Below are 115343 nucleotides of genomic sequence, written 5' to 3' on the forward strand. Positions count from 1 at the left end.
ACCGAACGGAGCATCCTGAAAAGGGCTTTGAGATTATTCGAAATGTCCGTGAAATCAGTTTATTATCGGCACATATTGCATATCAACATCATGAAAAACTATCAGGCGAAGGATTTCCGAGAAAAATAACTGGTGGCGATTTCTTAGAGTGTGCTCAAATCTGTGGAATTGCTAATCTTTATGAAACGATGATTTCTAATGAAGGTAAGACAGCGTATCAAGCTATGGAGGATATAATGGTCTTAACTGATAAAGATTATTCGCATAGTGTAATTAACGCTTTATTTAAGTCGGTACCATCATTCTTACCTGGCACAAAGGTAAGATTAAGTACAAAACAGGAAGCGATTGTGACTTGTATTGATACACATATCCATAGACCGACAGTTAGAATCAATGAGACAGAAGAAGAAATACGATTGGATTCCAATCCGACAATTTTGATCGAAGAAGAATTAGTTGGGACATTGTAATAAATAATCTAAAGGTGTACATATCGGGCAATAGCCCTGATATGTACACCTTTAATGTTTCAGCACACTACACGTAAGCCTGGTATTGTTATAATGATACACAATAGTGACTTCGTACGTTGCTTATAGTTTCAAGTTACTCGAAACCATAACGCCTTCTAATGCTTGTGTAGCTAGATGGTCAGCTGCTTTGTTTTCTTTTCTCGAAACAGCCTCATATGTAGGAATGAGACCTAATTGTTTTACTTTCTCCTCAATACGGTCTAACCAACGATTAAGTTCCTCCTCATAGCAAGGCCATTCTCCGTTTAACTGATTAATCACAACGAGAGAGTCTCCTTTAAATGTAACTGGGATGTGATGTGCTCCTAGCTCCTCAAGACTGAGTAGGAGGTTCCAAAGTGCTGCATACTCTGCCTCGTTATTAGAATTCAATTGTTCTAAGCGTTGGTTCTTTCGAAGACGGAAGGATTCACCACTTTGGTCATAATGAATAATGAAGCCAACACCTGCTTCTTTATCGGTAACATTATATCCACCATCAAAACTAGCAACAATATTATGTGGCTCTGTTTCAATTGATTTAATGTATTTCTCAAGGTCCTTCTTTAACCACTCACTTCCTTGCTCATCAACGAAGACTAATTCCTTTACACGTCCTGTCTTTTCAATATCCTCTGCAAAAAATAGAATTTCTTGGATTTCTTGAAAGTCTGAAGTAAAAGCTAACGATCGCTTTCCTTTTGTTGTTTTATATTGCCATTCAATACGAACTTTCATAAGCCACCTCTTTCCTAAGAATTTGTTAAAAGAAAGACAGAAAGTGATCTTTTGAACAAATTTAATAAAATAGTATTAAATAATTGCGAATATTTAATTTTCATGATATTTTATTATATTAAATGGGTAAAGTTCTTTCGTGCTTGCATCATTACTTAAATCGTTTAGTGATAATTCTGCTAATAATCTTCATTGCTTGCTTGGCAATGATTACTTTAAGAGTTCGACGGACTATTGTACCAATCATTTTTAATCATCCTTTCTTTACTTGTCTTTATTTTATACGATTGTAGTAGTAACATTCAAACGAACAAAGCAATAGTAAGAATTTTGTGCTACTATGCTATATATAGAGATTGAAAGTAAGAAAGAGGGATTAGCATGGATACACTCATTGAGTTATTCACAAATCATTGGATTACAATCATTGTAGCGATTGTTGTTATTGTTATTCTTGTTAAGCTGTTGAAGCTTGCATTACGTCTCGTTATTTTAGCGGCAATTGTTATTGGATTAGTCGTCCTTTTTACAGATTTCACTTTACCTACATCGATGGAAGAGATTAAAGAGATGTCTACAGATGTAAAAGATCAAATTACAACAACTGCTCAACAAGAGACAGTGAAACTAATGGTGAATCAAATAGATGGTGCAGATTATCTTAAAGAAGACAATGGTGATTATACGATTACGTATCAGGGGATGGTTGCCAAAGGAAACGAAGCTAGTGAAGATGTGACTGTTTATATAAATGGGGAAGCTCATACAATGAGAAAATCAGAAGCGATTCAGTGGATACGTACCTATTTACAAGAGTAATTTAGAGGTTGTGATTGAATTACCTCTATAAAGAATATGGGAGTAAAGGAGTTTCAGAAATGCCAATTAAAGTACCAGATAACTTACCAGCACAGGAAATTTTATCGAGGGAAAATATCTTTGTAATGGATGATAGTAGAGCCTACTCACAGGATATTCGTCCTTTAAAGATTGTCATTTTAAACCTCATGCCATTAAAAGAAACGACAGAAACTCAATTACTTCGTATGCTTGGAAACTCACCACTACAGGTAGAGGTGTCACTTTTATATACTGACACTCATAAGTCAAAAAATACGTCGGAACAGCATCTTTCTTCTTTTTATAAGACGATTGATGAAATCAAATCAAAACGTTTTGATGGCATGATAATTACAGGTGCTCCAATCGAAAAGCTTCAATTTGAAGATGTCGATTATTGGGATGAACTTAAGATGATTATGGACTGGAGTAGTTCAAATGTTACATCTACTCTACATATATGCTGGGGTGCACAAGCAGGAATGTATCATCATTATGGAGTTCCTAAGTATGAATTAGAAAAGAAAAAGTTTGGAGTCTTCCAACATACAGTAAATAAATCGAATGTTAAGCTTTTAAGAGGTTTTGATGATGTATTCTTAGCGCCACATTCTCGTCATACCGATGTGAGAAGAGAAGATATTGAACAAATTCCTGACCTTGAAATACTAAGTGAATCAGAGGATGCTGGAGTGTATCTCGTTGCATCAAAAAATGGCCGTCAAATTTTTGTGACAGGTCATTCAGAATATGATTGCTGTACATTGCAGGAAGAATATGAACGTGATGTAAAACGAGGTGTGGACATTGATTTACCAGAGAACTACTTCCCTGACAACGACCCAACAAAACAACCTTTTTTACAATGGCGTGCCCATTCTAATCTGCTATTTTCAAATTGGTTAAACTATTATGTATATCAAGAAACTCCGTATGATTTAAATTTAGGAGCAGGAATCTAAAAAAGCTGTACTGAGAGGTTTGTCGACCTTTCAGTACAGCTTTTCTTATTTTAAGGAAACTTGAGAAGTCTAATTTGGTAAAGACGCTTTAGGCATTTTTCTTTATTAGCGTCAGGTTAGGGACTTTTTCAATGTGATAATCTTGTTCGATTAACCATTCTTCAAAATAATCAACGAATTGAGCTTCCCACTGAGTTCCCTTTCCGTCCTTAAGGATTTGTAAGGCTCTTATTGGGCTCATCCCTTTTCTATATGGTCTATCTGACGTCATTGCATCAAAGGCATCAGCAACAGCGATTAGACGTCCGATTAAAGGAATGTCGTCTCCAGATAATTTGTCAGGGTACCCTTTACCATCAATGCGTTCATGATGTGAACGAACCCCTGCCATAAATGGCTCCATCAGCTCTGAGGGCTGTATTTGTTTAAGTATCTCTTCACCTAATACAGGGTGACGTTTGATTTCTGCAAATTCCTGCTCTGTTAATTTACCATCTTTTAAAAGGACAGAGTCTGGTATTCCAATTTTACCTATATCATGTAGAAGAGCTGTTTTGCGAAGTAGCATTAACTCTGTTTGTGTTAATTTTGCACGTCTTCCAATTTCGACTGAATAGTTGGCCACTCTTATTGAGTGCCCAGCAGTATAATGGTCTCTAGCATCAAGCGCTGCAGACATCGTAGTGAAAAAACTTTCATGCATTTGAGCATTCATCGTTTCACGTTCTTTAAGCCCTCTAACCATATGATTAAACCCTGATATTAGTTCGGAAAATTCATCTGAGTATAAATCCGTTGCCTTTGTATCAAATTTCCCTTCCTCCACATCTTTCATTTTCGCTCGAAGATGTTGAATTGGTTTCATAACAATCGAAAACAGTAACCATGCTCCGTATAAAGATAAACAAATACCGAGTAATAAAATAATTCCTGACCACGTCCAATAATCATCGATTGATACTGTTGTATTAGAAGAAAGTCGGATTTGTGTTGCTAAGCTAAATAATAGTAAAGGAAGAGCTCCTATTAACAAGGCACTTAATTGAAATTTTGTTTTGATTGACACAAGGACAATACCCTCGATTGACAATTCTTCTTGATACAGTGTTTTTGCTTTCTTTCGTAATGTTTCTAAAACAGGTCCAATTACAAATGTCGTTTGGAAGTATTCAATCATTGCATGAATACCTGAGATTAGAATTGCACCAATTAAGCCATACAAAATAAACTCAAATGGAAGATAAAGGATATCGTATATTATTAAAATTGCAGTTATAAAAGTAGCAGGAAGTGCCATTCCCCATAGATGTGGTCCTAATATTCTTATTCCAGTTAACATAGGGAAGCGATGTGTTTGTAAATAGGCTAGTTTTAACTCCTTTATAGTAGGCTGGTCACTTGTTAGAGCCTTCATAATGGGTTTTATTTGCTGCTTGAACAGTAAGAATTCAGATATAAGCATGATTATGATTGAGACAGCAATTACTTGGGCGATTATGAATAGATCTCTACTTGACATTTCTAGCGTAGTAAAAAGAATTACACTACCTACACCCATACCAGATATGAGTGATCCAATTACATAATGACGAGCTAATGTTTTTATAAAACTTCTATAGGTAGTCATATCTTAGCCAACTTTCTTGCATATGTCATTTGTGCGATTGTCACGTTTTTGTTATTTTTGCATAAATTTAGATTAGGTTATAGTCTATTTTACTTGTTAAATGTAGTATCGCACAATAAAGATTATCAAAAATTTAATAAAATTCGCAGTTTCAAAGTCTTTAAAAGGAAAATTAGCACATTTTCTTGTAGGTACTTATCCTGTATCTATGATCCAAACGTTAAATTATAGAAGTATACAGGATAAAATATTCTTTACTGGAGGCTGTTATGAAAAGAGAGCGTCATATTTATATTAGTGGGCATACTCAAGTTGGCTTTTTCTCAGTTTTACCAGAGTTATCAAAAGAACTTGAAGTGCTCTACGTTATAAAAGGTTTATCAAAAAAGAAAACAGATAAGTTTTTAAAACGAATTGCTCTAGAATATTCAAGCTATGATCTGTCAATCGATTATTTTCATAGTCCGAGTCAAAATGAGTATATTGAAGGTATTAGGGTAAATGAACATAATATTGCTATGGTTGAGTATGAGTTGGCCAAAAAGTTAGAAAAGGAGCTTTTAGAACAACGAACAGTAATCGTAAATCTAGAGAAAGTGTTAGAACCAGCTGTACTGAAGGAAAACCAAAAAACTGTTGTATTACTACAAAAAGAACGTAATTTTCAAGTTGAATCAGCGTACAACCTATTTGCTGAAGCAAAAGGATTTCATCAAAAGAAAGAGGACATTTATCTACAATGGATGGACTTTAAAAAGGCAGATGCGGTTTGTGATAAATTAATAGAAACTCTCTTTTGTAATTCAAAGGAAAATGAAACCCAGGGTAATATGGAGGAGATTTTCTTTGGTGCAGCGACACCAAATGGTGCAGTCCACTTTATTGAAGAGCTAACAGCAGGCTTACAAAAACGTTATATTATTAAAGGTCGTTCCGGTAGTGGGAAATCTACACTTATGAGAAAAGTAGGGGACGTTGCTCAAAACAGAGGAATGGATATTACCTACTTCTTGTGTGGATTTGATCCAAGTAGTGTAGATATGCTAATAATTGAAGAGTTAGGAATTGCAATCATTGATGGTACATCTCCTCATGTGATTGATCCTACCCGTGAAACCGATGAGGTTATTGATATGTTTGAACATTGCATCGACCCTGCTGTTGAAGAAGATGAACAACGTTTAGCGGAAATTAGAGAGGTTGAAGAAGAGTATCGTTCGAGAATGAAGAAAGGTACAAAGCATTTACAAAAGGCTGATGAAATTCAAAAAGTAATTGATGAATACTATGATAATGCCGTTGATGAAAAACTATTAGCGAAAATGGAAAGAGAAGCATTAAAGAAAGTGATCATAACATTAGATTAGATGCTAGAAATAGGGGCTGTTTACCATGTTGGTTCTTTGAATGAGGGAACTAACATGATTGGGCAGCCTCATCATGTAAATAAAAAGGAACTTATAAGGTCATAGTATAATTAGTATGACTTTTCATAGGACACTATACTTATTTTAACAAAAAGTAAGCATCTTCATTTCCACTATTTAAATCATTTTGTTACGATAGATAGGAGGTGATTTTTATGAAGAAGATAGATGCTCGTTCTTTAACTAGAGCTGAAAATTATAAACTGTTAATAGGAAGTGTTGTACCAAGGCCAATTGCATTTGTTACATCCCAAAATAGGGACGGGATTATAAATGGTGCCCCATTCAGCTTTTTTAACATCGTCACAGCTGAACCGCCTTTGATTAGCATATCAGTCGGAAGAAAACCAACAGGTGAAAAGAAGGATACATCCGCAAATATTGATGAGCTAAAAGAATTTGTCGTACATATCGTAGATGAAACCAATGTAAATGGTATTAATCAATCGTCAGCCAATTACCCGTCAGGTAAAAGTGAAATAGAGGATATTGGATTTACCCAAATTCCGAGTGAGGTTGTTGGGGTACCTTCCATTAAGGAATCAAAGCTACGATTAGAATGCAAACTACATCAAACAATTCCGTTAGGTGGTACAGAAGATGATCCACGAACAGATTTAATTATTGGTGAGGTCGTTTATTATCATATTGCTGATGAATGTATTGTTAATGGTGAAATTGATACTGACTTATTAAATCCATTAAGTAGACTGGGGAAAACAGAATACGGAGGTATTGGTCGTACGTTTTCTTTGCCACGACCGAAGTATGAGGAGTAGGGTATTAAAGATATAGGTAACTAAAACGAGGGCACTGAAAAAGTCCAATATAGACGTTTCGAGAAGTGATAATGTCTCCGTACGTTGCGTGCTTGCTATGAAAAAAACACTCAAAGAGCGATTTTGAAAAGAGGCATTGCCATTGGCTTCGACTAGAACCGCAGGGGATTCCTGCGGTTTTTTAAGTTCTGTGGAAAAAATCTTTTAAGAAGGGAAATGGTTCAAACACTACACATCATAAAGTGACTTCGCAGATTGCTTAGTTAAAACGTCATTATCATATTATCTAGTTCATTTTTCAACTTGTCCGCATATACCTTAAGTATGAATTTGTGGAGAGAGGTTTGGATATGAGGAATGAGCAAACGATTAATAATCTGACATTATTTATTATTTTAGCTATGTTACTAGCGCTGCTATATTGGGTGAATGCATTTGCCGTTTCAATAGATATTACGACGTCTTCACTAGCTAGTTTTTTTACGATATTTTTGAGTTTGTTTCTTGAGGCAATACCATTTATTTTAGCGGGCGTAATTATTTCAGGTGTGATTCAAGTGTTTGTTACTGCTGAGCATATTCAGCGACTTATTCCGAAAAACAAGTTTATTGCAATTGTTTCAAGCTGTACACTAGGAGCGATTTTTCCTGCATGTGAGTGCGGGATTGTACCTATTATTCGTAGGTTACTCCTTAAGGGAGTTCCATTATATGCAGCTGTTGGCTTTATGTTAACAGGGCCATTAATTAACCCACTTGTCTTATTTTCAACTTATATGGCTTTTGGGCAGGAATGGCATATGGCGATTATGAGGGGACTTTTAGGATTTGTAGCAGCTATTATGATTAGTTTATTAGTTTGTCGATTGTTTCGTAAAAATGAATTAAAAATTAGTAGAGAGACATTTGTTCAGCAAGATACAGCACCAAGTAAAAATATTTCTCTTTATAACCGCCTATTTGCAATGACGCAACATTCAATTAATGAATTTTTTCAAATGAGTAAATTTTTTATAATAGGTGCCTTACTTGCTGCAGGTGTTCAAACATATCTTTCGAGTTCTTCATTCTTTTTATTTGGGGAGAGCTTTGTAGCGTTGACTGTTGTAATGATGGTAGTTGCCTATGTTCTTTCTCTTTGTTCAGAAGCAGATGCCTTTATTGCAGCTTCCTTTAAGCAGTTTGTACCAGGAAGCTCATTGCTCGCCTTTTTAATTTACGGTCCGATGCTTGATTTAAAAAACACGTTTATGCTTGGTGCAGTATTTAAGCTACGATTTGTGATTGTACTTATGTTCTTAATTACAATCGTTGTTTTTGGTATAGTTTTGGCATATGAACTTCTCTTTGTTGGAGGTGCGCTATGAAATTTCACTTAGACCGGTTCATACGTGCGCTTATACTTGCACTTCTATCTCTTGTTATTTTTTACTTGCATTACACTAATCAAATCGGACTTTTCCTTAATCCGGAGTATCTTTTATTTACGGAAATTGCCTCTGTATTGTTTTTATTTTTATTTTTTATTCAAGTGAGTACGATATGGACAAAAGAAGGAGCGGAGCATGATTGGGCATGTCAGCTCTTCGGTTGCAGTCATGAAACTAGTAAAGGAATAAGTTCATTTATAAACAATATCATCATGTATGGTACCCTTGCTCTGCCAGTCATAATTGGCTTATTTTTTGTACCTACTGTACTTGATAGCTCAATTGCTGAAAAACGTACGATTATTCCCAAGATGGAGGAGATTGAGAATGTATCGGCTACTCTTGATAGGGAAGAGCAAATTACAATTACAGATGATACGTTTGCTGAAATAACTGGAAATATTTTGCAAGACCCTGAAAGCTATAATGGCTACACTGTACAGTTAAGTGGAATGTTACATAAAGCACAAGGCTTAACAGACACTCAATATATTCTCTCGCGTTTTCAAGTAACCCATTGTGTAGCAGATGCAACAGTCATAAATTTAATTGTAGAGTTTGATGAACACCCTCATTTTCATGAACATGATTCATGGGTAAGGATTATTGGAGAGATTCGTGTAATAAAAACTGAAGAAAAGGTTATACCGATAATTCAAGTTCTTCAATGGGAAAAGATTGAGATGCCAGATAACCCCTATGTTTGTATATAAGTGCAAGAAATGACTATTACAAGCCACCAATATGCTATAATAGTGCATATGTGTTCCTCTTTTAGAGGGTGTTTTACAATTTGATTACACCCTTTTAGTTTAGGAGGTGGGATTGTGGATGCATTAGATGTATTAATAAATAAAGATAAAATAGTGCCATTCTTCCAACCAATTATAAGTGCTGAGAAGCAAACGGTTGTTGGATATGAAGTATTAGGAAGAATAGAGACGGATAAAGGATATGAAAGTCTAGGATGGTTTTTTAGAGACCAATCAATTCCTGACGAATACCGGATAGAGATTGATGATTATTTACAATCAGAGGCCTTAAAGAAATATGTAGACTATAATACTAGTTTATATTTATTTTTAAATTATGATATAAATTTGTTAGTAAAAGATAACGGAGAAACACTTCTTTCAAGGATTGAGGAATTTAGAGAGTTAGGGGTTTCTCTAAAGCGAATTGTAATTGAATTACGGGAGCAAGATTTCACTGGGAATTTTTCACTATTAAAGCATTTGCTCGTCTATTTACAAAGCTTAGGTATACAAATTGCAATGGATGATGTGGGCAACAATGTAAGTAATCTAGATACAATCGCTACATTGAAGCCTAACATTATTAAGGTTGATCTAGACTTCCTTGAAAAAGACGCTCTACCTGAATTGTATCGTGATGTACTTAGTTCCTTATCCCTTTTATCACGAAAGATTGGTGCAACGCTTCTTTTTGAAGGAATTGCTCAGTTTAACCAATTAAACTATGCTTGGAGAAATGGTGGTAGATATTATCAAGGCTTTTATCTAGGGCAACCAAAGTTAACATTTGTTGAGCCTGACTTTTGTAAAGTAACAATTAAGAAGCAGTTTCAGCACTTTATTAATTTTGAACGAAAAAAAATAGAAGCTCAGCTATCACTTGCAGATAATCTTGATCGTAGCTTGCGGGATACACTAAGAAAAGTGAAGTCAACAAATATGTATGATGAAGTGATTATGCAAGTAGCAGAGCATTTAAATGACATGGTGTTCCGTGTTTATATTTGCGATGAAGAAGGATTCCAGCAATCCTCAAATGCAATAAAAAATGAAAATGGTGATTGGGAGCTCCATCCTGAGGATCGACATAAGAACTGGAGTTGGCGGCCATATTTCCTTGAAACAATTGTACGAATGAGTTATGAACGAAAAGGAATTTTATCTGACCTATATACAGATATTGAAAAAGACGAAGTGATTCGAACCTATTCATATCCAATTGATGAGCAGTTGTATCTATTTATTGATATACCATATGATTATTTATTTGATAAAGATGGCTTATTATAAACTTTATATGGAATGAGGAAAAGCGTAAAGTGCATACGATTACTCGTAGCCTTTATGCTTTTTTAGTTTCGTATAAGTTCTAATTCATAAACCCCTTATGTTTTCAGAAAAGTTTTATTTAAGTAAATATGTAGAAAAATAGTAGGCAAAGCTATATGCTGAGTAGGTGTTTTTTATTTTAGAACAATGGGTTTATTATCTAGATGTTTTAGTAAATTAAATATGAGGTGTAGTGGTTTTGTTCATCCACAAGGTTTTTCTATAGAAATGAGGATATGTATGATTCAAAACAAATCAGTTTTTCGTTTAATGGCATATTTATTTTTTGCGTATTCAACGATGACGATTATTATTAGCTATATGCCGGTGTATTTTCAGTATCAAGGTTTAACGGGTACAGAGGTAGGAATGTTACTTGCCATCGGTCCCTTTGCTTCCATATTTTCGCAACCGTTTTGGGGATTTATGAGTGATAAGTGGAAGTCAATTAAACGAGTGCTAGTGATAACGTTAATTGGAGTTATCATTAGTTCATTTATTTTCTTTCAAATGTCAAATTTCATTGGATTAATGGTTATGATGTTTGTATTATTTCTATTTATGGCACCAGTAACAGCTTTAGGAGATAGTCTTTCACAAAAGACAGCTATTGAGCACAAAGTAAACTTTGGTCGTATTAGAATGTGGGGTTCTCTAGGGTTTGCTATTACTTCACTTCTGACTGGTTATGTTTTGGCGGTTATTGGAATTGGAAATTTAGTGTTTCCTTTTTTATTTATGGCGATAATTTCATTAGTAATTGCCCTACAATTACATGATGTCAATAAAACGAATAAACCTGTAACGTTGTTAAATGCGGTGAAGATCGGATTAAATCCACGTTTGTTTATTTTCTTGGGTATTATTATCCTCGTTTCAATTACTCACCGAGCAAATGATAGTTACTTAGGAATTTATGTAACTGAATTAGGTGGGAAGGAGTCATTAATTGGCTGGGCATGGTTTATAGGAGTTACGTCGGAGGCACTTATTTTTGCTACAACAGCTCTTTGGTTCCGTAGATTTCATCCATTAACGTTTATTATTATCGCAGGGCTGCTTTATAGTCTTCGTTGGTTTTTGATGGGTATGGCAGTAGGCCCAGCATCAATAATATTCTTTCAGCTCCTACATGGTGTTACGTTTGGTGTGTTTTATGTAGGTGCGTTCCAAGTAGTCACAAAGCTAGTTCCAGAAGAATTACAAGCGACAGGGCATGTTCTTTTTATTACAACTTTCTTCGGGATTTCAGGAATCATTGGCTCATTGTTCGGGGGATATATGATTGAAACGGTTAGTACTGCTGCACTTTATCATTCTTTAGGATACTTTGCGTTAGCAGGAAGTATAGGATTGATAATTTATAAATATGTAATTGAAGTAAAACTAAAGCCAGAAATGCGTTATTCAAAATAAAGCTTAAATATTAATGAAAAATACAACTTTCTGTTTTACAATTCTTGCTTTTTTAAGAACGTAAATAAGTAGGATAAATTTTAACATGAACATCACCTCAGTAAACCTTATGCTGAAGAAAAAAATAAAGCACAAACCGATGAGATTTTCGTTGGCTTGTGCTTTTTTATAACGTTATATTACGAAAATGCTTGTATACCTAATATATAATGAACGAATAGAAAAACAACAATCATCATCATTAATCCGACGATAAAACCATTTAGAGCTTCTTTAACTGTATGGTCAGTTTCTTGCTTTTTCATCCTATGCTCCTCCTTCATTTGGATTTCTTTAAATTAAGGAGCTTGGATTAATGTACTACCAAATTTAATTGTCATAAGAAAGCTATTGATTTTTAATGTTGAAATAAAAGAGTCAAAAAATTCGTCCTGTAAAGCTACCACTGGAGCAATAGTAGTCATTTGTACGAATGAATTTTTTACAACTTTATCTGAATTTGCAAAAGAAAGAACGATTGAATCAAAGCTAATACCATTTATGTTGAAATAAGAAGTATCATCACTGTAAGAGTCATAAGACGCACTTGGGTAAGCTGTAAGTAGTAATAAACAAAAAAGTAATAAAATATTTTTCATCGAGGTTTCGTCCTTAGAAAGAATGATTTAATTTATTATAGCTGATTTATCAACGAATACAATATATTCTAAAAAAAGAAAATCAGCGGGAATGGCTTACTTCCCGCTAAAATCAACTATCGATGTAAATTCAATAACTCACTTAATGTTAATTGGTCAACTATTTCAAAGCCATTCCCTTGCCCGAAAGGTCTTATAACTACAGTGCCCATGTTTGGAAGGGGACCTAGTCCAACTCCTTCTGGGAAACTATGAGCAATAATTATATTGTTACTTCCTGGCGCAGGTTGTGTTTCAAATATAGTGGTAAGATTGTTTAAGATTCTATTAAATTCAGATTGGCTAAGGGCGCCGCTTAGATTATAAGTATCGACCCATAAAGGATCAATCAAGGTATTCGCTTCACCAAAAGCCAAATAGGCAGTTTCTATATTTCTACAAAAAGGACTTGTAATTACGGGGGGCATAATAGGAATGTTTAAGCTTCGTATTGCATTTCCATAGGTTACAGCTTGCATTCTTCCATTATTAGAAAGATTTCTCTGTGTGTAACAATCTTGATAGTTAAGATTCGGTTGGTCCGCTCCAATTGTAGCTTCAGCATGTCTAGCATATAAAATAAATCCACCTTCTTGAAGTGAGCTAAGTAATGAATCATTAAGTGGCTGTGGTGTTTGTCTATAATTGTTGGAAACATCATAATGATAATAAGACAAAATAAACTCTCCTTTCAATTGTAAATTCTAGGCATCTACATATTGATAACGTATGTAAGCAGATTTAAAATGTTTCTTACTAGATTTAGGAATTGGTGGGAGTTATTTTGTTATAATTATTTAGAAAGATATAAGGATGGAGTGTTTGTTTCCTGGTTGATAAGTTTGAAGTTTCATCGCAATTGAAGGTAACAATATAACACGTGAGGTGATGAATTTGAGATTACTAATACTTCTTGTCATAATACTGGTCGTTGGTCTAATAACTGGATGTTATAGTTCGAATGAAGATAGGGCAATCATTCTAAATAGCGAGGTTCTAACAACTGAAAAAACATTACCAAGTAACTTTTATGAAATAGCTGATCAAGGTGTTTTTGTTACAAAAGTTACTAATCAAAAGGAATTTATTAAGCAGAGCGATATGTTTGGAGTAACAGTGGTCCCTTCTGAAATCAATTGGAACAATCAAGTTGTCTTCTTTGTAGGAATGATTGAGTCTGGTACGTGTCCATTAGAACTAGATGCCATTGGAATAAATTCAGATAAGACTGAAATGATTATTCACCTTAAAGTAGAATCAGAAGATAAACCGTGTACGGATGATGCAACGCCGAGAACTAAGGTAATAGCAGTAGATGCAGAAGAAGTATCAGATGTTACGGTTATAAAAATTGATAACCTATTTGGTATTAGTCCTCTAGTGGAGCTTGCTAAATGAAAAAAGATTAAGAGAGCAGAGTGTGAAATGCTCTCTTAATCTTTTTAATTTCTAATTAGCTTTGAAATATCATTTTTAATTTCTAATGAGTCTACTGATGGTTCATATCTTCTTAAAACTTGTCCATCTTCGCTAATCAAAAATTTAGTGAAGTTCCACTTAATAGTATCTCCAAATTATGAATTGTCATAAAAGTACCTCTTATTTATAATTATTATTATTTTACATTAAGTATTATATATGTGATGAAGAGGGTTGTAAACTGAAATGCTTCATTTGACCAATAAAATATTTTTGTATAAGAATATTTAAGAATAAGTAAATTAACATTGAATTGAATCGATTGGTATATTATTGTAAAGAAGAATTCGAAATTACTAGGAGAGATAAATATGGAAGCACTACAGGATATTAAGCACACGATTGTATTGGAAGCACCAATACATAAAGTATGGAAGAAAGTATCAACATCGGATGGAATTGCTTCTTGGTTCATGGAGAATGACATCGAGGCGAAAGAAGGTCACGAGTTTCATTTACAATCACCCTTTGGACCATCTCCTTGCAAGGTAATTGAAGTTGATGAACCACAGAGACTCTCCTTTACGTGGGATACAGATGGTTGGGTAGTTTCATTTAGAATGAACGAGTTAGATGATAAAACAGAGTTTACCCTGATTCATAGTGGTTGGAAATCCGCTGACTCGGTTTCACAAAAAGCAAATGAACAAAATTCTGTTATTCGTGAACGAATGAATCATGGATGGACGGAGATTTTGAAGGCATTACATAAAGTTGTTGAAGGATAATAAGTAGACAAAAAAGAGGTTGGGACACAAGTCTTCAATAGAGAATGCAAGAGAATGCAATGGCTCCGTTCGCTACGCGCCTTGAAAGGAGAAATGCACTCCTATCAAGCCTCTTAAAAGATGTAGCGATTTCGCACATTGCATCAAGACTGGGACAAAAGGTCAAAAACGGACCTTTTGTCCCAGTCTCTTTTGTATGAAATTGATTTTCTTCATTTACTTATAAGTAGTTTAATGTATTTTTGAGAAAACTATATGAAACTTTCCTATTTTTAAGTAATAAGTTAACGCGTTTTATAAAGATTGTTCATAATGAACATGAGGCTAAAAAGAATACTGTGATAACTTTCTTATGGTATAATCATCTAGTTTAATTAGAGCTATGAGGAGGGAATTGAGTGAATCCGACTAAAGGTTGGCATGAAAAAATAAGACTATTTCTAACAATTATGATGCCAATTTTAATTACACAGCTAGGGTTATATGCTATGAATTTTTTTGATACGGTCATGTCTGGTCAAGCTGGAGCAGAAGACCTAGCAGGAGTAGCGATTGGCTCGAGCTTATGGGTCCCTATTTTTACAGGTTTAACAGGAGTTTTGCTAGCTCTTACTCCGATTATCTCTCATCGTATTGGAGCGAATCAAATAGAACAGGCACCTTTTGCAGTTATACAAGGCGTGTATTTATCAGTTGCGATTTCTGTTGTCGTTATGGTGATAGGCGGTTTTTTACTTGATCCAGTGTTGAGTCTAATGACGTTAGAGCCTGAAGTAAGTCGAATTGCTAGAGAATATTTAATTGGACTTGGGATTGGTTTACTACCGCTATTTATGTACACAGCTCTTCGTTGTTTCATCGATTCATTAGGTGAAACTCGAGTAACAATGTTTATTACGTTATTGGCTTTACCAGTCAATATCTTTTTTAATTATGTCCTTATCTTTGGCGCTTTCGGGTTTCCTCGTTTAGGAGGGGTTGGAGCTGGTTATGCTTCTGCGATTACATATTGGTTTATCTTTTTTGTAACGGTCTTTATCTTAGTGAAAATTAATCGATTTGCATCATACAGAGTTTTTCATAAATTTTATCGCGTTTCGTTGTCGATGTGGAAGGAGATATTAGTATTAGGCTTGCCAATCGGGTTTACGATTTTCTTTGAAACAAGTATTTTCGCTGCTGTGACATTATTAATTAGTCAGTTTGATACAGAAACAATTGCAGCTCATCAAGCAGCGATAAATTTTGCGTCATTTTTATATATGATTCCTATGAGCATTGCTTTCACGTTAACGATTGCGGTTGGTTATGAAGTAGGAGCTAAACGTCTACAGGATGCTAAGCAGTATAGCTATTTAGGAATATGGATTGCCTTAGCTATGGGAGTATTTGCTGGAATCATCATATATGTATTGAGAGCACCGGTTTCATATCTATATACGAATGATACAATGGTTGCTTTATTAATTCAGCATTTCCTTATATATTCAGTCTTTTTTCAGCTTTCGGATGCCCTAGCTACTCCAATACAAGGTGTACTTAGAGGTTATAAGGATGTAAATATCCCGTTTGTAATAGCCTTTGTTTCATTTTGGATTATAGGGTTACCAACTGGATTTATATTAGCGAATTATACAGCGATAGGTCCATTCGGCTACTGGATTGGTTTAATTACAGCCTTAGCAACATGTGCTGGCGTACTATTATGGAGAATGTTTATGATTCAGAAAAGGGTGGCAGTAGATATAGCAAAAGCACAATAGCTACCTTATGATTAGACATTTTTGCCAATTATTCAGTAAACTCTATGTGGGAGCAAAAGCTTATGAAAAAGCGGGTGGATTAGTATGTTACTTGAACAGAAGAAAAAGCATGTTAAGGACCATATACTTGAGTTGTTGAATAATCAATCGCTAACACTTTCAGACTTAGAACAAAGGTTACTGACGATAAAAAAACAAATTGATGTTACTGGAGATATAGAAAGAATTGAAAAATTTCATGTTTTACTAGAAAAGCTGAAAAATAACGAGTTTATAATAGCATTTTGTGGCCATTTTTCTGCGGGGAAATCGACGTTAATTAATCAATTGTTAGGGGAGGAAATATTACCTTCTCATCCGATACCTACAAGTGCCAATGTAGTAAAAATGAAGCATGGTACTCCAGAAGTTGTCATTAAGCTTAAGGACGAACAATCAATTCGTTTAGATTTTCCGTTAGACATTAGCCAACTACAAGAATATTGTAAGGACGGAGAACAGGTTGATACTATTGAAATCAGTCACAATTCTTCTATCCTGCCAAGAGGGATAACGTTCATTGATACACCTGGAATTGATTCCACAGATGACGCTCATCAACTAGCTACTGAATCTAGCTTATTAATGGCGGATTATGTAGTTTATATGATGGATTACCACCATGTCGAATCAGAGGTGAATATTCATTTTATTAAGCAATTAAATAAACAAATGAAGCAATGTTTATTAATCGTTAATCAGATAGATAAGCATATAGATGCTGAACTGAGCTTTGAAACCTATGTAAAGAAAATTCGTTCAGCTTTATATGAGCAAAAGCTAGTTTATGATGTGGTTTATTTTACGTCTGCAATAGATGAAACGTATAAATATAATCAATTATCGAAACTGCAGGAGAAACTTAGTGAGCTAATTCACCATACCGATAATTATTTAATTAGTTCCGTTTTAAAAGAAGCCTATATGCTAGCTCTAGACCATCTAGACTGGGTAAAAAAACAAAAAGACAAAGAAATAGCAGAGTTTTCAAGTATTTTAGCTCCGAATACACTAAAGGACAAAGATGATATCGAAAACTTACTGAAGGTTGTTAAAGAGAAATTAACGCATGCAGACGATATTGTTGAAGCGTTTGAAGAGGAATTTAGTCATTCACTTGAAAGAATACTTGAGCAAGGAAATATCATGCCTTATCATACGCGAAATGCGGCAAGAGACTATTTAGAGGCAAACCAAATTGGTTATAAAATTGGTACCTTTTTTTCTAGGAAGAAAACGAAAGCAGAACAAAATAAGCGCTTTAATAAGTTTTATATGGAGCTAAGAGATAATGCAATTACTTATTTTGATATCCATATTAAAGATCTTCTTTTAAAGCATTGTACTAAATATGAGCTTCATGATGAAAGCTTACTTTGTTCAATCCAGCTATTTGAAGGAGATGTTAGTGAGAGCGTCATTACCGGTTCTTTAAATAAAGGAGCTCTGTTTACACATGACTATGTTTTAAACTATTGTCAAAGAGTGATGGAGGCTACGAGGGCTCATTATCGCCAAAAGACATTTCAATTATTTGATGAAGCTATTGACCTAATGAGTAAACAAGCGGGTACGCATAAGAAAAGCCTTATCCGCCAACGCGACGATTTAGAAAGGAAGAAGCACGCGTTAACGGAACTACTAAAGATAGAAGATGAATCAATCAAACTTCTTGAAGAATTTGAAACTGTTTTGTTATCGAACTGGGGGTTTTCTAAAGAAGGTAAAAAGGAAAGCGAACAGCAAAATATCTTTAATCAAGGAACTAAGCCTACTGAGAAAAAAAAGCGGTTTGCTGTTAATCTAGATGAGTTTTCTAAGGACGAAGAGGTGTCAGAAGTTGATGTTAGAGGAATTCAGCGAGCGAATCAACAATTAGCTGATCATCTAAAGAGGCTTTCTGAGGACTTAAAAGCCTATCCTGGTTTGAAAATCGCAAGTAAAGAATTGAATGACAGAGGAGAAAGACTGGAGAAAAACCAATTCACGTTAGCTTTATTCGGAGCTTTTAGTGCGGGGAAATCTTCATTTGCGAATGCATTAGCAGGAGAGAAATTGTTGCCTGTATCACCAAATCCAACAACAGCAACAATTAATTATCTCATACCACCGACTGAAGAATATCCACATGGGACTGTATACTTAACTTATAAAACGAAAGAGCAGCTAGTTAGTGATGTTAACAACGTACTCTACACTACTGATTTTAAGATTACTTCATTAGATGAATTATTTGTTCTCATGAAAAAATGGGAGGAAGTAAAAAACAACAAGGAAAATGAACAAGAGGACGATAAAAATAAAAAGAAAGAAAAAGATGAGGCTAATGAGCTACTTGAATACTTTTACCTTTTTAATGAAAATGAATTAGCCTATCTTTATGCGGTTCGAGATGGTTATCACGGTGTTGAAGAGAATGTGGGCAAAAGACGTAGAAGTAGTCTAGAGGAATTTTATCAAATTACTGACGATGAGAAGCTTGCTTCATTTATTGAATCAGTAGAAATCTATTATTCCTGTGAGTTAACGAGAAATGGCATTATTTTAGTTGATACCCCAGGTGCAGATTCGATTCACCGTAGACATACTGAATTAGCGTTTGACTTTGTAAAAAAAGCAGATGCGATTCTTTTTGTTAGCTATTATAATCATTCTTTTTCAAGGGCTGATAAAGAATTCTTAATTCAACTAGGTCGAGTAAAGGATTTCTTTGAAAAGGATAAAATGTTCTTTTTACTAAATGCTGCTGATTTGGCGAAGGACAAGGAGGAACTACAACGAGTTATCGACCATTTAGAGTCTGAGTTACTCCGTTGTAACATTCGACAGCCTCAAATTTATCCAGTTTCAAGTATGCTTTCTCTAACTGCTAAATTAGTTCAAAAAGGGATGGATACAAAAGAAGAACGAGAATTACTTGAACGCTTCGTACCTATCGAATATGTTGATACAGGTTTAAAGTATACAGGGCTTCATGCGTTTCAAGAGCATCTATATAAGATGTCATTAGAGAACTTCTCCAAACTTTCGAGTGTAGGAGCGACTCAAGAGCTTCATTCAATAAAGTCAACTATTCTTGATTGGATTCAGTCATCAAAGAAAGACCAATTAGAAAAGGAAGTAAGATTGAAACAAGTATCATTACTAAAAGATAAGGCGAATGATATAGTAACTGAATTTGGTTTAAAGATTGAAGAAAAATTGTTAGTACAAGAGATTGATGAGCTATTGTATTACGTTAAACAACGCATTTTTTATCGATATTTCGATGAGTTTAAAACCATTTTTCAGCCAACAAGATTTCAAGAAAGAGAATTTTCTCAAGCATTAACTCTTTGTATGAAAGAAACAAGCCAATTTCTCTCTTATGATATGATACAAGAATTTAGAGCGACAGTTTTTAGAGTCGAATTATTTATTACTAAATTAATTAAAGTCAAATATAGTAGAATTAGCAAAGAGATAATGAAAGCAGAGCAATCTTTATTATTGAACCAGATACATGATGTATCTCTTGAAACTTACAACATACCAGAAGTAAATTTATCAGTTATAGGGGAAGTGAAAAAGAAACTTCTTGATAAGTATAATGATAAGATTTTATTTTTTACAGAAAAGCAAAACCTACAATTACGAGATGAATTAGAAGAGTATTTTCGACCGTTAGTTTCACAATATGTAACTGAAAATAGGGATAGGATCCAACAGTTTTATCTTCAGCTATTAATTGAAGAAAACTCTCACATTGAAGAAATTATATTGGATAGGGTGAAAGAATTCATTGAAGGTGAAACAAGTATTTTAACGAAGGAAGTAGACGTTGATAAATGGAATTCCTCACTCCAACGTATCAATAAAGTCATGAAACTTCTTGCAAATAATTAATGAAAAAAGGGTGAGTTAAGTGAACGTAGTAGTAACTGACGAAGCATACGAAACTTTGGTAACTAAGACTACAGAAGGACAAGGAATTCGAATCATCGCTAGAGATACGTATGAATGAAGTACGATGGTAGAATACCTTTTGGCTCTGGATGAGCCAGCTAAAGAAGATACAATTATTTATGAAAGAGAAATCATGTTTTTAGCCAATGAAAAGACAATATCAGAGGTTGGAGACTATATTAAAATCAGTAAAAACGTGACTGGTCTCGTACTTATCAATAGCAATCAAACATTAGCATATGGAGTAAGAGTGAAAGGTGCCAATACAAAAGAGTAGTCTTTTGTTTGGCACCTATTCCTTATAGTTATAATAGCGAAAGTTTTTAAGATCTTGGTGTTGTGAAAAAGGAGCTCACCTGCTTGACAAGTGGTGATACTTGATTGACTGTCTTTACCATTTGGTCGACAGTTTTAAACGTTTTGTCAAAATCAAACTTTCCATCTTGGGACATAAAGGCAGCCATGAACGGGTTTGGTGGATATGGCATTGGTGACATTGGCTGCATCGGTGGACTATTAGGTGGCTGCGGTGGTTGAGCAGATTGTTGAGTCTGACCCTGTGGTTGCTGTGACTGTACTGGTCTTGGCCTTGGATTTGGGTTTTGTCCCTGAGCCTGATTATTCTGCCCCTGATTTGCTTGAGGCTGTGAGGGTGGCTGAGGCGGTGGTGGTGTAGGTGGCATGTGTGTGTAATAAGGATTACTGTGATGCATTGGTCCAGCCTGGAAAGGGTACGGTTGATGGTTCATCATCGGGTAATCATATGGGTTATTGGCATAGTGAGGTGGCTGATAGTATCGTGGATGAATATTCATATTTTCTCCTCCAATCAAAACATGTTCAAGTATTTTTTCAAGATTGTGCGTCTAGTACTAGTCAGTAGGTTGTGCAAATTAAGCTACCCTTGAATTCCACAACCTACTATAAAAATTACTCAATTTCGATTGTTTTACGTTTGTTTGGGAAGCGAACTTGTAATAGCCCATTGTGATATGAGGCTTTTACGTCTTTTTCTGTTACTGGAAACGGCACAGGTACGATTTGTTCTCTTGAGTGTGATGTTTGTTGGTAGCTTCTGTAATTTTCTTTTTCGTTGTGTTCTTCAATGATCTCATTATTTAGCACAGCAATACGGACATGATTTTGATAAATATCTAGTTTAATTTGCTCCTTATTTACTCCAGGTAACTCAGCCTCAATAATATATTCATGATTTGCTTCATAGGCTCTTACAGGAAAACTTGGCGTAAATAATCCGTTATTATGGAAGTTCTTAAATGTTTGACTAAAGAAATCATCAATAGAACGTAGTAATTCACTGTATGAATTTGTTAGTTTGTTAGGTAATTGATTATTGTTTTTCTCTTTCATATGCCATTCCTCCTCAATTAATTTTTTCTATGTAATCAATATATGAAAGACCACACTTTTTCGTTAGGTGTTTTATCATATTTAACTAAAAAATTTTTGATATGTGTATAAAAAGGGCACTCACAGTACATCAAGGATTGGATTGTTCATATCTAAACTGAAAAAATAGTATAATGAATACTATCTGGCTAGGAGGGGTTTATTTGAAAATTATAGATACTCATTGTGATGCGTTATTAAAGTTATGGGAAAGTAATGGAGGCTTAAACTTTACAAACTCTAATGAAATCGATACAAATTATGAGCGTTTAAATAAAGGGAAAGTGACAGTACAATGTTTTGCTATCTTTGTCGACCCTGCCATCAAATTCGAACAAAAGTTTCAAGTAGTATTAGAGCAAATCGATTATTTTCACCGTTCGGTTTTAGCAAAACACCCAGAAATGAAGCATATTAAAAAGTGGAAAGAAATTTTTTCGTTAAAAGAAGGGGAAATCGGCGCGATATTAACCTTAGAAGGTGTAGACGCGATTGGGGATGACCTTGTTAAGCTTCGAATATTATTTGAGTTGGGTGTTATGTCTGTTGGGTTAACATGGAATTTCGCAAACCTTTGTGCAGATGGTGTAGGTGAGACTAGAGGTGCAGGTCTTACGAATTTAGGAAAACAATTGGTGAAGTTAAATAACGAATATAAAGTGTTAACGGATGTAAGTCATCTTAATGAACCAGGTTTTTGGGATGTTATGGAGCTTGCTGATTATCCGATTGCGACTCATTCAAACGCAAAAAGTCTATGTTCGCATCAAAGAAATTTAAATGATGTACAAGTGAAAGCACTCGTTGCGAAAAAGGGGTTAATTGGAATTGTCTTTCATCCTGTTTTTCTAAATGATAATGGACAAGGTACGATGACTGATATTATCAAGCATATTGATTATCTTTGTGGATTAGGAGCTAAAGAGCATATTTGTTTTGGCTCTGATTTCGATGGAATATCAGTGTATGTCCCTGAGCTTGAGCATGCTGGCAAATACCAAAATCTTATTAATGAACTATTAAAGCATTTTAAAGAGGATGATATAAAAGGATTTGCTTATCAGAACTTTTTACAATTTGTTCCTAAGTAAATTATAGTAAGAAAATGTGAGGCTAAACTATTTTCTTTTGGGCACTTTTTTAGGTATAATTGCGGAGATACGGAGGTGAGAAAAGGATGCAAATTACAAACGAAGCAAAAACATTTATTGAAACAGTAATGAAAGAACATGATACAGATACGATCCGTGTTGTTTTAGCAGGTATGGGCTGAGGAGGCCCAAAACTTGGACTGGCTCTGGATGAGGCAGCAGATACTGATAAAATCGAAACAATTAACGGAATTAAGGTCGCAATTGAGGAATCAATTGTCTCTCATGTTGCGGACATTACACTTGATTATCAAGAGGGTCCAAATGGTGGAGGCTTAGCGATTCTTGGTACGAACGATTGTTGTTAATATAAATTGTTCAAGTGCCAGTAGTTATATTACCTATAACTACTGGCACTATTTGTCTATCAGAAAGCATAAGCTGAAGGTAATTTCTTAGAATTATTTACCTTTGAGGGATATTTTCAATACTATCATCATAATTATGAAATGCTAGCAAGTAAGAAGCTAGACTGTGTTGATAGTGAGGTTATCCGTAATATGAATACCAAACAAATTGAATTTTATCAAGTAAGTGGAAGGAAAATCATTATTCATGACATTCCTATTGTATCTGATGAAGATGAACACTTTAAGCTTACTTGGAACATTGAGAAGCTAATTGATGAAATCGAACAGTCAATAACCCCCAAAGATACTTATTCATATCAAGAAGCAATTACTAGATGGAACACTATTAAAAAGTAACCAATGATAAATAAAGACAATATCCTAGTTCGGCAGTATCTTCAAAAATAGGTAGAAGATGCTGCTGTTTTTAATTATACTGAAAAGTAGTAATGAATGATGAGTTATGAGTTATGAGTTATGAGTTACGAGTTGAAAAGCAAAGAGCTTAATTGAATGATGAATTACGAGTTATGAGTTACGAGTTGAAAAACAAAACAAAAAGCATATTGCAAAACAATGTTTCTATTAATCATTTAAATTTGCAATTCGCAATTCGCAGTTTCCAATTTAAATTCATAACTCATAACTTATAATTCCAAAAATAACCAGGTGGTGTACAAGTGGGGACGTTTTCTGTAGTAATTGGGGGAATTGGTTTATTTTTGTTAGGAATGACATTAATGACCGATGGATTGAAGGCTCTCGCAGGTGATGCGTTAAAAAGATTATTGAGTAAATTTACTGGTGGAACGTTCTCGGCAATTTTTTCTGGAGCTTCGATAACTGCATTAATTCAATCATCGAGTGCAACTACCTTTATGACGATTGGGTTTGTTAGTGCAGGGTTGCTCACATTCACTCAATCTATTGGGGTCATTTTAGGAGCAAATCTAGGGAGTACAAGTACAGGTTGGATTGTTTCGATGATAGGCTTTAAGGTTAATATGGGTGTCATTGCTCTTCCACTTATCGGGATAGGTGTATTTTTAAAGTTATTTTCAAAGGGGAAATTTGCTCCACATGGAATGGCACTTGCCGGTTTCGGTTTACTATTTTTAGGGATTGATGTATTGCAACAGGGGATGGCTGATGTTGGTGATATGTTCAATCTCGCGGCGATTTCAGGAGATTCGTTTTTAAATAAAATCATATTAATTTTTATTGGGATTGCTATGACCGTCGTAATGCAATCTTCTAGTGCAGCAGTTGTTACGACATTAACAGCTCTTTATACAGGAGCAATTACATTTGACCAAGCGGCAGTTCTAGTAATTGGACAAAATGTCGGGACAACAGTAAAAGCGGCGATTGCTTCTATAGGAAGCTCAGTACCTGCTAAGCGAACAGCAGTAGCTCATATATTATTTAATTTGCTTACTGGTTTAGTAGCATTTATTGCACTACCGTTACTCGTGATGTTAGTGTTCCGTATCAGTGATTGGATGAGTATTACGGATTTATCTGTGTCTTTAGCGATTTTCCATACTGTCTTCAATGTGATCGGTATTTTATTGATTGTCCCTTTTATTGGCTTATTCTCAAAAATGGTCATGAAGATAATACCAGATAAAGGAGATTCATTAACTAAGCATTTGGACCCGAGTGTTGCTACTGTTACACCAGTCGCTATTGAAGCATCTCGTCGAACATTGAAAAAGGTAACGAATGTTGTTGTGTCAGCGATGATAGATTTACTAAAAGAAAAAAAGATGACAGCTACAGTTCAAAAGAAATTAGATTCTGCTGAAGCGGCTTTAGTAGAAACTAGACAATTCCTAAGTACAATCACTACTGATTTTGCATCTAGCACATCAAGACAGGATTATAAAAACCACGTTGCGGCAATCCATGCTATCGATCACCTAGATAGACTAATTAAGGCAACAAAAGAAACGGATTTCCTTGTTTCATTAGAGACGGACGAGAATTTAACGGGAATTAGTTCGAGAATGAAAGTGGTTTTAGCAGATGTAACGATGAAGCTGAAGGACATAGATATTGAAGAGCTTGTGCAAATTGTGGAAGAAAACTCAGCATCAATAGCTGAAGCTAGAAAGAAAGACCGTAAGAGATTATTGAAAAAGCCGGCAAAGAATCAAGTCGATGTTGATACAGCGATACAAAAAGTTCATACATTACATTGGATTGACCGTTTAGCTTATCATTTGTGGCGAGCAATCTTTCACTTACAACCATATGATGAAAAGGCAGAGTCAGATGTAGAAACAATTATACAAGACGAGACTAATCAAGAAAAAGCTAAGCAAACTGATTCATATTAATGAGAGGTTCAGGCGGTAAGAGTCATATGTCGTTTGACTTGGTCCGCACAGACCCTTCTTACAGATGCACAAAAAAATAAGAATTTGAGATTTTTACATTTTTTTTGATTTTCTAGTTATAGCCAGAGAAGTTTGTCCGTTCAAGACTGGTGTGACAACATTCAGTAAAAGAATTAATTTACGATGATTTTATAGAATTGGCTCTAAAACGAAGCGGAATTGCCTATGGAGCATGATCGAACCTCTAATCTATGTTAGTATAGACCCTAGCATATTTGAAAGGGGTTTTTCTTTTGTTTAAAAAAGTAATAATGACAATAACAGCTTCTGCTTTAGTAGTAGGCCTAGCAGCATGTGGTGGGGATGAGCAAGGTTCTGAGGCTACTGAAGGAACAGAGCTTGAAACTGAGGAAGTTGTAGAGGTTAGTGGAGAAGCAAATACAGACGCATTACCTGAGGTTATTGCGACTGTAAATGGTGAAGAGATTATGAAAACTAATTTCGAACAGCAACTAGAAGCGACAAAAATGCAGTATCAGATGCAAGGGTATGATTTTGAAGAAGCTGAAGACGGTGCTGAAATGCTAGGGATGATTCAACAACAAGTAGTAGATAACCTAATTACACAAACAGTATTACTACAAATGGTTAATGATAAAGGCTTTGAAGCAGAAGAGTCCGAAGTAGATGCTGAGCTAGAGCAAATTATGGCACAAGCTCAAATTGGGACGAAAGAAGAGTTAGAAATGGCACTTGAGCAAGACCAATTAACATTAGCAGAATTCCGTGAGCAATTAGCAGCACAAGTAAAGGTTGATAAATACTTTGCTACAATCTCGAGCGAAATTACTGTAACAGAAGAAGAAATTGAAGAAAATTATAATGCGATGAAAGAAATGTACGAAGGTGAAGAAGAAGTTCCAGAATTTGATGAATTACGTGCACAAATAGAAGATTCGTTAATTAACGAAAGAGCAAACCAAGAAATCTCACAGCTTCTTGAAGAAATTAAAGCTGAAAGTGATATCGAAATTTTAATTTAAGCTAACATGAGGTAGTGCTAAAGATATAGCCTACCTCTTTTTTTAGGTATAAAGTGATAATTTTATACTTTAAATGGTTATATAAGTAATATAATGGATAAAGGATGAAATAAAAAGTATCATAAAGAAGATTTTAGTTGTAGGTAGTGGACTAAATCATTAAACTAATAGGTAACAAGTAGTATCTATACAGATTGCATTTAATTTACATATAAATAGAAATGTAATTAGGATTAGTAATTTGAAAGGTAGTTACACTATTAGTTACTTGATGAATGGGGGAGCAACGATGTACGAAGATGATAAGTCAAAAATTCTACTAGAGAGTGGAACAAATGAATTAGAAATAGTCATGTTTAAAGTAGGGAGTGGCACGTTTGGTATTAATGTATTAAAGGTGAGGGAGATTATAAATCCATTGCCAATAACGGAAACTCCAAATGGACATCCTCATGTAGAAGGTGTAATCCGCTTAAGACAGGAAGTTATTCCAGTCGTTGATTTAGCGAAAGTGTTAAACTTTCCTCCATCAGAAATTCAAGGTCAAGATAAATTTATTATTTCGGAGTTAAATAAAATAAAAGTTGCTTTCCATGTTCATAGTGTTTCGAGAATTCACCGCATTTCATGGGAACAAATTGAAAAGCCTAGTGAATTATCTTCTGGTGAGCAAGCTCAAACGATCGGTATTGTTAAAATGGAAGACGAAATGTCTCTATTATTAGACTTCGAAAAAATTGTTGTTGATATTAGTCCTGAGTCTGGAGTGAATGTTGAGAGTCTTAAAGTATTAGGACCACGCGAACGTTCGACAAAGAATATTATTGCGGCTGAGGATTCTGCTATTTTAAGAAAACTGTTAAATGACACACTTACTGAAGCAGGTTTTGATAATGTGCGTTTCTTTGAGAATGGAAAAGAAGCATGGGATTATTTAGATACTATCGGCAATGATAGTAGCAAAGAAGCAACAAAAGAAGTAAATTTAATTATTACAGACTTAGAAATGCCAAAGATGGATGGACATCATTTAACTAGAAAAATTAAAGACCACCCGAAATTAACAAATATTCCAGTTGTCATTTTCTCTTCATTAATTACTGATGATTTATACCATAAAGGTGAGCGAGTTGGAGCTAGTGCACAAATAAGTAAGCCAGAAATTGTACAACTTGTCCAAGTAATAGATGATTTAGCTCTATAAGACAGTAAAGAAGGGTACCATTGCGATGGTATGCTTCTTTTTTTTAGAATAGACGAACTACAATAAATGTACAATGTACCACAATATATCTCAATGCATAGACTTCAGTATCACTAGGCATTGGAGGAGATTGTTATGGCAAAAAAAGTAGTTCGTGCACCTATCGTAGAAAACAGAAACCGTTTTAATATGAAACATGTAACGTCTGACACTTGTAGTAAGTGTTCAACACAGTGCAGTAGAGGAATTGCTTACATTGAAAAAATGAGTAAACCCGGTGCTGTCGGTTATGGTGTCCCATGTATACTGACAAAAGGGAAGGCATATAAATAATATAAGAGAATTACAAAAGGGGCTCAGAAGCCCTTTTGTAATTTATGAACATTTCCTTTGAGGAGGAAACGAGATGAAACGAGATCATCTAATTAAGCCTTTTCTCAATGAGGATTACCCTGTCATTGATTATGGCAATGGTGTTTTCCTATATGATAAAGAAGGAAAAGAATATTTGGACGGTTCGTCAGGTGCTGTAACTGCAAATATTGGTCACAATGTAACAGAGATTAGAGATGTCATGCACGAACAGGCAAAAAAGATTTCCTTTGTATATCGTTCTCAGTTTACGAGTGAGCCAGCAGAGGAATTAGCAAAAAAGATAAGTGAACTAACACCTAGTAATCAATTGAATTGGTCTTTTTTTGTCAATAGTGGTTCTGAAGCTACTGAAACCGCGATAAAAATTGCAGTTCAATATTGGCAAGAAAAAGGCAAACCTCAGAAATACAAAGTGTTATCTCGATGGATGAGTTATCATGGTATTACACTTGGGGCATTATCTATTTCAGGACATCTAGCACGAAGAGAACGCTTCAACCCATTACTTGACCCACTTCCGATTTTATCCCCACCTTATTGTTATCGTTGTTCATACGATAAAACATTTCCAGACTGCCAATTATTTTGTGCGAATCAATTAGAAACAGCTATTTTAGAACATGGACCAAATACGGTCGCTGCTTTTATTGCCGAGCCTATTATAGGTGCTGCAGGAGCTGCTATCGTACCACCTGAAGGCTATTATGAAAAAATTAAAGAGATCTGTGATCGCTATAGCATCTTATTTATTGCTGATGAGGTAATGACAGGATTTGGTCGAACTGGTCAAATGTTTGGAATTGAACATTGGGATGTATCACCAGATATGCTAGTCGTCGGTAAAGGGCTCAGTGGAGGGTATACACCGATTGCAGCGACGATTGTCAGTGACGCTCTTATAGAACCAATCAAACAAGGATCAGGTCTTATTATGAGTGGACATACATTTAGCGCAAATCCACAATCCTGTGCGACAGCTTTAGCTGTAATTGACTATCTACAAAAGCATCAAATCGTTCAAGGAGTTTTAGGTAAAGGTAACTATTTGCTAGGAAAGTTAAAAGAGGTAGAAAAGCGTTTTTCATTTATATGTGATACTCGTGGAAAAGGACTTTTACTAGGTATTGAGTTTGAAACTGAGAAGCATGATCCGTCCTTTACTAAAAAAATGATAGAAAAAACAATGGTAGAAGGTTTACTCGTTTATCCAGCAAGTGCTGGTAAACTTGGTCTTAATGGTCATGCAATCATTATTGCTCCTCCACTTACGATTACATTAGAAGAAATTGATGAACTGGTCAATCGTTTTACAAATGCATGTTTGAAGCTAGAAGGAGAGATTACTAGTTAGAGGTTAACATATTTCTATATAATGAAAACTTTTAAAAAAGGGGATGAGGGAATGATATCCAAACTTGTCTCTATTGATAAAGCTTTAGATGCTATTTATGATGGATGTTCGTTGATGTACGGTGGATTTGGTGGTATAGGGAATCCACCTACTTTAATAAAGGGAATTCTAGAACGAAATATTTCTAATTTAACGTTAATTGGTAATGATGCTGGGTTTCCTGATATTGGGATAGGGCCAGTTATTGTGGAGAAAAGAGGGAAAAAGCTTATTACATCCCATATTGGATCTAATCCTATTGCAGGAAAGTTAATGAATGCCGGAGAGCTTGAAGTAGAATTTTCTCCTCAAGGTACATTAGTCGAAAGAATTCGTGCGGGAGGAATTGGCCTTGGTGGCGTGTTTGTTGATATTGGAGAAGGAACAATCGTTGAAAAGGATAAAGAGAAAATTGAGCTGAACGGTAAAACATACTTTGTTGAACCTGCGTTAACTGCGAATGTCTCGATTGTATATGCAAAAAAAGCAGATCCATTTGGAAATCTTGTTTACGATAAAAGTGCTCGAAATACAAATCCAATAGTTGCTATGGCTGGTGATATTACAATTGCTGAAGTAGATGAGTTTGTAGAGTTAGGGGAATTAAATCCAGAGGAAATTGTAACGCCAGGTATTTTCGTAGATATGATCGTCATCTCTAAAGGGGTGAACTGGAAATGGGTATGGGAGAAAATGTGAGAGAGCGAATAGCGAAACGAGCGGCAGAGGAGCTTGAAGATGGAATGGTTGTCAATCTAGGAATAGGCATTCCTACATTAGTCGCTGAATGCGTTGGTAAAAAGAATATCTTTTTCCATGCTGAAAACGGGATATTAGGTACGAGTGTAAGACCGAACAAAGGGGAGGAAGACCCTAATCTTTGTAATGCTGGAGGTTATCCAATCAGTCTAGTAAAGGGAGCTTCCTATTTTGATAGTGGGATTGCCTTTGGGATGATTCGCCGCGGTTATTTAGATATGACAATTTTAGGAGGGTTAGAAGTTAGTGTAAGTGGTGATTTGGCGAATTGGATTGTACCAAATAAACGAGTACCTGGTATGGGTGGAGCGATGGAGCTTGCCTCCAAATCAAAAAAAGTTGTTGTTCTAATGAACCACTTAAATCGAGACGGAAACTCTAAAATTGTTGAAGCTTGTACATTCCCATTAACTGCAAAGAAATGTGTCGATCTCATTATCACAGACATGGGTGTATTTAAAGTGACAGAAAAAGGTCTTCGATTATGTGAAGTGATGGCGCCGTATACAGTTGAAGAAGTGATTAAGTTAACAAATGCCCCACTTCATTTAGCAGACGAAGTGAGGACGATTCAATAAGAATTAATAAATTGAAAGTGGATGAAAGATTACTCGATGAAGGCAATAGCTCCGCGCACTACACGTTAAAACAACAAGAAAACCACTTGTTATTAAACTCATATTACAGTAGCGGCTCCGGACATTGCTTCTAAGAATGACCGACGGTGTCGGTTTTCTTATCGAATGAGGGAGAGGCGATTGGAATGAACAATTACCAAAACCAAATTCATAATTGGATAATGAAGAATCGAGATCAAGGAACTAAGTTACTACAGCAATTAGTTCAAGTAGATAGTACGCAAGGGAATGAGTGGCAGGCACAACAAATTGTCGTTGAAAAACTTAATGAATTAGGTTTAGTCATTGATATTTGGGACCCAAATTGGGAGGAGCTAAAAGCACATAATTATTTTTATTCTCCACGTAAACAATTTCATGGAAGCCCTAATGTTGTCGCAATTCTACAAGGGAAAGACGAAGGTCGCTCAATCATATTAAATGGCCATATTGATGTCGTACCCGAGGGAGATGTAAGTCAATGGGACGATAACCCCTTTAGTGGAACGATTAAAGATGGAAAGCTATACGGGCGTGGGGCTACTGATATGAAAGGTGGTAATGTTTCACTATTAGTAGCTATCTCCGCATTAAAAGAACTGAAAATTCCTTTGAAAGGTGATGTTATTTTTCAAAGTGTGATCGAAGAGGAAAGTGGTGGTTCTGGGACGTTAGCTGCCATTTTAAAAGGCTATAAAGCAGATGCGGCTCTAATCCCTGAACCGACAAACATGAAGATCTTCCCTCGTCAACAAGGATCGATGTGGTTTAAGCTCGGGATTAAAGGGAAAGGTGCACACGGTGGAACACGGTATGAAGGTGTAAGTGCAATTGAAAAGAGCATGGCAGTGATTGAACACGTTAGGGAACTTGAAATTAAAAGAAACGCACGAATAAAGGACCCTTTATTCGACAATTGCCCAATACCGATTCCAATAAATATTGGCAAAATAGAAGGTGGGAAGTGGCCTTCTTCTGTTGCAGATTTTGTAACGTTAGAAGGAAGAATTGGGGTTGCTCCTGATGAAGATATGGAGAATGCGAAACAAGAGTTAGCAGAATGGCTACAATCATTAGAAAAGAAAGACCAATGGTTTAAAGAAAATCCTGTTGAGCTTGAATGGTTCGGTGCACGGTGGGTTCCTGGGATGGTAGATGAGGATCACCCGCTCGTAAAAATAGTAGAGAATCAACATAAAAATGTTGTAAAAAAAGATGCGATTATTGAAGCCTCACCATGGGGAACAGATGGTGGGATGCTTGAAAAGGTAGGCAAGGTTCCAACGATTATTTACGGTCCAGGCGTTACTGAAGTAGCGCATCATACGAATGAATACATTGAACTTGATAAAATTTTTGAAGTAGCTGAAGTAATTGCTTTGACGTTAATTGATTGGTGTGGCGTCCTAGATGATGATGAGGAGGGGTAATGGATGCACACGTTGTGCGCTTGCTATGAGAAAATCACTCATAGCGCTTTTAAAAAGAGGCAACGGCTTCGCACATTACTGAAAGTCCGCTAAAAAAGTGAAAATCATACTTTTCAGCGACCTCAATGATGAGGAGGAGAGACATGAGTAGAAGGAAGTGGATCAACCTAAAAACATCAATCCCAGGTCCAGTCGCACAAACCCTTATTAAAAAAAGAGAAACTCATATCCCAAAAGGCCCTTTTAACACGTCGAAAACTTTTATTAAGGATGGAAAAGGAGCAATTATTACTGATGTAGATGGTAACCGGCTGATAGACTTTGCTGGTGCCATCGGTTCATTAAATGTCGGTCACTGTCCTCCAGAGTTAGTCGCCAAGGTCAAAGAGCAAATGGATCAGTATATTCATCCATGCTTTCATGTGATGATGTATGAACCATATATACAGCTTGCAGAAAAATTAAATGCTCTAACGCCAGGAGAGTTTGCAAAGAAGACTTTCTTTTTAAATAGTGGTGCTGAGGCGGTTGAAAATGCAATAAAGATAGCACGAAAGTATACAAAAAGGAGAGCGGTTTTATCATTTGAACGTGGATTTCACGGCAGGACCTATATGGCGATGTCATTAACGAGCAAAGTTAAGCCATACAAGGATGGGTTTGGTCCATTTGTTCCTGATACGTATAAGCTACCATATCCTTATTATTACCGTTCTCAAAAGGGAATGAGTCAGTATGATGTCGATATTTCATTATTAAATAGAATAGAAGATTTCTTTTTAAATGAAGTACCAGCTGATGATGTTGCAGCAATCATTATCGAGCCCGTACAAGGGGAAGGGGGCTTTTTAACACCGTCTGATTTTTTTATACAGCAGATAAAAGTGATCTGTGAAAAGCACAAAATTTTATTTATAGCTGATGAAATTCAAACAGGGTTTGCTCGAACTGGAAAATTATTTGCTATTGAGCATTCTGGTGTTTTTCCAGATTTAATAACAATGTCAAAATCACTAGGAGCTGGAATTCCTATTAGCGCAGTAACGGGTAGGGCAGATGTGATGGATGCATGTGAAAGCGGGGAAATAGGTGGGACCTATGGTGGAAGTCCACTTGGATGTGTAGCAGCATTACAAGTGATTGAAATAATAGAAAAACAGAATCTAGAAAAACGAGCAAAGGAAATAAGCACTATTTTTCAAAAACATTTTAAACAATTACAAAAGAATGTAAAACAAATTGGAGATGTACGCTCGATAGGTGCAATGTGTGCCATAGAATTGGTCAAGGACGAAAAAACGAAAGAACCTGATAAACTCTTAACTGGAAGAATCATTCAAGAGACTAATAGTAGGGGAGTTGTCATATTAGGAGCTGGGCTGTATGGGAATGTGATTCGACTATTATGTCCACTTGTGATAACAGATGAGCAACTAAAAGAAGGACTTGAAGTATTGTCTGAAGTGATAATAGAAGAAACTTCGAGGTAAGCGAAACTTGTTAGGGAGTTGATGCCCTCTGAAAAATATAATTCAGTACGATATGAATAATAATCGTATTGTAGCTTTTATAACGAAAATGGAAGCTAAGACAATTCGACAGCTTGAAAAGAAACAACAAAAGCATAAGACAACGAAAACAATTGTCTATTTTAAAGGAGAGAAATGTAAGCCTTTTATTGACAATGGATTTAAAAAAGAAGGTCAGATTTCGGGTTACTATAATGGTGTAAAAGCATCGATGTTAGCGAAGTATTATGATAACAATAGAAGTATCACACATTCAGATGAATCGAACCTTCAAACAGTATTAGAAAAGAAAATAAGTAAATCCCCAATTGATATTCCAAAAGAGTACACGATCGAATCACTTAAACTAGATGACGTAAGTAGTTTAGTAAGTCTGTATAAAAAAGTATTTGAACGTTATCCCTCAAATATATTTGATGAGAGTTATCTTCAGGAATCAATAAATGATGATTACTTTTTTATCGTTGCGAAATATGAAGGGGAAATTGTCAGTGCAGCTTCAGCATTAATCAATCCATTCAAAAGTGCGGAAATAACAGATTGTGCAACAGATCCTACACATCGAGGAAAACAACTTTTAACAGCAATCATTAATGAGCTAGAAAAAACGCTACGTCAGAAGGGAATCTATCATTCTTATTCTCTCACGAGGGCATTATCAATTGGTATGAACATGACTATTAAACGAATGGGTTACACGTATGAAGGAACGTTAATTAATAACTGTGAAATTAGTACAGGGTATGAAGATATGAATATCTGGACGAAACATCATAAATAAGAGATGTCAATTAGGAGGGTGTCCTAAAAGGTCGTTTGTGGCCTTTTAGGACACCCTCGACCAATGTGCGAAGTGACGATTGTTCTTCATTGAGCTTTCTACGAGTTGTCTCGACGGATATTCATCTCAATACTTCTTGTAGAGTCTTATTAGAATAAATTAATGTAATGGATACAATTATCTTTTAACTACCGTTAACTAATGGCATACTTATAAAGATAAAATAATTGTAGAATTATAGAGGAAAGCAAGTTATCTAGGGGGGACCCCTTTATGTTAAAAATTAGCCAATGTGAAAATAACACAAATGATATTATAGATAAATTCAAGAATATAGTAAAAGAGTTCGCTACGAATGAGGTATCTATTAAATCTCAACTACAAGGGAATATAGAAGCTCTCGAGAACCAAATAAGAGAGTTAATCAATAATTATCAACACTTACAAATTGCGATTGACCATTCAATTATTATTGCTACAACAGATTTACAAGGTAGAATCACGTTTGTTAATGATAAGTTTTGTGAAATATCGAAGTTTTCAAGAGAAGAATTAATTGGAAAAAATCATCGCATTTTAAATTCAGGATACCATGAGCCAGGCTTTTTTGATGAAATGTGGAGAACGATCGTGAATGGGGAGATTTGGTCAGCTGAAGTAAAAAATAAAGCAAAAGATGGTAGCTATTACTGGGTAAAGTCGACAGTAATCCCATTCAATGACGTTGATGGTAAGCCATTTATGTTTTTTTCAATTAGAACAGATATTACAGAGGGCAAGCTACTAGAAAGTAAACTACGTAAAGCAGTTCAAAATGACTTCAAACGCACAGTTCGTTCGCTTCATAATTTAGTTTTTAAATTAAAGAAAGAGGAATCTGGTCGATATATTTATACGATGACGGAAGGAAAGCTGGCTGAGGAATTAGGTATCCAATCAGAAGTAACCTATAGGAAATCTCCAGATGAACTATTTCCACCTGAACTTGTAGAGAAGGTGGAAATCTATTATAAGCAGGCATTTCTTGGTGAGCCACAGACATATGAATTTGAATATGAGGCAAGAGACTTCATCACAATCCTATCTCCAATTATTGAGCATGGAAAAGTAGTAGAAGTTATTGGGTCTTCTAGTGAAATCACAACATTAAAGAAGTCTGAACAAATTGCTAGATTTTTAGCCTTTCACGATTCTTTAACAGGTTTACCGAATAAAGAAAGCTTGCTCAAAGACTTTGCAGAGTGGATTACAAATCATAAGCAATTCGTTATGATGATGGTTGATTTAAACAGATTTAAAGAAATAAATGACGGGTTAGGACATGCTGTCGGGGATAAGCTTCTAACGGAGGTAGCAAATAAATTAAAGAAAGAATTAAATGATGATGTATCAATCTACCGCTGGGGTGGGGATGAATTTATCATTCTAGCTCCCTATGATTGTGAAGACGATGTTACTAGCTATGTAGAAATTTTATTTACTATGTTTGAGCAAAAGTTTAAAGTTGATCATCATGAATTTTATATCACAATTAGTTTAGGTGCTTGTATTTACTCAGATATAAATCATACCGTTGAAACTTGTATTAAACATAGTGAAATTGCTATGTATGAAGCAAAGCAAAGTCAAACTGGTAATCGATATTTGCTCTTTTCTGAATCGATTCAAAAGAACATTGAGAATAAATTCTATCTAGGTACAGAACTTCGTAAAGCATTAGAGGTTAATGACCAAATCGTTGTTTATTATCAGCCAAAGGTATCTGGAGTAAATCAAAAAATTGAAGGCATGGAAGCGCTAGTTCGTTGGATTCATCCTGAAAAAGGAATGATTTCACCTGTGGATTTTATTCCACTAGCAGAGGATACAGGACTGATTCATAGGTTAGGAGAGTATGTTTTACGTCAAGCTTGTATCGATAATAAAAAGCTGTATGACAACCAAATTGAGTTAAAGGTAGCAGTGAATGTTTCATCGTTAGAATTCCAATTACCAGACTTTGTACGTGATGTCGAGACAGTATTACAAGAAACTGAATTACCAGCGTACTTACTAGAAATAGAACTTACTGAAAGCCAGTTAATGGTTGAACTCGAAAGAAGTATTTCAAAAATTAAAGAGTTACAAAAATTAGGTGTTACAGTTGCTCTCGATGACTTTGGTACTGGTTACTCATCATTAAGTTATTTAAAAAGGCTCAATATTAATAAGTTAAAAATAGACCAGTCCTTTATTCGTCACCTCGAAACAGATATTCAAGACCGTCAAATTACAACTTCGATCATTCACATGGCAAAAGCATTGAATCTAGAAGTTGTAGCAGAAGGGGTTGAGACTGAAAACATACTTAATTATTTACTAGAAAAAGGTATTGATGAAATCCAAGGCTATTATATCTCAAGACCAATTAACTTTGAGGACTTTACTGGATTTATATATAATGCATGTAAGAAAGTAAAAAACTAGGTGAAGAGGTTGGGACAAAAGCCGTTTTTGACCTTTTGTCCCAACCTCTTTTGTTTTAGGCTGTTTAAAGTTTAGAAATTAAAATAATTTTTCTTTAATAGTCTTGGACGATCCATTAATTCTTTGTATCCAATTGTATGAGGAAGCTCTTTCGTATCGATGAGAAATAGTTGGTCTTCAATCTCTGTTACAATTCTTTCTTCAATGTAATTCATTTTACAAGAGTTACATAGAATTGAAGGGATTTGGTTAATTTGTAAAGCCTTTGTTCCATCAGGTAATTCCCAGTATGCTGGTTTGTTAGTTTGAGATACATTTTTAGATTTACACCATTCACATCGCATTATGAATCCTCCTTCTTCTTTCTCTTACTTTCTTCAACGCTCCATTTTTTCTCTTTTAATTCATCTCGCTTAGAACGCTTATTTTTTAAAGTATTATGGTCAGCACTAGTTTCATATTGACGGCGTCGGTCTAATCGATTAATTCCCTCTGGAGTCAGGTGTGTTCTTTCATCAGCAAGAATTCCATGGACACCTACTGAAGGCTTTTCATTTTTACCGTACATTCGTTCGAAGTATTCATCCGCTTTTCCAGGAGTGTACCCTTTTGGCTCAGGGTAGGAAGTAATTACACCTTCAAAGTTTCTTAGGACAATTTTGTCTGGACTTTGTGAAATAACGTAATTAGGCTGTAGGGCGATTTTTCCGCCACCACCTGGAGCATCAACTACGAATGTAGGTACTGCATACCCACTTGTATGACCTCTAAGAGCTTCGATAATCTCTAATCCTTTTGATACGGGTGCACGGAAATGACCTATACCTTCTGAAAGGTCACATTGGTAAATATAATAAGGGCGGACTCGAATTTTTACTAAATCATGCATAAGCTTCTTCATAATATATGCGCTGTCATTAATTCCTGAGAGAATTACAGCTTGATTTCCTACGGGTACACCCGAGTTGACGAGCATTTCACAAGCTCTTTTTGAGTCCTCCGTAATTTCTAATGACGTATTAAAGTGAGTATTTAACCAAACAGGGTGATATTTTTTTAAAATGTTGCATAGATTTTCTGTGATGCGTTGTGGAAAAACAACAGGGGCTCTAGTGCCAATTCGAATAATTTCTACATGTGGTATGGCGCGTAAGTTTTTGAGAATATATTCTAATATTTGATCATTTATTAATAAACCATCCCCTCCTGAAATTAATACATCACGAACTTCTGGAGTGTTAGCTATATATTGAATTGCTCCGTCTAGTTGTTTCTTTGGAACACCCATTCCGATTTGGCCAGAAAATCTTCTGCGCGTGCAGTAGCGACAATACATTGAGCATTGATTTGTGACGAGAAATAATACTCGGTCAGGATAACGGTGAGTTAATCCTGGTACAGGGGAGTCGTCATCCTCTGAAAGTGGGTCCTCCATATCGTACTTTGCTTTTTCAATTTCCTTTGAGATCGGTACCGATTGCTGTCTGATGGGGCAGCGTGGGTCATCTGGATTCATTAAAGATGCATAATAAGGTGTAATGTTTAATGGAATTGTTTTAGTAGAAATTCGTACCCCTTCTTCTTCGTCAGGTGTGATATTAATTACTTTTTTTAGGTCATCAATTGTACGAATTGTATGAGTCAACTGCCAAAGCCAATCATTCCATTGTTCTTCTGTAACATCCTTCCATAATTCAATCTCTTTCCAATGACGTTTTGGTTTATATAAATCACTCATAATAAGTGCCTCCTTATGGCTGTTTGCTTATTTAATATGCAAGAACTGTGCCAAGTGCAAAGGAGGGTAAAGTGTTGATAAATCAATAGGTAGGGGGTGTGTATTTATTTTAAAACCAACAATAATGCCAAATAATTGGCATGTCACTTTCCTTTCGCAAGCTTATATTGGAGTGTTTGTCTTGGGATGGAAAGGAGCTTGGCTGCCTGAAGGATGTTTCCATTTGTTTTAGTTAATGCCTGATTAATTAACTCTCGCTCATAGGTTGATAGTGCTTTACGGAGAGAGGGGATAGTAGCAGGTACATCTTGTTCGGTATCGTTTTTGATTTGGAGTTGCTGAGGTAAATGAATCTTCTCTATTACGTTTCCTTCGACTAAGTTCATACCACATTCAATCGCGTGCTCCAGCTCACGTATATTTCCTGGCCAATGATGATTATAAAATATTGTAGTTGCCTCTTCAGTTAATCCAGTAACATTTATTGAAAACCTCACGTTGAATTTATTGATAAAATGCTTTGTTAGTAATAGAATATCCTCTTTACGCTTTCGCAAAGGAGGAAGCGTAAAGGAGACAACATTAATTCGGTAAAATAAATCTTTCCTGAGTTGTCGTTTTTCAATACAAATTTCCGGTTCCTCATTCATAGCAGTAATCACTCGCACGTCAAATTGTTGTCCCTTAGTACTACCAATTCTCCTAATCTCGCCATCTTCCAATACCCGTAATAGCTTTGCTTGTAATTCTAATGGCATCGAGTTAATTTCATCTAAAAATAACGTCCCTCCATGAGCTATTTCAAATAGTCCTGGTCTGTCTATTGCGCCTGTGAAACTTCCTTTCGTTGTCCCAAATAAAATTCCTTCGAGTAAGCTTTCGGGAATAGCAGCGCAGTTTTGTGCGATAAAAGGAGCAGCATGTCTTGGTGAGGCGTGATGTATAGATTGAACAAGCAGCTCCTTGCCTGTTCCTGTTTCTCCGTATACAAAGATAGGAGATGAAGTTCTAGAAGCTTTAAGTGCTACTGTCTTTATTTCATTCACTTGTTTGTCTTGCGTTATAATGTCATCAATTTTAAAAGTGTTTTCTCTTTGTTTCTTATTTACTTCTTGTTTAGTTTTACTGCGAGTATTAATCTGTTGCTGCAATTCAACAACCTTTTCGGAAAGTCGTTTTATTTTAGAAATATCTTTAGAAATTTCAACTGCTCCAACTAGTTTCTTACCGACCTTAATCGGTAGAGTTGTATTAACAGTGTCAATTACTTTACCTCTTAAATTGGTATAGCTTTGTTTTTGATGATAAATGCCATTCGATGTTTCAATGACTTTAAGAAGTGTACTTGTTTGGCGAGTGAGTGAGGGGAAAATCGCCAATAAATCTTTTCCTAAGACTTCATCCACATCAACACCATCTAGTTTAGCTGCTATTTGATTGTAGTATATTGTCACCCCATATTCATCAACGACGTGAATACCTTCATCAATGCTTTCTAAGATTGCATGCAACATTTCATTTGAAATCTCATCAAGCATGGCTTCAACCCCTTTGACAGAAAATGAGCAATTGCTGCCGAAAATTAAGCAGAAAAAAAGTATATTTGATATTTATATGCACTAGACTAGCTAAATTATGTTATAAAATTCATAAATAAATTTAAGTTCCAACTTTTACAGAAAGTCCTTTAATATTCCAAGTTATGGTGCTATTATAATAGTACAATAGTTGATTCTTGCTGCTGGAGGATTTTATGACTGAACAATTAGACCCCCTATATGATAAAACAATAAAATGTTTAGTTTGTGATAATACTTTTACCACAAAGAAAGTACGTTCACGTTTTGGGCTATCACGCCATATGGAATCGGATTTCTTTACTGAATATATTTATCAGAAAGAAGATATTGATCCTTTATTGTATTATGTATGTGTTTGTCCTTCTTGCGGTTATTCATTCTCGGAAGAAGCTAGTACATATTTTATTCCTGGGACAAAACAGCAAATTATGGAGAATATTACACGCAAATGGCAGGGGCATGAACATTTTTGCTATGAACGAACAACAAAAGAAGCAATCGATTCATATAAGCTAGGAATCTATTCTGGTAATCTAAAAAAAGAACGTCCAATAGTAATGGGTGGACTTCATATGCGTTTAGCATGGGTTTACCGAAGACTAAATAAGGAAGAAGAAGAAAAGCGATTTTCGGAGTACGCTCTTCAAGCCTATGAAAAATCTTACTTTGATGGCGATTACAAGGATTCAAGCATGTCTGCTATACGATTAACGTATTTAATTGGTGAGCTCTATCGAAAATTTGAAAATTACCAAAAAGCAAGTAGCTACTTCTCAAAACTAATTCATATCAAGCAACCGACGAAAGATAAGCGATTTATTGAAATGGCACGAGACCAGTGGTATGTGATGAGAGAAGACCAACGCTCAGGAAAAGCACCTAAATTAAAATAATTTAGAAACACCTTACAAATAATCTGTAAGGTGTTTCTTTGTTATCTATTTTACAATCTATAATCTATAATTAGAAATTCACTCTAGCGTTTCATCGGTTTTTTCGTTTGATTAATCATTTGGTCTCGTTGTTCTTTTGTTATGACTCCTAGTTTGGAAAATAGGTAAGCGTATTTATATACTTTGTTTTTACGCATCGTTTCTCACCTACCTCTTCTTTTTACCATTATATTGAACAAGGATAAAAATGTTTCCTATATGCAACAATTTTATTTCAAGGAAATGATAATTAGTGAGATGGCTTGTACGAAAGTAAAGAAATAAAAGCACCAAGCTACTTTGTATATCGATTCGCGTAGCTTGATGCAACAAAGGAATCTGGCTTGACAAACGGTTTCATTCCTAGCTCTTCAATTCGATTGACCATTTCTTCCACATATATTTTTGTTTTATTACGTTCTCCTTTTCCGATATCAATATGGCCTTCTATCGTTAGTGAGCTTCCTTCTTTCACATAGGGGAGAATTAGGTTCATAAGCTCAATCTTTTTTTCTGCTGAGAAGAGCTGGGCGACTTCTTCGGTAAGCTTTGTTTCAATTGAAATCTTTTTATATAAATCATGCGTTCTCTTACGAATTTCATGTTTTTTTAAGCATGCCCAAGCACCATTTCCTTCCCTTCGAATCACAACTCCGGTAATAAATTTTGTCGAGCGTGCATGAACTTGAGAATCTGTACCAATTATTAATCTATATTGAGCTGAGGGTTCCTGGCTAATAAATGTTTTTATTTTGGAGAAAACATTTTGAAACGACATATTTTTATCCGTTAAATTATAAAATATCATCGTTGCCTCCTTTTTGTACTAGCATACTTATACATATGCAAGTAGTGGCTTGTACGATGATCAAATGAGATTAGAATAATAATATTTAGGTGACAATTATGAAAATAAAGGATAAAAATTCAGCGTAAAAATATTATAAAATACCATTACTATTTTGACAGATTTTGCTATGAAATTTTGGATGCTATTTTCTACTTTTCTGTGGTATAGTTATTTCAGAACTTGAGTTTGAACATTCGAGTTTTCAACCAAAATATTTGGCTTTTCTTACTTTTAGCAACTGTATCTTTATGGTACAGTTGTATTTTTCAGTTGTATTATAAGAAAAGTAGCAGGAGGAAATTCCTTATGAGTGGACGTAAAGATGAAGAATTACAAGATGTAACATTATTAGGAAACCAAAATACTCAGTACCATTTTGAATACAACCCATCAATATTAGAATCATTTGACAACAAACATCCAAATCGCGATTATTTTGTGAAATTTAACTGTCCTGAATTTACAAGCTTATGCCCAAAAACAGGACAACCAGACTTTGCGACGATTTATATAAGCTATATTCCAGATGTGAAAATGGTCGAGAGTAAGTCGTTAAAGCTTTATCTATTTAGCTTTAGAAATCATGGAGACTTCCACGAAGATTGCATGAATATTATTATGAATGACCTCATTGAACTGATGGATCCACGTTACATTGAAGTATGGGGCAAATTCACACCACGTGGTGGAATATCAATTGATCCGTACACAAACTACGGGAAGCCAGGAACGAAGTATGAAGAAATGGCAAATTACCGATTGATGAATCATGATCTGTATCCGGAGACGATTGATAATAGATAATGAAATGGAGAGTATGCTTATTACATTGTAAAAGGCATGCTCTTTTTTTGTCGTTTTAAGTATGGAGCGTGGAGACAACAATCCCACTCTTAGATATTAGCAGGATTAATATTATCAATAATTTACCAAAATTAGTATTAGATTTTTATGATATAGTCGTATTTGTAAATATTATATTTTTTATCTGAAATCATGGAGTTGGTGTAATTGAGGAGAAATACTAGTTTATTTGTAATAGTTTTTTTGTTGATAGCTTGTTTGTATATGTCGTATAAACTGATTGAAACAAATAAGCAGTGGGAGCAAACATACACAGCATCAATTACTAATAGTTTACATAATGAACTAATTATTTACAATTATTCTTTGGCAAGTTTTGAACAGGCTCTTACCTTAAATGACTATGACGAAATTCTTTATCAATCTGGTTATGTAAGCTTTATTGGTCATCAGCCATATCATAATGACTTAAGTAGTAAAAAGCTTTTATTGCAACAAAATATTCGTGATGCGTTACAAGTGTTAGAAAATAACCTGAACAGTGAGCAAAAAGAGGAATTAAAAGAGATAGTAAGTACGGCAAGGGAAGAGCTGGATACGGCTGTTTATGTGAATTCTCCTGATAATGATAACAGAATTGAAAAGTTTGAAAAGTTTTTCAACAATTTTAACAGTGCATTATCTAGTTTTTTACAAGAATGAGAAGTTTAGTTTGTTCTGCTTACGTTTAGTTCTACGAGGAGGTTTAATATGAAGGGGAAACGCTTGGTTTAGATACTGTATATTCCTCTATTCTTGTTATTAGTTGGTATGTTCTATGTAGAGGTGTCAATGTATCACCTTTTGCCACCTGACCAAGGCGGTATGAGTTTTTGGATGAAATTTGGATTTGTTTGGAAAAGTTCCATACCGTTTTATGGAATTCTACTCTTAATTATATCTTTGTTATTTTATTTATTATTTGGACAAAGACGGAGGGTTTAGCGGATGGTGAAAAAAATCTCTGTAGCTTTAATTACTGTTGTGTTTGTGGTTGGATTATATTGGATTTATCCGAATCTCCCTCATGAAAAAGTAAAACGTAGTGTGTTATCTCAATATTTAGCTAGTCAGTATGAGATTAGTAATAACTTAAACAATGCATTAGAATTGTATCATCAGGGGGAGGAAGAAAAGTTTATTATTTGGCTAGCCAGAGCTAAGGAGCAGACGGTAGTTGGTATAACTCTTACGGGAAATGGCCTAGCGATAAATTATAATAATAGAATAATAAATTCTTATAGCCTATACGATTTTGAAAGTAGGGCTAATCACCACATTTCTACTGCCTTTACGAATGCTGTTGAGGGCACTCTTACCAATGATGATATTATTGACCTTGAAGCTTTTGCTGAAACGATGAACAATTTTGTATCTTACATCGAACACAATGAAATTATTGATGGGAATTCAACGAGAAAAATAGTAAGGGAAGTTGAGAAAATCATTGAAAAGACTTCTTAAATGTAGAGTTCTTGGGATGGGAGTAATTACCAATATCAGTTAAAAAGATAATACATATAAAACTGACTAAGGACAGTAATGTTCTAGATATAGAAAGCAACAGTCTCTATTTTTATTAGGATAATTTATAGGCATAAAAAAGGAGTAATAGGGTGTTAAAGAAGAAATTTATTGGGATTAGCATAATTATATTCTCAGCATTTTATATTTGTTTCGCTGCAATCAGTATTTGGTCTTATAGTTTTGAAAACCAGCTAGTTAAATCCGATGCAGCTATAGTACTTGGAGCAGCAGTTTGGGGGAATGAGCCATCTCCTGTCCTAAGAGAGAGGATCAATCACTCAATTTGGCTGTATGATAATGGGTATGTAAATAAATTGATTTTTACAGGTGGTAAAGGTGACGGATATGAATATGCTGAATCAGAAGTTGCAAAAGCCTATGCAATTGAAAACAATGTTGATGTAGATGATATTTTTATTGAGACTGAATCAAGTATTACTGAAGAGAATCTAAAGTACGCATCTGAGATAGCATTAGAAAATAATCTACATACTTTGATAATTGTAAGTGATCCATTACATATGAAACGTGCTATAGTGATAGCAGAAAGTATCGGAATGAAAGTCCATTCCTCACCAACTCCAAGTTCAGCTTACCAAACTTTAAAGAGTAAAGTCCCTTTCTTCTTACGTGAGCTATTCTTCTATATAGGACATGTAGTGACGTCTCCTTTTAGGGCGTAGCGTAAAAAAGGTTTATAATGGTAGAGGCATCCCCTTTATTCTATGTTACGATATTAAGTGGGAGTGAACTGACTATGGAAAAAGACTGGAAAAATTTTGCTATTGTAGTTTTATTGATTGTTGCAATCGTGAATGGATACTTATTTATTGATACTAAATCAAAATTACAAGAAGCACAAAGATACACATATGTGGCTGTCGAGTCTCAACTATCTTATTTGGCACATAATACGAAACTAATTCTGGAATATTGGGATGATATAAATATTGCTGCGTCAAGGAGAATCGAACAGCAATATACAATTGCTAGGGAAGTATTATGGAGTCACGGTTTTGCGCCACAATCGACCTTTATGACACATTATTATAGTACCGTTAGCCATGTATTAGATAAGATTGAATCAGGTGAACGTACACCCGAATTAAAAGCTGAGGTTCAAATGATTTATAATGATTTGTCTTTCTTAGCAAGTCAATGTAGAGACACTAAATGAACTATCAGGTAATCTAGAAATTTATTCACATTGGTATAAACTTTTAGACAATCTGGAAAATAAACGAGCTGCCGAGACAGCACCATAAAAGACGTTACCGCGAGTAATCAATGCGGTAACGTCTTTTTTTCTAAACAGATTTATAATTTATAAGTTTTTGAACAACCTCGCTAATGAAGATTATGGATTAAACGAAAGAAGCTGGACCGTTGCCAGTTTTGTAATTGAAATTTTCGTTCTAATGTTATCATCCACTTTGCTTGTTCTCCTTCTACACTGCCCTGTAAATAGAAAGGTAGGCTATATTCTATATAGTGTAGATTTTGATTATCAGGAGCAGTCATTTTTAAATGGAAACTTCGGTGTTTCTCAACTTCAAAAGGCAAGTCCTCACCTAGGTTATTTACAATAGTAAACTGTGCCCAATCACTAGGAAGCGGATTTTCGATATGTGATAAGGCGATGTCGCTATGTGTGACGTATGTTCTCTTAACTGTTTCACTTTCAATATATTCTTCGCGGTACCTAAATTCATATGGTGATAAGTCGTTCTCAGTAGCGGATAATCTTATTACATTAATATTATCAGTGATAATTGTTCGTCCACTATTAAAAACTAGAGTAAAGCTTTCAAGATTTTTTTCAGATGTATTCTCAACTACTATAGTATTTGCTATATGCCATGTGTCTTTGTATGGAGTCCACTGATTAAGTATAGTTAACGGCTCCTCTTGATCTGTTATATAGATAGATTTTAATGGGTCTAGGTTCCTTACAGATTGGATGATTTGAAATTGAAATTTTTGTTTATCGGTTGTTTCATAAAGTGGAACAACAATTGGAACTTTCAAGGTATAGTAATCTTTCATTCCAAAGACGGCGATACTTAAAAATAGAAGGGCAACAACTGTTTTTTTGAACAGAAAATGATTTTTCTCCTTTATCTTAGTTTGATTGTCTAATGATAAAAACTGTTCATATTTTGAGAATAACCTCAGCCATCTCACAAACTGATAAAAATAAGCAAGCCCTAATATAGCTAATAATGCAATTGAAATCGTTGAAAAACGTCCAATAAAGACAGCTAATTCGATAAAAATAAGAACAGTAAAAAATAGAAAGGCAGTTTTCACAAAGCTTATCGTTCTCTCGTACAATTTATGGGAAAAGTCATAATGCTCTTTATTGTTTAAAAGAAGCTTGCTTATTAAAATCCCTAAAAGCAAGATGTATATTGCGTAAAAAAGAAACTCCCATTGATGTATAAGGTGAAGAATTTCATTGTCAATATAGAAATAAAATATCCGTGTGAACGTAGCACTTAGGCTCATGACTAGACTCGTAATAATAACTGCTTTTTGATATAGAAAAACTGAACCGATAGTTATTAGCCAGTAACCAATAAGGGAGCTCCACATAAAAACAGAGCCTAACTCACCTTTAATGAATGCTAAAATTAGACCGATAAAGATTAATTTTAAACCCGTTTGCAAAACGTTTCCTCCTTTACGTGTGTTACAATTGTAGCATTTAAAAGCAGCTTAATGGCATGATGAACACAAGTGGATAATATTGGCTTTTAGAAGCCAGTAGCTATTGAAATGAATAAAATTCAGAAAGTGAGGTGTTATTAATATGAGTAATAAACTTTATTTACTTCCAGTCGTATTCGCTTATGTAATGCTTATAACTGGGTGTACAAATGATGAAAGTGGACTTAATGAATTTTCACAAGATAAGGAAATTTGGGAGCTAGAAGCTACTTTAAATTTAGAGTTTTTTGAAGAGGTAAAAAAACATATAGAGAGTGAACTAGCAACAATCGATGAGGAAAGGGATTTAAAAAGTTTTATCGATTGGAACAAGGAGAAGCTCGGCTTTGATGTTAATGAAGAAGCTTCTGAGGGATACATTGAAGTTCAAATAAAGGATCGCGAGCTACATGAAAGCTTTCCTGATACTTTACTAGGATATGGTCAAGGCGTATTGACTATTAATGAACATACCTTTCCATTTGAAGGTGATGTAGGTATTCACCAATTTCTTCATAACGATCAAATTTATTATTATGCTGCTTTCAACACGGATATTGTGAACCTAAAAGGTGAAGAAGATATTTTCCCTTTAATGCTCGCTTGGAACACAGAAACGCGAGAGGTTCATGCTCAGGTTACGGTAGGTGTAGGAGAGGAACATGGATTGCTTGTATTTGGAGAGAAGTTTGATGCTATGTTTATGATTGATGAAGAGGACGTAATACCATGGTCAGAATGATAGTTTGACTTTTTGGATTAATGACCTCGCGTTTGCTATTAAATTTAGAACTGATGAAAGGTGGATTCCCACCGATTGTTATCAAAGTAGAAAACCGTTTAGCATATTATGAAGCCTTAGATAAAGCACATACACAAAAGGATTATGATTTTATTCAGATAGTCAAATGGGAAGTTGAAGACTCGTTAAATTTATATTTAAGTGCAATCAATAATAACTACTACTAATAATTGCAATATTCCACTTGGGACGTTAGTTAGTTGCTTTAGCAATTAGTTCCTCAATACGCTCTAAGTGTTTTTATTTTTTATTTTGTATTTATTGGTGTATGATCTTGATAGAAATTGCATAGTTAGGGAACTCTTACAGTAGCTAAGTCGATTGAAATTTGAGGTGTATACAGTGAATATTATGGTAACAGAAGAGGCGAAGAAATGGTTTTTTAACGAATTTAATCTAAAGAAAGGCAATGAAATTCGTATTTTTGTTCGTTATGGTGGCTGCGGTTCCTTTCAGCAAGGCTTTTCATTAGGGATTATGAAAGAAACATCTAGTGAAAAGGAAGTGGAATCAGTCATTGAAGGTGTATCCTTCTATATTACTAGAGAGGATCTTTGGTATTTTGATGGTGTTAATTTAACCATTAATTATGACGAGACAAAAGAAGAAATTGAGTTTCTCCATGAACAATAAATAAAAAAGTGGGTGATTTAGAAGGTATATATTTTCCCTTCTGAATCACCCTTTTTGGATGGATTAATTCTTACAATAAAATCAAATGAGTAGTTCAAGGTTAAACGGTTTTGCTTATTGCATAACCCAAATAATTTCTTGAATTCGAATGTAATATGTTGCAGTATTAGTTTGAAGCACTACATGGTCAGGCTTCACATCCATAATTTTCCCTCGAATACCTCCACGACCAGTTTCAATTACTGCGTCTTGACCCATGACTGATTGCAATGTTTGATAAACATATGGGTCAATCATTGTAAACATTTGTGGTACCATTGGTTGGCTTTGTTGGTGTTGATGATAACTCATAGTAAACGCCTCCTTTAAATCTAGACAAAATCATTGTATGTGTTTGACTAGTTAATGTTTGGGCGTTTACCTAAACATTAAGCCCAAATTAGGCATTGGTTTATTAATTGCTTGTCTATTCAATCGTTAATTTAACTGCTTTGTTTGGGAAAACTCCGTCTATTTTACTACCGATTTCTTCTTCAACTACTTTCTTTGAAGGTATCGAATCGAAGCTCTGAATTATTGAGTATTGTTGTAAGCAAACAAGATGGTAAGGGTATTTTACGTCTTCTTCGTAAATAATGACAAAAATCTTTCCTCGCTTATCGATAATGAATTCTCCATGACTAGTAAGTTTGGTTTTTCTGTTATCAACTAATTCCATCGTTTACCTCCCTATTGCTTCTGATTTAAACTGATTTCAGTTAGTAGTATATATTTCTATGAATTTTTTCTGTAGATCATGCTATAATTCAATAAGGGGAATTTATTTTATAATGGAGGGTACAAGAATGAGTAAAGATATTAATAAGTTTTTTGAGGAGAAGTTAACTGAAGCAAAAGTTAATTTTGAGCGTACGATAGATTGTAAGCACACTGCCTTTGATGATTTGTATCCATACATGAATGAACAGCCACAGTTTTTCTGGTATAAGCGGTATGCAGGTTGGCAAGAACTTCTTACAGTTGTAAGCCTTGCGGAAGAATTAGAAATAAATTGGAAAACCCCTTTTACAGAACGCCAAGTTGCATATATAGAAAAGAAAGTTCTAGATGCAAAAGTATTGGATTATTGGTATGAAGATAGTAAGAAAGAACAAGAAGTTAATAAAGAAGACAATTAATAGATCAATTTGTAGAAGTATACTAGCTTATTAGATCGAATGACTGCATATGAAGCGTATCCATATTAGGGTATGCTTTTTTTATTTTTTTGAAGCTATAAACTATTTTAAAATTAAAATCCATTTATGTGTTTTATTCTTTTCATAGTTTTTCCTTTCTTGATTGGATACAATAAACCTATAATATCTTGATAAAGGTGAGATTGTATGAAAATTGGCTACGCTTGTTTAAATGTGACGCTCCAAACGAAGATGAGAACCTGTCGTATTGCCACAGTAGAAAAAGAGGGGCTAACGAAGGTAAAAGAATTAACGATTCATAATCTACAAGAAGTTAATAAGATAATTGATTGGAATATCGAAAATAATATCCATTTTTTTCGGTTAAGCAGTGATATTGTCCCTTTTGGAAGTCATCCAATTCTAACATGGGATTGGTGGGCCGATGAGGATGTACTAAAACTAACGAATGCTATACGAGAGAAAAAACAAAAATATCATTTGCGGCTTAGCGCACACCCAGGTCAGTATACGATTATTAATTCCAAAAATGATGAAGTTGTAAAAAAGGCTATAAAGGAATTGGAATATCATGATACATTATTAGATTTAGTCGGTGGAACGGACATGATAATTCACACTGGGGGAGTTTATGGAGACAAACTGGAAGCGAAAAAACGTTTTATTCATACTTATCATGAACTTTCAGATTCAATAAAGAATAAGCTCAGACTTGAAAATGATGATAAGAGTTTTCACTTAAAGGATGTGCTAAGTATCTATAAGGAATGTGGAGTTCCTATTTGTTTTGATATTCATCATCATAACTGTAATCATACTGAAGAAATAGAATTGGATACCCTAGTAGAACAGGTATTTGAGTCGTGGAAAGAAATTGGAACACCGAAAGTACATATAAGCTCTGGAAAAAGGAGTAAAATAGACACAGCCCATCATGATATAGTATTTAAAGAAGATTTTGATGAGCTTCTGAAGGTTATTGGAAGTAGAGAGTGTGATATTATGTTGGAAGCAAAACAAAAAGAAAAAGCTGTTTTTAGTTTGAGAAAAGAATCAGCGGGAATAGAGAATACGGAGGAATAGTATGAGTGAAAGAGTAGAAAAAGCAACATTTGCAGGCGGTTGTTTCTGGTGCATGGTCAAGCCCTTCGACGAACAAGAGGGGATAATCGAAGTACTTTCTGGTTATTCTGGAGGTACGGTAGAAAACCCAACATACAAAGAAGTAAAAAGTGGGGAGACAGGTCATTACGAAGTTGTACAAATAACCTTCGATCCAGAAGTGTTTCCGTATGAAAAATTACTTTCTTTATACTGGCCACAAATAGACCCAACCGATCCAGATGGTCAATTCCATGACCGAGGTCCTATGTACCGAACAGCGATTTTTTATCATACAGAACAACAACGGCAGCTTGCAGAAAAAACAAAGAAAGAAATAGAAGAGAGTGGTCGGTTTAAAAAGGAAATCGTAACAAAGATTTTACCAGCAACACCTTTTTATCCAGCTGAAGATTATCACCAAGATTACTATAAGAAGAATTCAGAGCATTATAAAGAAGACCGTAAAAAATCAGGTAGAGACGAATTTATTGAGAAGAATTGGGTTTAATAAGACTAGGCTTAGTACAAAACTAAGCATGGTCTTTTTTTATAAGCGAAATTTATATGTAACATGCTGAAGCCATTGTATGCATTTTTCTCTGCGCAGAAATTTCATGTCAATAAGGTAACATTTTCACTAATTACTAGTAATTTATAGTACACATTTTTATTTTATTACCCATAAGTTGCGTAGAATTTGATAGAATGGTGTCATAACATGTTTGTTATGTAGAGGGGAGCTGTTAAGCTTGAATAAATTGAAGAAAGTTCTTTATTCTATTCTTGGTATTACTATATTATTTAGTATTGTTCTTTATATCGCTGTTGATAGTTGGGCGACTACTAATAATGGCAAGCTTCCCCCAAAGACAGCCGTATTGTTACATGCAGTAAATAATAATCTTGTTGCGTTAGATATTGAAATACCGAGTTTTATTAGTTCAAAAAGCGGCAAATCAACAATTGTGCGTGAAAACTTAACAATTCCAGTTTCAGATGGTACTGAAATTCCAGCAAGAATACATCGCCCTAAAGGTGAAGGGCCATACCCAATTATTCTCTATTATCATGGTGGTGCTTTTATGGAAGGGTATGGGAATATAGATACACATGATAATATTACTCGCTTTTTAGCGAAACAAACAAAAAGCGTTGTCATTTCAGTTGGTTATCGTTTAGCACCTGAGCATGTGTTTCCAACTGCTATAGAGGATAGTTATGATGCACTACATTGGGCATATGAAAATGGTGAATCAATTCATGGGGATACAAGCAAAATTGCTGTTGTAGGAGATAGTTCTGGAGGGAATATAGCCACTGTTGTTTCAGCTATGGCAAGAGACCGAAATGGTCCTGATTTAATGGCACAAGTGCTTTTTTATCCATTAACAACATTTGATGATGTCGAATTAGAATCTAGAAATTTATACGACAGTGGTTACTATTTACTATCCAGACGTGTGATGGAAATTGCTAGGGAGAAGTATACACCGGAAGAAACAATGTGGCTAAGTCCATATACGTCACCTTTGCTTTCTGAAGACCTAACAAATTTACCTCCTGCATATATTGTTACAGCTGAATTTGACCCGTTAAGAGACGAAGGAGAGGCGTACGCTGAGCGATTAGCTAAATCAGGAGTTCCAGTTAGAGCCGTCCGTTACGAAGGAGTTATGCATGCTTTTGTTTCATTTTACGAGGTATTGTATTCAGGTAAGCACAGCTTAAAAGAGTCAGTCTCTTTTATAAATGATGCTTTTGCAGATGGGATTGAGTATAAACCGTTTGAATTAACAGTAATGGATGTACCGAGAAGTAAAGAAACGTATCGTGATGATTTAGAAGCGTATGCGTTTGCTGCATTTTTACTTGGGAAAGAAACGTTTTCATTATTTTCTTTTAGGTAAGTAGTGTAAATTATATATGCTCCTACTGAAAAAGTATGGTTTTCACTTTTTCAGTGGGATTATCATATACAGGGTGATTGGTTCGAAAAATATCAAAGATTTGTCACATTTATACCGAAACTAATGTTAAAACCTATGATACTATGATTATAGTATAAACTACATTTATCAAGGGGGAAGTTTACATGGGTTTACTTGAGTTAAGTGCAATTATCGGATTTTCAGGGTTAGCAATGTCAATTGCAATCGTTATGTCTATTTATTTATACAAGTTCTCAGATAAAGCTGAGTAATATATAGTAGGACAAGCCTTTCCGCCAATTGGAGGGGCTTTTTATTTTTTTAACAAATTAATTAACTTTCTTCGCATTTTTATAAGTAGGGTGACTATACTATAAAAAAGTGAAGGGGGAATTGAGTTGGTAGTTGAGGGACATAAAACATTTCATACATCAGAGTGTGACTTCTGCTCAATTGACGTAACAGAATCTATTACTGAGCCGTTAAGTGATAAATCGAAAGAATTTTATAAGTCAATCGCAGAAATGATAGTCGATAGTTATCAAAGCTAAAAAGGATGTCACAGAGTATCATAAAAACTGTGACATCCAGAAAAAAACAATCACCTTATGTACAAATCATAAGGTGATTGTTTTGATTAGTTTTGATTTATATTGACCAGTTCCCATTACGGAAAAGTGGTTCAGCGGTTCCATCCGCTAAGATACCATCAATATTCATTTCAGCAGAGCCAATCATGAAATCAACGTGAGTAATACTTGTGTTAATGCCTTCTTTCTTTAATTCATCTTTACTCATTGTCTTTCCACCTTCAATGCAGAATGCATAAGCATTTCCGATTGCTAAGTGATTAGATGCATTTTCATCAAAAAGCGTATTATAAAAAATAATATTTGAGTTTGAAATAGGCGAGTTATGAGGAACTAACGCGACTTCTCCTAAATAATGAGAGCCTTCATCCGTTTCAATTAAACGCTTTAATGTTTCAAAACCTTCTTCAGCACTAAAATCAACAACTTTTCCATCTTTAAATGTTAGGCTAAAGTTTTCAATGACGTTTCCACCATAATTAAGTGGCTTAGTACTGCTTACTACACCGTTTACCCCTTCTTTTAGGGGAGTCGTAAATACTTCTTCAGTAGGCATATTAGCTACGAAATGCGTACCCTTTTCATTATCACTACCGCCGCCAGCCCAAATATGTTTTTTCGGTAAGTCGATTGTTAAATCAGTTCCTGGTGCTTTGTAATGTAATGTTTTGTATTTTTTTTCATTTAAGAAATTAACTTTTTCTGATAGTACCTTACTATGTTCTGTCCATTCATTTACAGGGTCTGCCTTATCGACTCTTGTTGCTTGGAAAATGGCTTTCCATAAATTCTCTACTTGTTCTTCTTCAGGAGCATTAGGGAATACTTTTGCTGCCCATTCTTTTGTAGGTACGGAAAGGACGGTCCAGCTTACTTTATCTGCTTGGATAAATGAACGGAAGCCTTCCATAGCTTCTCCTTGTGTTTTATTCGCTGTTGAAATTCGCTCAGGATCTACACCTTTTAATAAGTCTGGGTTAGAAGCCGAAATGCTAAGAAAAGCAGCTCCTTGTTCAGCTAATTCTTCGTATCCCTTCGCTTTCCATTGTGGAAACTCCTTGAATGCGTCAAAAGGGGCATTTTCATATTTAATAAGAGCAAGTTGCTCATCGTTCCATTCCACATGGACGTTTTTAGCACCAGCTTCATACGCTTTTTTTGCTACTTTTCGTACAAAATCAACTGCAGCCAAAGGAGCATTTACAACTAACGTTTGGTCTTTTTGAATATTTACGCCTACCTTAACAGCAAGCTCAGCATATTTTTCAAGATTTTGTTCAAATTGGCTCATTACTTTCCCTCTCTCTATGTATCAGATTTTCCTGTTTATTTTAACAGTTTTGTCCATGTAACAAAAATGATAGCCTTCTATATAATGTTAATCAGAGCTTTTTTATGAATTGAAAATGAACAGGTGAAAGGAAAATAACACCTGTCCACTTAAATAATTAATTACGTCCTTGTGAGACGTATCTAATCTCATCTTCTACCACACCACATGCACCACATTGAACTTTAAGCTCTGGACCACGGTAAGGTAAATGAAAGGGGTCTAATTGTTTGTTCGAATAGTCTTCAACAACTTCACCAGTTTGTGGGTTTAACTTTACCGAGGAAGCCTGTTGTTGAATAATATTAAATCTTGTTCGGTTAGTTTTGCAGTTAGGGCAGCAATAAGCTCCAGCCATTTCAAAACACCTCCTTATTTTAGTGTATACAGTTATAGGGGTAGTTTATCCTTTGTGAATTAGACAAATTCCCTTGCCCATATAAATAATTGAGGAGGGGTTACTATGATTAAAGGACTTGATTTGCAACTTGTCGGATTTTTAACCGTTTCACTCATAAGAGAATATATGTTTATAAAGCAATTACCACAAGTTTATTACTGGGATAAGATTCAAGATAATGAGGATGTAAAAGGTGGGTAAACGATTGTAAAGTATACAACAAAGCAAAGTACCCGTTTTGTTGTATATTTTTTAAAAATAATGTGTACAAGTCTCATCGAATGGGTACTGAAAAGTAATGAAGAAATTAGAGATATAGGAGGTCTTTTCATTGAAAAAAGCATTATTTTATACAATAACAACTTTGTTTGTAGCAACAATATTAACTGGATGTGTAGATGAGGAGGATGAAGTTAACCCTGGGTTCCCTGAGTCAGATGAAGCAGAGGAAATGTATGAAGACTTGGGCGATGAGTAAAAAAAGGTCACATAAAAGTACTGACTTTTATGTGACCTTTAAGTAAATATATAAACATTTATTTAAGCTGTTGTAGTAAAGCAGGTAATTCAGTTAATTCCTTGATTTCATAGCTTGGTTGAATATCATCAACAATCTGTTTACCATCACGGTTAATCCAAACATTATTCATTCCAATTCGATTAGAACCTAGAATGTCAGTATGGAGATTGTCACCAACCATTATTGATTCTTCTTTTGTAGCATCGACTAATGTAAGGACATGCTCAAAGATAGATGGGTCGGGTTTACCTCTACCATATGCACCAGAGACAACAATGTAATCAAAATATGGTACTAGTTCTGGTGTCATATCTAGCTTTTCATTTTGTAACGAAGGAGAACCATTCGTCAATAATACGAGCTGATAGTCTTTCTTTAGCTCGTCTAAGACTTTGAATGTATCTTCGTATACGAAAGGACTTTTTCTACGGTTTGCAGGGAATAGCTCTCCTAGCTCAGCACCGTACGCAGGATCATCGATTCCTAACTTCTGTAAACCTATTGTCCATGCTTCTTTACGATATGTAGGGACAATTTCTTTCATTGCACGGAAGCTTTTATCGATTTTATCAGTAAAGTCTCCCCATAAACCTTCGAATGGGTTTATACCGATCATTTTCGTAAATTCATATGTTTCATATGATGCGTATAATTCACGTGCTGCTTCTCGAACCGCTTCCTCTAATTCATCGGGGTTTACATCATATTTGTCAGTTGCTGCTTGGCAAGTAAGGACAAATGCTTCTTTAACACTTTTCTTATCCCATAATAGTGTATCATCTAAATCAAAAACTACTGCTTTCATCATTTTCTCCCATCCTAACTATTCATACTTTTTTGACACTATTTTATCATAATTTACAAGAAGAAAGACGATTTGTTTTAAAAACTTTAGCATGATTATGAATCAAATGGAAAAAGTAGTAGTACATATTTTTTCGAATTGGGAGCGGATTGTGTGAAAGGTATAAATATAAGTGATCATTTTTTCTCAGAAAAGTGGATGAAAATTCTAGAGGAAGTAACTTTTTTTTCTAAGAGAAGCAGATGTGTATGGTATCGTGGACAAAATAATAATGGAGTAGATAATGGTCATTCCTATTGCCTTGTTTCAAGCTTATTTCGATTCAATTATCCTCTAGAACAAATACTAGAGTGGGAAGAGATAAGCTATAAACGGTTTATGGAAAATGGCTTCGATCTACATAAAACAGTAAATCAATGGGAGCTATTATATTTAATGAGGCATTACGGCGTCAAGACGAGATTACTTGATTGGTCGGAATCCTTTGCAGTTGCACTGTATTTTGCGACAAAGGGTTGGGACGGTGAAAACGAATGCAGTATATGGCTCCTAGATCCACATCGCCTTAATAAAATTTTTCATAACACAACAGAACTAATTAGTATGCCGAGGGAAAGCTCATTTTTAGATAAAAGAAATGAATATAAAAAAACCGTTGCATTAAGTCCATATATGAATACGACGAGGAGTGTGTTCCAAAAGGGCTTTTTTACGATGCAAGGAAACACAAAAGAAGGATTAGAAATTGAAGGGGAACAGATTTTGATGAAGGAAAAAGTATTAAAGCATATAAAACTATCCCCTGAAATAAAAAATGACATTGCCATGTTCCTTGAATTAAGTGGTGTAAATAACTTTGCATTGTTCCCGGATTTAGACGGTTTAGCAACCTTTGTAAATCAATGGACTACTGAAGACATGATAAAGAAGGAAGTAGATGAGAAGTATCATGAAACTACTTATTATCGTGAGACGGGCGGTGGGGTTAGAGAGTGGTCTGAAGATGAAGATACGTATAAACTATAGAGCTATTGGATGTGCATACATTGACAGTATAGTATGATTGAGATACTATGTTTTTCTGATGTTTACTTAAGGGAGGGGTGTTCCCCTTATGAAAAAGGAATTAAAGATAAAGAAGGTATTAAATAATAATGTTGTCATCGCACAGAATTTTTTCAGAAAAGAATCTGTCCTAATTGATAAGGGTATTGGATTTGGAAAAAAGGTTGGAGACCCAATAGATGCTTCTGTAGTTGAAAAGATTTTTATATTACAAGACAAGAAAGAGCAAGAGCAATACAAGAAGTTACTACCTTTTCTAGATGAAGAATTTATTGGATTGATGAACGATATTGTCTACTTTATTCAATCGAAATTGGAAAACGAGGTAGGGGAGCATATTCATATTGCCCTTTCAGACCATATCGCATTTGCGATGAAACGAATAAAAGAAGGACTTGAACTCCAAAATCCATTTTTATTAGAAACAAAAACGCTGTATCCAGAAGAATACAGAATTGCTACAGATGTTGTAAAGATGATTAATGAACAAAGTAAGGTCACTCTTCCAGAAGCAGAAATTGGTTTCATTGCATTACATATACATAGTGCTACTTCTAGTAAAAGTATTTCTGAAGTAAGCCACCATTCACGGCTAATTCATGAATTAATTACTGTCATTGAAAAAGGACTTTCTATTACGATTGATAAAGAGAAAATCGATTATTTGAGGTTAGTACGTCACTTAACCTTTACAATTGAACGGGCAAAAACTGAAGAAAAAGTAGATCAATCTAAAAAATTGTTAGATGTAGTGCAAGAGGAATATCCTCTATGCTATAGTGTTGCATTGAAAGTAATCAACGTTATACAGCAAGGGATAAAGACACCAGTTGACGAATCGGAGGCAGTCTACTTAACACTTCATCTGCAAAGGCTTTCAAATAAAAATAAGTAAGTCAAACAATTGAAGTGAAGAACGAAAAGATTGGGATAGTGTAAGAGGACTGCCTTAGTAGGTACTAGGTTCTTAAGACAGCCTCTCAATCGATAATTATTTTTTTGAAAGAAACTCTAGAATTGGTTTGAAGGGCTGTCTTTCTTTTTCCAGAAAGTACGTGGACAATGGACAGCCTCTTTCTTCAATTCGTTTTAAAATACTAGTGATTGGAAATCGTTCAGGGCGAAGATCCTCATTCACTTCCTCCCAAAACAATGGAGTTGCTACTAAAGCTTCCTTGTTTCCCCTAGCAGAATAAGGAGAAATAATGGTTTTTCCTTCACCGTGTTGAATGTAATCAATATACAAGCGATTTCCACGCTTCTTTTTCAAACGTTCAGTTGTAAATAAATCAGGTTCTTTAGAAATTAAGTAATCTGCAACAAAGCTTGTGAATTTTCTTGTGTCGTCAAACGAAAACTCATTTTCAGGAAGAGGTAAATAAACCTGAATTCCTTTATTTCCTGATGTTTTTACGAAAGAGGAAAGGTTTAATCCATCAACGACTTCTTTTATTAGTTGGGCTGCTCTGACAGCATATGAAAATTCTTTTCTAGATGGTGGATCAAGGTCAAAGACAATTTCAGATGGTCCCTTTGAATATCTCGTTTGAAAGGGTATATGAAATTCAATAGCAGCTTGGTTACCTAGCCACAGTAATGTTTCAATAGTATTAGTGACAATATAATCTATATCATCTGATTGCTCAGTTTCTACAAATTCAGGGGCGTAATCAGGGCAATTTTTTTGATAAAATGCTTCTTTATCTATCCCATTTGGATATCGAATAACAGTTAGTAGCCTCTCTTTTAAAAACGGCATCATATAGGGTGATACTTGCTGTAGATAGGAAAGGTAGTCTTGTTTTGACCAATTAATTGAGCTCCATAATATTTTTTGTGGATTCGTTACTGTTACTTCTTCATGAATAATTGGTTTCAAATCAAGAAGGAGCTTATCCCACGTACAATCTTCTGCAGTAAGGTCAAATCGAAATTGTTCAAAAAAAGGTTCCCTTAGTTGCCCTTGATATAGTTCTAAGCATTTTATGTCTACACAAATGCCAGCGGGTATTTCAATATATTCTTTCCTCGTTTGGACTTCATTTTTTCTTATAATATCAAGAAGAACTTTTCGTTCTGTTTCCTTCAAACCATGCTTAAATAAGCCGATTTCAACTTCTTTATTATGTTGGTAAACGGCTACATGAAAGAAACCATTTTTTGTATCATAACCCGTAATAAAGCAGGTAATTTTTTTATAATTTTTAAGTTTGAGCCATTGTTGTGTTCGTTTCCCTTTTTCCCATGTACTATCTTTTTGTTTAGCTAGTAAACCTTCCCCATCATGCTTTTTCACTTTTTTCCATATGTCTTCATAGTTAGGATAAGAATTTATATATTGTAAGGTTTGTGTTGTTGAAGTATCAACTTTTGTTGTGTTTAGATTATTATCTTCAAACCAATCCTTTAACCTCTTCTTTCTAATACTATATGGTTCACCTGTTATCGTGTCTCCTTTAATTGTTAGTAAATCGAATAGGAGTAAGTGACAAGGTTTCTCCTTTGTCATTTGTAGAATGGTTTCTTTTTTACGTAAACGTCCACGCTTTTGCATGATTTCAAAGCTACTCTTAAAGCTATTTTCTAGTTGAACTATTTCACCGTCACAAAGTAAAGGCAGTGTGGCTTGAATGGTTGGTTGTATTGAATGACAAAAGGAAATGACTTCTGGGAATTGTTCATTTAAGCTACGACCATTGCGGCTAATTAATTGAATTTCTTCGTTTGTCCAGTGTAATAAACAGCGATAACCATCGTATTTTACTTCATATAACCAGTTGTCCCCTTTAGGCTTTTCAGTAGATAGGGTTGGTAACATCGGCTTCAACATTTACTTCAGACCTTTCATTCATTTATCTGCCTTTAGCATTCCCAAATAAGTAGGATTAGTATAAAAAGCAGCTTTGATTATCAAATTAAGGTATATACCATAATGAAAAAGGTGATTTCATGCACACGATGTGGAAAGGGAATATTAGCTTTGGATTAGTAAGTATTCCGATAAAATTACATGCAGCAACAGAAAACAAAGACGTAAAGCTACGAAATCTTCATAAAGAATGCAAAACGCCAATTCAATATGAAAAAACTTGCCCTGGCTGTGGAAAAGAAGTAACAAATGAGGATATCGTGAAAGCATACGAATACGCAAAAAATAAATTTGTTGTTTTAGATGAAGAGGATCTTGAGGAATTAAAGAAAGAGAATGAAGATAAATCAGTAGAAATTATTGACTTTGTTATGCTTGAAGAAATTGACCCAATCTTCTTTGATAGAAGCTATTTTATGTCACCAAATGATGGTGGTTCAAAAGCATATTCTTTATTACGAAAGGCATTAGAAGATAGCGGGAAAATTGGCTTAGCGAAAATCATTATTCGATCTAAGGAGCACTTGGCAGTGATTCGCGTATATCAAAACACACTTGTCATGGAAACGATTCATTATCCAGATGAAGTTCGAAGTGTCGCTGACGTACCAAGTATTCCAAGTGAGGATAACATAACTGATAAAGAGCTTGATACTGCGAAAACATTAATTGAACAATTAACAACAACCTTTAACCCTGATAAATTCCAAGACGAATACAGAACAGCACTAATGGAGTTAATTGAAGAGAAGATAGCTAGCGAAAATACAGTCACAGCAGAAGCAAAGCCAGATGAACCTAAATCAAATGTTACTGATTTAATGTCAGCCCTTCAAGCCTCAATCGATAAGACGAAAAAGAAGAAAGCACCAACGAAAGGGAAAAAGAAAACAACTTCAGCTACTGCGACTAAAGTTAGGAAGAATGCATAATCTTTAATGGGTCAGAGAAAGTCATTGTTCAAGGAACTAGTTACATCTTTCTTAAAAGAGGTTCGCGTTATTATCATTATCGGTATTAACGCGAATCTTTCTTTTCTTACCAAGAATGATTGGACTCTTTCTTAGTAATCTATTTTAAAATAAAATAAGAAAGGGGTGATAGAGTGAGAAAGTGTGGTTTTTTTTGGATAAGTGTGATAATCAGCTTCCTAATGTTTGGATGCATAAATGAAGATGTAGTAGAGGAAACAAACGAATCTGAACATGTGAAAGAAGAGGTGCAACAAAAAGAGGACGATGAAATAGAGGAAGTTACTGATAATGAAGTGAAGGATTTTGACCAATATAGTCGTAGCCCAAATGAGTGGGGGGAGAATGTTTCTGGTGTCAAAAGAAAAATAAAAACAGATAAGGAGATTATAGCTCTAACGTTTGATGCTTGTGGAGGAAGGTACGGGAGCGGATTTGATGAAGAGCTAATTAACTTCTTAATTGAAGAAGAAGTCCCGGCAACATTGTTTATTAATAAACGGTGGATTGATGAAAATAGGGAACAGTTTTTGAAATTAACCAATAATTCTTTATTTCAGATCGAGAATCATGGTACAGACCATCTACCTTTATCAGTAAATGGACAAGCGGCATGGGGAATAAAAGGCACTAATTCACCTGAGGATGTATACAATGAAGTCATTGGAAATCAATTGGAGATTGAAAGATTAACAGGACGGGCTCCTACCTTGTTTAGATCAGGTACAGCATTTTATGATGATATTTCAGTACAGATTGTAGAAGATATGGGCTTACAGGTTGTGAATTTTGATGTCTTAGGTGATGCAGGAGCAACTTTCACAGCAGAGCAAGTACGGGAAGCATTATTGTCTGCAAATAAGGGTTCGATTGCTTTACTACATATGAACCAACCTCAAAGTGGAACGAGAGAAGGGGTTATGATGGCAATACCTTTGTTACGGGAAAAAGGTTTTGAATTTGTAACACTGGATGGATATGATTTAGAGTAAATAAATTGATGGCAAGAACAGTTGAATAAGTCACACATAACATTGTTAACTCTAGCCATTTGAAAAATTATCTGTGCTACCTTACCGTTTTTCAACGAGAAAAGAAGATGAAATATAGGTTGTTCCAACAATAGCAAATGAATGGGCAATGGCTTCGTTCGCTACTCGTCCTACGATGAGAAAACCACTCATAGTAGGACTTTCAAAATAGGTAGCAACTTCGCACATTGCTTATAGGCTGTCTAAAAAGGTGGATTTGTACCTTTCTAGACAGCCTATAATACTACAAAATGGTATTGAAACCAGAAGTCATCTGAAAGGTCATTGGTCGATTCTGCTATTAAGTGAGGTTGTCCTTCCTCGTCAGTAGTAAGCCATTGTTTATCACTGTCTTGAAATACAGGATAGATGTTACCTTCAATAAATAAGTACACCGGAGGAAATACTTCAATAAAGTCATCTTCTAATGTCTTTTTTACATTTCTTATACATTTTACAAGTTCCATAAGATCACCATCAATTATTAACATTTTTACTATTTGTCTATCATACAATGATCTGTTGTAAATGTTCAATATAAAGGGACATGAAGTAAAGCTAGATTTCTAGAAGGGATTTCTAATGAGTTTACAGAATATTTAAACTAATAAAATGAAAATGGAGGGATAACGTTGAATAAGAATGTGACTGACTTAATGACAGAACTTGAGCAATCGCTCAATCAATATGTTCGAACTGATACATTTCCCTTGGCAATTCGTGTGATGAAGGATGGGGAGGAATTACCTGAAAGAGTAAAAAGACCTTATAGAGATTTAGGTGTGCGATTTAGTATTTGTCAGGCTGTATCGATGTCAAGACGATACGGATGGGCATTAGCTATGGGGGCAGAGGACCAGTCCTGTCCAATTGCCAAAATTGCCTTTGCTTTTGAAGGGGAAGTTGACTTTTATAAGTCAGGGAATTTGGCCGATGGTATGTATACAAAGACATGTGAACTAGGGGAGAAAACAGAAGCAGCAGTTCCGAAATTTTCAAAGGAAGAAGCGGGGACAATTCTAGTGGCACCTCTTACAAGGACAAACTTTCAACCCGAAGTAATCGTTACTTATGGAAATTCTGCACAAGTGATGAGGATGGTCGCTGCGGCTCTTTATCATACAGGAGGAGAATTAACTTCTACCTTCACCTCTAGGGCTGATTGTGCTGATATAGTAATTAAAACAATTCAATCGAATAAACCACAGGTGATATTACCATGCTACGGTGATCGTGTTTTTGGACAAACCCATGACCATGAAATGGCATTTGCCTTTCCTGCATCGATGATTGAAGATTTCATTGCTGGATTAAAAGGAACACACAAAGGTGGGGTGCGATATCCTGTACCAACCTACTTACGCTATGAAGCCGAATACCCAGCAACCTATGAAAAATTAAACCAAATGTTTGACTAATAGTTTTTTAGACAATAAGGAACTAATAGGGAATTTACTCTATGAGCAGAGCGTTGAAAAAGTGAGAATCACTCTTTTTCAACGCTTTCTTTATGAGCTCCGATTTTATATCTAAGAGGAAAAATGGCTCCAAACTGTAAAAAAATGATATAATATATACTTCGAGTAACAAATTAAATTTTTCATTTCATTTAGACCTAATATAGATTCAGGTCCCATATTATATCTTAAGGGGGTGTATTCGGTGAAGAAGGTTTTATACTTATTGTGTTTTTTACTATTAGTTGGTTGTGCGAATGAAGGTGACTTAACAGAGGAGACATCTTCATCAGAACCTAAAGAAGCTCCGGTTGAAGAGTTTTTCGAGGAAGAGGAAGAGATAGAACAGGATAAGCCAGAAGTAGAAGTTGAACCAGAAGTAAAAGAAGAATTAGATGAACTGATAGATGAAGAGTTTATGTGGGAAGGGCAACGAATTCGTTATTCTTCGTTCCATGAAGGGACGCTTTCAATATCCGATGTTAGCGATTCAGGTTTTTCATTTAAATTACATGCAGTGAATGGTGCTAATATGGGAGATATATGGGGAGACGCTAGATTTATAAATGGCTTCGGCTTTTATTATGATGGTGAAGGTTGTGAGCTCGTTTTTGAACCTATAGATGATGGAATTCAGATTGAAGCTAACGAGTCTTGCTTGTACTACGGCGGAATGGGTGTTTATTTTGATGGTGAATATGTACGAGAAGTAGACGAAAAGAAAGAAGATTCATTAGTTGAGTTTGATATATTCAAAACGAAAGAGCAAGATGAACATTTTCGTGAACTTGTAGGAGATGATTATGTCTTATTCACTGACCGTTTACAATTGATTCAATCAGGCGAAGATTTAGACCGTGTTGGAGCAGAAGTGTATTTGGGTGGAGTGAGAGGCTTATTCTCTATTATGGAAGCTATTATTATGTTTAATCATGATAATGAATTTTGGGCGGCGGCATTAGTGGATGATGAAGTCTATTACTATACGAATGTAGACAACTCAAAGGAAAACATTCCAGAAACAATTCGTAAGTGGATAAATAATTTCGGAAATGTCACAGTGGAATTCAGGTAAGCTATAGAGGCCGGGACAAAAGTATTTTAGCCAAAGAAAAAATCCGAACTACAATTCATCATTCTACGATTAGAATTTTGAATTAGTTCGGATTTTCTTCTGTTAAAGCACTTACTAACATAAATTTATTCGTTTTTAGAGTTGGTCATTTATTTATATCCAAGCCTCAGTTTAGAAACAGAGGTGAGTAGCTCAATTTCTCGAATGTACTTCATAAATAGCGAATTTTAAGTAGTCGCCTTCTTCAGCAGCTAATAGCTCTGGGTGGTCATAACCTGCTCCGTCCCAGTAAATTTGGCGTAGTACTTTTCCTGCATCAAGTGCTGCTTTTTTAACCATTTCTTGGAACATGTCTCCATGTACATGGAAAGAGCAGCTAGCTGTAACGAAAAAGCCTCCATCTTTCACTAGTTTCATACCATTTAGGTTAATATCTTTATACCCACCTAACGCTTTTTTTACTGCGTGGCGAGATTTTGCAAATGCCGGGGGATCAACAATGACAACATCCCATTTTTTTTCTTCTTTTACTGAATCGCGTAGAAAGTCAAATGCGTTTGCAACTACATAGTTCATTTTACCAGTAACTTCATTGAGCTCCGCATTTCGCTTTGTTGTTTCTATTGCATGCTCAGAAATATCTACTGCAGTTACATCCTTTGCCCCGTATAAACAAGCATTTAAGGCAAAAGAACCTGTATGAGTAAAACAGTCAAGAACCGTTGAGTTTTCATCAATTAACGGTTTGATTGCAGCTCGGTTTTGGCGTTGGTCAAAGAAAAAGCCTGTTTTTTGCCCGTCTTTAATATCAACAATGTATTTCACGCCATTTTCTTCTATTTCAATTTCTGTTTCTGATTCACCGTACCAAAAGCCTTTTTCTTGTGTAAGTCCTTCAAGCTCACGTACATAAACGTCATTACGTAAGAAGACTGCTTTAGGATTAAATACTTCAAGTAATCCGCTCAGTAACCACTCTTTACGTAGCTCAATCCCAAGAGAAAGAATTTGGACAACGAGAACATCTTCATATTTATCAACTATAAATCCAGGAAGGAAATCAGATTCTCCGTAGATGGCGCGGCATGAGCGTACATCTGGAATAAAGCGCTGTCTATGTGCCCATGCTTGTTCAATACGTCTTTTGAAAAAAGCCTCATCAATTTGTTCCTCTTCATTATATGAAAGAATTCGGACGATCATTTGAGAGTTTGGGTTAATATAACCTTTACCTAAAAAGTGATGCTGATGATTATAAACGTCAACTATATCTCCAGGTTCAAACTCTCCTTGAATATCTGCTACTTCGCTCTGAAATACCCAAGGATGTCCTAATTCTAATCGTTTCTTTCGTTTACGCTGTAAAATGACTTTTGCCACATTCTCAACTCCGTTTTAAATTTGTATGTATACGGCTTATATCATACAAAAATAACAGGGGGATAGCAATGGTGTTGGGAATTTTGAGTTATGAGTTATGGGTTATGAATTGTAAGTTCAAAACATATATAATTTTGGTTTTATTGATTTGTTGGGTATGGACATAATATAAAGGTAGTTGCGGAAAGGAGGATTTTGATGAACAAGGCGGTCTTTTTAGATAGGGATGGAGTTATAAATGAGGTACTTTCTTCGAGGGTAAAGTTTGTAAATAAACCAAAGGACTTGTATTTATTAGAAGGGGTAGGAGAAGCGGTAAAAGTAATAAATGAGGCTGGTTATAAAGTGTTTGTCGTAACAAATCAAGGTGGAGTAGGTCTGGGTTTTATGAAGGAGCATACTCTTCAAAAGGTCCATGAAAAAATGATAGAAGACATTCGTAATGAGGGAGGGCGTATTGATGATGTTGCTTATTGTCCTCATAATCCTCATGCAGGCTGTGCTTGTCGTAAGCCGGAAGCACAAATGTTACTTAATTTAGCGGAAAAACATCAAATAGACTTGTCAAAAAGTTATATGGTCGGCGATCGTGAGCCAGATATAGAAGCAGGAAAAAAAGCAGGGGTGAAGGAAACAATTTTTATAGGGGATGAAAAAACATCATACGGAGCAGATAAAGCATTTCCTAGTTTACTTGAAGCAGCAAAATCAATTTTTAAGGAAAGTTGTTAATTGTTAATGATTAATGGTTAATGAAACTTTTATATCATGAGGAAGAGGTTTTAATCATTAACAATAAAATAAATGCCAAGTAATTTTATTGAAACTATCCATCATTTTTGTCGTATATAAAGGTAGAGGTGATGAGGAGTGTATTCGGAATTAAATAAACAAATTGAAATTGTTAAAGAAAAGCAGTGGAAGAAGAGAAAGTGGCAGGAGCATCTTGATGAGGCAGAACGATATCTGAGAGAGGAACAACAGAAAGCTAGTACTCTTTATGAACAATTGAAAAAAGAAAAAGCAGATGTTGAGCGATTAGAACGTGTGTCGCTAACTAATCTATTTTATACGATTACAGGACGTAAGCTAGAAAAGTTAGATAAGGAGCAACAGGAATTACTAGCGGCTGAGCTAAAATATGATGAGGCGAAGAAAACGGTAGAGGATTTACAAAAGGAAATCCGTGAATTAGATATGAACTTACAGTCTGTAAAGGGTGCTCATGAAGAATATAAAGAAATTCTTGCTGAAAAAGAAAGGTTAGTACATGATGCGAGATCACTCTGGAGTGAAGAATTGTATGTTTTATCTGATGAAGAAGCTGAACTTACGTCGTCATTGAAAGAATACAAAGAAGCGATTGCTGCAGGGAATATGGCCGAAGAAGCATTAAATCAAGCAATTAAGTCTTTACAAAGTGCACAAGGATGGGCAACTTGGGATATGATTGGTGGGGGATTAATTTCAACAGCGATAAAGCATAGCCATTTAGATGATGCAAAAGAACAAATACACCGCGCTCAAATGAGGTTACGCCATTTTCAGACAGAGCTTCAGGATATAAAAAGACATTTTCATGTAGATATTGAAATAGGGAATTTTTTAACCTTTGCAGATTACTTTTTCGATGGATTAATTGTAGACTGGGTCGTTCATGGGAAAATATCAGATTCACTTAGCCAAGCAAATGAAACAAAAAGAAAGATCACGCCACTATTAAATCAGCTCAAGGAACAGAAAAGTCAGTTTGAGGAGAAACTAGAAAGTACGAAACAAGCAAGGATAAGAATGGTAGAGGAAATTAACTAACTTGTAGTACAATATGATATGATATTTGTACAAAAAGAAAGAGGAGAGAACAAGATGATACATAATACATGGCAAACAAGTGAAACTATTAGACAGGTAAAGTGCACACATACAAATGCAAAAAAATACATGGTGAACAATGTGTTAACAGAAGGAAAAATGTATGATTTGCAAAACGAAACAGAAGAATTCTATTTTGTTATTGATAACTCAGGAAAAGTCGGGGGCTTCTATAAAGAATACTTCGAAGGGTAAGCTGTCGAGCGTGTAATAATGAATGCTTGTCGGAGGTGCCTCTATTGTACAAAAAAGAGTTATATTTATACGGTCAAGGTGAAGTGAAAAAAGCGACCGTAAGAAATTACACGAAAATCGACATAGCAGAATTAATAAACATACAAAAGGAAAGTTTTCCACCCCCGTTTCCTTCAGAGCTTTGGTGGAATGAAGAGCAGTTGACGAATCATATAAAGTTGTTTCAAGATGGGGCTCTTTGTGTTGAGATTGATGGTGTACTCGCGGGCTCGATGACATGCTTATGTGTTTCCTTTAACGAAAATGAACCGAATCATACGTGGGAAGAAATAACCGACAACGGTTATATCCGCACTCATAATCCTAAAGGAAACACACTCTATGTCGTTGATATTTGTGTAAGGCCGTCTTTTCGCGAGCTGCAGCTTGGAAAAGTATTAATGCAAGCGATGTATGAAGTTGTGGTCCACTTAAATTTAGATCGACTATTAGGTGGGGGACGAATGCCGGGATATCACAAGAAAGCCGATGAGCTATCACCAGAAGCTTATATAGAAAAGGTAATTAATGGAGAGCTAAAAGACCCAGTTATCTCATTTTTACTTAAGTCCGGTAGAACACCCCATACGTTAATCAAGAACTATTTAGATGATGAAGAATCTCTAAATTATGGTCTATTAATGGAATGGAAAAATCCATTTAAATAACCTATGCAAAAGGGCTTTAAGGTAAGTATTCCATAAATAAAGAGGGTGTGACAAAAGGTCAAAAACGGACCTTTTGTCACACCCTCTTTTTACTAGAATTGTTGCTCTTCATAGGCTCTTAATTCAGCTACTAAACTTTTAAAAAGGGCTTCATCTTTCTCGTCAAGAGCTCTATCAATCTGCCTCTTTAATCGTTCGCCCTTGTTAGCTTCAAGAGATTCTTCTAATTTACTCTCGGCGACCTTTGAATATTTCTCTGTTAGATTGTAGCGCCTAATGTTTTCAATCAATGGGTCTTCGAACAATGATAAGTATCTGTTATTCATATGTCGTCCATAAAAATGGAAGACAATATAAAGATCGTCTGAAGGGTTTGACATTATTTCCCCAATAGCTCTAGAAACATCCTCTGATTTTCGGTTGCTTTTATAAAACATAAAGCCGATCTGGTCGGAACTCGTACTTGATATGACGACTGTCGTTTTATCTTTTAGTACTTCGTCTGTGAATTTAAGATTTTCTAAGATGTGATGACTTTTTACTAAGTATTCTAATAGATAACGAGCTTCTGTACGTTTTAAACGATGATTGTCGAGAAACCATTTAATGAAGCTCTTCTTTTGGCTTGTAGATACCCAATTTTTCATTCCATCACCAACCAAAACTGTGCATTTTCTTAAGTTTATCATGAGAATAGGGGAGCTCCAATTGAAATGCTTCTGAATGATAAGAAATCTAACATAGTTTTTTAATTTTCTCTTTAATCTATAAGGTTTGTTTTATATAGTCTTTTGACTTTATAAAGAGAAGAACGACTCGTCTCAACATTTTCAACCATCACTTTTGTCGTTAGCCACTTCATATTCTTTTTCATTCTGTCCATAATCGCTTTAAAAAGCTTAGCCTCATGGCTAAAACGTCCTTCTAGAAAGAGTATGACCCTAATTTGTACGTCTTTATCAGCAAACAATGGAAAGAAATTACTTATTTCTTTGCCTTCCTTAATCTTTGATGCCCCTGCCAATCCTGCAACTGTATCTCTAACTTTTAACGGTATTTCGATGGAAAGACTATTTTCATTATCAATCCGCATCCTTTTTTTAAAAGCACGTTCAAAGCCATAGAAATTTTTTACTTCGATGAAATAGAGCACTTTCTTATTTCTGTCATAAGCAATAAAGTCAACACCCTTTGAGTGACGAAGTTGCTTATAATGTTTGTTGTAAAAGGTTGTATCATCAAAGCTAATGACATCTACATGGTCAGCAAATTCAAACAATAGTCTGGATTCGATAAAGGAATTAGTCATAGAACAAATCATTCTCCTTGTTAATGAGCTGCTCAAATTCCTCTTGAATTGGATTGTGTTCTAATTCAGTTGCTGTATCTTGCGTTTCATGTTCAAGAATACCTGTCTTGTGATTTTTAAATAGGGTAATAAATTGGATATCTAAATTCTCGCAATTCTCATACTCGCAAAATAGTGAAAGCTCTTGTTGAAAGAAATAACTATGTGTTGTAATAAAAATTTGTACGCCCATTTTTGCTAGAGAGAGGAGAATTGTCTTTACAAAAGGAATCATTTTTGGGTTAAGGTTTGCTTCTGGTTCATCCCAAAATAAAATGGTGCGAGAGGATAAACTACCATTTTCTAATAGTCGCATTAAAGTTGCGAGCTTACGAAACCCTTCAGCAACTAACCCCATTGTAATCTCATTTCCATCATTAGTAAGTAAGTAATACTTATCGTTTTTTATAATCGGTTTTCCTTCAATCACGTCTTCAATCATTTTGAAGAGAGGTGTTGTATTACTGTTCACTACCTCATATTCCTTAGCCAGTAGAATACTCAAGTCTAGATACGTTTCTTCAAAAGGAAGATCGTACTCTTCATATAAACGAGCAAATGTAGTAGAAGCAGAGATAATTTCTTTAATTGGCACGTATGTGAAAGCTGGAATATCCATAGGATTAATTGAGTGTGTAATTGAAATCCCGTCCCTTGAATTTTTAGAGAAGCTACAAGAGATTGTTGTGAAATCATCCATCATCATGTCAATCGTTGCTTTTTGGTGCTCTTTATTTATCAGGTTACTAATACTATCAGCCTGAAATACACCAGTTAGTTTGTTAGCTAGTTTGTCAGTCGGTGATACATTTGGTGTAGAGTGTTGTTCGTTGTAGCTTTTGCCAATACTATACAGAGCTTTCATTAGATGAGTCTTTCCTACTCCTGTTTCACCACTAATTACATTTATATGTCTTGAAAAGTCTATCTTTAACTCTTTGAATTGACTGAACCCAGTAAAATTAGCTTGCTTTATATAGATAGGATTTGTATTGTCCATGAAAATCTTCCCCCTAATTTACTCATTACATTATTATATAATTCTTATCGATAAAACAGAAGAATTGCAGATTTTCTAGAGATAGAATGTACTAAATAAGGTATGATAAAAGATAGATTTAGTAAAGTATGGAGGTGAACTAGATTTGAATAGTAAAGACAGAAATCTATTGTCTATTGGTGCTTCAGGAAGCTTTCTCTTTATTTCTATGTATTTATATATGACGTTTCTAGAGTCTAATAACTTTTTCATATTACTAGCTATTATCATTAGTACCCCTCTACTACAAAAAGTGATTTATAATATCATCCCTAAAGATAAAAATGAACAAGAAACAAAATCTAAGTAAAACTAACTGTGTCGAAAATGCTCAATTTCTGTATAATAAAATTAGGTAAAGGTTTCCTAGGTTTGAAAAATTTCAGAAATAGAGGTAGTGAGATGGTCTTTGTAGCGATTTTATTAGCAATGATTAGCATAGCTTATAATATTAAAAATGATTTTAAGGCAAATAGCGAAATTGAAAAACTTAAGAAGAAAGCAAACAGATTAGAAATCCAAGTGATGTTTGATAGAGTGCTACGAAAGACTGAAGAATTTGATGATAGATACGAAAGGTTTCTTGGTCTATACAGTGTGTACCAGCTTGAAGGCGATGAAGAGGATTCAGAAGAGGGAGATAATAAAGAAGAATTACAGACTGAGCTAACTAGGTCTATCGGAAAATATCATAATTTGTATCGTGAAATTGAGGATTTTACTAGAGTGATTATTGAATCTGGTATACATAATGAAGATGAAATGATACAACAAATCACCCCATCCTTAAAAAAGCTTGCGATAAATCAAGCGGTATTGTTTGGGACGTTAAATGAACAAGCTGAAAGAATTGGTGTAGACCGAATGTCTAGACCAGATAGAAGAGAGTTTTATCATTTTAATCGCTTTTTAGAATTTAATACAGAGGATGATTGGTTTACACGCTTGTTAAAAGTAAGAAATGACCATAGTTTTGACATATAGAGCAATGGATAATGGTCAATGGTTAGTGTTTAATGATCAATGTAAAAGCATAAATTCCTTTGGTAATTAACAATTAGCCATTAACAATTAAGAATTAACAACTTACCAATTTTTCCTCACTTTGTTGTATAATATTTTAGTGTAGAACCTAAGTTGAAAGAGAGTGGTACGTAATGGGTCGTAAGTGGAATAATATTAAAGAAAAGAAAGCGTCAAAGGATGCGAATACTAGTCGTATTTATGCAAAGTTTGGTCGTGAGATTTATGTAGCAGCAAAACAAGGAGAGCCTGATCCTGAATCGAATCAGTCGTTACGTGTCGTTCTAGAGCGTGCAAAGACGTATAATGTACCAAAAGCAATTATTGATCGTGCGATTGAAAAAGCAAAAGGTGGAGCAGAGGAAAACTATGATGAGCTTCGTTACGAAGGCTTCGGACCGAATGGCTCGATGGTTATTGTCGATACGTTAACAAATAACGTAAACCGTACTGCATCTGATGTTCGTGCAGCTTTTGGTAAAAACGGCGGGAACATGGGTGTTAGTGGTTCTGTTGCTTACATGTTTGATGCTACTGCGGTTTTAGGAATCGAAGGGAAAACGGCAGACGATGTGTTAGAAATTTTAATGGAAGCAGATTTAGATGTACGTGACATTTTTGAAGAGGGTGAATCTGTCATCGTGTATGCTGAGCCAGACCAATTCCATGCAGTACAAGAGGCATTCAAAAATGTAGGTATAACTGAATTTACTGTGGCAGAGCTTACAATGCTTGCACAAAATGAACTAGCACTTCCAGAAGATGCACAAGTCCAATTTGAGAAGTTGATTGAGGCTTTAGAAGACTTAGAAGATGTGAGACAAGTGTATCACAATGTAGATTTAGGTGAATAAGCTAAATTGAGTGATATGCTTAGCTGATATAATCAGAAAAATAGAGAATAGATAGACAGTAGAGAGGTTCGACTTCAATACTGTCTTTTCTGTTTTGAAGAGAAAGAAAGTATGGTTAGAGGTGATTGAATCTTTCGATAGTTAGAATAATTAAATACTTTGGTTGGAGTGGGAAATTTAATATGATTATATGGGGAACGGTAGTAAATGTTTTTACTATTATAATAGGGTCCTTACTGGGGCGCCTTTTTAGGAATATTAGTGAAAGACTTAAAACATCTATCATGCAAGTGATTGGGCTGGCTGTCATCATGACGGGGTTAAGCCTAGCTTTGCAAACGGAAAATGTTTTAATTCTTATTATAAGTTTAATTATAGGTGTTACTATTGGTGATTACATAGGAATTGAAGATCGATTACAGCAAGCTGGCAAGTGGATGGAAAAGAAAATGGGCAAAAAATTCAAAGGGAACATTGTCACGGGCTTTGTCAGTGCAACATTAGTCTTTTGTACTGGAGTGCTGTCTATACTGGGCTCGATTGATAGTGGGATGCATAACAACCATGAAATACTCTATTTTAAAGCGGCGATGGATGGTGTTGCATCTATCATTTTCACTTCAACCTTTGGAATTGGAGTCATTTTCTCCGCAATTCCTGTATTTCTATACCAAGGCTCATTAACAGTGTTGGCGTACGTTGTCAGTTTATATATTGACCCCAATTTGATGAACGATATCACCCTAGCTATTTCTACCGTTGGAGGAATCTTGCTGATGGGGATAGGATGCAATGTCATGGGATTAATGAAAGTCCATGTCGGCAACATGCTACCTGCTATTTTTGTCGCAGTATTGTTCGGAATTTTCATGTAATAATGGTGGAGAAAGCTTGATGTATAAACGGATTTTGTTAATTTACTAGAGATAAATACTACTTTCCTATCCTTTTTCTTTGTGAACAAATTCTACTATGCAGATTTTGTGCTGTTATTATTGATGTGTAAATACCGTATGTATCTAGATGACTCTTTCCGCTTTCAGTTAAATCCCATTGATAGTTTGCTAGGACTTCTTCGGTATTTTTTGCTTCTATAATATCAAACCAGGAACAGTTTTATCAAGTACGACAATATTGAGTTCTTTTTTTTCTTCCAAAAACCACATAACAGAAAACAGACTTATCCCTATTAGTAGGGCTAATCTGAAAGTGAAATACGTTTCATTTACACACACTCGCTTTATTAAAATGTTTTTAGTCCTTTATTCTTTACAATCAATTTAATTATAAGGGGCATTTTCACAGATAGATAGTTAAATAATATGGCTTTTTCTACTTAGACATTAGCCTGAACACTATTACTCCTTTTGCATAGAGTATATCTTGTAAGCTGAAATATCAAATGAAGGAGTGTTCTAAATGGCAGGTTATGCAGGAGGATTCTCTTTAATCGTAGTGTTGTTTATTTTATTAATTATTGTTGGCACATCTTATGTTGGTGTGTAAATAAACTAAATGGACTGTCCCTACTAAATTAGTAGGGGCAGAGATTTTAGAATACACTCTAGGCCACGTTGAAGAGCACTTGAATGAAAGCAATGTTTATTACATGAGGAAAATTCAAATTTCTTAGTAACAACTTTACCATTATTTTAATAACATAGTTACTATAGCTCCACTGATTATTAACTGAGAGGAGGATTCATTATGAACAACCCATTATTTAATAATATTGAAAAGAAAACTGGGGTAAAAATGGATGAGGTTATGAAGTTAGTAGGTAATGTTCAAAATGCTAACTTTAATGATGAGGCAACTGTGCGCTCAATTATTAAGCAGGTGGCACAAATTGCGAACAAACCAGTAAAACCAGAAATGGAAGACCAAATTGTAAATTCAATTATTAATAATAAAGAACAAATGGATTTTGGCACGATTGCTAAAATGCTAGATAACAAGAATAAGTAATACGTTTATCGGTGTCTGGTAGCAATCTTTTGCTACCAGACACCATTCAATTTCCGGAAAATAATCCTCCTTAAAAGGAGGCACTTAAAAAGTTCAATCTAGACTATTCGAGAAGCAGTAATGGCTCCGCACGTTGCGCGCTTGCTATGAGAAAACCACTCATAACAAGCTTTTGAAAAGAGGCAACTGCTTCGCACATTACTTCAAGTCCACAAAAAAGTGAAAATCACACTTTTTTGTGGACTCCTTAAAAGAAGTTTGGATTTTATGTACATAATGCAGTAAAATAAACTGTTGTAATAGTGGACAAGTAGTTAATTAGGAAGGGTTGAGATGATTGAAGCGTAATATGAAGAATTCAATCGAATTATTAGCTCCTGTTGGAAACTGGGAGTGTTTACGAGCAGCTGTTGCAAATGGAGCAGACGCTGTCTTTTTCGGTGTTGATAAATATAATGCCCGAGTTCGTGCTAAAAACTTCACAATGGAAGAATTGCCAACAATTATGGCATATTTGCATAAATATAATGTACGTGGATACGTAACATTTAATATATTAATTTTTGAAGATGAATTAACAGAAGCAAGAACATTAATTGAAGCTTGTATGGATGCTGGTGTTGATGCGTTGATTGTACAGGATATGGGGATTGTTCAATTAATTCGTGAAATCTCGCCAGATTTTCCAATTCATGGTTCAACTCAAATGACAATCACTTCACCTGAGGCTGTTGATTTTCTAGGTCCATATGACCTTGAAGTGGTCGTGTTAGGTCGAGAAAATAACATGAAGCAGATTAAAACGATTGCCAACAAATCAGAAACGCCATTGGAAGTATTTGTTCATGGTGCACTTTGTGTGTCTTATTCAGGCCAATGCTTGACGAGTGAAATGTGGGGTGGACGCTCAGCGAACCGTGGTGAATGTGCGCAAGCCTGTCGTCTTCCTTATGACTTAATTGTAGACGGTGTGCGTAAGGAAATGGGGAATATTGCATACGTTTTATCTCCTAAGGATTTAGCAGCGATTGAGCTAGTTCCCGATTTAATTGAAGCTGGGGTTTCTTCTTTTAAAATTGAAGGACGTTTGAAATCACCTGAATATGTAGCCAATGTCGTTAGTAAATATCGTAAAGCAATTGATGAATATTTGGCTGGATCAGACTATACCCCTTCTAAAGAAGAAATTCGTGAATTACAACAAAGCTTTAGCCGCGGGTTTACTCATGGATTCTTAATAGGAACAAACAACAAAGAGCTATTAGATGGTACTTTCCCAAAAAGCCGTGGTGTTTATTTAGGTACGGTAAAAACTGTCTTAAAAGACGCTGTTGTTTGTGAATTAGAAGCCCCAATTAAGCGTGGGGACGGAATTGTATTTGATGCTGGACGTCCAGAGGAAAAAGAAGAAGGTGGACGTATTTACGATCTTCGCAAAAAGGGTAAGAAGTTAGAAGGAGAAGTTCAAGAAGGTATTATTGAACTTATTCCAGGCCGTCACGATGTTAACCTAACTAAAGTAAAAGTGGGGGACCGTATTTGGAAAACGAGTGATCAGGAGCTAGATAATCGCCTAAAGAAAACGTATGAAGTAGAACAAGCTTATAAACTATTCCCTATTAAAATCAAAGCAACAGGAAAAGTTGGATCAACACTTACATCTATTTGGCAAGATGTTGCAACTGGCCACACAGTTACGATTGAGTCAGAGGTTCTTTTAGAGGAAGCGTTGAAGCGACCATTAACAACAGACCTTTTACAGGAGCAATGGGGACGTCTTGGGGGAACAATCTTTGAATTGGTGAATGTTGAAGCTAGATTTTCTGGAGATGTTATTGTTCCAATGAAAGAGTTAAACAGAATTCGTCGTGAAGCTGTTGAGCAATTACTAGAGCTAAGATTAAAACCAAGACAATATAAACGTCATACAGTACAATCTGAAAATAAAACCGTTTCTTCTAAATCTATTGATGAGAACAACCAATTAATTGCATTATGTCGTACAATGGACCAAATTAAGGCTGCTTGTGAAACGGATGCTGATTATATATATGCTGATTTTGAGTTTACGACAGATTACCCTGCTGCTGTTAAGGTAGCGAGAGAATTTAACAAGCCGATTGCTTTAGCAACGCCACGTATTCATATGCCTGGAGAAAATGGAATCCTTAACGGTATTCTGAAAGCTGATCCGGATGCAGTTTTAGTAAGAAGCTTAGGTGCTCTGCAGTATTACACATCTCAGAATCTCTCAATAAAGCTAATCGGAGACTTCTCACTAAATATTGCAAACCATAAAGCGGTAGATATGTTTTTGAATCATGGATTAGAACGAGTAACACCATCTTATGACTTGAATATCCAACAAGTAATCGATCTTTTGAGCGAAGTAGATGGACAAGGAACGGAAATCGTTATTCACCAGCATTTACCGATGTTCCATACAGAGCATTGTGTGTACTGTACATTTTTAAGTGAAGGCACAGATTACACGAATTGCGGTCGACCATGTGAAGAGCATCGTATTTCACTTGAGGACCGAGTAGGATTTTCACACCCAGTTCGAGTAGACATTGGCTGCCGAAACACTGTTTATAATGCAATTGAACAATCGGGTGCTGAATATCTTCCACAATTTAAGGAGCTCGGAGTAAGAAACTACAGAGTAGAATTCCTTGAAGAAGACGGTGCAAAGGTACAAGAAGTACTGGCATTATATCGTCAAGCATTAGAAGGAGAGCGCACAGGTACTAGCGTATGGAAAGCATTAAAAGCCACGAACCAACTTGGCGTAACTAGAGGACAGTTGGTTAAATAATGAATAGTGCGGGAGAAAACATCATTGTTTTCTCCCTTTTTGTGTAATAGGTTCAAAATTGCGAATTGCGAATTGCAAATGGCACAGACAGAAGAGGATTGAACTATAGTTTTTGTCCAGACAAAACTAGGAGCAGCCAAACCATTAATTTTTCATATTTAATTAGCAATTCGCCATTTGCAATTCGTAATTTAATAAATTTTTTGTATTTTCCCCTTTCCTACGGTACTGTTAGGGTAGGAGATTTTTCATGGAGGTAATAGTAGTGGTTGATAAGAAAAATGATGAGGAATTAGTTGAAGATTTAGATGCGGAAGAGCCTTCTTTGGAAGACTTTTTAATAGAAGAAGAGGATGACGAGAAGGACATTAAAAAGAAAAAGCGTAATAAAGGCTTTAAGAAATTAATAGCCATTTCAATTGCTTTTCTCCTTGCTCTTAGTGTGTTTGGGACATTATTTAGAACGTTTTCTCTCGATGCGATTGCCTTTTTAAAGGCATCTTACCAACTTTCCCAGCAAGAAGATGTACAGGAATGGAAGCAATCGATTGTGACCGTTCAAGGGGAAGGGTCAAAAGGGACTGGTTTCTCTATATCGGAAGATGGCTGGATTGTCACGAATCGCCATGTAATTGAGGATGCACATCAAATTATCGTTTCGTTTCAAGATGGAGAATTATTCGAGGCTAATGTAGTAGAAAGTTATAATGATGTGGATTTAGCCTTTTTAAAGGTTGAAGGTGAGGGGCTGCCATTTCTAGAGCTGAGTGAAGAAAGAGGAGTAAGTGGTGAACGTATTATTGTCATTGGAAATCCTCTTGCTTTTACACGAATTGTCAATGAGGGCGTAATCTTAGAGGACCCAAATAGACCGCAAGTGACTGCTATTTCTGCACCAATTTATCGAGGAAATAGTGGTAGTCCTGTCATTACAGAAGACGGTCAAGTCGTAGCGGTTGTATTTGCAAAAACCGTACCAACGTTTCAAAATCAAAACCAAACAGTTGGTTTAGCGGTTCCAATTGAATATGTTCAAGAAAGGTTAGATGTCTTACAGTAAACAAAAGGAAGGAGGGGATTTCATGGATAAGTCACAGTTAAAGTTCTATGCGGTTCAAGCAAGACGAGAGCTACTAAAAGGTGTAAGAGGGCGTTTGCAGAGTCTAGGCTTGGAAGAAGAAGAAGGGCTTGAAATAAAGGAGTTTGGTAATAAACTTTACGTCAATCATACTGTCTATCCGATACAAATGAAGGAAACGTTTATGCAGTTACAGCATGAACTCAACGAAAAAGGGGTTGAGCAAGTTGTCGATGATGTAGCTTTTACGTGGTTTAACCGAGTAGTAGCAATGAGATATATGGAGTTAAATGGATATACTTCTGAGACTGATTTTGTTATTGATAGTAAGGGTGTTGATGAAGCTACATATCGATTACAACTTCTATCTCATTGTTACAGACTTCATACTTTGCTACCTTTTTTATTTGAAAAAGAGCTTGATTCTACGGCACTTTTATTACCTGACAATTTAGTAGATGAACAATCATTTATTAGTAGACTTATTCAAGAAATAACTCCTGATAACTTCTTTGAACATACAAGTAACAGTAGAAAGAAAGGGAATGTTGAAGTTGTTGGTTGGCTTTTTCAATATTATATGACTGAAAAAAAGGCAGAGGTTGGTGGACTACGAAATACCTCTGTACAAAAGGAGAATCTTCCATATGTAACACAATTATTTACACCGAAATGGATTGTGAAGTATATGATCGAGAACTCATTAGGTAAGTTATATGATGAAGCATATAAAGGGAATCAGCTTTCAAGGACCTGGGACTATTATATTAAATCAGAACATACTTTAAATATCGTTACTGATATTTCTTGTATTGAAGATATAAAAATAATCGATCCTGCTTGCGGTACAGGACATATTCTTACTTATGTATTTGACTTTTTATATGATATGTATGAAGAAAGAGGGTACGCAGCAAACACAATACCATCTCTTATTTTAAAGAAAAACCTATTTGGCTTAGATATAGATAAGCGTGCGTTAAAAATTGCTAAATTTGCATTAGCAATGAAAGTTTTCGAGAAGAAACAGACTGCACAGATTAGCATTGAAGAAATGAATATATATGAAATTATCGATACAGATTGGTCACTTTCAGAAGAGAGTATACATGCTGTCATTACTTCAGACAAAGAACATGATCAAATAAGGTCATTACAACAACTCTTTCAAGATGGTAAGCAGTTTGGCACTCTATTAAAACCGCCAGAAGTACAATACAGGGATTGGATTATTCGAATCGAAAGCTTAGAGAAGGAAAATAAAATCGTAACTGAGTTAAAGGATAAGTTGTTACCTTTATTTAAGCAAGGACAGCTTTTATCAAATACATATGATGTCGTTGTCACGAATCCACCATATCATAGTAAATATAACGCTGAATTAAAAGCCTTTATGAAAAAAGAATACAACGATTATAAGTCTGATTTATATTCAGCCTTTATCTATCGTACGATAAATATGACAAAAGCGAATGGGTATGCTTCTTTGATGACACCCTTTACGTGGATGTTTATATCTACACATGAAAAACTAAGAAACTATATAACTAAAAATCAAACAATTTCTAGCTTAATACAACTAGAGTATTCAGCTTATAAAGAAGCGACAGTCCCGATTTGTTCCTTTGTTATCCAAAATCAAAAAGAAGATGATAGAGGTGAATTCCTATCGCTGACAAATCTAAAGGGGGAACAATCGGTACATGTAAAAAAAGCGATGCAAAAAAAAGTTTCTTATCGATACCGTGCAAGGACCAAAGATTTCTCATTAATACCAACCTCCAGTATTGCTTATTGGATTAGCGACCACGTAAAAAATTTATTTCTAACAGGCTCAAGTTTGTCTGATGTAGCAGAAGCGAGAAAAGGGTTAGATACGGGGAATAATGAACGCTTTTTACGTATGTGGTATGAGATATCATTCGATAAATTCATTACAAATGCTAGAAATAGTGATGAAGCTATGGAGTTAAGCGGAAAGTGGTTTCCGTATAATAAAGGGGGAGAGTTCCGTAAATGGTATGGTAATCAAACCTATGTAATAAATTATGAGAATAATGGGGATGAATTACGAAAGTTTCAAAAATCGAATTTACGCAGTGCCCATCTTTATTTTCAAGAATGCGTCACTTGGTCATCAATTAGTTCATCTTATTTTGGTGCGCGTTTTTCACCTCATGGTTTCTTATTTGATAACGGTGGCTCCTCTATTTTTGCAAAAGACATAAATATTTATTATTTATCTGCATTTCTAGCTTCTAAGGTCAGTTCATTCTTTCTTGCGATTATGAATCCGACGTTGAATTGCCAGCCAGGAAATGTTGGTCGAATTCCATACATAAAACCGGATAAACAAACAGAATTAAAAGTAATAAAACTGGCAAAATCTTGTATACACATTTCGAAACAAGATTGGGATTGCTATGAAACTTCATGGGGTTTTAAAGAGCATCCCTTTATTACATATAAAAATCTATCCAGTTCTTTAAAGGAAATATTTCAAATCTGGCATCACGAGACTGACAAACGGTTTTGCATGTTGAAGGACCAAGAAGAAGAAATCAATCAATTCATTAGTTTTCTTTATGGTCTTGAATCAGATGTAGTTGGAAAGGTAGTCGATTCAGAGGTAACGATACGGAGAGCAGACGCTACACGAGATGCGAAGTCCTTTCTTTCATATTTTGTCGGCTGTGTTATGGGACGTTATTCAATTGATGTGAATGGAGTTGCATTTGCAGGAGGTGGTTGGAAGGACGAGCTTTATCCTACCTTTAAGCCGAATAAGAATGGCACGATTAACCTTACAGAAGAACTCATCATTCGTTTACGAGAGTTTTTAGTGTGCTGCTTTGGTGAGAGTTCTGAAGACAATATAGAATGGCTCGCACAATCACTTTACAAGAAAGACAATGAAACAGCAGCAGAGAGGCTAGGACGTTATTTTAGAAATGAATTTTTTAACGACCATGTTAAAGTCTACCAGAAGAGACCAATCTACTGGCTAATAGATTCAGGGAAGGAAAAAGCAGTGCAAATACTTCTTTATATTCATTGCTATAAAGAAGATACTTTACAGCAAATCCAAGATTATTGTGTAAGAAAAAAAAGAGAGTATGAGCATGAACTTGAACAGCTTAGGTTGAGCAAACAGAGTCAATTGGAAAAAAAGAAACAGTTGCTACAAAAGAAAATAGGGGAATTAGATTTATTTCAAATACAACTAACTGGGCTTATCTATGCAAAGGTTAATATTAATTTAGATGAAGGTGTACAAAGAAATTTTAGGAAGCTACAGAGTATATTGAGAAAATGCTAAGGGTGAAATTAAAAATTTTATTTAAATAAGAGTTGTTTTTAAGTACATATCCTTTTAAGTCCCTGTAAATACTAGGAAAAAGTCAATAAAGTCTTTTTCAAAGGGACAATTAAGAAAATGAGTATACAGAAGCAGTAAACAAAACAGAATGAATTTGGTTAATTGAGCTAGAAAAAAGGCTAGACAAGCTCCGGAAGTGATAACTCTATCAATAGTTTGGTGTTACTGATAAACCAAAATGGGAACTCGAATAGAAATGCCTATGATTTTTTTATGAGGAAAAACTCCATTGGAATGGGAGACCGTTAAAGGAAAGAGATATAAAGCCAATACGTGAACTTCTAGAAACAATTATCAATGAGAGGGTTAACAACACTTAACCCTCTTCTCGAAAGATGGCATAGAATAATTTAAACCAAGCTTCTTATCGCTTCACATATTCTGCCAATATTGAATAATAGTGAGATTAGTTATTTTATAGTTGTGATCAAAAGGAGAGTGGACTAAAAAGCAGAACCCTGATAGATCCTACTTTTTAGTCAATATATCCTTCTGCTTTTAGCTTATCTAAAACTAGTTTGTCTGTTTCGAAAGCTAGTTCTGGTAAATCAGAATAAGAGAAATAATTTACTTCACTTAAATCGTCGTTTGCTTGAAGGCTTCCTCCAATTTCTTCTGCTAAAAACCAAATTCCGACTGTCTGTTGTTTTGGGTTATGGAAGTTTGAATGGACTTCATAGACGCGTTGGACGTTAATTTCAATTCCAGTTTCTTCGTTAAACTCCCTAATAACAGCTTCTTTCACATCCTCATCGTATTCAACGTAACCACACGGAATGCACCATTTGTCTTTATAGCTAATGTTACGTTTTCCTAAGAGAACCTGCTTATTTTTAATAACAATCGCCGCAACGCCAACAATTGGATTTTGATAGAATACAAATCCACAGTCAACGCACTTTGGTTTATTCTTATCCTGTTCACTATTTATAGTAAGTTTTCCTCCGCATTTAGGACAAAATTGATATCGCATAAACTACTCCTTTTGATATAATGTTTCGACACAATTAAAGAAAAGTAAAATAAAATAAAAGACCGTTAAGATCCTAAATGGTTAGATCTTAACGGTTTTAGATTATTCACTAATAATTGTATCAAGTGCTATCTCAATCATTTGATTAAATGTTAATTGTCGTTCTTCAGAAGTAGTTTGTTCACCTGTAATGAGATGGTCACTAACAGTAAGAATGGATAGTGCTTTTGCTTTATAGCGAGCAGCAATTGTATAAAGAGCAGATGACTCCATCTCAACAGCTAGTGAGCCGTGCTTAGCTAGAAGAGGCACGAACTGTTCGTCATTATCGTAGAAACAGTCACTCGTAAATACATTACCTACATGTACCTTTTTGCCACTTTGTTTCACTACGTCATATGCATTTTTCAACAAATCAAAATTAGCAGTTGGAGCATAATCTAATCCTTTAAACTGAACTTTGTTTACTGCAGAATCAGTTGATGCCGACATAGCGAGAATAACATCTCGAACATGAACGTCATCTAAGAAAGCCCCGCATGTTCCTACACGAATTAATGATTTTACATTATATTCGTTAATCAGTTCGTGGACATAAATAGAAATAGACGGTACACCCATTCCTGTTCCTTGAACTGAAACCTTCTCACCTTTATACGTACCTGTAAAACCTAGCATCCCTCGAACTTCATTATATTGTTTCGGATTCTCTAAAAAAGTTTCCGCAATATACTTTGCTCGTAAAGGGTCTCCAGGTAATAAAATCTTATCAGCAATTTCACCTTGTTTTGCATTAATATGTACACTCATAATTTCACCCTCAATCTTAAAAATAAAAACAGTTCCTATATATTATATCTTTTTACCCCTTTATTATCCATTTATCTGATTTTGACTTGAAGAAATAATATGCAGAGATAACGAACTTTATTTATGTTTTTTATAGAAACATTCGTTTATTATCATTTGTGAACCTTGTAAGTTATGGATTTCTACGATATTATTTGCATTATAAACGAATAAAGGGGAAATTACATATGTATGGACAACCGTTAAGCAACAAATCAAAGAAAGTCATGTTATTAGGTTCTGGTGAGTTAGGGAAGGAAGTTGTCATAGAGGCACAACGTTTAGGAGTTGAGACAATAGCTGTCGACCGTTATGAACATGCTCCAGCTATGCAGGTGGCGCACCGTTCTTATGTAGTCGATATGTTAGACGGGGAAGAGCTGCGTCGAATTATTGAAGATGAACAGCCTGATTATATCGTTCCTGAAATTGAAGCAATTGCTACAGACACATTACTAGAATTAGAGCAAGAAGGCCTACATGTTGTTCCTACAGCTAAGGCAACAAAGTTAACGATGGATCGTGAAGGGATTCGCCGTCTTGCTAGTGAAGAGTTAGGGTTACCAACAGCAAAATACGCTTTTGCAGACACTTTAGAGGAATTAGAATTAGCTGTTAAGGAAATTGGAACACCGTGTGTAATAAAACCGATTATGAGTTCATCTGGTAAAGGTCAAAGTGTATGCCATACAATTGAGGATGTTGAAAAGTCTTGGACGATTGCATTAGAAGGTGCGCGAGCAAAGAAAACTCGTGTCATCGTTGAAGAATTTATTCACTTTGAATCGGAAATTACGCTTTTAACGGTTCGGTCGGTTTCTGGTACTTCTTATTGTGCGCCAATTGGTCATGTACAAGAAGATGGTGATTATATTGAGTCTTGGCAACCACATGTTATGACAGAGGGGCAAATTACAGAAGCAGAAGAGGTAGCAAAGAAAGTTACCGTTGCATTAGGTGGCTATGGTTTATTTGGAGTGGAGCTGTTCATTACAGATAAGGGAATTTATTTTAGTGAAGTTTCTCCTCGTCCACATGATACAGGCATGGTTACTCTGGCTACTCAAGAACTATCAGAATTTGCCCTTCACATTCGAGCAATATTAGGGTTTCCGATTCCTGAAATCCGTTTACTCTCACCAGGAGCAAGTAGAACTATTAAAGCTTGGGAAGAAAGTAAGGATTATCAAATATGTGGTGTAGAGGATGCTTTAGAAATACCTCGTACACAAGTAAGGCTTTTTGGAAAGCCTGAAACGAAGATAGGGCGTCGTATGGCGGTCGTTCTACATACAGCAGAAACTGTTGAAAGTGCACGGGAAAATGCAAAACTATCAGCAGATAAAATGAAGATCAATTATGAAAAATAAATTAAGGAATTAACGTGTAGTCGCTGAAAATAAGACTGTGTAGATTAAATTTTCTGTTAATCTGGAAAATAGTTCGTGACATTTTATAAATAGAAGATAAAATCAAAGAAAAGGGAAATGTAGGTATTTGAAACCGACTATTATCCCTTTTTCTTGTGAATTTCTACAGTTCCTATATATAAGCCTCTATAGTTTAGTAAAAAGGAGGACTCATATGTGTCTATAATTCTGTTACTAAATAAGAAGCTTGATTGAAAAAGTCGACTGATAATGAATTGAATTGTTTGAACACTTCAATCGATTATGTTACAACTATTATAAGGAAAAAACTTAATATAAACCACTCTAGGGGTGCTATCTAGCTGAGAATGACTAAATGTCATACCCTTATTACCTGATCTAGTTCATACTAGCGTAGGGAAGAAGTGTACGAACCTATCAGTTTTTTGATTTAAAGTTGAAACTGACAACCACTTCTTGCCATATGGTGAAGTGGTTTTTTATTTATTGGAGGCAAATACATGACTGAAAGATTAAAGGCTGTGTTACACCAAGTAGAAGAAAGACAGGAAGAATTAATTGAATTACTCAAAACACTTATTTCATTTGAAACTCCGGCACCACCAGCGAGAAATACGAAAGAGGCTCAATTATATGTTGCGGATTTGCTAGAAAAATTAGGGTTTAACATTGATATGTGGGATGTATATCCGAATGATCCAAATGTTGTAGGTGTACGAAAAGGAACAAATAACACTCAGCATAAAAGCTTAATAATCAATGGACATATGGATGTTGCGGAGGTAAATGAAGATGAAGAGTGGGAAAAAGACCCGTTCACGCCTATTGTAAGAGACGGAGTTGTTATAGGCCGCGGTGCAGCTGATATGAAGGGTGGATTAGCGGGGGCAATTTTTGCTCTAACTCTTTTAAAGGAACAAGGAATTGATTTACCAGGAGATATTATTTTTCAATCAGTCATAGGAGAAGAGGTAGGCGAGGCGGGTACACTAGAATGCTGTAAACGTGGTTATGACGCTGACTTTGCCCTTGTGGTTGATACGAGTGATTTGCATATTCAAGGTCAAGGTGGAGTCATTACAGGTTGGGTTACAGTAAAAAGCAGTCAGACTTTCCATGATGCAACAAGAAGAAATATGATCCATGCGGGTGGAAAGCTTTTCGGAGCAAGTGCAATCGAGAAGATGATGAAGGTGATAGCAGGATTGCAAGAACTAGAAAGGCATTGGGCTGTCACAAAAAGTTATCCAGGTTTTTTACCAGGGACCAATACGATTAATCCAGCAGTTATTGAAGGTGGACGTCATGCAGCTTTTATAGCGGACGAGTGCAGACTTTGGATTACAGTTCATTATTATCCGAATGAAACATATGAAGACGTTTCAAAGGAAATTGAAGAGCATATTTTAAATGTAGCAAAAGGTGACCCATGGTTAAGAGAGAACCCTCCAACATTTACTTGGGGAGGAACGTCAATGATTGAGGACCGTGGAGAAATTTTTCCTTCTTTAGAAGTTGATCCTACTCATGCTGGGGTGCAGTTACTAGCAAAAACTCATGATACTGTATTAGGAAAAGATTCAATTATTGATGTCTCTCCAACCGTAACAGATGGTGGCTGGTTAGGAGATGCAGGAATCCCTACTGTTATTTATGGTCCAGGAGATTTACAAAATGCTCACTCTGTTAATGAACAAGTGTCAATTGAACAGTTACTAGAGTTTACAAAAGTATTAGTGAAGTTTATATATGATTGGAGTCACACAAAACGATAATGAGGAGTGTTTAGAGATGAAATTTAGTCAACGATTACATACGGAATTACAGCCAATATGGAGAAAAAATCATAATCATCCATTTGTTAAAGGAATAGGTGATGGTACGTTAGATAAGGATAAGTTTCGTTTTTTCATGATTCAAGATTATTTATATTTAATTGATTATGCGAAGCTATTTGCTCTTGGGGCAATTAAAGCAACGGATGTTGAGACAATGGGGAAATTTGCAAATCTATTAGACTCTACATTAAATGAAGAAATGTCTCTGCATCGTCAATATGCAAAGAAATTTGAGATATCTGAAGAGGAATTAGAAACAGCGAAGCCTTCGCCGACAACGTTAGCATATACTCATTACATGCTACATGTTGGTCAAAATGGAACATTAGCGGATTTAGTTGCTGCACTTTTACCTTGCATGTGGAGTTATAATGAGATTGGTAAAGAGCTAAATCAAATTCCAGGCGCTGCGGATCATGAATTTTACGGTGAATGGATTGAAATGTATAGCTCGAAAGAATTTAGCGAATTAACGGATTGGACGATTAATTTACTAGATGAATTAACAGATGGCATGAAGGAAGTAGAACTTAAAAAGCTAGAGGAAATCTTCTTAAATACAACTCGTTTTGAATACATGTTCTGGGATATGTCTTATAATGAAGCAATGTGGCCGATGGACGAGAAAAATTAATTATGAATGATGGGTTATGAATAATGAATGGAAGAGGGTGAGACAAAAGGTTGTTTTTTTCCTTGTGTCTCACCCTCGATGCAATGAGCTTCACCGCCACCATCTTTTAAAAGACCGTTGTGAGTGTTTTTTTCACAACGGGCTTGTGGCGAGTGAAGCCAATGCTATTACTTAAACTTGTTTTTTCCCAATCTCTTACTTTTTATATGTTCATTCTAGGGTTAATGTGATGAGACCGATTTCGGGGCGGTTGAATATTCTGAATGGAAAAGAGCTGTTTCCAAGTCCTCTATTCACAATCATCGTTGTGTTGTTTTGGTTATAACTACCGGACGTATAGGGTGGCAATATGCCTTGATTAGGAGAGAAGAGACCGCCGATAAAGGGAAGTCTGATTTGACCTCCGTGAGCATGTCCTGAAAACACTAAATCAACGTCATACTCTGAATAAAGAGAAAATATCTCTGGTCGATGTGCTAGAAGAATAGAAAACTCATTTTCTAGTGCTTTTTCTAAAAGAGTTAAATTCACTCCTTCTAATATACCATCCTCTATCTCGCTCAGATGAAAGCCAGGCCGGTCGTCAATGCCGATAAGTTGAATCATCTCCCCATCTATTGAAATCATCTCTAGTTCCTCTCTAAGGAATCTAACACCTAAGCCTACCAATTGTGATTCAAGAGAGTATTCGTTCATCGCCCATTTCTCATGGTTTCCAGTTACAAAATAAGTAGGGGCGATTTCTACTAATTTTTCCATCAATAGGATTCCTGCATCGAGCCCATCCTTTTGCCAACCAACTAAATCCCCGGTAAAGACAATGACGTCAGGATTTGTCTGCTCAACCTTATGAATTAAACGATGTTGATTGTCACCAAAGCTTTTATTATGTAAGTCTGATAAGTGGGCAATCTGAAACCCATTAAACGATTCTGGTAGTGTCGATGAGTGAATTGTTTTTTCTGTTATTACAATTGAGTTATTTTGAAAATATAAGAAACCTGTTAGGAAAACAAGTAAGCTTGCTAATAAGATTATCTTTTTTAGCTTCACACTATCACCTCATGTAGAAATACAATGCTTAAATACAAGTGTAACAAAAATCCTAAGAAATAACTGTAAATCTGCTTTATTTGTATATCCTTTTAGAAATCAGCTAGTATACTGTACAATAATGTAAACATGAGTAAATGAGGATGTGTTGTTGATGAATCGACTAGAGAGGGATGGATATACGGTCTATCCGATAAGTGTGCCAACGAAGGGTAGTCTTGAAACGTATAATTTTTATGTAGTGAAGCATTTGAACGGATTAAGTCTACTAGATGCGGGAGTTAATAATGAGGCATGTTGGACTAGTTTAGAAAAGTCATTGGCTGAACAAGGGTTGTCTGTTCGTGATATGACAGAAATCCTACTAACCCACCATCACGGTGATCATGTAGGGCTAGTGAATCGATTGACAAAACAGCATGACATACCAGTGTATGCTCATCCTGATGCGATTCCAAGGGTGAAACGAGACCAAGAGTTTCTAACAATGAGAGTGGAGTTTTTTGAAAAGCTATATCGTGAAATGAATTGTGGTGAAGCAGGGGAGCGACAAGTTGAGCACTTAAAGGAATCCATTGAAAAAAATAAGCATTTAGCACTTCAGTCTCCTATTACGTCGTTAATAGAAGGGGATACCATTCTGGAATTTGAAGTAATCGAATTACCAGGACACGCTCCTGATCAAATAGGATTCTACGATAAAAAAAGAAAATGGTTATTTGGTGGTGACCACCTCATTCAACATATTTCAAGCAATGCTCTAGTAGAGCCTACTGCTACAGGTGAACGAAATCGTTCGATTGTGCAATATATAGATTCTCTTCATCGATGCTCGAAGTTACATATGGATACTGTTTTTTCAGGTCATGGATTGATTATAAACGAACCAATAGTACTAATAGACAAAAGACTTGCCGGAATAGAGAGAAAGTCAGCAAGAATCTTAGAATTGATTATTAATGGTTTACATACAGGGAGCGAAATCGCTCAAACTTTATATCAAGCAGTTTATGAAAAGCAATTTGCCTTAGTTATGTCAGAGGTAATTGGACATTTAGATTTATTAGAGTATAGAGAAATGATTGAAAAGAAAATGGTAAATGGTATATGGCATTATTATAGTTAGGAAGAGTAGAGATAGAAAAAAGATTAATTATTTTTTGGAGAGGGTGTCCCAGAACCATTTTGGGATACCCTCTCCTTCTTTTTTTAACCATGTAAAAGTAGACTTTTTTTAATTTTATTATGACAAAATCGAGAATATCTGGTATTATAGCAATAATGATAATCATTATTGATGACAATTTTTATGAGGTGATAAAATATGAGTAAGGTTTGTCTATGTAAAGAAAATTTCAAAACAAAAAAAGTAGCAAAAGCATTAGAATCCTTTAATCCCTCAATAAAAGTTAAACGCAAAGGTTGTCTTGGAGAATGTAAGACATGTAAAAAATGTCCGTTCTACATACTTAATGGAAAAATAACCAAATGCAATTCAATTGAAGACTTATATGGTCAGTTGAAAAAAATTTAAAATAGAAGAGCCCACTTTTTCTGTGGGCTTAAAGTTTTGCGCGAGCCGTTCCCAAAATTTAAGCTTGCTACGAGTGGTTTCTTGCAGCAAGTGCATAATGTACGGAGCGATTACCGCGTCTTGATTCGTGTATAATGACTTTTTCGGGGCCCACAGCTAGAAAATAGATTTATTTACTGAGTACTGGCTTTTCTAATTACTATTATTTTGATAATCCAACCTATAAAGGCACCTATAATAAGAAAAATAATTGGTAAAAAAATTGGACCTAACAATAATCCAAAGATTCGCAATGTTGATGAGTAAATAACTCCAATAGTCCCTATAAAAGCTGAAAAGACAAATGGAAGGTAGGCGTAAGGGTTTGACACCCCTCCAGCGTCACGATATGCATCCCATATAGCAAACGTATAAATACAAGGGTAAAACATTAGCCATTGGTAATTGGCTAATTCGACCGCCCGCTGAGTATCACCATGAAAACTAGGAATGATGATGAGGTTTAAATTTGCTTGAACATTAATTAAAAACTCTAAAAATATAAACATTACACCCTTAAACAATTCTCCATTAAGAAATTGAGCAAAACCAGGTAGAGCAATACTCCATAATAATTTTTCAGTTTTATTTTCCATTTAATCATCTCTTTATTCTTTATTAGTTAATTCTTCTCGATTTGCTGCCTTAGGAGGTTCCTCCATCCACTCTTTGTCAATCGTAATATTTGCACCATCTTCTAAGTACTTCCCACTTTCAATAATTAAACGTCCGTAAGTTGCTGTTAAATCTCGCCTTAGTGAAACAGATAAACCACTACCATAAGCGGCTACTCCCATTGCGCCAATTTCTGTTGCGTGAAATAGCATAAGCTTATCCGAAAAAGGGGGGATTTGTGATTCTGTCACATGGGAATCCCATGTCATTGGTGCAGGTAGTAAATTCTCATTAAAAAAATCTTGAAAAAGTTCAATATGCTTATTTGAAATTTCAATACCTCTTAAGAAAAAATTTTGTACTTCATCAGATTTTGTGATTTGTGTAAACCCTAATAAAAAAGCTCTGCCAAGTGTATTGTTCGCTAAGTTTTCGAAAAGGTGGGCTATTTCAACACCTAGTAAAGGTCTTTTGTCACCAAACCAACCTGTTAAGAAACTCTGTTTTTTTATGAAGTCTATTTTATCAGGTATTGGTATCGTAGGTGGTTTAATGAGGACCCCCTTTGATAACATGACTTCTTTAGTTTTTACATGTAATTCCTTAGCATCATGAAGACAATCGCTATAAAAAATAGTCGTATCACGTCTCGTAGCCATTGATATCGCCATTCCATAGCTTACAATTCCAAATTTCCCTAAGCATCTTAAATATTCAAGGTAAAAAATATCAGAATATAATCTTGGAGCATTTAGGTTGATATCCTCTGAAGTGAATCCCATAGGTAGTGGAAATGACTCGAGTTTGAATAATTCTGTAATTTTTGCTAAGTGTTTGCTAGAGGCTTGCTTTGCTAATTGTAATAACTCCTTTACTTCAGGGTCATCAACATTTCTTAGAAAATAACTTAATACACCAATGGCAGCACTATCGCTCATATAAGTAGTCCATAGGCTAGAAAGTTCGGAAGAGGTTAATTTAATGTGTCGTGTAGTAGTATCCATATGCTGCCTCCTAATTTATGTAAGTGCTTCTAAGGTAGTATGGTAAAGTTATTTATAAATTATTTATAAGGAACCAAATGAACTAAAATTTAGCGATTTAATTCCAATGAATATATTATAGATGTATAATTTACTATTGGGATAAGATAATGTTGTAAACAAAGTAACTGGAGGTTCGTATGAGGAAAAAGTTCTTAATAAATCTTAGTGAAAATCTGCTGTTTAGAGTATTAGTTTCAGCGGTATTAACTGCAGTATTATATAGCGTGGTCGATGCAATTTACATGTATATAGTTCATGGGATACAGTTTGTGAACACATTTGGATTTACTTTAAAAGATACTCTTTCAATATTTATAGTAGGGGGCGTTCCGTTAGCTTATGTAATTGAAAGAGTGACGAGTAAGAAAAGCGAAGATAGTCGATATAAACGGAATTTGTTTTTATATAGCCTAGCTGGTCTGTCATTAATATTTATTTCGTTGATTATAGTGATAGGAAGGCCAGTAACTGAAGTTTTCATGTCTCCTTCTCATTATTTAGTTGGTGTGATGTCTGGTCTTCTTTTTTATCATGTATATTTGCTTATCATTCATTACATAAACAAGGATTATAAACCGAAATTCTTTCCACAACGGGTTGTTTCAATATTTTTATTTTGCTTTATTATGATTATCTTTGCGATTGCAGTTCCTGAAGATACATACAGAACTATCGAAGGTTACGATACAATGGAACAAGCTATTGAGGAATTACCTTATGAGATAAAAACACCTACTGTTCTTCCTGAAAATGTTTCTTTAGACTGGGTTGCCGTTTTGGAAAAGGAATTTGAGGAACAAGCACTGACAAGAATTTTTTATCGTGAAGAAAATGAAGATAGCTTTGTAGTTGATATTACGAAAGAAGAAATTGAATTTTTAGAAATCTATGATTTGGATTCTGTTACTTTAAATGGAATAGAGGCTACCCTCGGTCATACTGATTTTGGAGATCAAAAATTAGTTTGGATTGATGAGGGGCTATATTATAGTATCGAGACATTGCATATTATCTTAAGTGAAGAGGAATTAATAGAAATCGCCCAATCCTTTCGATAATGAAGGATAAGAGGTAGATGAAGGAAATTTTCTTTGTCTATCTTTTTTGTTTCTATTTGCGGATGAATATTTCTTACAATTTATATAAAAACTAACAGGGTATGAAATAGATAAGGAGATGAATTATGAAAGAGAAAATTTTAAAGTCATTATTAGTTATTGCTTTACTCCTTGGTGTTCAAACTTCTGGGATGGTTGCATTCGCTAATGAGGATTCCCCACGAGAAGTTGAACCAGAGTGGTGGTGGAACAAGGAGAAGGAAGATGATGAGAAATATCGTAACCTTGAAGGAGGAACTGAAAAGCAGGAAAGAGCAGCTCGTCAACAGCCTGTTTCAAATATCGTCCTTCAACAGCAGTATCCCGAGACGGTAATCCTACAAGGTCCGACAACAGAAAACAAAATTGCGTTAACATTTGATGATGGACCAGATCCTCGCTACACTGAGCAAGTACTTGATATACTTGCGGAATACAACGTACCTGCTACATTTTTTGTCATGGGTTCAAGAGCTATTGCATTTCCAGAAATGGTAGAAAGAATGGACGCTGAAGGACACATTGTTGGGAACCATACATATTGGCATCCGAACCTAGTAGAAAAAGGTGACATTCCAACACTTGAAAGAGAAATTGAAAGAACAGAAGATGTATTAAATGATATTGTTGGCTATCGTACAAGCTTATTCCGTGCACCATATGGCTTTTTATATGGAGAGCTAGTTGAGAAGGTAGCTGAGATGAATTACTCCGTTATTGTCTGGTCGGTTGATTCGTTAGATTGGCAAGAGGACCCGCCTGCAGTGATTGCTTCAAATGTTCTTGACAATGTTCACCCAGGAGCTATCATTTTAATGCATGATGGCGGTGATTGGGATGCCGACCGAACAAATACAATTGAATCATTACGTCAAATCATTCCAACATTACAAGAGCAAGGGTATGAATTCGTAACCGTACCAAACTTATTAAATATCCCATATCAAAAATAATATAAAACTACAAAAGAAGCACCTCTTGTTATATGGCTCGATGCCATCAAGAGGTGCTTTCCTAACGAATTCATAACTCATAACTCATAATTCATAATTCATAATTCATAATTCATAATAGTGTTAGCATTTTATTTCTGCGTTTTTTCGTTGATAGTAATAGTAATTTAGAACGATAGAAATCGCGTAAAAGGCGATGAAGAAATATAATGCTGTAATCGGTGTACCGGTGTTAGACATAGACCAACCAAATAGTTTTGGTATAAAAAATGAACCATATGCTGCGAATGCTGCAGTAAATCCTAATACAGGTGCTGCTTCTTTTACTGGGAAGATAATAGGAATCATTTGGAATGTTGAACCAGACCCTATACCAGCAGCAATAAATAATATTAGAAACGATAGTAGGAATCCACTAAATAGATTTTGTCCAAGAAAATAAATGACCGAAAGTGCACCAGCTGACATTACAACAAGGACATAAGCAGTAACCTTAGCTCCACCAAGTTTATCAGAAAGCCAACCACCGACTGGACGGAATGCAGCTGCTAAAAATGCTCCTAAAAACGCAAGTGATACATACTCTGGAAATGTGGAACGTAGCAATAATGGAAATGCGGCTGCATATCCGATAAATGAACCGAAAGTTGCTACATATAGCCATGTCATAACCCATGTATGTTTTCTTTTAACGATAACGAATTGTTCTTTTACCGATTGCTTGGCTGTTGGAAGGTTATCCATTCCAAAGTAAGCGATAATGGTCATAATAATAATTGGAATAACCCAAACGAATGCCGCATTTTGCAACCAAATTTGAGAGCCGTCAGGTAATACTTGTGCTTCGCCACCAATGAAAGCAAATGTACCTACTGTAATGATTAGAGGAGTGACAAATTGAACGACGGATACCCCCATATTTCCTAAACCACCATTAATACCAAGAGCTGTTCCTTTTTCTTTTTTCGGATAAAAGAAACTAATGTTAGCAAGTGCAGATGAGAAGTTTCCTCCACCAACTCCACAAAGTGCAGCTAAAAGAAGCATTACCCAATAAGGTGTATCAGGATTTTGTACTGCAAACCCTATCCCGATAGCTGGAAAAACAAGAATACCTGTTGAGAACACTACCCAGTTTCTACCGCCAAATTTTCCTACTGCGAATGTATATATGAAACGTAATGAAGCACCAACAAGACCAGGTATTGCAGCAAGTGTGAATAATTGCTCAGCTGTAAATTGGAAGCCGATATCATTTAAGCGAACTGCAACAACTGACCAGATTTGCCATACAATAAAAGCAAGCATTAATGTTGGTACTGATATCCAAAGGTTTCTCCTTGCATGTCTTTTTCCTTCTTTTTCCCAGAATTCTTCATTTTCTGGATTCCATTCTGTTATACGTGCCATGATTTATTCCTCCATAATTAATTCGTGTCGTAGTACTTGATGAGCCAATCATAACGTTAAATGTTAAAAAGAAATGTGAAATTTATCACAGTTTCTAGAAATTAAAATCGTGAATTTTAATATTTTGTTATATGAATAAGTGAATAGATGAGCATAGGGAAACTTAAAAGTGAAGCGTCATAGCTTTTATTATAAGTAATGGAATAGTAGTAGAGGGAGTGAGGATAACAACTCTAACTAAATGAACATATTGTGACAAATAGTAATGGAGGAAAGATAAAAATATAATAGTAACAGCTTTAAATTTTAGCAATAACAGGGGTGTTAACATCATTAACTCTTATGTCGTTCACTTCCTGTGTAATGTGCTAGTGTGATCTTTTTCACATCTTAAACTAGCTTTGTACACTATACTAAAAGAGTAAATTCATATAAAACACCAAAGAGATAACAACATAGATACTAGCTAAAAGTGTACTAAAAACAAGGAGTTGAAGGGTATGACACATCCTGAGTTTTTGAAAAAAGGAATTTGGAGTAAAGAAATTAACTTAAGAGATTTTATTCAAAAAAACTACGCACCGTATACTGGTGATGATACATTCCTAGTAGCGGCAACAGATAATACAAAGAAGTTATGGGCTCAAGTGATGGAGCTAACGAAAGAAGAAAGAGAGAACGGTGGTGTCTACGATTTAGATACAGAAATCGTTTCTACTATTACATCACATGGTCCTGCTTATTTAGATAAAGATAAGGAAACAGTTGTTGGATTTCAAACAGACAAGCCATTTAAACGGTCGTTACAGCCTTATGGTGGTATTCGAATGGCAGCTACTGCATGTGAATCATATGGCTATGAAGTAGATGGAGAAGTGGATCGCTTCTTCACCGATCATCGCAAAACTCATAATCAAGGAGTATTCGATGCCTATACAGATGATATGAAAACTGCTAGAAAAATAGGGATTATTACTGGGCTTCCAGATGCATATGGACGTGGAAGAATAATTGGAGATTACCGTAGGGTTGCTTTATACGGTGTAGATTTCTTAATTAACGAAAAGAAAAAGGATTTACAAGAAACAGGTCCAAGAATGTCAGAAGATTTGATTCGTTTACGTGAAGAATTAGCGGAACAAATTAGAGCACTTCAAGAATTAAAAGAGCTAGCAACTTCATATGGCTTTGATATTTCTGATCCAGCGGAAAATGCAAAGGAAGCTTTTCAGTGGTTATACTTTGGCTATCTAGCAGCAATTAAAGAGCAAAATGGAGCTGCAATGAGTCTTGGTCGTGTATCTACATTCTTAGATATTTATATTGAGAATGATATAAAAGAAGGAACGATGACAGAGGAAGAGGCACAAGAATTAGTCGATCATTTTGTCATGAAGCTTCGCCTTGTGAAATTTGCTAGAACACCGGAATATAATGACTTATTTAGTGGAGACCCAACATGGGTAACAGAATCAATCGGTGGTGTAGGAATTGATGGGCGTCCATTAGTAACGAAAACATCATTCCGTTTTATTCATACGCTTACAAACTTAGGACCAGCACCAGAGCCAAATTTGACGATACTTTGGTCAACGAATCTACCTGAAAACTTCAAACGCTATTGTGCTGAAATGTCGATTAAGACAAGCTCAATTCAATATGAAAATGATGATTTAATGCGTGAAGAATTTGGAGACGACTACGGAATTGCTTGTTGTGTATCAGCAATGAAAATTGGAAAACAAATGCAGTTTTTTGGAGCTAGAGCTAATTTAGCGAAAGCGTTATTGTATGCAATTAATGGTGGAGTCGATGAGCAAACGAAAACACAGGTAACTCCAATGTTTGAAAAAATTCGAGGCGATTATTTAGAATTTGATGAAGTGATGGCTAAGTATGACCAAGTGCTTGACTGGTTAGCGGAGCTATATATAAACACATTAAATGTCATTCATTTCATGCACGATAAATACAATTATGAGCGAATTGAAATGGCTCTACATGACAAAGATGTACTAAGAACGATGGCAACTGGAATTGCTGGATTGTCGGTAGTAGCTGATTCACTTAGTGCGATCAAGCATAGCAAAGTGAAAGTAATTCGAGATGAGAATGGAATTGCTGTTGATTATGTAATTGAAGGAGATTATCCGCAATTCGGAAATAACGATGACCGTGTAGATGAAATTGCTGAAGAGATTGTGACATGCTTCATGAAGAAGTTAAAGAAGCATGACACATATCGTAATGCGAAAACAACGATGTCGATACTGACTATTACATCAAACGTTGTCTATGGAAAGAAAACAGGGAACACACCAGATGGACGAAAAGATGGTGAGCCGTTTGCTCCAGGAGCGAATCCGCTACATGGAAGAGACAAAAAGGGTGCACTTGCTTCTTTAAACTCAGTGGCGAAGTTACCTTATCACCATTCATTAGATGGAATTTCTAACACATTTTCTATCGTGCCAAAAGCATTGGGGAAAGAGTCAAATGACCGAATCACAAATTTAGTTGCGATATTAGATGGTTATTCTGAAAAATTTGGTCATCACTTAAATATCAATGTATTTGATAGGGAAACGCTTCTTGATGCAATGGAACATCCAGAACTATATCCGCAGTTAACAATTCGTGTATCAGGATATGCAGTTAATTTTATTAAGTTGACAAGAGAACAGCAACTAGATGTCATTAACCGTACATTCCATGAGTCACTTGGAAGATAGGTAAGATAAAAAAGAGAATAACTAAAGCCCCTCTGAAAAAACTATCAAAGAGGGGCTTTACCTATAGTTAGAATATAATGTGAATTCAAAGTTAGAAATGAGGACTATTTATGAAGGGATATGTTCATTCAGTTGAAACGTCAGGTATGGTTGATGGACCTGGGATACGCTATGTCATTTTTACACAAGGTTGCCTTTTAAGATGTCAGTTTTGTCATAATCCTGATACGTGGGAACAAAAAAAAGGAAAAACAACATCTGTAGATGAGCTTATTGCTGATATTGAAACGTATATACCATATTTAAAGCGCTCTAATGGTGGTGTCACAGTTAGTGGTGGAGAACCATTATTGCAAATCGATTTCTTAATAGAATTATTTAAAAGATGCAAACAGTTAGGACTCCACACAACAATTGATACATCAGCTGGTTGTGTTTCGAAGACTACAGATTTTTTAAATTCACTTGAAGAATTAGTCAAATATACTGATTTGTTTTTATTAGATATTAAGCATATTGATAATGAAAAGCATAAAGAACTTACAACTGTTCCTAATAATCATATTTTAGAGTTTGCGAAGCTTCTTTCTGAAAAACAAATACCGATTTGGTTACGTCATGTTCTTATTCCGGGAATTAATGATCAAGACGAACACATACAGAGCTTGGCTTCATTTATTAACACATTAAATAATGTAGAGAAAGTTGAAGTGTTACCATACCATCAATTAGGAGTATACAAATGGGAAGAGCTAGGAATTCCATATCCATTAGCTGATGTTAATCCACCTGATAAAGAGACGATAGAAAAAGCACATAGGATTTTAGGAATTAAGGAATGACATAGTTGTAAATAAATATTGAAAAAGTTAAATATGTTGATATAATAACTTGGTAATCAAAATGAAAAACTATGTAAGAGAAGGGATAGCGCTCCTGTCACCTTTCTGCGTATTTTATCATAATGAAGAAATTTAGTGATTTTTAGTAGTGAACCTGCAAAAAATGCTAATACGCTTCCTATTCACGATGAATAGTTTAGAGGCGTATTTTTTTTGTTTTTGAAGACTAAGTAAAAGGAGAAAGCGAATGGAATTCAAGTTAGGTACAAAAATTAATTTAATTGTTATAGCAATTATCATGCTATTATCAACAATTGTAGGTTTTGTTGTTCATCAACAAATGACGAAGGGAATTGAAGAGTTTGCTACGGAAAAGGCCAGAGCAGATTTAACTTTTGCATATCGTTATATCGACACTCTTTATCCAGGTGATTGGACGATAGAAAGTAATCAGTTGTATAAAGGTTCTATATTAATGAATGATAATTATGGTGTAGTGGATACAATTGGTGATGATACAGGTGATACTGTAACAATTTTTCTAGGGGATACTCGTATCTCTACAAATGTGATTGTAGATGGACAAAGAGCGGTTAATACGAAAGTCTCTCCTGAAGTTGCTCATGTTGTATTAAATGAAGGCAATAACTATTACGGTAAAGCAGAAGTCGCAGGGTATATGTATCAAACAGCTTATATGCCAATAAAAGAAAGTACAGGAGAGGTAATTGGTATATCTTATGTAGGAGCTTCACAAGAAATTATTGACCAAACTATTGCTTCATTTTTGAAAATATTTCTTTCTGTTTTATTCATTGTAATTGTTATTTCAATGTTAATCGTTTATTTGTTTACACGAGCATTAAAGAGAAGGTTGACGATAATATCTAATGCGTTAGCTTCAGCTGGTAATGGTGACTTTACTATAGCTGTAGATGACCAATCTAGTGACGAGTTAGGAGAACTTTCTACGAGCTATAATACAATGAGAGAAAAGCTCAATACGATGATTAACCAAGTGAAGGATTCTTCCTATCAAGTAGCCGCATCTTCAGAACAATTACATGCAGGTTCAGAACAAGCAAGTAAAGCGACGGAGCAAATTACTGATGCCATCCAAGTAGTTGCGGATGGTGCAGAAAATCAAACAGTTAATGTAAATGAAAGCTCAATTGCACTTGATGAACTAGCGGTCGGAATCAATCAGATGGCTGAAAATGCATTAGTAATCTCTGATGCTAGTTCAAACACTAGTAAAAAAGCGGAGCGAGGTGGTAACTATGTTGAAAAGACTGTACAGCAAATTCATGCTATTCATACCTCTGTAGATACTAGTGGTCAAGCTATTAAATTATTAGAGAAACGCTCGGAGCAGATTGGTGATATTTCAAATGTGATAAATAAATTAGCAGCTCAAACAAATTTATTAGCATTAAATGCTTCAATTGAAGCATCTCGAGCTGGAGACCACGGTAAAGGCTTTGCAGTGGTAGCTACAGAGGTTGGGAAGTTAGCTGAGCAATCACAAAGGTCATCAACTCAAATCTCTAATTTAATCGATGAAATTAGGAGTGAAATTGTACATTCAAATCATTCGATTGAACAGGTGAAACAAGATGTACAAACTGGATTAAGTATTGTTGAACATACAGATACTAGTTTTAAGGAAATAGTCCAAGCTATGAGAGAAATGGGGGGGCAAATAGATAATATGGTTTCTACTGCAGAGCAATTATCTGCCTATTCTGAGGAAGTATCAGCAGCTATTAATGGAATCAAATCTGTTTCTAAAGAAACCTCAGCTCAAACCCAAAATGTTGTTGCTTCAACTGAAGAACAATTAGCATCTATGGAGGAAATTGCAGCTTCAGCTAACTCGTTAGCAACAATGGCAAATACGTTACAAGAGTTAGTTAGTAAATTTAGAGTGTAAGAGAAATTGGCTGAAAGTTTGTATAAACTTTTAGCCATCTTTTTTTATAAAATAAATGAAATAGTTGGGTTTTATGGTACGATTACGTCGAATACCTATACGTTTTTTGATAAAGGGGAAGTGTCATGAACTCAACGATAGTGCTTAAAATAGTATACTCTGTAATTTTAGTAGCATTAATTGGTTTTTTTGGTTTTATCGGAGCAGTTTTGACAGCCCTGATGGGTGGTGTGAAATTTTATACACCTCTTGTCATTGTGATAGCAGTTGGAATCGCAATTATTATGATTCTAGCAATTTTTAAAGTTGTCAAACCGAAAAAGCTGATGATTAGTGCTATAAGTTTTTTCGTATTATGTCTTGTCGCCATTGGAGGTTATGAACTATATAATTCTTATTACGAAAGTATTGAAATGGTAAATGACCAGGAAGTAGATTTACTAGAATATCAACCTTTTCACGAACTATCGAAAGTAGTTTCGTTAGAAAAGGAATCTACACTAAAAATAGAAAGCGACCTGCCAATTCTAGATGGAGCAACTGCACTTTATCCTTTGTATTCCGCTTTTGTTAAAGCTACATATCCTGAAGAAGAGTATCGATTGGACAGAAGTGAGGTAACGGCAACAAAAACAAATCAAGCTTATCGAAATTTGATAAATGGTGATGTTGATATAATTTTTGCTGCAGGACCATCAGAAAGGCAATTAAGTGAAGCAAAGAGTAAAGGCGTTGAGTTACATGTAACACCAATCGGCCGTGAAGCCTTTGTCTTTTTTGTTAATGCTAGAAATCCAGTTGAAAGTCTTACAATACAGCAAATCCAGGACATCTATTCAGGGAAAATTACAAACTGGAAAGATGTTGGTGGAAATAATGAATCAATTCGGGCGTTTCAACGACCTAATGACAGTGGAAGTCAAACAGCACTAGAGAACTTGATGGGGGATATCCCGTTAATGGAGGCTCCAACTGAAGATGTGGTAGCTGGAATGGGTGGAATAATAGAACAGACATCCAACTACCGTAATTTTAAGAATGCTATAGGTTATTCATTCCGTTATTATTCAACGGAAATGGTTCAAAACGGCGAGATTCGCCATCTAGCAATTGAAGGTGTCTATCCAGATAAAGAGTCAATTCATAACCATGAATATCCAATATCTGCTGAATTTTATGCGATAACAGCAGGAAGTGATAACCCGAATATTGATAGATTTATTGATTGGATATTGTCTGAGCAAGGTCAACATTTAGTGGAAAAAACAGGGTATGTACCAGTTAGAGAATACTAATTGTTTGAATAGTAGAGAATTCTGTGCTATTTTCGCAACAAGGTAAGGTGTAAATCAAAAGAATGAAAGGTTTGTTTTGATGAACAAAAAAATTGTCCTTGCAGGTGGAAGTGGTTTTCTTGGTCAATCGCTAGCTAGGTTTCTAGTAAATAAAGGGTATGAAGTTATTATTTTAACTAGAGGAAAATCGGCTGTTCACGATGATGTAAAGTACGTACAGTGGGATGGTAAACGTCTTGATGAATGGGTTGAGGCGATTGAAGGAAGTTATGCAATTGTGAACTTTACTGGAAAAAGTGTAAATTGTATTTATACCAAAGGGAATAAAAAAGAGATTATCTCGTCAAGGTTACATTCAGTTAAGGTGTTGCAGGATGCGATAAGGAATTGTAAGCAACCACCTAAAGCTTTTGTGCAAGCTGGTTCTTTAGCTATATTTGGTGATACTACCGAAGTTTGTGATGAATACTCACCACATGGAGACGGTTTCTCAGTTCATGTTTGTAAGCAATGGGAAGAAAGTTTTTTAAAAGAATCATTCCCAAATACCCGCCAAGTGTTACTAAGAATTGGTTTTGCATTAGGAAAGGGTGGAGGGGCACTTGAGCCTTTAATAAAATTAGTAAAATATAATCTCGGTGGCACAGTTGGTTCAGGGAAACAATATATTAGTTGGTTACATATTGATGATTTAAATGAAATGTTTCTTGAGGCAATTGAAAACGAGAGCTACAGTGGGATTTACAACGCAACGGGACCAAGTCCAGTTACAAATAAAGAGTTTATGAAAACGCTAAGAAAAGTGGTAGGAAAAGGGTGGTCACCGCCAGCCCCAACTCCCTTTGTTTGGTTAGGAGCATATGTACTCATGCAAACAGAACCGAGCTTAGCATTAACGGGAAGGAACTGTATACCGAAAAGGTTACAAGAGAGTGGCTTTATATTTCAATATACGGATTTAGAAAAAGCATTAGAAAATTTAGTGCGATAAGCAGATAGATATAGAGGCAGACATTCATCGGATGTTTGCTTCTTTTTGTTATTGCCTATTGTTTTAATTTGTTAAAGGTTAGGTCAAAATTTACTTACGAATGAGGATTAGGTTATTTTTATTTACATTTTTTACATTAATCTTATGAAATGGTGCAAAATATGGATACTTTGTTATAGGTTATGACCGGAAGAAGTCTTTGGTAGTGTATGTCACAATGGTTGGTCCAAACAATATTTGAATTGAGGGAACGGTATGCATATCTTAACTGCCATAATTAGTATTATTGTTGTTTACTTTAAGGGAGATTGGAAAAATTGGCAGAAATATCAAGCGACGATTCTATTTATAGCCCTAGGTAACTTAACCTATAATTTTTTAACAGCAAATTATTTTCTTTGGAGAATGGAAGCAGATTTTATTTCTAACCATACATTAACTGAAATGGTCTATACCTTTATTGTCTTTCCAGCAACAGTTATTTTATTTATAGGTAACTATCCGAATACAAAATTAAAGCAATTTCTTCATACAATACAATGGATTGGAATTTATGCTATTTGGGAAGCGGTGTTTATTTACACAGGACATATTATATATCAATATGAATGGACTTTATGGTGGTCGATTGCCTTTCTCTGTGTTATGTTTCCGTTACTGAAGTTACACGAAACGAGACCATTACTAACATATTTCCTATCGGCACTTGTCGCAGTTGCCGTTCTATGGTGGTTTGAAGTTCCAGTGCATGTACCAGTGGAGGTGAGGAATCAAGTTTGAAAGTGAATTTTGAATTATGATTTATAAGTGATAAATTAGAAATACAAATGATACTTTTAACAATTGAGTTTTTTGTGGTCTCCAACAATTCGTAACTCATAACCCATAACTCATAATTATCTTGTTAGCGCTTACTCTTTATTTGTTTAAAAGATTCTTATACTATGATACTATAGCTTTATATAATTGTTTTGTATTGGACGTTTTAAAATCGTTATATTTCCAGTGCGAATCAATTGTAATCTTATTAGGAATTAGAATACAATGATGATTATAGTTTTAAGAGTGAGGGAGAGATATTCATGTCAAATGTTAAACAAATGTACATTAATGGTGAATGGGTATTAGCTGAATCAGGTAATACTTTAGACGTTACAAGCCCAGCTACTGGTGAAGTAGTAGGAACGATTACATACGGTGACGAAAAAGATACTGCTAAAGCAATTGATGCGGCAGATGCTGCGTTTAAAGAGTGGGGTAGTGCAACAGCGCGTGAAAGAGCTAAATGCTTACAAAAGCTTTCTGGTTTACTTGCGAAGAATCGTGATGAGCTAGCTGGAATTATTGCTGCTGAATTAGGTAAGCCAATTCGTGAAGCAACTGGAGAAGTACTTGGAGCAGTTGATAACTTCGCTTGGTATGCTGAAGAAGCAAAGCGTGTATACGGGGAAACAGTTCCATCAACATTCCCTAACAAACGTATTCATGTAATGAAGCAACCTGTTGGGGTAACTGCTGCAATTACGCCTTGGAACTTTCCAATCAATATGGCAGCTCGTAAAATTGCACCAGCTTTAGCTGCAGGTTGTACAGTTGTTCTTAAGCCAGCTGAGGCAACTCCATTAACAGCTGTTCGTTTATTCGAATTAATCGAAGAAGCTGGATTCCCTAAAGGGGTAGTAAACCTTGTATTAGGTGAGCCAAAAGCTGTTGGTAAAGAAATCATGGAAAATGAAAAAGTAAGCAAAGTAACGTTTACTGGTTCAACACCTGTTGGTAAGCTATTAATGAGCCAAGCATCTAACCAATTAAAGCGTATTTCATTAGAGTTAGGTGGTCACGCACCATTTATCGTATTTGAAGATGCTGATTTAGATGCTGCTGTTAAAGGCTTATTTGACAGTAAATACCGTAACACTGGTCAAATGTGTATTTGTACGAACCGTTTATACGTACACGAGTCTGTGGCAGAAGAGTTTGCTGCGAAGCTTGTGAAGCGTGTTGAAAGAAGTGTTGTTGGTGATGGTCGTAACAAAGAAGCTGAAATTGGACCATTAGTTAACCAAGCTGGTTTAGATAAAGTATTAGACCACATTGAAGATGCAAAATCAAAAGGCGCTACTGTGTTAACTGGTGGGGAGCGCTTAACTGGTGAAGGTTATGATAATGGATTCTTCTGTTCACCAGCTGTTCTATCAAATGTAACTCCTGAAATGAAAATTGTAACAGAAGAAACATTTGGACCAGTTGTTCCAATTATCACATTCAAGGATGAAGAAGAAGTAATTGCAGCGGCAAACGACAGCAAGTATGGTCTTGCAGCTTATATGTATTCTCAAAATGTAAGCAGATGTATGCGTGTTCCTGAAAAACTTGAGTACGGTATCGTTGGCGTAAATGATGGATCACCTACACAAACTCAAGCTCCTTTCGGTGGCTTTAAAGAAAGTGGTTTAGGCCGTGAAGGTGGTAAATGGGGAATTGAAGGCTTCTTAGAAACGAAATTTGTTTCTTACGGAGTATAATATAATACTAAAGGGACTAATCGTACTATCGGTTAGTCCCTTTATTTTATACTAACATTGCCAAAATTTATCAACCTTGCTACTATTAATGTATTAGTAGGAGGTATTCATGTGGATGATAAAAAAGGCAAAACTAAAAGAAATAAAATTCGTGTAATATTGCGAAAATGGGTATTAATTTATACATTTATCATTGCCTCTTTAATTTTATTACCGACGTTTTTAATAGAATTTCAACAATCGAATCAACAGACGCAGAAAGAAATAGAAAATATAGTACAGGCACAATCTTTCTCGTTTGAAAATTGGCTTAACGATCGTTCTAGAGATATAAATATCATTTCAAAGCTAGATAAAGTAAGGGATCATGATTTTGAACGAACAAAAGAATATTTTCATAACTTTATAGAAGAAAAAGAAGAATTTTCAGATTTGGTTTTCGTTAACGAAAATGGGCTTGTTCAATTTGATACGGTATCTGCTAGTCTTGATCGAGCGAGTGATGGAGACATTATCGATGTTAGAGGTCGCGAGTATTTTAAAATAGCAAAAAATGAAATGCAGGAACATATAACAGATGTTTTAATTAGTAAGGTAACGAATAGACCAATTGTAGTATTAGCCTCACCAGTATTAGATAATGAAGGGAATTTTAATGGAGTTGTCTTTGGTGCAATTGATTTATCGACTATAGATGAATTAATGAAAGGTTCTCAAATTGGAAGTACAGGTCACTCTTATATTGTAAACAACGATGGGGTATTGTTAACAGAGTCATGGCTGGAGGAACAGCGAAGTGTAGCCTCACATTTGAATTATAAGATAGACGAACATATTTTTCAGCTTGCAAAAAAAAATGTAAATCAGTCTCCAATTATTTATCGAGATCCTCATGGGAAACAAGTTTTTAGTTCAAGTACGTGGATTAATCAAGACAACTGGTTGCTTATTACAGAAGTAAGTGCGTTTGATTCATACATAAACTTTATTAAAAAAACATCGCTTGTTGGTCTATCTATTTTAGTAGCTATTATTATTGCGAATCGTTTACTCTTCTATTTTTCAAGAAATTCGATTGAATATCCAATTGAACAACTTCTTCAAGGAGTAAAGAATTTGGAGGATGGTAATTATAGTTATAAAATAAAAGAACTAGATAAACGCACTACAGCAAACGAGTTTAGTCAATTATATGATGCCTTTAATCGTATGAGTGAGAAAGTAAGAGGACAGTTTGATTCATTAGAAGAAATATCGGCTACTTGTCAGCTTACAAATTTGTATAACCGACATTATCTAATGGACCGTGGTGAAGAAATATTGAATAGCTGTTACCAAGCAGGTATTTCTTGTTCCTGTATTACGATTGACGTTGATTATTTTAAGAAAGTAAACGATACATTTGGTCATCTTGTTGGTGATGAAGTACTTACACATGTAGCTAATGTTATATCTACATCTGTTCGCAATTTGGATATTGTTGCACGCTACGGAGGAGAAGAGTTTGTTGTAGTTCTACCAAATTCAAATGAGGTAAGTAGTATGCAAGTTGCAGCTAGAATTAGAGAAGAAGTAGAAGCGAATCCATTAAGCATTAACGATAAGAGTATAAACTGTACAGTTAGTTTAGGTGTTGCAGAGGCAAAGCCTACTGATGGTGCGATAACTTTGCTGGAGTTAATAGGCAATTCTGATAAATCTCTTTATCATGCGAAGGCGAGTGGTCGAAATCAAATTCAGCAATTTTCTAATTTAAAAGAAACAACAGAAGAGAATGATACTAATATATAAGTATGACAAAAGGATGTCTCCACGTATAGAGACATCCTTTTCCTAGTGGTAGCCTATATAAAGCTACTCACCAACAACTTTATTTACAATCTGGAACACGTCGTCTCGACTAAGCTTTTCGTGACCTTTTTCAATAGCATCTAATGTACCTATTGCAAGAGCAAGTGGTATTTTACAGAAATATAGGATTGGCCCAGAACGTAATTCCTCAAGGTAGAGCTGTCCTTTATTTAAGTTACTTCTTGCATAACGGAACATATCCTCAAGCTCCCATCCTTCAGGAAAGAAGTCTACTCCTCCACGTTCTAAATCTTCCGTTCGATTACGTATAATATTTACAGCTTGTAATCCACGGCCGAAAGCAATGGCAAGCTCATTATCAGTTTTTGTATTGTCATACCACTCCCAAAGTTTTGAAAGAAGTGTGCCGACTAACCCAGCAACATAATAAGTGTATTCATCGAGGTCCTCTTTAGAGGTAACAGAGAAGTCTCTTTCTACCCATTTGGCCATTCCTTCTGCCATTTCAGTAGTAGATTCTATAACTTGTGGAGTAATTTCTTCTGGACAAAAAGAAATCCATTCTTCTAATTGTAATGACACATCCGGTAATTTTGCTGAATATGGTTTAAAGAGTGTTTCTAAATCAGCTTGTCTAGTTTGGCTACTTAATGTTGCTGCAACTGAACGTAGTAAAGCTGCCTTTTCTTCTTTTACTATTTCTGGATGGTCTTCTATTTCATCAATTGCTCTCATTGCCAAGTACGCTGAGGCAACAGCTTCTTTTAGTTGGTCAGGTAAGAAGGTAATCGGTATATAAAAAGTGCGGCTTGTTTCCTTCAACATTTCCATCGCGGTATTGTGTAATTCCATTTGCTCACTCATATATATAAAACCTCCTTAAATTCACTTTGTCTCAAATTATGTATTGATAGCTTTCCCAATAGTTTTAAAAGGTAAAACAAAGGTAGAAAATAGGCTAAAATCGTTACTATATATTTTACCATTAATACAGTTTGAAATCGAGAGAAGTACAGCTAGAATTTTTCGACTGTATTTTTATATAATACATATTTTTGACAAACCTTCTCATAATTAGCGGTTTAATAAGGAATAATAAAAACTAGGTACTAATAAAGAAGGAGAAAGGTGATTAATGTGAAAAAAACTGTATCAAAAAAATTTTATATGAAAGTGATAAGCTGTATGTTAATTTTATCTTTCATTTCTCCTATGTTAAATGTAAATACATATGCTCAAGAGTCAAAGTTAGCAGAAGCACCTGTGTTTATTGATAACAAAGCAGTTAGAACGAAATATATAATGCGAGATGGTCATATGCTCGTACCTTCGTTATTTTTCAAACATACAGGGATAAGGGTCGACTGGAATGAAGAATTTCGCTCAGCTGTTTTCAGATATGGAAGCACCTATTTTGCTTTACCTGTTGGAACAAACTACTCTGATGATTATATGATGGATACAGGAACCTGGCAGAGAAGTATATTAACATCAAAAACTGTCGAATTTAACGGTGAATTATTTGTGCCGCTTGTAGATGTAGCAAGAAAGTTTGGGATGACTGTTCGATATGATCCAACAGTGGCACGTACATTTATTACAACAAATATTCCAGTACCTCAAAATGTGATTTATAGAGGAGATCCTAACAAAAAGCTTGTAGCTTTAACATTTGATGATGGTCCAGAAGATTACTATACAAAAAAAATCTTAGACATCCTTAAAGAAAAAAATGCACCGGCTACGTTTTTTGTATTAGGTAAGCAAGTGGAAGAGTTCCCGACTATGATGAAGCGAATTGTTGATGAAGGTCATGGGATTGCAAACCATACTTGGAATCACCCTTTGATACCGAATATAGGTACTGACAAATTAATTGAAGAAGTCAGGTCAACACAACAAATAATGGCTAAGACAGTAGGAAGACAACCAGACATAATTCGACCTCCATTTGGAGCATTTACAAAATCAGATGCCATCGTGTTAAATCAAATGGGCATGAGAATCATTATGTGGTCTGTTGATACACTTGATTGGAGCGGTTTATCTGGTGATGAAATTGTCAACATTGTCCATAAAGATGTTACTCCTGGAGGGATCATTCTTCAGCATAACTTCCAATCAGACGCACGACTGTTAGATGGTACGATTGATGCTTTGCCAAGAATAATTGATGAACTAAGAGAAAAAGGATATAAATTTGTAACAGTGCAAACATTGTTAGACAGTAGATAGGGTAAACATATATCGTATAAAAAGCAAAGGAATGGTTGATTCTATCCTTTGCTTTTTTTGTAGTGTAAGAAATATTTAAAATTTTTTCAAAATATATGAAACTTTTTCCTTTTTGAAACGTCTATATCTATAGTGGCAATTCTACTGTAATAGGATAATAGTTACATTTTAGGTATAAGATACATATGATTCTATTATTTATGTTACTATAGCACTGACACTTAAATTACCAATAGTTGGAGGGTTATTATGAAGTATAAACGAATAGGAATTCTATCTTTATCGACCATGTTATCATTAGGGCTTGTAGCACCTACTATTAGTGCTGCAGATATTAATCAGGTTAGAGATCAACCAGAGCACAAAGTAATGGTATCTAGCTTAGAAGTTGAGTCTGTAGAAAAAAAGGATTTAATAGAAAAGATTCGTAAGCTATTCCCGAATAAGTTTGATATTTTAACAGAAAGTGACTTTCACATGGATCATCACCGTTATTATGGCTATGATGACGATGATACAATTAGATATAACCTTCACTATAATAAGCGTGTAGGGGATAACTATGTACATGGACAATTTGAGTTCGTAGGGGAAGATTTAGAAATTCAGCATATGTACACACAACCTTTTGATGATAAAGGGGCATTGTTCCCACCAAAAGTGAATGAAGATGAAGCTGAAAAGATAGCGAAGGATTTTCTAAACAAGATTGCCAATTCTTCAAATTATCAATTAAGTGATGAGCCCGACTACTATAATCCACCAACGAACCGTCCTTTAACAGAGGCTATTGAATATCGTTTTCACTTTGAGCGATTACAAGATGGCATTCCTGTATTAGGACAAGGCATACATATTACTGTACTTGGGAATGGTGAAATCACTAATTTTTCGAATAGTCAATATCAATCAAAGCCACTTCAATTTGAGCAAATAAAAAACGTATTAGACGATGAAAAGGTTCTAGAAAAAATTAAAGAGAACCTTAACCTAGAATTAAAATACAAAGTTGACTATGACTACTATTATGGTGGCGAAGATGTTGAATTAAGTCTTGTTTACGTTCCTAGTCCTTCAATTGAAGGTGTTCACGCAATTAACGGCAAATGGAAGATTGGTCCTAGCTTTGTCGATGAATTACCAGAGCCTTCAGAAGTAAAAATGCTTCGAGACCAAGCATCTACAAATGCTACTCCAATTTCAAGAGATGCAGCGAAAGAAAAGGTTGAGTCATTGCTCAAACCATTTGTAGGAGAAAATGAACAGTTAAGAATCCACGGTGTCCATGAAGTAGATAATCAAGGAATGACACTTTATGATGTAAATTATATGATTGAAAGTAGAACAGGAGGACACGGTTCAAGTATTGCAATTAATAAACAAACAGGTGATGTCATACGTTTCCACAACCCAACTGGTTATTATAGAGGAAACAGTGATGTAAAAGTAAATGTTTCATATCAAGATGCTTTGAAAAAGGCAGTTGAGAAATTAAATGAATTATCACCATCAATTTTACATCACTATTCATATCCAACTGTCGATTTAAAAGAAACAGGATATGGCGGTGTCTATAATCTATCATTCCCACGTGTTGTTAATGGTATCGAGGTAATTGGTAGTAATATTTCAGTAGATATCTCTGCTGAAGACGGTTCTTTACAATCTCTTTATACAAACCATCCAACACTAACAAATGTACCTGAAATTAGTACAGCTGTTGATAAAGAAAAGGCACAAGAAGACTTTAATCGAGATTTAGAAGTAGAGTTAACGTACATGAATGATTTCAGAAGTGAAAACAATCAATACCATTACCTTGTGTATCAAGGAATGTTTGCCAAACCTTATCAATTTTACGATGCAGTTGAAGGTACATGGAAAAATGAAAGATACGTAGAAGAAGGTAGAGAAGCTGTAGAAGTGACCCACTCATGGGCAGAGGAAGAACTTAATTATTTAATTAAAGCAGGTATTATTGAGATAGATAATATGGAAGAATTTAATCCTGACGAATCAATCTCTAAAGGTGAAGCGTTAAAAGTACTAATGAAATCTTTAACTAGGTTCTATCCGCACTACCCTTATGAAGACAGAGATGACAAGCGTTTTGAGAATATCGATAGCTCACATCCATTATATGATATAACAAATCGAGCAGTAGAAATTGGAATTCTAGATACGAAAACTAGTACATTTGATTATGAATCTACTTTATCAAGACAGGAATTAGCTATTTGGTATATTCGTGCATTAGGACTAGAAAATGCTGCGAAGCATAGTGACATTTATAAACTTTCATTCAAGGATGAAAGTGAAGTCGAGAAGGAATATCGTGGATATGTTGCACTAGTATCAGCTTTGGAAATCTTAAATGGAAGTAATAACCAATTTAAACCGAATGGAGAAGTAACAATGGCTCAATTAGCTGTTTCAAATCTCCGAATGGCACAACATACGACTAATCCACAATATAGATATTATTAAAAGAAGAAATATAAAGATAAATGACCTACTTTAACAATGGATTAAGGTAGGTCATTTATAGATCGATTTTTTCGTAGATTTTTTCTCAGTAGGAATTTCTTCCGTATTCTTTGGTGGTAGTTTAAAGAACCATAATACATAAAAGTAAGCAATTAAATCGACTATTGATATTGTTAAAAAGCTCCAATACCGACGCCATTTTTTATATTCAATTAATTTCGTGAATTTCACTAAAAAATATTCGAATAAAGTGATCAGTGTAGGAGAAATAAGATGGTACACTGATTTTACAAGCAGATTTTTTCTATGAGGGTAATAAATAATAAAAAATGCACAAAGAGCTGGGTATACAAAATACTCAAATGTAAAGCTTGTCTTGTTTGCTTTCTTAAATATACGTAATGGGTATCTTATTAACCCTTTTTCTACAACAACTAATCCAAAGAGCCATGTAAGTAATTGTTTAAAAAGGAATGCAAGATGTGCTTGTCTTTGTTTCTCCTTAGGCACAAAAAGTAGCAAAAGAAGTGCCATACTAATCCAGGAGAATGATAAAATAACCTTATCTCTCCTCTTACTCAAATGTATCCCTCCAATTAAAGAACATGATACTGCTTAGTTTTCTCAAATAGAAAAAAAGTATACGTATGTTTTTTATCTTACAGGTTGGGTAACATAAAAGTAATTAAATGGACAGTATTACTATTCTAAAAAGGGGAAATGTTTGATGAGTTTAACACCTGAACAGCGCATAACCCTTCATGGGTTTAATAATCTGACGAAATCATTGAGCTTTAATATGTATGATATATGTTTTACAAAAACTAAAGAAGAGCGGGAAGCTTATATAGAATATATTGATGAGCAGTATAGTGCAGAGCGATTAACAAGCATTTTAAAAAATGTATCAGATATTATTGGCGCTCATGTTCTAAATGTAGCGAAGCAAGATTATGTTCCTCAAGGGGCAAGTGTGACGATATTGGTTTCTGAAGGCCCTGTTGTAGAAGTACCGACAGAGTCATATGAAGAATCTCCAGGTCCGTTACCTGACAATGTTGTTTTGCAGTTAGATAAAAGCCATATAACTGTTCATACATACCCAGAATTCCACCCAAATGAAGGGATAAGTACGTTTAGAGCAGATATCGATGTTTCAACATGTGGCGAAATATCACCACTTAAGGCATTAAATTATCTAATTCATTCATTTGATACAGATATAATGATAATGGATTATCGTGTACGTGGTTTTACGAGAGATATTAATGGTGAAAAGTTATTTATTGATCATGATATTAACTCAATCCAAAATTACATTCCTGATGAAGTCAAAAGCCAGTATGATATGATTGATGTAAATGTATATCCTGAAAATATTTTTCATACAAAATGTAAATTACGTGGCTTTGATTTAAATAATTATCTTTTTGGTTATACAAAAGATAAATTATCTGATGAAGAAGAAAATGAAATTACGAAAAGATTACAACATGAAATGGATGAAATATTTTATGGGAAAAACATTAAACATTAATTGACTTAATAATATTAATTGGGGTGTCCTAAAGGCTAGAGTTATCCTTTTGGACACCCCTAAGTAATGTTAGAAGGGGAAGAGGAAATTCTATTGAATACTAGTCATGCAACCTAGTATTCTACTTATTAGAAAAAATAGTGTTAGGAGAGTGTGTGATGATAAAACCAACCAGTGTCGGAGAAAGAGTTGTTTCAATCGATATTATTAGAGGCTTTGCCTTATTAGGTATTCTACTAGCCAATATGGTCGCATTTAAAACACCTGTATTTCAGGATTCAGGCGTTTTTTCAGAGGGAAGGCTATTAATTGATGGAAGACTAAACGAAGTGGCGAATTTTTTAGTAACTTTATTTGTCGATGGGAAATTCTATCCAATGTTTTCATTGTTATTTGGAATTGGGTTTTATTTTTTTTATGAACGGACACAGGAAAAGGGTTTAAATGGAACTAGTTTATTTATAAGAAGAGCTTTGTTCTTGTTAATATTAGGACTCATACACCTGACATTTATTTGGTCTGGAGACATTTTACATACATATGCAGTAGCTGGTTTATTCTTGCTTTTTTTTATAAACAGAACGACTAAAGTTATTCTTACATGGGG

113 protein-coding genes and 1 riboswitch (2 of these 114 only partly in view) are annotated in these 115343 nt (G+C 35.2%); of the genes, 82 read left to right on the forward strand and 31 right to left on the reverse strand.

Translation table 11 applies throughout. From position 1 onward, the window contains the following. Nucleotides 1–473, forward strand: partial view of an HD-GYP domain-containing protein gene (locus tag CD003_RS04200; RefSeq protein ID WP_257008165.1) — the final stretch only. It extends 508 nt beyond the left edge of the window; only the last 473 of its 981 coding nucleotides appear in the window; the start codon falls outside the window, past its left edge; the stop codon is at nucleotides 471–473. A 123-nt stretch (nucleotides 474–596) separates the two neighbouring features. Here the strand turns inward: CD003_RS04200 and CD003_RS04205 are convergent, their stop codons facing one another. Then, nucleotides 597–1253 (reverse strand): ribonuclease H family protein, encoded by a 657-nt coding sequence (locus CD003_RS04205; protein WP_096199633.1) that lies wholly within the window; start codon nucleotides 1251–1253, stop codon nucleotides 597–599. A 381-nt stretch (nucleotides 1254–1634) separates the two neighbouring features. Between CD003_RS04205 and CD003_RS04210 the strand changes: the two genes are divergently transcribed. Then, nucleotides 1635–2072: a hypothetical protein gene (locus CD003_RS04210; protein WP_096199634.1), complete on the forward strand. Its 438-nt coding sequence runs from the start codon at nucleotides 1635–1637 to the stop codon at nucleotides 2070–2072. A 59-nt stretch (nucleotides 2073–2131) separates the two neighbouring features. Beyond that, on the forward strand, nucleotides 2132–3055 hold the full coding sequence (metA, locus tag CD003_RS04215; protein WP_096199635.1) for a homoserine O-acetyltransferase MetA: 924 nt from the start codon (nucleotides 2132–2134) through the stop codon (nucleotides 3053–3055). A gap of 88 nt (nucleotides 3056–3143) precedes the next feature. Here the strand turns inward: metA and CD003_RS04220 are convergent, their stop codons facing one another. Then, the gene (locus tag CD003_RS04220) at nucleotides 3144–4682 is read right to left on the reverse strand and encodes an HD domain-containing phosphohydrolase (protein ID WP_096199636.1); all 1539 of its coding nucleotides are present in this window, start codon (nucleotides 4680–4682) and stop codon (nucleotides 3144–3146) included. Between the two features lie 269 nt (nucleotides 4683–4951). Here CD003_RS04220 and CD003_RS04225 point away from each other — a divergent pair, with 269 nt between their 5' ends. From CD003_RS04225 to CD003_RS04250, 6 genes are all read left to right on the forward strand, one after another. Then, the gene (locus CD003_RS04225) at nucleotides 4952–6049 is read left to right on the forward strand and encodes a hypothetical protein (RefSeq protein WP_096199637.1); all 1098 of its coding nucleotides are present in this window, start codon (nucleotides 4952–4954) and stop codon (nucleotides 6047–6049) included. Nucleotides 6050–6264: 215 nt separating this feature from the next. Beyond that, nucleotides 6265–6888: a flavin reductase family protein gene (locus CD003_RS04230; RefSeq protein ID WP_096199638.1), complete on the forward strand. Its 624-nt coding sequence runs from the start codon at nucleotides 6265–6267 to the stop codon at nucleotides 6886–6888. Nucleotides 6889–7238: 350 nt separating this feature from the next. Beyond that, nucleotides 7239–8255, forward strand: a complete 1017-nt coding sequence (locus tag CD003_RS04235; RefSeq protein ID WP_096199639.1) for a permease — start codon at nucleotides 7239–7241, stop codon at nucleotides 8253–8255. Then, nucleotides 8252–9031 (forward strand): TIGR03943 family putative permease subunit, encoded by a 780-nt coding sequence (locus CD003_RS04240; RefSeq protein ID WP_096199640.1) that lies wholly within the window; start codon nucleotides 8252–8254, stop codon nucleotides 9029–9031. Before CD003_RS04235 ends, CD003_RS04240 begins: the two co-directional genes overlap by 4 nt. Nucleotides 9032–9145: 114 nt before the next feature. Continuing rightward, nucleotides 9146–10363 (forward strand): EAL domain-containing protein, encoded by a 1218-nt coding sequence (locus CD003_RS04245; protein WP_096199641.1) that lies wholly within the window; start codon nucleotides 9146–9148, stop codon nucleotides 10361–10363. A 279-nt stretch (nucleotides 10364–10642) separates the two neighbouring features. After that, nucleotides 10643–11818 (forward strand): MFS transporter, encoded by a 1176-nt coding sequence (locus CD003_RS04250; RefSeq protein ID WP_257008166.1) that lies wholly within the window; start codon nucleotides 10643–10645, stop codon nucleotides 11816–11818. 179 nt (nucleotides 11819–11997) lie between these two features. Here CD003_RS04250 and CD003_RS22180 read toward each other — a convergent pair whose 3' ends face one another. The 3 genes from CD003_RS22180 to CD003_RS04260 form a co-directional block, all read right to left on the reverse strand. Then, on the reverse strand, nucleotides 11998–12123 hold the full coding sequence (locus CD003_RS22180) for a hypothetical protein (RefSeq protein ID WP_257008167.1): 126 nt from the start codon (nucleotides 12121–12123) through the stop codon (nucleotides 11998–12000). A 33-nt stretch (nucleotides 12124–12156) separates the two neighbouring features. Further along, on the reverse strand, nucleotides 12157–12456 hold the full coding sequence (locus CD003_RS04255; RefSeq protein WP_096199642.1) for a hypothetical protein: 300 nt from the start codon (nucleotides 12454–12456) through the stop codon (nucleotides 12157–12159). A 116-nt stretch (nucleotides 12457–12572) separates the two neighbouring features. Beyond that, nucleotides 12573–13172, reverse strand: coding sequence for a histidine phosphatase family protein (locus CD003_RS04260; protein ID WP_179295425.1), 600 nt, complete (start codon nucleotides 13170–13172; stop codon nucleotides 12573–12575). 217 nt (nucleotides 13173–13389) lie between these two features. On the opposite strand from CD003_RS04260, the gene CD003_RS04265 reads away from it, so the two are divergent. From CD003_RS04265 to CD003_RS04285, 5 genes are all read left to right on the forward strand, one after another. Further along, nucleotides 13390–13893: a hypothetical protein gene (locus tag CD003_RS04265; protein ID WP_096199643.1), complete on the forward strand. Its 504-nt coding sequence runs from the start codon at nucleotides 13390–13392 to the stop codon at nucleotides 13891–13893. A gap of 392 nt (nucleotides 13894–14285) precedes the next feature. Beyond that, nucleotides 14286–14702: an SRPBCC family protein gene (locus CD003_RS04270; RefSeq protein WP_096199644.1), complete on the forward strand. Its 417-nt coding sequence runs from the start codon at nucleotides 14286–14288 to the stop codon at nucleotides 14700–14702. Nucleotides 14703–15100: 398 nt separating this feature from the next. After that, nucleotides 15101–16465: an MATE family efflux transporter gene (locus tag CD003_RS04275; protein ID WP_096199645.1), complete on the forward strand. Its 1365-nt coding sequence runs from the start codon at nucleotides 15101–15103 to the stop codon at nucleotides 16463–16465. Between the two features lie 84 nt (nucleotides 16466–16549). After that, complete coding sequence (locus CD003_RS04280) at nucleotides 16550–20389, forward strand: dynamin family protein (RefSeq protein WP_096199646.1); 3840 nt, start codon at nucleotides 16550–16552, stop codon at nucleotides 20387–20389. Nucleotides 20390–20513: 124 nt separating this feature from the next. Continuing rightward, nucleotides 20514–20726 carry a hypothetical protein gene (locus CD003_RS04285; protein WP_096199647.1) on the forward strand — a complete coding sequence of 71 codons (213 nt, stop codon included), beginning with the start codon at nucleotides 20514–20516 and terminating at the stop codon, nucleotides 20724–20726. 46 nt (nucleotides 20727–20772) lie between these two features. Here CD003_RS04285 and CD003_RS04290 read toward each other — a convergent pair whose 3' ends face one another. Further along, nucleotides 20773–21264, reverse strand: coding sequence for a YppG family protein (locus tag CD003_RS04290; protein WP_096199648.1), 492 nt, complete (start codon nucleotides 21262–21264; stop codon nucleotides 20773–20775). Between the two features lie 115 nt (nucleotides 21265–21379). Beyond that, nucleotides 21380–21820 carry an Hsp20/alpha crystallin family protein gene (locus CD003_RS04295; RefSeq protein ID WP_096199649.1) on the reverse strand — a complete coding sequence of 147 codons (441 nt, stop codon included), beginning with the start codon at nucleotides 21818–21820 and terminating at the stop codon, nucleotides 21380–21382. Nucleotides 21821–22023: 203 nt separating this feature from the next. On the opposite strand from CD003_RS04295, the gene CD003_RS04300 reads away from it, so the two are divergent. The 14 genes from CD003_RS04300 (at nucleotide 22024) to CD003_RS04360 (ending at nucleotide 37296) form a co-directional block, all read left to right on the forward strand. After that, nucleotides 22024–22950, forward strand: coding sequence for a dipeptidase (locus tag CD003_RS04300; protein WP_096199650.1), 927 nt, complete (start codon nucleotides 22024–22026; stop codon nucleotides 22948–22950). A gap of 86 nt (nucleotides 22951–23036) precedes the next feature. Next, nucleotides 23037–23318 carry a HesB-like (seleno)protein gene (locus tag CD003_RS22815; protein WP_441296610.1) on the forward strand — a complete coding sequence of 94 codons (282 nt, stop codon included), beginning with the start codon at nucleotides 23037–23039 and terminating at the stop codon, nucleotides 23316–23318. 192 nt (nucleotides 23319–23510) lie between these two features. Then, nucleotides 23511–23717 carry a DUF2535 family protein gene (locus CD003_RS04305; protein ID WP_179295426.1) on the forward strand — a complete coding sequence of 69 codons (207 nt, stop codon included), beginning with the start codon at nucleotides 23511–23513 and terminating at the stop codon, nucleotides 23715–23717. 323 nt (nucleotides 23718–24040) lie between these two features. Continuing rightward, nucleotides 24041–25702 (forward strand): Na/Pi cotransporter family protein, encoded by a 1662-nt coding sequence (locus tag CD003_RS04310; protein ID WP_096199652.1) that lies wholly within the window; start codon nucleotides 24041–24043, stop codon nucleotides 25700–25702. Between the two features lie 293 nt (nucleotides 25703–25995). Next, on the forward strand, nucleotides 25996–26745 hold the full coding sequence (locus CD003_RS04315) for a SurA N-terminal domain-containing protein (RefSeq protein ID WP_096199653.1): 750 nt from the start codon (nucleotides 25996–25998) through the stop codon (nucleotides 26743–26745). Nucleotides 26746–27034: 289 nt separating this feature from the next. Further along, complete coding sequence (locus tag CD003_RS04320; protein WP_096199654.1) at nucleotides 27035–27949, forward strand: chemotaxis protein; 915 nt, start codon at nucleotides 27035–27037, stop codon at nucleotides 27947–27949. Between the two features lie 135 nt (nucleotides 27950–28084). Then, nucleotides 28085–28282 carry a hypothetical protein gene (locus CD003_RS04325; RefSeq protein WP_096199655.1) on the forward strand — a complete coding sequence of 66 codons (198 nt, stop codon included), beginning with the start codon at nucleotides 28085–28087 and terminating at the stop codon, nucleotides 28280–28282. A gap of 73 nt (nucleotides 28283–28355) precedes the next feature. Continuing rightward, entirely contained in the window at nucleotides 28356–29675 is a 1320-nt protein-coding gene (locus tag CD003_RS04330; protein WP_096199656.1) for an aspartate aminotransferase family protein, read from the forward strand. A gap of 51 nt (nucleotides 29676–29726) precedes the next feature. Further along, nucleotides 29727–30413 (forward strand): CoA transferase subunit A, encoded by a 687-nt coding sequence (locus tag CD003_RS04335; RefSeq protein ID WP_096202243.1) that lies wholly within the window; start codon nucleotides 29727–29729, stop codon nucleotides 30411–30413. Next, nucleotides 30392–31051 (forward strand): 3-oxoacid CoA-transferase subunit B, encoded by a 660-nt coding sequence (locus CD003_RS04340; protein WP_096199657.1) that lies wholly within the window; start codon nucleotides 30392–30394, stop codon nucleotides 31049–31051. The genes CD003_RS04335 and CD003_RS04340 overlap by 22 nt, the downstream gene beginning before the upstream one ends. Nucleotides 31052–31236: 185 nt before the next feature. Continuing rightward, on the forward strand, nucleotides 31237–32520 hold the full coding sequence (locus CD003_RS04345) for a peptidase (RefSeq protein WP_096199658.1): 1284 nt from the start codon (nucleotides 31237–31239) through the stop codon (nucleotides 32518–32520). Nucleotides 32521–32663: 143 nt separating this feature from the next. Continuing rightward, nucleotides 32664–34010: a 4-aminobutyrate--2-oxoglutarate transaminase gene (gene gabT, locus CD003_RS04350; protein ID WP_096199659.1), complete on the forward strand. Its 1347-nt coding sequence runs from the start codon at nucleotides 32664–32666 to the stop codon at nucleotides 34008–34010. Between the two features lie 40 nt (nucleotides 34011–34050). Further along, nucleotides 34051–34830: a putative beta-lysine N-acetyltransferase gene (gene ablB, locus CD003_RS04355; protein WP_257008346.1), complete on the forward strand. Its 780-nt coding sequence runs from the start codon at nucleotides 34051–34053 to the stop codon at nucleotides 34828–34830. Between the two features lie 273 nt (nucleotides 34831–35103). Then, the gene (locus CD003_RS04360) at nucleotides 35104–37296 is read left to right on the forward strand and encodes a sensor domain-containing protein (protein WP_096199661.1); all 2193 of its coding nucleotides are present in this window, start codon (nucleotides 35104–35106) and stop codon (nucleotides 37294–37296) included. A gap of 71 nt (nucleotides 37297–37367) precedes the next feature. Here CD003_RS04360 and CD003_RS04365 read toward each other — a convergent pair whose 3' ends face one another. From CD003_RS04365 to CD003_RS04375, 3 genes are all read right to left on the reverse strand, one after another. Continuing rightward, nucleotides 37368–37640 (reverse strand): YokU family protein, encoded by a 273-nt coding sequence (locus CD003_RS04365; RefSeq protein ID WP_096199662.1) that lies wholly within the window; start codon nucleotides 37638–37640, stop codon nucleotides 37368–37370. Next, nucleotides 37640–39034 (reverse strand): lysine 2,3-aminomutase, encoded by a 1395-nt coding sequence (ablA, locus tag CD003_RS04370; RefSeq protein WP_373558528.1) that lies wholly within the window; start codon nucleotides 39032–39034, stop codon nucleotides 37640–37642. The genes CD003_RS04365 and ablA overlap by 1 nt, the downstream gene beginning before the upstream one ends. A 143-nt stretch (nucleotides 39035–39177) precedes the next feature. Next, nucleotides 39178–40572, reverse strand: a complete 1395-nt coding sequence (locus CD003_RS04375; RefSeq protein WP_257008169.1) for a sigma-54 interaction domain-containing protein — start codon at nucleotides 40570–40572, stop codon at nucleotides 39178–39180. A gap of 215 nt (nucleotides 40573–40787) precedes the next feature. Between CD003_RS04375 and CD003_RS04380 the strand changes: the two genes are divergently transcribed. Continuing rightward, nucleotides 40788–41507 (forward strand): DUF2225 domain-containing protein, encoded by a 720-nt coding sequence (locus CD003_RS04380; protein ID WP_096199664.1) that lies wholly within the window; start codon nucleotides 40788–40790, stop codon nucleotides 41505–41507. Between the two features lie 334 nt (nucleotides 41508–41841). Here CD003_RS04380 and CD003_RS04385 read toward each other — a convergent pair whose 3' ends face one another. Next, nucleotides 41842–42354 (reverse strand): ribonuclease H-like YkuK family protein, encoded by a 513-nt coding sequence (locus CD003_RS04385; protein WP_096199665.1) that lies wholly within the window; start codon nucleotides 42352–42354, stop codon nucleotides 41842–41844. A 348-nt stretch (nucleotides 42355–42702) separates the two neighbouring features. Here CD003_RS04385 and queF point away from each other — a divergent pair, with 348 nt between their 5' ends. The 5 genes from queF to CD003_RS04410 all read left to right on the forward strand — a co-directional run bounded on the left by queF (nucleotide 42703) and on the right by CD003_RS04410 (nucleotide 45943). Then, nucleotides 42703–43200 (forward strand): preQ(1) synthase, encoded by a 498-nt coding sequence (gene queF / locus CD003_RS04390; protein WP_096199666.1) that lies wholly within the window; start codon nucleotides 42703–42705, stop codon nucleotides 43198–43200. Between the two features lie 264 nt (nucleotides 43201–43464). Continuing rightward, the gene (locus CD003_RS04395; RefSeq protein WP_142302838.1) at nucleotides 43465–43902 is read left to right on the forward strand and encodes a hypothetical protein; all 438 of its coding nucleotides are present in this window, start codon (nucleotides 43465–43467) and stop codon (nucleotides 43900–43902) included. A gap of 285 nt (nucleotides 43903–44187) precedes the next feature. Next, on the forward strand, nucleotides 44188–44703 hold the full coding sequence (locus CD003_RS04400; protein ID WP_096199668.1) for a hypothetical protein: 516 nt from the start codon (nucleotides 44188–44190) through the stop codon (nucleotides 44701–44703). A 152-nt stretch (nucleotides 44704–44855) separates the two neighbouring features. Continuing rightward, on the forward strand, nucleotides 44856–45449 hold the full coding sequence (locus CD003_RS04405) for a YdcF family protein (RefSeq protein WP_096199669.1): 594 nt from the start codon (nucleotides 44856–44858) through the stop codon (nucleotides 45447–45449). Between the two features lie 74 nt (nucleotides 45450–45523). Next, nucleotides 45524–45943 carry a hypothetical protein gene (locus CD003_RS04410; protein WP_096199670.1) on the forward strand — a complete coding sequence of 140 codons (420 nt, stop codon included), beginning with the start codon at nucleotides 45524–45526 and terminating at the stop codon, nucleotides 45941–45943. Nucleotides 45944–46113: 170 nt separating this feature from the next. Here the strand turns inward: CD003_RS04410 and CD003_RS04415 are convergent, their stop codons facing one another. Next, nucleotides 46114–47436 carry a hypothetical protein gene (locus CD003_RS04415; protein ID WP_096199671.1) on the reverse strand — a complete coding sequence of 441 codons (1323 nt, stop codon included), beginning with the start codon at nucleotides 47434–47436 and terminating at the stop codon, nucleotides 46114–46116. Between the two features lie 142 nt (nucleotides 47437–47578). Between CD003_RS04415 and CD003_RS04420 the strand changes: the two genes are divergently transcribed. From CD003_RS04420 to CD003_RS04430, 3 genes are all read left to right on the forward strand, one after another. Next, nucleotides 47579–48217: a hypothetical protein gene (locus CD003_RS04420; RefSeq protein ID WP_096199672.1), complete on the forward strand. Its 639-nt coding sequence runs from the start codon at nucleotides 47579–47581 to the stop codon at nucleotides 48215–48217. Nucleotides 48218–48249: 32 nt separating this feature from the next. Further along, complete coding sequence (locus CD003_RS04425) at nucleotides 48250–48444, forward strand: hypothetical protein (RefSeq protein WP_096199673.1); 195 nt, start codon at nucleotides 48250–48252, stop codon at nucleotides 48442–48444. Nucleotides 48445–48628: 184 nt separating this feature from the next. Beyond that, complete coding sequence (locus CD003_RS04430; RefSeq protein ID WP_257008347.1) at nucleotides 48629–48910, forward strand: HesB/YadR/YfhF family protein; 282 nt, start codon at nucleotides 48629–48631, stop codon at nucleotides 48908–48910. A gap of 114 nt (nucleotides 48911–49024) precedes the next feature. Here CD003_RS04430 and CD003_RS04435 read toward each other — a convergent pair whose 3' ends face one another. Continuing rightward, a complete protein-coding gene (locus CD003_RS04435; protein WP_096199675.1) occupies nucleotides 49025–49261 on the reverse strand; it encodes a YuzF family protein in 237 nt (78 codons plus the stop codon). A gap of 115 nt (nucleotides 49262–49376) precedes the next feature. Continuing rightward, nucleotides 49377–49628, reverse strand: a complete 252-nt coding sequence (locus tag CD003_RS04440) for a hypothetical protein (protein WP_096199676.1) — start codon at nucleotides 49626–49628, stop codon at nucleotides 49377–49379. Between the two features lie 127 nt (nucleotides 49629–49755). Between CD003_RS04440 and CD003_RS04445 the strand changes: the two genes are divergently transcribed. The 5 genes from CD003_RS04445 to CD003_RS21700 all read left to right on the forward strand — a co-directional run bounded on the left by CD003_RS04445 (nucleotide 49756) and on the right by CD003_RS21700 (nucleotide 53692). Continuing rightward, nucleotides 49756–50088 carry a hypothetical protein gene (locus tag CD003_RS04445; protein ID WP_096199677.1) on the forward strand — a complete coding sequence of 111 codons (333 nt, stop codon included), beginning with the start codon at nucleotides 49756–49758 and terminating at the stop codon, nucleotides 50086–50088. 207 nt (nucleotides 50089–50295) lie between these two features. Continuing rightward, nucleotides 50296–51192 (forward strand): UV DNA damage repair endonuclease UvsE, encoded by an 897-nt coding sequence (gene uvsE / locus CD003_RS04450; protein WP_096199678.1) that lies wholly within the window; start codon nucleotides 50296–50298, stop codon nucleotides 51190–51192. A gap of 1 nt (nucleotide 51193) precedes the next feature. Next, nucleotides 51194–51721, forward strand: coding sequence for a peptide-methionine (S)-S-oxide reductase MsrA (gene msrA, locus CD003_RS04455; RefSeq protein ID WP_096199679.1), 528 nt, complete (start codon nucleotides 51194–51196; stop codon nucleotides 51719–51721). Nucleotides 51722–51962: 241 nt separating this feature from the next. Next, nucleotides 51963–53120 carry an alpha/beta hydrolase gene (locus CD003_RS04460; RefSeq protein WP_306453938.1) on the forward strand — a complete coding sequence of 386 codons (1158 nt, stop codon included), beginning with the start codon at nucleotides 51963–51965 and terminating at the stop codon, nucleotides 53118–53120. A 419-nt stretch (nucleotides 53121–53539) separates the two neighbouring features. Then, nucleotides 53540–53692 (forward strand): hypothetical protein, encoded by a 153-nt coding sequence (locus CD003_RS21700; protein ID WP_179295427.1) that lies wholly within the window; start codon nucleotides 53540–53542, stop codon nucleotides 53690–53692. A 97-nt stretch (nucleotides 53693–53789) separates the two neighbouring features. Here the strand turns inward: CD003_RS21700 and CD003_RS04465 are convergent, their stop codons facing one another. Then, a complete protein-coding gene (locus CD003_RS04465; protein WP_096199680.1) occupies nucleotides 53790–55022 on the reverse strand; it encodes an aminopeptidase in 1233 nt (410 codons plus the stop codon). A gap of 157 nt (nucleotides 55023–55179) precedes the next feature. Continuing rightward, nucleotides 55180–55419 (reverse strand): DNA alkylation repair protein, encoded by a 240-nt coding sequence (locus CD003_RS04470; RefSeq protein WP_096199681.1) that lies wholly within the window; start codon nucleotides 55417–55419, stop codon nucleotides 55180–55182. A gap of 105 nt (nucleotides 55420–55524) precedes the next feature. On the opposite strand from CD003_RS04470, the gene CD003_RS21705 reads away from it, so the two are divergent. Then, nucleotides 55525–55662, forward strand: coding sequence for a hypothetical protein (locus CD003_RS21705; protein WP_179295363.1), 138 nt, complete (start codon nucleotides 55525–55527; stop codon nucleotides 55660–55662). Nucleotides 55663–55792: 130 nt separating this feature from the next. After that, entirely contained in the window at nucleotides 55793–55939 is a 147-nt protein-coding gene (locus tag CD003_RS21710; protein WP_179295428.1) for a hypothetical protein, read from the forward strand. A gap of 58 nt (nucleotides 55940–55997) precedes the next feature. Here the strand turns inward: CD003_RS21710 and CD003_RS04475 are convergent, their stop codons facing one another. Further along, nucleotides 55998–56789: an HAD family hydrolase gene (locus CD003_RS04475; RefSeq protein ID WP_096199682.1), complete on the reverse strand. Its 792-nt coding sequence runs from the start codon at nucleotides 56787–56789 to the stop codon at nucleotides 55998–56000. A 150-nt stretch (nucleotides 56790–56939) separates the two neighbouring features. Between CD003_RS04475 and CD003_RS04480 the strand changes: the two genes are divergently transcribed. Further along, nucleotides 56940–57812 (forward strand): FRG domain-containing protein, encoded by an 873-nt coding sequence (locus tag CD003_RS04480; RefSeq protein WP_096199683.1) that lies wholly within the window; start codon nucleotides 56940–56942, stop codon nucleotides 57810–57812. 88 nt (nucleotides 57813–57900) lie between these two features. Continuing rightward, entirely contained in the window at nucleotides 57901–58746 is an 846-nt protein-coding gene (gene glcT, locus CD003_RS04485; protein ID WP_096199684.1) for a glucose PTS transporter transcription antiterminator GlcT, read from the forward strand. Nucleotides 58747–58842: 96 nt separating this feature from the next. Here glcT and CD003_RS04490 read toward each other — a convergent pair whose 3' ends face one another. Continuing rightward, the gene (locus CD003_RS04490) at nucleotides 58843–60681 is read right to left on the reverse strand and encodes a DNA ligase D (RefSeq protein ID WP_257008171.1); all 1839 of its coding nucleotides are present in this window, start codon (nucleotides 60679–60681) and stop codon (nucleotides 58843–58845) included. A 119-nt stretch (nucleotides 60682–60800) separates the two neighbouring features. Between CD003_RS04490 and ku the strand changes: the two genes are divergently transcribed. Together ku and CD003_RS04500 are read left to right on the forward strand one after the other, a co-directional pair. Next, nucleotides 60801–61652: a non-homologous end joining protein Ku gene (ku, locus tag CD003_RS04495; protein ID WP_096199685.1), complete on the forward strand. Its 852-nt coding sequence runs from the start codon at nucleotides 60801–60803 to the stop codon at nucleotides 61650–61652. Between the two features lie 173 nt (nucleotides 61653–61825). Beyond that, nucleotides 61826–62683 (forward strand): polysaccharide deacetylase family protein, encoded by an 858-nt coding sequence (locus CD003_RS04500; protein WP_257008172.1) that lies wholly within the window; start codon nucleotides 61826–61828, stop codon nucleotides 62681–62683. A gap of 275 nt (nucleotides 62684–62958) precedes the next feature. Here CD003_RS04500 and CD003_RS04505 read toward each other — a convergent pair whose 3' ends face one another. Continuing rightward, nucleotides 62959–63189: a hypothetical protein gene (locus tag CD003_RS04505; protein WP_096199686.1), complete on the reverse strand. Its 231-nt coding sequence runs from the start codon at nucleotides 63187–63189 to the stop codon at nucleotides 62959–62961. Between the two features lie 165 nt (nucleotides 63190–63354). Between CD003_RS04505 and CD003_RS04510 the strand changes: the two genes are divergently transcribed. After that, nucleotides 63355–64140, forward strand: coding sequence for a DUF169 domain-containing protein (locus CD003_RS04510; RefSeq protein ID WP_306453939.1), 786 nt, complete (start codon nucleotides 63355–63357; stop codon nucleotides 64138–64140). Between the two features lie 244 nt (nucleotides 64141–64384). Continuing rightward, entirely contained in the window at nucleotides 64385–65254 is an 870-nt protein-coding gene (locus tag CD003_RS04515; protein WP_096199687.1) for a hypothetical protein, read from the forward strand. A gap of 192 nt (nucleotides 65255–65446) precedes the next feature. Here the strand turns inward: CD003_RS04515 and CD003_RS04520 are convergent, their stop codons facing one another. Then, entirely contained in the window at nucleotides 65447–66634 is a 1188-nt protein-coding gene (locus CD003_RS04520; RefSeq protein ID WP_096199688.1) for a class I SAM-dependent rRNA methyltransferase, read from the reverse strand. A gap of 198 nt (nucleotides 66635–66832) precedes the next feature. Between CD003_RS04520 and CD003_RS04525 the strand changes: the two genes are divergently transcribed. The 4 genes from CD003_RS04525 (at nucleotide 66833) to CD003_RS04540 (ending at nucleotide 69408) form a co-directional block, all read left to right on the forward strand. Next, on the forward strand, nucleotides 66833–67366 hold the full coding sequence (locus CD003_RS04525) for a D-glycero-alpha-D-manno-heptose-1,7-bisphosphate 7-phosphatase (RefSeq protein WP_096199689.1): 534 nt from the start codon (nucleotides 66833–66835) through the stop codon (nucleotides 67364–67366). 138 nt (nucleotides 67367–67504) lie between these two features. Next, nucleotides 67505–68446, forward strand: coding sequence for a hypothetical protein (locus tag CD003_RS04530; protein WP_096199690.1), 942 nt, complete (start codon nucleotides 67505–67507; stop codon nucleotides 68444–68446). A gap of 54 nt (nucleotides 68447–68500) precedes the next feature. Then, complete coding sequence (locus tag CD003_RS04535) at nucleotides 68501–68701, forward strand: DUF6501 family protein (RefSeq protein ID WP_096199691.1); 201 nt, start codon at nucleotides 68501–68503, stop codon at nucleotides 68699–68701. A gap of 44 nt (nucleotides 68702–68745) precedes the next feature. Next, nucleotides 68746–69408 carry a GNAT family N-acetyltransferase gene (locus CD003_RS04540; RefSeq protein WP_096199692.1) on the forward strand — a complete coding sequence of 221 codons (663 nt, stop codon included), beginning with the start codon at nucleotides 68746–68748 and terminating at the stop codon, nucleotides 69406–69408. A gap of 92 nt (nucleotides 69409–69500) precedes the next feature. On the opposite strand, the gene CD003_RS04545 is transcribed toward CD003_RS04540, so the two are convergent. The 3 genes from CD003_RS04545 to CD003_RS04555 all read right to left on the reverse strand — a co-directional run bounded on the left by CD003_RS04545 (nucleotide 69501) and on the right by CD003_RS04555 (nucleotide 71756). Further along, the gene (locus CD003_RS04545) at nucleotides 69501–70055 is read right to left on the reverse strand and encodes a YpiB family protein (RefSeq protein WP_179295429.1); all 555 of its coding nucleotides are present in this window, start codon (nucleotides 70053–70055) and stop codon (nucleotides 69501–69503) included. 113 nt (nucleotides 70056–70168) lie between these two features. Continuing rightward, nucleotides 70169–70717: a DUF6661 family protein gene (locus tag CD003_RS04550; RefSeq protein ID WP_096199694.1), complete on the reverse strand. Its 549-nt coding sequence runs from the start codon at nucleotides 70715–70717 to the stop codon at nucleotides 70169–70171. Continuing rightward, nucleotides 70710–71756, reverse strand: a complete 1047-nt coding sequence (locus tag CD003_RS04555; RefSeq protein ID WP_096199695.1) for an AAA family ATPase — start codon at nucleotides 71754–71756, stop codon at nucleotides 70710–70712. Before CD003_RS04555 ends, CD003_RS04550 begins: the two co-directional genes overlap by 8 nt. 145 nt (nucleotides 71757–71901) lie before the next feature. Here CD003_RS04555 and CD003_RS04560 point away from each other — a divergent pair, with 145 nt between their 5' ends. From CD003_RS04560 to pglX, 9 genes are all read left to right on the forward strand, one after another. Next, the gene (locus tag CD003_RS04560) at nucleotides 71902–72105 is read left to right on the forward strand and encodes a hypothetical protein (protein ID WP_096199696.1); all 204 of its coding nucleotides are present in this window, start codon (nucleotides 71902–71904) and stop codon (nucleotides 72103–72105) included. A gap of 92 nt (nucleotides 72106–72197) precedes the next feature. After that, entirely contained in the window at nucleotides 72198–72779 is a 582-nt protein-coding gene (locus CD003_RS04565; RefSeq protein ID WP_096199697.1) for a hypothetical protein, read from the forward strand. 173 nt (nucleotides 72780–72952) lie between these two features. Beyond that, a complete protein-coding gene (locus CD003_RS04570) occupies nucleotides 72953–73672 on the forward strand; it encodes a YebC/PmpR family DNA-binding transcriptional regulator (RefSeq protein ID WP_096199698.1) in 720 nt (239 codons plus the stop codon). Nucleotides 73673–73854: 182 nt separating this feature from the next. Beyond that, nucleotides 73855–74547: a DUF554 domain-containing protein gene (locus CD003_RS04575; RefSeq protein ID WP_096199699.1), complete on the forward strand. Its 693-nt coding sequence runs from the start codon at nucleotides 73855–73857 to the stop codon at nucleotides 74545–74547. Between the two features lie 544 nt (nucleotides 74548–75091). Further along, complete coding sequence (locus tag CD003_RS04580) at nucleotides 75092–75178, forward strand: YjcZ family sporulation protein (protein WP_096199700.1); 87 nt, start codon at nucleotides 75092–75094, stop codon at nucleotides 75176–75178. Between the two features lie 201 nt (nucleotides 75179–75379). After that, nucleotides 75380–75640, forward strand: coding sequence for a stage VI sporulation protein F (locus CD003_RS04585; protein WP_096199701.1), 261 nt, complete (start codon nucleotides 75380–75382; stop codon nucleotides 75638–75640). Between the two features lie 349 nt (nucleotides 75641–75989). Continuing rightward, complete coding sequence (locus CD003_RS04590) at nucleotides 75990–78458, forward strand: U32 family peptidase (RefSeq protein ID WP_096202249.1); 2469 nt, start codon at nucleotides 75990–75992, stop codon at nucleotides 78456–78458. A gap of 250 nt (nucleotides 78459–78708) precedes the next feature. Further along, nucleotides 78709–79518 (forward strand): S1C family serine protease, encoded by an 810-nt coding sequence (locus CD003_RS04595; RefSeq protein ID WP_096199702.1) that lies wholly within the window; start codon nucleotides 78709–78711, stop codon nucleotides 79516–79518. A 22-nt stretch (nucleotides 79519–79540) separates the two neighbouring features. After that, on the forward strand, nucleotides 79541–82855 hold the full coding sequence (pglX, locus tag CD003_RS04600) for a BREX-1 system adenine-specific DNA-methyltransferase PglX (RefSeq protein WP_179295430.1): 3315 nt from the start codon (nucleotides 79541–79543) through the stop codon (nucleotides 82853–82855). 535 nt (nucleotides 82856–83390) lie between these two features. Here the strand turns inward: pglX and CD003_RS04605 are convergent. Continuing rightward, nucleotides 83391–83888: an NUDIX hydrolase gene (locus CD003_RS04605; protein WP_096199704.1), complete on the reverse strand. Its 498-nt coding sequence runs from the start codon at nucleotides 83886–83888 to the stop codon at nucleotides 83391–83393. A 102-nt stretch (nucleotides 83889–83990) separates the two neighbouring features. Further along, nucleotides 83991–84698, reverse strand: coding sequence for a purine-nucleoside phosphorylase (deoD, locus tag CD003_RS04610; protein WP_096199705.1), 708 nt, complete (start codon nucleotides 84696–84698; stop codon nucleotides 83991–83993). Nucleotides 84699–84925: 227 nt separating this feature from the next. Between deoD and purT the strand changes: the two genes are divergently transcribed. The 3 genes from purT to tenA all read left to right on the forward strand — a co-directional run bounded on the left by purT (nucleotide 84926) and on the right by tenA (nucleotide 88600). Next, the gene (purT, locus tag CD003_RS04615) at nucleotides 84926–86107 is read left to right on the forward strand and encodes a formate-dependent phosphoribosylglycinamide formyltransferase (RefSeq protein WP_096199706.1); all 1182 of its coding nucleotides are present in this window, start codon (nucleotides 84926–84928) and stop codon (nucleotides 86105–86107) included. A gap of 337 nt (nucleotides 86108–86444) precedes the next feature. Beyond that, a riboswitch (TPP riboswitch) is annotated at nucleotides 86445–86545 on the forward strand. An 83-nt stretch (nucleotides 86546–86628) separates the two neighbouring features. Then, entirely contained in the window at nucleotides 86629–87903 is a 1275-nt protein-coding gene (locus CD003_RS04620; protein WP_096199707.1) for an acetylornithine deacetylase, read from the forward strand. Nucleotides 87904–87919: 16 nt separating this feature from the next. Next, complete coding sequence (tenA, locus tag CD003_RS04625; protein WP_096199708.1) at nucleotides 87920–88600, forward strand: thiaminase II; 681 nt, start codon at nucleotides 87920–87922, stop codon at nucleotides 88598–88600. A gap of 210 nt (nucleotides 88601–88810) precedes the next feature. Here the strand turns inward: tenA and CD003_RS04630 are convergent, their stop codons facing one another. After that, the gene (locus CD003_RS04630) at nucleotides 88811–89653 is read right to left on the reverse strand and encodes a metallophosphoesterase (protein ID WP_218838244.1); all 843 of its coding nucleotides are present in this window, start codon (nucleotides 89651–89653) and stop codon (nucleotides 88811–88813) included. A 154-nt stretch (nucleotides 89654–89807) separates the two neighbouring features. Here CD003_RS04630 and CD003_RS04635 point away from each other — a divergent pair, with 154 nt between their 5' ends. Both CD003_RS04635 and CD003_RS22530 read left to right on the forward strand, forming a co-directional pair. Beyond that, nucleotides 89808–90779, forward strand: a complete 972-nt coding sequence (locus tag CD003_RS04635; RefSeq protein WP_096199709.1) for an MBL fold metallo-hydrolase — start codon at nucleotides 89808–89810, stop codon at nucleotides 90777–90779. 198 nt (nucleotides 90780–90977) lie between these two features. Then, nucleotides 90978–91187 carry a DUF1450 domain-containing protein gene (locus tag CD003_RS22530; RefSeq protein ID WP_096199710.1) on the forward strand — a complete coding sequence of 70 codons (210 nt, stop codon included), beginning with the start codon at nucleotides 90978–90980 and terminating at the stop codon, nucleotides 91185–91187. A 173-nt stretch (nucleotides 91188–91360) separates the two neighbouring features. Here CD003_RS22530 and CD003_RS04645 read toward each other — a convergent pair whose 3' ends face one another. Both CD003_RS04645 and CD003_RS04650 read right to left on the reverse strand, forming a co-directional pair. Continuing rightward, on the reverse strand, nucleotides 91361–91822 hold the full coding sequence (locus CD003_RS04645; protein ID WP_096199711.1) for a hypothetical protein: 462 nt from the start codon (nucleotides 91820–91822) through the stop codon (nucleotides 91361–91363). Between the two features lie 12 nt (nucleotides 91823–91834). Further along, the gene (locus CD003_RS04650) at nucleotides 91835–92845 is read right to left on the reverse strand and encodes a DUF3231 family protein (protein ID WP_096199712.1); all 1011 of its coding nucleotides are present in this window, start codon (nucleotides 92843–92845) and stop codon (nucleotides 91835–91837) included. Between the two features lie 179 nt (nucleotides 92846–93024). Between CD003_RS04650 and CD003_RS04655 the strand changes: the two genes are divergently transcribed. Together CD003_RS04655 and CD003_RS04660 are read left to right on the forward strand one after the other, a co-directional pair. Then, on the forward strand, nucleotides 93025–93945 hold the full coding sequence (locus CD003_RS04655) for a DUF4367 domain-containing protein (protein ID WP_096199713.1): 921 nt from the start codon (nucleotides 93025–93027) through the stop codon (nucleotides 93943–93945). 125 nt (nucleotides 93946–94070) lie between these two features. Further along, entirely contained in the window at nucleotides 94071–94937 is an 867-nt protein-coding gene (locus tag CD003_RS04660) for a polysaccharide deacetylase family protein (RefSeq protein ID WP_096199714.1), read from the forward strand. Between the two features lie 123 nt (nucleotides 94938–95060). On the opposite strand, the gene CD003_RS04665 is transcribed toward CD003_RS04660, so the two are convergent. Next, entirely contained in the window at nucleotides 95061–96347 is a 1287-nt protein-coding gene (locus tag CD003_RS04665) for an MFS transporter (RefSeq protein ID WP_096199715.1), read from the reverse strand. Between the two features lie 500 nt (nucleotides 96348–96847). On the opposite strand from CD003_RS04665, the gene pflB reads away from it, so the two are divergent. From pflB to CD003_RS04705, 8 genes are all read left to right on the forward strand, one after another. Next, nucleotides 96848–99079, forward strand: coding sequence for a formate C-acetyltransferase (pflB, locus tag CD003_RS04670; protein ID WP_096199716.1), 2232 nt, complete (start codon nucleotides 96848–96850; stop codon nucleotides 99077–99079). 110 nt (nucleotides 99080–99189) lie between these two features. Next, complete coding sequence (pflA, locus tag CD003_RS04675) at nucleotides 99190–99921, forward strand: pyruvate formate-lyase-activating protein (RefSeq protein ID WP_096199717.1); 732 nt, start codon at nucleotides 99190–99192, stop codon at nucleotides 99919–99921. A gap of 247 nt (nucleotides 99922–100168) precedes the next feature. Then, nucleotides 100169–101854 (forward strand): methyl-accepting chemotaxis protein, encoded by a 1686-nt coding sequence (locus CD003_RS04680; protein WP_096199718.1) that lies wholly within the window; start codon nucleotides 100169–100171, stop codon nucleotides 101852–101854. Nucleotides 101855–101979: 125 nt separating this feature from the next. Beyond that, a complete protein-coding gene (locus CD003_RS04685) occupies nucleotides 101980–103149 on the forward strand; it encodes a PstS family phosphate ABC transporter substrate-binding protein (protein ID WP_096199719.1) in 1170 nt (389 codons plus the stop codon). Nucleotides 103150–103228: 79 nt separating this feature from the next. Next, nucleotides 103229–104140 (forward strand): TIGR01777 family oxidoreductase, encoded by a 912-nt coding sequence (locus tag CD003_RS04690; protein WP_096199720.1) that lies wholly within the window; start codon nucleotides 103229–103231, stop codon nucleotides 104138–104140. A 255-nt stretch (nucleotides 104141–104395) separates the two neighbouring features. Beyond that, nucleotides 104396–104920, forward strand: a complete 525-nt coding sequence (locus tag CD003_RS04695) for a CBO0543 family protein (protein ID WP_096199721.1) — start codon at nucleotides 104396–104398, stop codon at nucleotides 104918–104920. 302 nt (nucleotides 104921–105222) lie between these two features. Next, entirely contained in the window at nucleotides 105223–106665 is a 1443-nt protein-coding gene (locus tag CD003_RS04700) for an NAD-dependent succinate-semialdehyde dehydrogenase (protein ID WP_096199722.1), read from the forward strand. A 111-nt stretch (nucleotides 106666–106776) separates the two neighbouring features. Then, on the forward strand, nucleotides 106777–108456 hold the full coding sequence (locus CD003_RS04705) for a sensor domain-containing diguanylate cyclase (protein ID WP_142302841.1): 1680 nt from the start codon (nucleotides 106777–106779) through the stop codon (nucleotides 108454–108456). Nucleotides 108457–108519: 63 nt separating this feature from the next. On the opposite strand, the gene CD003_RS04710 is transcribed toward CD003_RS04705, so the two are convergent. After that, complete coding sequence (locus CD003_RS04710) at nucleotides 108520–109341, reverse strand: squalene/phytoene synthase family protein (RefSeq protein WP_096199724.1); 822 nt, start codon at nucleotides 109339–109341, stop codon at nucleotides 108520–108522. Between the two features lie 264 nt (nucleotides 109342–109605). On the opposite strand from CD003_RS04710, the gene CD003_RS04715 reads away from it, so the two are divergent. Then, complete coding sequence (locus CD003_RS04715) at nucleotides 109606–110712, forward strand: polysaccharide deacetylase family protein (RefSeq protein WP_257008173.1); 1107 nt, start codon at nucleotides 109606–109608, stop codon at nucleotides 110710–110712. 249 nt (nucleotides 110713–110961) lie between these two features. After that, nucleotides 110962–113199 carry a YcdB/YcdC domain-containing protein gene (locus tag CD003_RS04720; RefSeq protein ID WP_096199725.1) on the forward strand — a complete coding sequence of 746 codons (2238 nt, stop codon included), beginning with the start codon at nucleotides 110962–110964 and terminating at the stop codon, nucleotides 113197–113199. A 51-nt stretch (nucleotides 113200–113250) separates the two neighbouring features. On the opposite strand, the gene CD003_RS04725 is transcribed toward CD003_RS04720, so the two are convergent. After that, complete coding sequence (locus CD003_RS04725) at nucleotides 113251–113781, reverse strand: CBO0543 family protein (protein ID WP_257008174.1); 531 nt, start codon at nucleotides 113779–113781, stop codon at nucleotides 113251–113253. 145 nt (nucleotides 113782–113926) lie between these two features. Here CD003_RS04725 and speD point away from each other — a divergent pair, with 145 nt between their 5' ends. After that, on the forward strand, nucleotides 113927–114736 hold the full coding sequence (gene speD / locus CD003_RS04730; protein WP_096199726.1) for an adenosylmethionine decarboxylase: 810 nt from the start codon (nucleotides 113927–113929) through the stop codon (nucleotides 114734–114736). Nucleotides 114737–114894: 158 nt separating this feature from the next. Beyond that, a protein-coding gene (locus CD003_RS04735) for a DUF418 domain-containing protein (RefSeq protein ID WP_096199727.1) crosses the window boundary here: on the forward strand, nucleotides 114895–115343 show its start. 760 nt of this gene lie beyond the right edge of the window; only the first 449 of its 1209 coding nucleotides appear in the window; it begins with the start codon at nucleotides 114895–114897; its stop codon lies beyond the right edge, outside the window.

Source organism: Bacillus sp. FJAT-45350 (genome assembly GCF_002335805.1).
Taxonomy (GTDB): Bacteria; Bacillota; Bacilli; order Bacillales; family NISU01; genus FJAT-45350.

What these genes read in the sequence shown, in the direction of transcription:
- CD003_RS04620 (WP_096199707.1), top strand. Translation starts at nt 86,629, where the DNA reads ATGACTGAAAGATTAAAGGCTGTGTTACACCAAGTAGAAGAAAGACAG.
- CD003_RS04710 (WP_096199724.1), bottom strand. Translation starts at nt 109,341, where the DNA reads ATGAGTGAGCAAATGGAATTACACAATACCGCGATGGAAATGTTGAAG.
- CD003_RS04650 (WP_096199712.1), bottom strand. Translation starts at nt 92,845, where the DNA reads ATGGATACTACTACACGACACATTAAATTAACCTCTTCCGAACTTTCT.
- CD003_RS04235 (WP_096199639.1), top strand. Translation starts at nt 7,239, where the DNA reads ATGAGGAATGAGCAAACGATTAATAATCTGACATTATTTATTATTTTA.
- CD003_RS04490 (WP_257008171.1), bottom strand. Translation starts at nt 60,681, where the DNA reads ATGTTGAAGCCGATGTTACCAACCCTATCTACTGAAAAGCCTAAAGGG.
- CD003_RS04430 (WP_257008347.1), top strand. Translation starts at nt 48,629, where the DNA reads ATGGTAACAGAAGAGGCGAAGAAATGGTTTTTTAACGAATTTAATCTA.
- CD003_RS04400 (WP_096199668.1), top strand. Translation starts at nt 44,188, where the DNA reads ATGGTGAAAAAAATCTCTGTAGCTTTAATTACTGTTGTGTTTGTGGTT.
- CD003_RS04595 (WP_096199702.1), top strand. Translation starts at nt 78,709, where the DNA reads ATGGAGGTAATAGTAGTGGTTGATAAGAAAAATGATGAGGAATTAGTT.
- tenA (WP_096199708.1), top strand. Translation starts at nt 87,920, where the DNA reads ATGAAATTTAGTCAACGATTACATACGGAATTACAGCCAATATGGAGA.
- CD003_RS04575 (WP_096199699.1), top strand. Translation starts at nt 73,855, where the DNA reads ATGATTATATGGGGAACGGTAGTAAATGTTTTTACTATTATAATAGGG.
- CD003_RS04270 (WP_096199644.1), top strand. Translation starts at nt 14,286, where the DNA reads ATGGAAGCACTACAGGATATTAAGCACACGATTGTATTGGAAGCACCA.
- metA (WP_096199635.1), top strand. Translation starts at nt 2,132, where the DNA reads ATGCCAATTAAAGTACCAGATAACTTACCAGCACAGGAAATTTTATCG.
- CD003_RS04690 (WP_096199720.1), top strand. Translation starts at nt 103,229, where the DNA reads ATGAACAAAAAAATTGTCCTTGCAGGTGGAAGTGGTTTTCTTGGTCAA.
- CD003_RS04700 (WP_096199722.1), top strand. Translation starts at nt 105,223, where the DNA reads ATGTCAAATGTTAAACAAATGTACATTAATGGTGAATGGGTATTAGCT.
- CD003_RS04445 (WP_096199677.1), top strand. Translation starts at nt 49,756, where the DNA reads ATGAGTAAAGATATTAATAAGTTTTTTGAGGAGAAGTTAACTGAAGCA.
- CD003_RS04205 (WP_096199633.1), bottom strand. Translation starts at nt 1,253, where the DNA reads ATGAAAGTTCGTATTGAATGGCAATATAAAACAACAAAAGGAAAGCGA.
- CD003_RS04695 (WP_096199721.1), top strand. Translation starts at nt 104,396, where the DNA reads ATGCATATCTTAACTGCCATAATTAGTATTATTGTTGTTTACTTTAAG.
- CD003_RS04435 (WP_096199675.1), bottom strand. Translation starts at nt 49,261, where the DNA reads ATGAGTTATCATCAACACCAACAAAGCCAACCAATGGTACCACAAATG.
- CD003_RS04550 (WP_096199694.1), bottom strand. Translation starts at nt 70,717, where the DNA reads ATGACTAATTCCTTTATCGAATCCAGACTATTGTTTGAATTTGCTGAC.
- CD003_RS04295 (WP_096199649.1), bottom strand. Translation starts at nt 21,820, where the DNA reads ATGAAAGAGAAAAACAATAATCAATTACCTAACAAACTAACAAATTCA.
- CD003_RS04335 (WP_096202243.1), top strand. Translation starts at nt 29,727, where the DNA reads ATGATATCCAAACTTGTCTCTATTGATAAAGCTTTAGATGCTATTTAT.
- CD003_RS04645 (WP_096199711.1), bottom strand. Translation starts at nt 91,822, where the DNA reads ATGGAAAATAAAACTGAAAAATTATTATGGAGTATTGCTCTACCTGGT.
- purT (WP_096199706.1), top strand. Translation starts at nt 84,926, where the DNA reads ATGTATGGACAACCGTTAAGCAACAAATCAAAGAAAGTCATGTTATTA.
- pflA (WP_096199717.1), top strand. Translation starts at nt 99,190, where the DNA reads ATGAAGGGATATGTTCATTCAGTTGAAACGTCAGGTATGGTTGATGGA.
- CD003_RS04660 (WP_096199714.1), top strand. Translation starts at nt 94,071, where the DNA reads ATGAAAGAGAAAATTTTAAAGTCATTATTAGTTATTGCTTTACTCCTT.
- CD003_RS04365 (WP_096199662.1), bottom strand. Translation starts at nt 37,640, where the DNA reads ATGCGATGTGAATGGTGTAAATCTAAAAATGTATCTCAAACTAACAAA.
- gabT (WP_096199659.1), top strand. Translation starts at nt 32,664, where the DNA reads ATGAGTAGAAGGAAGTGGATCAACCTAAAAACATCAATCCCAGGTCCA.
- CD003_RS04330 (WP_096199656.1), top strand. Translation starts at nt 28,356, where the DNA reads ATGAAACGAGATCATCTAATTAAGCCTTTTCTCAATGAGGATTACCCT.
- CD003_RS04280 (WP_096199646.1), top strand. Translation starts at nt 16,550, where the DNA reads ATGTTACTTGAACAGAAGAAAAAGCATGTTAAGGACCATATACTTGAG.
- CD003_RS04655 (WP_096199713.1), top strand. Translation starts at nt 93,025, where the DNA reads ATGAGGAAAAAGTTCTTAATAAATCTTAGTGAAAATCTGCTGTTTAGA.
- CD003_RS04410 (WP_096199670.1), top strand. Translation starts at nt 45,524, where the DNA reads ATGGAAAAAGACTGGAAAAATTTTGCTATTGTAGTTTTATTGATTGTT.
- CD003_RS04225 (WP_096199637.1), top strand. Translation starts at nt 4,952, where the DNA reads ATGAAAAGAGAGCGTCATATTTATATTAGTGGGCATACTCAAGTTGGC.
- CD003_RS22530 (WP_096199710.1), top strand. Translation starts at nt 90,978, where the DNA reads ATGAGTAAGGTTTGTCTATGTAAAGAAAATTTCAAAACAAAAAAAGTA.
- glcT (WP_096199684.1), top strand. Translation starts at nt 57,901, where the DNA reads ATGAAAAAGGAATTAAAGATAAAGAAGGTATTAAATAATAATGTTGTC.
- CD003_RS04580 (WP_096199700.1), top strand. Translation starts at nt 75,092, where the DNA reads ATGGCAGGTTATGCAGGAGGATTCTCTTTAATCGTAGTGTTGTTTATT.
- CD003_RS04250 (WP_257008166.1), top strand. Translation starts at nt 10,643, where the DNA reads ATGATTCAAAACAAATCAGTTTTTCGTTTAATGGCATATTTATTTTTT.
- CD003_RS04505 (WP_096199686.1), bottom strand. Translation starts at nt 63,189, where the DNA reads ATGGAACTTGTAAAATGTATAAGAAATGTAAAAAAGACATTAGAAGAT.
- CD003_RS04475 (WP_096199682.1), bottom strand. Translation starts at nt 56,789, where the DNA reads ATGATGAAAGCAGTAGTTTTTGATTTAGATGATACACTATTATGGGAT.
- CD003_RS04325 (WP_096199655.1), top strand. Translation starts at nt 28,085, where the DNA reads ATGGCAAAAAAAGTAGTTCGTGCACCTATCGTAGAAAACAGAAACCGT.
- CD003_RS04210 (WP_096199634.1), top strand. Translation starts at nt 1,635, where the DNA reads ATGGATACACTCATTGAGTTATTCACAAATCATTGGATTACAATCATT.
- CD003_RS22180 (WP_257008167.1), bottom strand. Translation starts at nt 12,123, where the DNA reads ATGAAAAAGCAAGAAACTGACCATACAGTTAAAGAAGCTCTAAATGGT.
- CD003_RS04290 (WP_096199648.1), bottom strand. Translation starts at nt 21,264, where the DNA reads ATGAATATTCATCCACGATACTATCAGCCACCTCACTATGCCAATAAC.
- pflB (WP_096199716.1), top strand. Translation starts at nt 96,848, where the DNA reads ATGACACATCCTGAGTTTTTGAAAAAAGGAATTTGGAGTAAAGAAATT.
- CD003_RS04255 (WP_096199642.1), bottom strand. Translation starts at nt 12,456, where the DNA reads ATGAAAAATATTTTATTACTTTTTTGTTTATTACTACTTACAGCTTAC.
- deoD (WP_096199705.1), bottom strand. Translation starts at nt 84,698, where the DNA reads ATGAGTGTACATATTAATGCAAAACAAGGTGAAATTGCTGATAAGATT.
- CD003_RS04360 (WP_096199661.1), top strand. Translation starts at nt 35,104, where the DNA reads ATGTTAAAAATTAGCCAATGTGAAAATAACACAAATGATATTATAGAT.
- CD003_RS04720 (WP_096199725.1), top strand. Translation starts at nt 110,962, where the DNA reads ATGAAGTATAAACGAATAGGAATTCTATCTTTATCGACCATGTTATCA.
- ablA (WP_373558528.1), bottom strand. Translation starts at nt 39,034, where the DNA reads ATGAGTGATTTATATAAACCAAAACGTCATTGGAAAGAGATTGAATTA.
- CD003_RS04535 (WP_096199691.1), top strand. Translation starts at nt 68,501, where the DNA reads ATGATACATAATACATGGCAAACAAGTGAAACTATTAGACAGGTAAAG.
- CD003_RS04340 (WP_096199657.1), top strand. Translation starts at nt 30,392, where the DNA reads ATGGGTATGGGAGAAAATGTGAGAGAGCGAATAGCGAAACGAGCGGCA.
- CD003_RS04635 (WP_096199709.1), top strand. Translation starts at nt 89,808, where the DNA reads ATGAATCGACTAGAGAGGGATGGATATACGGTCTATCCGATAAGTGTG.
- CD003_RS04565 (WP_096199697.1), top strand. Translation starts at nt 72,198, where the DNA reads ATGGTCTTTGTAGCGATTTTATTAGCAATGATTAGCATAGCTTATAAT.
- CD003_RS04220 (WP_096199636.1), bottom strand. Translation starts at nt 4,682, where the DNA reads ATGACTACCTATAGAAGTTTTATAAAAACATTAGCTCGTCATTATGTA.
- CD003_RS04320 (WP_096199654.1), top strand. Translation starts at nt 27,035, where the DNA reads ATGTACGAAGATGATAAGTCAAAAATTCTACTAGAGAGTGGAACAAAT.
- CD003_RS04470 (WP_096199681.1), bottom strand. Translation starts at nt 55,419, where the DNA reads ATGGCTGGAGCTTATTGCTGCCCTAACTGCAAAACTAACCGAACAAGA.
- CD003_RS04665 (WP_096199715.1), bottom strand. Translation starts at nt 96,347, where the DNA reads ATGGCACGTATAACAGAATGGAATCCAGAAAATGAAGAATTCTGGGAA.
- CD003_RS04585 (WP_096199701.1), top strand. Translation starts at nt 75,380, where the DNA reads ATGAACAACCCATTATTTAATAATATTGAAAAGAAAACTGGGGTAAAA.
- CD003_RS04285 (WP_096199647.1), top strand. Translation starts at nt 20,514, where the DNA reads ATGGTAGAATACCTTTTGGCTCTGGATGAGCCAGCTAAAGAAGATACA.
- CD003_RS04570 (WP_096199698.1), top strand. Translation starts at nt 72,953, where the DNA reads ATGGGTCGTAAGTGGAATAATATTAAAGAAAAGAAAGCGTCAAAGGAT.
- CD003_RS04685 (WP_096199719.1), top strand. Translation starts at nt 101,980, where the DNA reads ATGAACTCAACGATAGTGCTTAAAATAGTATACTCTGTAATTTTAGTA.
- uvsE (WP_096199678.1), top strand. Translation starts at nt 50,296, where the DNA reads ATGAAAATTGGCTACGCTTGTTTAAATGTGACGCTCCAAACGAAGATG.
- msrA (WP_096199679.1), top strand. Translation starts at nt 51,194, where the DNA reads ATGAGTGAAAGAGTAGAAAAAGCAACATTTGCAGGCGGTTGTTTCTGG.
- CD003_RS04385 (WP_096199665.1), bottom strand. Translation starts at nt 42,354, where the DNA reads ATGATATTTTATAATTTAACGGATAAAAATATGTCGTTTCAAAATGTT.
- queF (WP_096199666.1), top strand. Translation starts at nt 42,703, where the DNA reads ATGAGTGGACGTAAAGATGAAGAATTACAAGATGTAACATTATTAGGA.
- CD003_RS04605 (WP_096199704.1), bottom strand. Translation starts at nt 83,888, where the DNA reads ATGCGATATCAATTTTGTCCTAAATGCGGAGGAAAACTTACTATAAAT.
- CD003_RS04590 (WP_096202249.1), top strand. Translation starts at nt 75,990, where the DNA reads ATGAAGAATTCAATCGAATTATTAGCTCCTGTTGGAAACTGGGAGTGT.
- CD003_RS04420 (WP_096199672.1), top strand. Translation starts at nt 47,579, where the DNA reads ATGAGTAATAAACTTTATTTACTTCCAGTCGTATTCGCTTATGTAATG.
- CD003_RS04465 (WP_096199680.1), bottom strand. Translation starts at nt 55,022, where the DNA reads ATGAGCCAATTTGAACAAAATCTTGAAAAATATGCTGAGCTTGCTGTT.
- CD003_RS04680 (WP_096199718.1), top strand. Translation starts at nt 100,169, where the DNA reads ATGGAATTCAAGTTAGGTACAAAAATTAATTTAATTGTTATAGCAATT.
- CD003_RS04555 (WP_096199695.1), bottom strand. Translation starts at nt 71,756, where the DNA reads ATGGACAATACAAATCCTATCTATATAAAGCAAGCTAATTTTACTGGG.
- CD003_RS04395 (WP_142302838.1), top strand. Translation starts at nt 43,465, where the DNA reads ATGTCGTATAAACTGATTGAAACAAATAAGCAGTGGGAGCAAACATAC.
- CD003_RS04305 (WP_179295426.1), top strand. Translation starts at nt 23,511, where the DNA reads ATGAATACCAAACAAATTGAATTTTATCAAGTAAGTGGAAGGAAAATC.
- CD003_RS04240 (WP_096199640.1), top strand. Translation starts at nt 8,252, where the DNA reads ATGAAATTTCACTTAGACCGGTTCATACGTGCGCTTATACTTGCACTT.
- ku (WP_096199685.1), top strand. Translation starts at nt 60,801, where the DNA reads ATGCACACGATGTGGAAAGGGAATATTAGCTTTGGATTAGTAAGTATT.
- CD003_RS04375 (WP_257008169.1), bottom strand. Translation starts at nt 40,572, where the DNA reads ATGCTTGATGAGATTTCAAATGAAATGTTGCATGCAATCTTAGAAAGC.
- CD003_RS04230 (WP_096199638.1), top strand. Translation starts at nt 6,265, where the DNA reads ATGAAGAAGATAGATGCTCGTTCTTTAACTAGAGCTGAAAATTATAAA.
- CD003_RS04525 (WP_096199689.1), top strand. Translation starts at nt 66,833, where the DNA reads ATGAACAAGGCGGTCTTTTTAGATAGGGATGGAGTTATAAATGAGGTA.
- CD003_RS21705 (WP_179295363.1), top strand. Translation starts at nt 55,525, where the DNA reads ATGATTAAAGGACTTGATTTGCAACTTGTCGGATTTTTAACCGTTTCA.
- CD003_RS04380 (WP_096199664.1), top strand. Translation starts at nt 40,788, where the DNA reads ATGACTGAACAATTAGACCCCCTATATGATAAAACAATAAAATGTTTA.
- CD003_RS04345 (WP_096199658.1), top strand. Translation starts at nt 31,237, where the DNA reads ATGAACAATTACCAAAACCAAATTCATAATTGGATAATGAAGAATCGA.
- CD003_RS04440 (WP_096199676.1), bottom strand. Translation starts at nt 49,628, where the DNA reads ATGGAATTAGTTGATAACAGAAAAACCAAACTTACTAGTCATGGAGAA.
- CD003_RS04545 (WP_179295429.1), bottom strand. Translation starts at nt 70,055, where the DNA reads ATGAAAAATTGGGTATCTACAAGCCAAAAGAAGAGCTTCATTAAATGG.
- pglX (WP_179295430.1), top strand. Translation starts at nt 79,541, where the DNA reads ATGGATAAGTCACAGTTAAAGTTCTATGCGGTTCAAGCAAGACGAGAG.
- speD (WP_096199726.1), top strand. Translation starts at nt 113,927, where the DNA reads ATGAGTTTAACACCTGAACAGCGCATAACCCTTCATGGGTTTAATAAT.